Genomic DNA, 83,160 nt, shown 5'->3' with positions numbered 1-83,160 from the left:
GTGTGGATATTACTCCGGGCAGTTCTGGTACGCCACCGACGCTGGCAACGGGAACGGCGGAGTCCGCCTGCACACCCGGTTCAAGGGGGATAACAGCTGTCTCGATACCTATAACGGCGGGACCTATGACAATGAGGTCCATTTCGTGGACTGCGGGAACTACAGCGGCCAGCTCTGGCACTTCGCGTCCGTAAACGGTCACGTAACCCTGTGGAATGAATTCCGCGGTAACGGCATGTGCCTCGATATCGTCAACGGTGGCGACCGCAACGACCGGGTTCACTTGGCTGCCTGTGGCAACTACACGGGACAGATCCTGCATGCCTGGTAAGGGCGAAAGATAAAGAGACAAGAGATAAAGAGGAAGAGAAATAGGACGCCTGGATGGGGGCGAGGGGTGGCTGGGTTGCGAGCGAAGCAAGCTGCCCCAGCCACCGCACCGCTGGGAACAAGGATTTCTTAAGAGAGGCAATGGGCCACGTCGATAGCTTCGGTACGTCGAAACAAAGATCCGGGGTACCCGGGTTCGTACGGAGGTTGTCATGTGGAACGTTTCCGGCGGCGGACGTAAGGTCGCGGCGATTATCGGTGTGCCGGTGGCGGCCGTTGCGGTGGGGGCGGTCGCGATTGCGGTGGCGGCTCCCGCGCAGGCACAGGCCAATCATCCTGGCGCGTGCATTGTGGTGCAGAACCACACCGGGCGGACCACGACCGTCAGCATGAACTATCCGGCGGGCTACAACGGGGATTGGACGATCTACCCGAACGATCTGAGTCTGCTGCTCTACAACGGCGATCCGGTGAAGTCGCCGACGGGTGCGTTCAATATTCAGCGGGACTCGGACCTGCAGGCCGTGTGGAACTACGACCCGGGGCGTGCCCGCAACCGGGGTTGCAACGGCTCGTGGGTGGTCACCCTCAACTAGCGGCCGGCGCTGCGCATCAGGCCGTGGGCGTCGACCGAAGCGACCGGTTCGCCTGTGCGAGTGCAGATCTGGATTCGGGTGAACATCCGGCCGCTGCCCGCGAACGGGCTTTCGCAGCGCAGCAGCAGCCAGTCGTGGAGTGTGAACGGGCGGTGGAAGGTGATGGTCTGGGCGAGCATCGCCGACATTCCGCGGCCACCGCGCCGGTCGATCTCGCCCTGCGGATACGGGCGGGTGGCGACCGGGCCGAGGAATCCCTCACTGCCGTGGGCCAGCAGGGCGCGGGCGATGCCGGGGACGTCGGGTGCTTTGTCGCAGCGGATCCACACGTCGAGGGTCGGGGGTCCGGCGAGGTCGGGCGCGAGCGCGTCGGCACCGCCGAGAGTCGGCACCTCCCAGGGCAATAGCGCGCACGGCAGTTCCACGCACTCGTCCGGGCCCGGCACGCCGTCGAGCACCGTGCGGCCGTGATCGAGGAAATCGGGCTCGTCGATACTGAGCATCGCCAGGATCCGCGCGTGTTCGCGGCTCTCCTGCCGGAACGACACCTGCGCGGTCGCCAGTGCACGGCCCGACTGGACGAGCTCCACTTCCACATCGACCTCGCGCGCGGCGTCCCCACCACGCGGGAACACCCCGTGCAGCGACTGAACGGCCATGTGCGGCACCATCCGCTCGGCAGCGACCACCGCCTGGGCCAGGGTCTGGCTGCCGAGCGTGGTGGGCAGCGTCGAGGAGACATTGCGCGCCCGGAATCGCCCCGGAGCGGTCTCGGTCAACTCGAGCACGTCGAGCAGATCAGCCAGATCCACTTCCGGCCACAGATCGGTTCCACCAGCCATGGCGATATGCTCGCACACGGGGAGTTTCGGAAATCCGCAGGCGGCGTCGATCCCGGTGAGCGGTACAACCGGTCGCGAAAATGGCGGGTTTCAGGCACGATCGGCTATGACGAGCTGCCCGTCGACGCGGCTGGAGAGGCGCTTGCCCTCGATACCCTCCGCACGAGCGATCGACCCCAGATCACGGTCGCTGGCGACGGTGAAACCGTGCTCGGACAGCAGCGCGGCCATGGCCTCGGGCGTCCAGCTCGAGCGCTGCGGTTCGCGGGCCATGGGATTGGGGCGACCCGACAACGTCAGCAACAATTCCATGGCCTTGCGGCCGTACCGGTAGCGCCGGTCGGGTGTCGGGTAGGTGATGATCAGGCGGCTGCTCGCGGGGCTGCGTTTGGCCACTTCGGTGACGGTCTCGGCCACTTCGGCGGGCGTCAGGTAGGGGACGACGCCCTCCCAGATCCAGGTGGTGGGCCGGGTTTCGTCGTGGCCCGCGGCGATGAGGGCCGCGCCCAGGGAATCCTTGCCGAAATCGACCGGGACGAAGTGGATGTCGGCCAATGCCTTCCGCTCCCCCAGCCGCTCGCGCTTCTCGGCCTGCGATGCCGGGTGGTCGACCTCGAATACCGCGATCCCGGCCAGTTCCGGCATGCGCCAGGCGCGCGCGTCGAGGCCCGCGCCCAGAATCACCGGTTGCGGATCGGACCGCTCGCGTACCGCCGCATCGATGGCGACGGTACGGGTGGCCATCACTTCGGCTGCGGCGGACAGCAATTCGTATTCCATCCGCAGACCGAACGCCTTCGGCGGCCACCCGCCCGAACCCGGGCGACCGGCTCGCGTTCCGCCTCGGAAAGCAGTTCCACCGCAATCGGATCGGAAAATCGGCCGACCCCCGGTCGCCCGTCGGCCACGGCCCGGCCCTGACAGACCAGAACCGCGGTCCGGCTCGCTGCACGCTCGGTCACCGGACCATTGTCAACCACGGGCCGGGGATGATCGTTCCGATCATCGACCGGCGCAGGCTTTCCCGGGTCAGGGGTAGGCCCGAGCGGCGGTGACGACGACGGTGGTGTATCCGATTTCGAGGTTGCCGCCCATCGCGTCGATGGCCGCGCCGATGCCGTCCAGGACGGCCGCGAGGGTGTCCGGCGGGGCCTGGGTGAGCGCGCCGTGGGTGGGGATCTGGTCCAGCCATTCGTCGCGGGTGTAGGTGTGCCGCCAGTCGAATCGCCATTGTTCGGGTGTGGTGAAACCGCCGGCTTCCTGGATTCCTCCCCCTACCTTGTCGAATATCGTCTGGTAGATCTCGATCGCGGGGCGGTCGGCGACCAATGAGACCGGCGAATCCGGCATGAACTTCCGATACACCGCGGCGAACGCGGCGCTGGCCTCGGGCGGCATGTCGGGCACATGCCAGAACAGTGCCAGCCGCCCCTCGGGCCGGAGCACGCGCGCAGCCTGGGCCGGGCCCGCGACGGGATCGACCCAGTGCCAGGCGGTTCCGGAGATCACGCCATCGAAGCTGCGCCCGGCCGGATCCCACTGCTCGAACATGCCGATCTCGACCTCGATTCCGGTCGCCCGCGCGAAATCGGCCATGCGCGCATCGGGTTCCACGCCGAGCACCGTGCACCCGGCGTCACGGAACCGCCGGGCCTCGATCCCGGTCCCGCAGCCGACATCGAGGAGGTTCCGGCCCGGGGTGGCGGCGAGCACGGCCTCGATCATGGCGGCGGGATAGGGCGGGCGGGTGCGGTCGTAGCGGGCCGCGTCGATGCCGAAGGATTCGGCCACCTCGCGGTGTCGATGTGGGCTCTGATCGGCGGGTTCGGACTCTCGGGAAGATAGAGTGACCATGCGCCCACTTTAAGTGGGCGTGTGCCCACTCTGCAACGGAATGGGCTCGGCGAGCAGAAGGAGAGCGGGTTGCCGACCGGGGTTGCGATCAGGGATGCGCGCGCGCAGTTGTTCGATGCCGCCGAGCGAATTCTACTGCGGGACGGGCCCAGTGCGCTGACCAGCCGGTCGGTCACCACCGAGGCGGGATGCGCGAAAGGTGTGCTGCACCGGCATTTCAGCGACTTCGACGGGTTTCTCGCCGAGCTGGTCGAGGATCGCATCGTGCGGGTCGAGCGGCTGGGGGCCGAGCTGCGCGACAAGGCCGGGGACGCCACGGTGCCCGACAACCTCACCGAGGCGCTGACCGGGGTGTTCGAAACGGTGGCGGTGGCCATCGTCAGCCTGGTCACCTACCGCGACGAACTCCGCGCCCGGCTGCGACAGCAGCGCCCGGTCGGCTTCCCGATACTGGGTGAGGCGACCACCCTGATCGCGGACTACCTCGCCGCGGAGGTCGAGATCGGGCGCGTGGTCACCACTTCCGACCCCGGCCTACTGGCCGCCACCCTGATCGGATCGGCGCACCTGCTGTTCGCCGACCGCACCGCGCCGCGCCCAGAGACCGCGGCCGTGCACACCATGGTGGCCACCGTGCTGGGCGGCACGCTGACATCCTGCAACACTGAGACACCACCGAACCGAAGTCTCACTGCGAGAACAGTCTTGACACCACCGCGGCCGCCGGGAAGTTTTTCCGACAGCTCAGGTCATCCGCAGGAAAGGTCTCCCACCGCAGTGAGCATCGACCACACCAACCTGTCCCCCGCCGCCGTCGTTACCGCCCTGTGCGCCGAATGGCGCAGCGGCACACCGGAATCCATCGCCGAGTTCTTCACCGACGACGCGGTCTACCACAACATCCCGATGGCGCCGTTCGTCGGCAAGGCCGCGATCCTGGAGTTCCTGCGCGGGTTCATCGGGGCCTTCGGCGGCATCGACTTCACCGTCCACCACCAGGCCGTCGCCGGCAATGTGGTGCTCAATGAGCGCACCGACCGATTCAGCCTGGGCGACAAGCACATCGAGCTACCGGTGACCGGGGTGTTCGAAGTCCGCGACGGGCGCATCGCGGCCTGGCGCGACTACTTCGACATGGCCCCGTTCACCGCCATGCAGCAGAATGCGTGAGGCTCAGAAGCTCTGCCAGGAGGGCTTGTTCGCCACCGCGAACCGGTAGTAGTCCACCGCCTTCAGGTTCGCCGCCGCCTCCGGATCGACGATGACCGTGACGTGCGGGTGCATCTGCAGGATGGACGCCGGGCAGAACGCGGAGACCGGGCCCTCCACGGCGGCGGCGACCGCCTCGGCCTTGCCCGCGCCGGTGGCGACCATGAGCAGATGGTCGGCGTCGCTGATGGTTCCGAGGCCCTGGGTCAGCACGTGCGTCGGGACCTGGGCCAGGTCGTCTTCGAAGAAGCGGGCATTGTCCTCGCGGGTCTTCGGGGTCAGCGTCTTGACGCGGGTCCGCGAGCGCAGCGACGAGCCGGGCTCGTTGAAACCGATGTGCCCGTTGGCCCCGATGCCCAGGATCTGCACCGACACCGGCCCGTTCGCCGCGATCTCGCGCTCGTATTCGGCCGCGGCGGCCGGAATGTCGGCGGCATTGCCGTCGGGGCTGTGCACGTCGGAATCCTTGAAATCCACATGCGAGGTGAACTCGTCACGGATGAACTGCCGGTAGGACTGCGGATGCCCCGGCGGCAGCCCGATGTACTCGTCGAGCAGAAACGCCTGCACGCCCGCGAAACTCAGTCCCTCGCCCCGGTGCTGGCGGATGAGTTCCCGATACGCCCCCAGTGGCGAGGACCCCGTGGCCAGCCCGATGGCGCGGGCACCGCGGCGCACATGGTCGGCCATGATGCGGCCCGCCAGCACACCGGCCTCGGCCGCGTTGTCGGTGATCACGAGTTCCATTGGGATCCATCCTTGTAGACGTCGACGGGAATCAGGCAGCGATCGGTGACCAGGACATCGGCGCGCATCCCCGTATGCAACGCGCCGATCTCGTCGGCCATGCCCAGCAGGCGGGCCGGGGTCGCGCACGCGGCCGTGGCGGCCGCGGTCAGGTCCACGCCCGCGTCGAAGACGGTGCGGCGCAGCACCTGTGTGGCGGTGGCGGTGCCGCCCGCGATGGGGCCCTCGCCGTGCGGGTCGTAGATGCGCGAAACGCCGTCGCGGACCACGACATCGAGGCTGCCGAGCTGATAGCGGCCGTCGGGCTGGCCGGCGGCGGCCATGGCGTCGGTGATCAGCGCCAGGTTGTCGGGGCCGATGGTGTCGAAGACCATGCGGACGGTGCCGTCGGCCAGGTGCACGCCGTCGGCGATGACCTCGGCCACCACGTCGCCGCGGCCGGCGGCGGCCATGGCGGCGGTGAGGAAGTTGGCGTCGCGGTGGGCCAGTTCGGGCATGGCGTTGAACAGGTGGGTGATCGAGACCCGCCAGCCGCGGCGCATGGCGTGCACGGACCGGTCGTAGTCGGCGACGGTGTGTCCCAGGGAGAGAATCACATTCGCGTCGGCGAGCACGTCGGCGAGGGCATCGAAATTGGCGGTTTCCGGGGCGACGGTCACCGACACGATGCGGCCGCCCGCGTAGTCGATGAGCCGCTCCAGCAGGGCCGGGTCGCCGGGCAGGATGCGCTCGGGGTCGTGGGCGCCGCGCCGGTGCTCGCTGATGAACGGGCCCTCGAGGTGGATGCCCGCCAGCAGGCCGTCGTCGATGGCCTTGCCGAGTACGTCGATGCGGTCGCGCAATTCGGCCTCGGTGGCCGAGACCAGCGAGGCGATCAGGGTGGTGGTGCCGTGCGCGCGATGGAAATTCGCCGCGATCCCCACCCCCTCGGGATCGGTTTCGGGGAAGCCGTACCCACCGCCACCGTGGCAGTGCACGTCGATGAGCCCGGGCAGGATGATCGGCGGACGACCACTGAGCTCGGGCAGGTCACCGCCGAATCCGGTTGCCGGGCCGACGTAGTCGAGCCGCGGTCCGTCGAACGACACCACCCCGTCGGCGAGTTCGCCCGCCTCGGTGAGAGTGACGACCCGGCCGCGCAGGGTGGTCCTCACTTATCTCGCCCCAATGCCCGACGTGCGGCGGCCAGGGCGTCCTCGGCGGTGTGGGCCGCGAGCACCGCGGCAGCGGCGGCCCGGCATTGCTCCAGGGTCACCTCGGCCAGCTGCGCCCGGACCCCGGCGATGGAGCGGGGCGCCATGGACAGTGTCTCCACTCCGAGACCCACCAGCACACAGGCGAATTCGGGGTTGGACGCGGACTCGCCGCAGACCCCCACCTTGACACCGTGCTTGCCCGCCCCCGACACCACCATGCCGATGGCCATCGCGAGCGCGGGCTGCCACGGATTGTGCAGCGCCGCCAGCGATGACGACATGCGGTCCGCGCCGAACAGGTACTGCGACAGATCGTTGGTGCCGATGGAGAAGAAGCCCACCTCCGCGCCCAGCTGCTCGGAACGCAGTGCGGCGGCGGGGATTTCGATCATGACGCCGCGCGTCTCGATCCCGGCCTCGGCGGCGCGGGTCGCGAAGTAGTTGGCCTCCTCGACGGTGGCGACCATCGGGGCCATGACCTTGACCGGTGTCCCGGTCTCCTTGGCCGCGGCCTCGATCGCCGTGAGCTGGTCGAGCAGCGCCCCCTCGTCGACGCTGCTCAACCGCAGGCCGCGCACTCCCAGCGCCGGATTCTCCTCCGTCGGCAGGTTCAGGAACGGCAGCGGCTTGTCCGATCCGGCGTCCAGGGTGCGCACCGTCACGGGACGGTCGCCCATGGCGCGGAAGATCTCGGCGTACTGGGCCGTCTGCTCGGCGACGGCGGGGGCCGAAGCGCGGTCCAGGAACAGGAATTCGGTACGGAACAGGCCGACACCCTCGGCCCCGAGTTCGACCGCGAGGCGCGCATCCGCGACCGAGCCGACATTCGCCAGCAGTGGCACGGCGTGACCGTCGGAGGTGCGGCCCGGACCGGTCGGCGCGTCCGCCTGGCGTGCACGCTGAGCGAGCACTTCCTCGCGACGCGCCGCGGTCGGTTCGATCTCCACGACACCGGACGTGCCGTCGAGCACCACCTCGGTGCCCTCGGCGATCCGCACCGCCTCGGGTGCGGCCACCACGGCCGGAATGCCCAGTGCCTTGGCCAGAATCGCGGTGTGCGAGGTGGGCCCACCCGCCACGGTCAGCAGGCCGACCACCTTCGCCGGATCCAACGTGGCCGTATCGGCCGGTGCCAGATCGTGCGCGGCGAGCACGAAAGGCGTTGCGCTGTCCGGGATTCCGGGCGGATCGACGCCGAGCAGCTCGGCCACCACGCGCTGGCCCACGTCCTTCAGGTCCGAGGCGCGCTCGGCCATCATGCCGCCCAGGGCGGCCAGCTGCGCACCGAAGTGCGCGACCGCCTCGGTGACCGCGTGCGCGGTCGGGGTCCCGTCCCGGATCTCGGTGCGCACCTGATCCAGCAGCGCCGGATCCGCGGCCAGCGCCGAGGTCATGAACAGGATGTCGGCGGCCGGGCCGGCGGCGTCGAGCGCCTGGGCCGAATACCGCGCGGCGACCGTCTCGAAAGCGGCCTCCGCGCGGGCGATCTCGGCTTCGACGTCACTCCCGGGCGCATCGGAGCGGCTGGTGACCGGCGCGGGCGCCAGCCACTTCACCGCCGCGACGGCGATCCCGGGAGCGGCGGCGACACCGCGCACCTCACGCGTCAAGATCGGTCTCCAGCATCCCGACCAGCTTGTCCAGGGCCGCCTCGGACCCGTCCTCGGCGTGCAGGGTGACCGTGTCACCCTGCTTGGCGCCCAGGGTCATCACCTGCAGCAGGCTGTTGGCGGCCACGGGATCCTTGCCGTCCACCGAGATCCGCACGGGGACACCGGCTTCCCCGGCGGCCTTGGCGAACAGGGCGGCGGGACGGGCGTGCAGCCCGGTCTTGGACGCGACGACGGCGGTGCGAGTGATCATGCTGCGATGTTCTCCTTTTCGGTTTCCGCCTCATCGTCTTCACGGCCGGGGGTCTTCAGGTTCCAGCGCTTGATGATGAAGCTGAAGGTGAAGTAGTACAGGGCGGCATAGCCGAGGCCCACCGGGATGAGCAGCAGCGGATATGTCGCCTTGCCGAAGTTGAGCAGATAGTCGATGGCGCCCGCGGAGAAGGTGAACCCGTCGTGGATGCCGAGCGCATTGGTCAGGGCCAGCGAGGAGCCGGTGAAGATCGCGTGGATCAGCAGCAGCGGCCAGGCCACGAAGATGAACGAGAACTCCAGCGGTTCGGTGATTCCGGTGAAGAAGGCGGTCAGACCGGTGGACAGCATGATGCCGCCGATCATCTTCTTGTTCTCCGGCTTGGCATGCCGCCAGATGGCCAGCGCGGCCGCGGGCAGACCGAACATCATGATCGGGAAGAAGCCGGTCATGAAGGTGCCGGCCTGCGGATCGCCGTGCAGGAACATGGCGATATCGCCGTGGTAGGTCTGACCGCCGGTGCTGTAGTCGCCGACGATGAACCAAACCACCGAGTTGATGATGTGATGCAGTCCCAATGGCAAAAGCATACGGTTGGCAAACCCGAAGATGCCGCCGCCCACAACCGAATTATCGGCGACGGTGTTACCGAGCCAGGTCAGCCCCGAGTTGAAGGCCGGGTAGATGAACGACATGACCACACCGATGACCACGGCCGCGCAGGCGGTCAGGATCGGCACCAGGCGCCGCCCCGAGAAGAACCCGAGGTAGTCGGGCAGCTGGGTGCGATGGAAGCGCTGCCACAGCCAGGCGGCGGTCAGGCCGATCACGATGCCGCCGAGGACACCGAAATTCACCAGTGCCTGAGCGCCTTTCGTGTCGACCTTGCCCGAGAGCACGACCGGCGACATGGCCTTGAGCACGCCGTTGAAGGAGAGGTAGCCGACGACCGCGGCCAGCGCGGTGGAGCCGTCGGCCTTCTTGGCCCAGCCGATGGCGATACCGACGGCGAACAGCAGGGGCAGGTTGTCGATGAGTGCGCCGCCCGCGCCCGCGAGGACGTCGGCCACGGTCTTCATGGCCGACCAGCGGCCGAGCATGTCGTCCTGTCCTAGTCGCAGCAACAGTCCAGCAGCGGGTAGCGTGGCGATCGGCAGCATAAGGCTGCGGCCGAGCTTCTGCAGTCCGGATAAATCGAGCTTCTTACGGGAGCTCTCGACGGCATCGGCCATGGGTGGTCCTCAGTCTGTGATTGGAGTCACGCGTACTGTTCAACGCCAGTTACCGTGACTGGTTATAACCAGACATATACTGGTTATAACCAGTTTTGTCTACTCGACACGCTCGGAGGAAATCATGTCGAAAGCGAATCAAATCGTCGCCGGCCTGGGTGGCCTGGACAACATCATCGAGGTGGAGGGCTGCATCACCCGCCTGCGCTGCGAGATCAAGGATGCCAGCAAGGTCGACGAGAAGGCACTGAAGGCCGCGGGCGCGCACGGGGTCGTCAAGGCCGGTGCCGCGGTGCAGGTCGTGGTCGGCCCGACGGCCGACGCCCTGGCCGAAGACATCAACGACATGCTCTGAGCGCCATGAGCACCGAGATTCTCGCGCCGCTGGACGGCGTCGCCATGCCCATGTCCGAGGTCCCCGACCCGGTCTTCTCCGCGGAGATGGTGGGCGCGGGCGTGGCCATCGAACCCCTCGACACCGATGCCGCCACCACGGTGGTCGCCCCGGTCGCCGGATCCATCGTCAAGCTGCACCCGCACGCCGCGGTCATCGTCACCGACGAGGGCACCGGGGTGCTGCTGCACGTCGGCATCGACACCGTCGGCAAGGCGGACCTGTTCGAGGTCAAGGCGGCCGAGGGCGACCGGGTCGCCGCCGGTGATCCCCTGATCACCTTCTCCCCCAATGCCGTTCGCCGGCTCGGCCTGAGCGCCGCGGTGCCGGTCGTGGTCATGGACAGCGCCCCGGGCTCGGCACAGAACACCGTCACCGGCCCGGTCACCACCGGCTCGGTCCTGTTCTCCATGTGAGCCGCGGGTAGAGACGAATCGAGCCGCCGCCCCGAATCGGGCGGCGGCTCAATCGTTTCCGGGGCTTGGGCTAGCTGTCCTCGGCGGAGACGGTCATGTAGACCTGGTAGCGGTCGGCCCGGTACCAGGACTGCGCGTGCTCGACCGCGCGGTCGCGCGAATAGGAGATGCGGTCGAAAGCCAGTAGCGGAGAACCGGGTTCGGTGCCCAGCCAGCCCGCGTGGCGCTCGTCGGCGGCCACCGCGCGCACGCTCTGCTCGGCGCGGTCGATGGGGCAGCCGTACTCGCGCGAGAACAGCGCGTAGAGCGACTGGGTGAGTTCCTGATCGAGCAGCTCGGGCAGCAGATCGGCGCGGTACCAGCCGTCGTCGATGGACATCGGCAGCCCGTCGGCCAGCCGCAGCCGAACCAGGTGGAACGCCTTCACATTCGCGGCCAGCCCCAGCGCGGTCATCGAGGACGGCGGCGGCACCGCGTAATCGGTGTGCAGCACCACCGTGCTCGGGGTGCGACCCAGCCGGCGCATGTCATCGGAGAACGAGGCCATGTGCAGGCGCGAGCGCGCCACCCGCTCGGCCACGAAGGTGCCCTTGCCGGGGATGCGGGTGATGACGCCTTCGGATTCGAGCTGGCCCAGCACCTCGCGCACGGTCATGCGGCTGACGCGGTAGTCGTCGCACAACTGGCGTTCGCTGGGCAGCATCTCGCCGGGACGCAGATTCGCGCACAGGGTGGTCAGCGCCGAACGGAGTTGCGCTTGCTTGGTCACACGCCCTGACACGTCGATCCGGTCCTTTCCGCCCCCGCCGGCTGCGGGCGCGGTCACTTCTCGTTGCGCGCCTTGGGGAATCGCTTCTGCTTGGCCACCCAGCCTGCCATCCTGGCCCAGTGGCCCTTCGCGGGGGTGACCTTCGAGATGAGCTCGCGGTCCCATTCCTCGGTCTCGGACAGGCCGTCCACGGTCTCGACGAGGGACTTGGCGGCCGCGAGGGAGCCCACGACGCGGTCGCCGAGGACGCCGTCGGCGCCGACCAGGGTCACCCGGACGCCGATGCGGCCGATGGGCTGCGGCACCGCGGTGGCGGATCCGCCGTGCTCGGCCACGAACCCCTTCACGGAATCCACGACGGACGGCGAGATCTTCTCGGATGCCGGGGCGGCAGTAGCGCTCATGGGCCGCAGTTTACCCACGGGTAATCGGGCGTCCATGACGCGCCGCGCATCTCACAGTCGCCGAGCCGCCGCGGCGGGCCGGATGGGGCGGCTGCCGGGCCGGGTGTAGAACTGGAATCATGCGCGCCATCCAGGTTTCCGAGCACGGCGGTCCCGATGTCCTGCTGCCGGTGGAGGTGGCAGACCCCCAGGCCGGGCCCGGACAGCTGCTGGTGCGGACGCAGGCCGTCGGAATCAACTTCATCGACACCTATATTCGGACCGGGCGCTACCCGACGCCGGTACCCTACATCCCGGGGGCCGAGGGCAGCGGCGTGGTGACCGCGGTCGGGCCCGACGTCACCGAGTTCCGGGTCGGGGATCGGGTGGCGTGGGCGGCGGCGCCGGGCAGTTACGCCGAACTGGTGGTCGTGCCTGCGGCCGTGGCGATTCCGGTGCCCGACGGGGTCGACGCGGCGGTGGCGGCGTCGGCGCTGCTGCAGGGGATGACCGCGCACTACCTCACCGAATCCATCTACAAGCCCGAGCCGGGTGAGTCGGTGCTGGTGCACGCGGGCGCGGGCGGGGTCGGGCTGATCCTTACCCAGCTGCTCTCGGCGCGCGGGGTGCACGTGATCACCACGGTGTCCACCGACGACAAGGAGAAGCTCTCCCGCGACGCCGGGGCCGCCGAGGTGCTGCGCTACGACGACGAGATCGCCACGCGGGTAAGGGAACTCACCGACGGCGTCGGGGTGGCCGCCGCTTACGACGGGGTCGGGGCATCCACCTTCGAGGCCAGTCTGGCCGCCACCCGGGTTCGCGGGATGGTGGCGCTGTTCGGCGCGGCCAGCGGGCCGGTGCCGCCGTTCGATCTGCAGCGGCTCAATCCGCTGGGCTCGCTGTTCGTGACACGGCCGACGCTGGTGCACTACACCCGCGATCGGGCCGAATTGCTGTGGCGCGCAGGCGATATCATGAACGCCATCGCCGACGGCACGCTGCGCATCCGGATCGGCGGCAGCTACCCTCTGGCCGAGGCCGAGCGCGCGCACCGGGATCTGGAGGGCCGCAAGACCACCGGCTCGATCGTGCTGGTGCCCTGAGTTCCGAGCACGCGCAGTCATCGAGGCGAACGCGCGAACGCCGAAGCCACGCAGGACCCCGCCGCCGCGCGGGACCTTCAGCAGCCCGGGACCTTCAGCAGCCCGGGACCTTCAGCAGCCCGGGACCTTCAGCCGCGCGGGGCATTCAGCAGCCCGGGGTGTTCCGCAGCGCGGGCTCGAACGGCCTCGCGCCCCGGGGTTTTCGGCTATTCGATGTCGCGACCGGTGAGGCCGCGATAGGCGAAGGCCGTCAGGGCGTTCACAGCCTGCTCGTCGGTGAGCGTCAGGCCGCCCTCCTCGACCGCCTGCAACAGTCCCTGCACCATCAGGAACACCATCGCCAGACTCGCGTCCGCACCGGCGGGCAGCCGCAGTCCCGCGGCGGCGAAGCCGTCGAGGTGATCGGCGACCGCTTCGCGCTGCTCGGTCGCGAAACGCGCTGAGATGCGGGCGAACTCGTCATTGACCAGAGCCGCCTGCTGTACCGCGCGCAGCACCGGCCAGTTCTTGCGGGCGAAGTCCCAGTAGCTGGCGACGTGGAAGCGCACCGAGGCGGGGTCGGTGAAATCGGCGCTGTGCGCCGGATCCTCGGTGGCGATATCGCTTTCCTCGGCAAGGTCTTTCAGCAGCGCCTGGAGCAGCTCTTCCTTGCTCGCGAAGTGGTTGTAGAACGAGCCCGCGGCCCGGCCGGCGGCCGCGGTGATGTCGGTGATCTTGGTGTTCAGGTAGCCGCGTTCGGCGAACAGCCGCCGGGCGGCGTGCTTGAGCGCCTGCTCGGTCTCGGCCGATTTCTCGCTGCGGCGGGCTGCCATGATCCACCTCCTTGACAGCGGAACGTACCACCCTCAATACTGAATCCACATTCAGTGAATCACAATTCAGTTTTAGGAGTCGCCATGAATCCGCAGGTCCTCATTGCCGGAGCCGGGCCGACGGGCCTCACCCTCACCATCGAACTGGCCCGCCGCGGCATCGCGATCCGCGTTGTCGACAAGGCCGAGGAGTTCTTCGCCGGCTCGCGCGGGGACGGCATCCAGCCGCGCACCCTCGAGGTCTTCGAGGATCTGGGCGTGCTCGACGCCGTACTGACTCAGGGCGCGCCGCAGGCGCCGCTGCTGGTGCACCTGGACGGGCAGTTCGTGACCGAGCGGCGGATGAGCGCCTGGCGGGAGCCGAGTCCCGAGGTGCCGCACCCGAATCCGTGGGTGCTGGCCCAGGCCGACACCGAGGCGGTGCTGCGAGACCGGCTGGCCGAATTCGGGGTGCGGGTCGAATCGGGCACGGCGCTGGCGGAATTCGAGGCCGACGCCGACGGGGTGAGCGCGACGCTCGAGCACGCGGGTGCGACCGAGACCGTGCGGGTGGCGTATCTGGTCGGCGCGGACGGCGGGCGCTCCACGGTGCGCAAGGCGCTCGGCATCGCGTTCGAGGGCAGCACCGACGAGTCGATCCGCATGCTGCTGGGCGACGTCCGCGCCGATGCGCTCGATCATTCGGTGGGCTACTGGTTCGCCGATTCGGCCGCGCCGATGGACGGGATCGCGTTGATGCCCTTGCCCGGCGGGCGCAAATTCCAGTTCGCGACCGGGCTGGCCGCGGACTCCGACACCAGCCTGGAGGTGTTGCAGGATTACGTCACCCGGCGGTCCGGACGCACCGACATCGTGCTCAGCGACCTCACCTGGTCGACGGTGTGGCGGCCGAATGTCCGTTTGGCGCAGCACTGTCGGGCGGGGCGGGCGTTCCTGTCCGGTGACGCCGCGCATGTGCATCCCCCGACCGGCGGGCAGGGCCTCAATACCGGGGTGCAGGACGCCCACAACCTGGGCTGGAAACTCGCCACCGCGCTGCGCGAGCCCGGGCCCGCCAGCGAGGCGCTGCTGGACACCTACGAGACCGAACGGCGCAGTGTCGCCGCGCGGATCCTGGGCTTGAGCAGTGCGCTGCTCGACAAGACCCTCAATGGCGACCCGGACGCCATGGACCGGGAGGGCACCCACCAGCTCGATCTCAGCTACCGCGATCCGGCCGATACGGCCGAGGCACTGCGGACCGGCGATCGCGCGCCCGATGCGCCGCTCACCGACGCGAACGGCAAGTCCGTGCGCCTGTTCGAGCTGTTCGCCGGACCGCACGCGACATTGCTGCTGTTCGGACCCGGAACCGAACCCACCGGTCCGATCCCGGTCGATACCAGGATCGTTCGCCTCGTCGCGGCGGAATTCGCGTCCGGCGACGGTGAACTCGCCGATTCCGGCGGCCATGCACGGCGTGCGTACGGCGCGTCCGACGGCACCCGCATACTCGTCCGTCCTGACGGGTATGTCGGATCCATCGGAAGCTGACCGCCGGGTAGGGCTCCCCCTGCGCGACGGCACCGCGAAGGATGCAGAATGATCTTGCTGCCGCGCAAGACGATTCGCCCCGACCGAACATTTTCGGCCGCGCGAGAACGCCGCGACCCCGTAAGGTGGTCGCGGCGACGGGTTCGGGCGGCCGGCAGGTAGAGGCATCGGTCAGAGGTGGTCTGGGATGTTGGTGAAGGTCCGTAACGACGACCCGTCGCGGCTGTCGAGCACCGAGCGCACCGTCGTGAACTGGCTCAAATCCTGGAGCGGGCCGCACGCCGTGCCCGGCATCGCGGTCGTGCAGTGCCAGGACGCCGACGTGGTGGTGTGGACGCCGCAGACCTGTGTCGTGGTCGGCGTGCACGGGTTCACCGAGCGGGTGGCGGGCACGCTGTCGTGCGCGCAGGACCAGCCGTGGACGGTCGACGGCAAACCCGCGCCCTTGGAAGGGGACGCCGATCCGCTGGAACGCGTGCGCCGCCAGACCGTCGATCTGGCCGGGCAGTTGCGGGCCGCGCCGGGGCGCGAGCACGTGCCGGTGAGCGGGCTGGTGCTGCTGGTGCCGCAACTGGGCAGCCGGGTCAAGCTCGAGAAGGGGGCGCTGCCCGCCGGTATCGACGTCCTGATCGGCGACGGGCCGTCCTCGCTGCGCGCGTATTTCACCACACTGGCCGAGGGCGCCCCGGCGTCCTGGGATGCCGCGCAGGTCGGGCAGGCGCTCGGGGCGCTCGGGTTCGCCGCCGCCGCAAGCTTTTCCGATCTGGTGACCGAGGGGTTCCCGGTGCCGGACACCGCGCGGGACGCGCCGCTGCCGTTCGCGAGCCGGGCCACCGAGGTGATCGTGCCCTCGGTGCCGACGACGTATCCGACCGAGCCCCTGGGCAGTCCGGGCGGTGCCCCGGATCGGCCGGAGAGCGGCGGCCCGGCCGGGCGGCGTCCGGCCGAGGCGGAGGACCAGGGCCGTCCCGTGGTCGTGCCGCAGGGTCCTGCGGTTCCCTCCAGGGGTGCGGGCGCGTCCGCGAAGTCGGCGATCCCGGCTGCGACCTCGGCGGCCGCGGCCGCCGCCGCGTACTCGGCGGTCACGGGGATGCCGCCGTCGGGTCCGACCCGGCAGGGTCCGACCCAGCAGGGTCCGGGCCGGGGCGGGCCGCCCCCACCGACGCCGATTCCGGGGAATCGGCCGCCGCAGCCCGGTGGCCCGCCCGGTGGGCAACCGCCGCGCCCGCCCTCGCCGGGGTTCGCGCCCGGACCGCAACCCGGGCCGCAGCCCGCGGCTGTCGCACCGCCGCAACAGCCCGGCGCCGGATTCCCGTTGTGGGCCGCCCGGCAGTCGGCACGCGGGACCGGCCCCCGGCGTCGCCGCAAGGATCTGCCGATCATCGGCGGACTCGTGCTGGCGGTGATCATCCTGATCATCGCGATCGCCTGCACGGGCCGCAGCACACCGACCGAGGACAAACAGCAGCCGAATCGACCGGCGGTGGTCGATACGACCTCGACCACCCACTCCACCGATCCGACGCTGCCGCACACCACGATTCCGCCCGCCTGCTTCCCGCTGCAGCCGTGCGGGTGACTAGGGCAGCCGGAAACGCTCGAGGCCGGACATGGTGCCCACCACGAGGTCGCCACCGTTGAGCGCGGGCGTGGCGAAATGCGGGAGCGGGCCGGTCGCGTACCGGGCGAGGATGTTTCCGGTCGCCGGATCGAGGGCATACAGGGTGCCGCCGCGGCGCCAATCGGTGGCCCAGACCCGACCGGCCGCCACCACCGGCGGGCCGTCGGCCGGTGCGGTCGTGCGCCAGAGCACGGTGACGGCCCCGGTGGCGGTGCCCCGGATCGCGGTGATGCTCTCGGCGCAGGGGAGATAGGCGATATCGCCGTCGACCGCGGCCGCACCGAAGCCGCGGCAATCGGTGAAAACCGGTGTGGTGGAGGAGATTCCGCCCAGATGCGCCGGGTCCAGGACGTAGCCGTCGCCGGATTTCCCGGCGATGACGAGATGCCCGCCGACCAGCGCCGGGTTCATGGTGCCCAGATCGCGGTCGGCCGCATTGTCCTGCGCCCAGCCGGTGGGCGCGAAGAAGTCGGCGCGGCGCAGGTCGGGGGTGAGGGCGATGACGGAATCGGTGTCGTCGTAGGGGGATCCGGGTTCGGCGTCACCGTTGCCGACCGAATAGAACAGCACGCCCTCGGTTTCCGCCGCGGCACCGGGAGCCCAGATACCGCCCCGCCCGCTCGTCGAGGCGCGGTACCAGGTGGTGGCGGTCGAGGAAACATCCACGGCGGCAACCGCTCCGGTGTAGTTGCCGCAGTCGCCGTAGTTGCCGCCGAACGCGGCAACACGCGCCCCTCACGCACGGTGAGCGCGGGGCGTTGCAGGTACGCGGGTGCGTCGCCGAAGGGCGGATCGACGGGCACCCGCAGGGTCACCGCGCCCGAGTCGGCGTCGAGGCCGTACAGGGTCTTGTGCGCGCCGGCGGATTCCGCGACAACGTAGACGCGGTGGGCGGCCGGGTCGTAGGCGGGAGCGCCGGTGACGCCGACGGGATCGATGTTCCCGCACGGGAGCTGCGCTCGCGGCATCGGTTCGGCCAAGTGGGTGCGCCAGCGCACGGTGTCGCCCGCGACGGCGTAGACCGAGTCGTTCTCGGTGGCGGCGATCACGGTGTCGCCCACCACGATCGGCCGCCCGTAGACGGCTCCGCCCCAGGGCGAGGACCGCGCCCTGGGGCGGAGCCACGGTGATCGTCCGGCTGTCACACCCGCTCACCGCGACGAGCACGACGCAGGCACCGGCCAGCGCCGCGAGCCTGCCACCGATCCCGTATGCCACCGTCTCACCTGCCGGTTCGAACGTTTCCGACATGGTGTCACAAATGCACCGATGATTTCGGCGACGCCGTAGCGTCTACCTGATCATGACCGAACACCTCTTCGAGACCCCCGAAGCCGATCTCGCCTACGACCTGCTCGGCGCCGCGCCGTCCGACAGCGCGCAGCGCCCGCTGTTCATGATCGGCCAGCCCATGACCGCGGCCGGATTCGCCACGCTGGCTTCCTATTTCCCGGACCGCACGGTCATCACCTACGACCCGCGCGGGCTGGGCCGCAGCGTCCGCAAGGACGGCCGCACCGACAATTCGCCGACGGTCCAGGCCGAGGACGTGCACGCCCTGCTCACCGCGCTGGGTCTGGGCCCGGTCGACATGTTCGCCAGCAGCGGCGGCGCGGTCACCGCGCTCGCCCTGGTCACCGCCCATCCGGGCGATGTGGCCACGCTCGTCGCCCACGAACCACCCATGAACCCGGTGCTGCCCGACGCGGCGGCCGCCGACCGCGCCCGCGCCGAGGTCCGCGACGCCTATCAGACCAAGGGCTCGTTCGCGGGCATGGCCGCCTTCATCGCCATGACCTCCTGGCAGGGCGAATACACCGACGCCTACTTCGCCCAGCCGCCCGCCGACCCGGCCCTGTTCGGCATGCCCACCGAGGACGACGGCACCCGCGACGACCCGCTGCTGTCGGAGCGCTCCTGGGCCATCACCGACTACTCCCCCGACATCGATGGGCTGCGCAACGCCGCCACCCGTATCGTCATCGCCGTCGGCGAGGAATCCGAGGGCGTCTACACCGGTCGCACCTCGATCGCGACCGCCGCCCTCCTGGGCACCTCCCCCGTCGTGTTCCCCAGCCACCACGGCGGTTTCACCGGCCCCGACTCCGGCTACCCCGGCAAACCCGAACAATTCGCCACCAAACTCCGCGAGGTCCTCGACCAGCCGTAATCCGCGACCCAGCCACCACAGCCGCGCGGCCCGGCACCACAGCCGCGCGGCCCGGCGCGCGAGTCCGCCCTTCCCTCGGCCGTTTTCGCCGATAGCGGCGGCACGATCGACCGACGGCCCAAGTGCTGCGGGATATCTCGACATCGTCCGGCTGCTGGCCCTGGCGGCGGTGAGCGAAGCGATCCGATCGGTGGCTCACTGACCGGTGGCTACTGCTTGATGAGCCACACGTGGGTGACCGACCGCGTGCCGATCATGTCCGCGACCTGGTAGCCGGGCAGCGTGCCGAGGTTTTCGAGCAACCGCTCGCCCGCTCCAAGCAGGATCGGCACGATCGCCACGTGCAGTTCGTCGACCAGCCCGGCCGCCAGGAATTGCCGGATCGTTCCCGCGCCCCCGCCGAGACGCACGTCCTGTCCCTGCGCGGCCTCGACGGCTCGCTTCAATACCGCTTCCGGGCTGTCGGTGACGAAGTGAAATGTGGTGCCGCCCTGCATGGTCACCGAGCGCCGAGGGCGGTGGGTCATCACGAACGTGTCGTGGTGATAGGGCGGGTTCTCACCCCACCAGCCGGTCCACGAGTGGTCGGGCCATTCCCCGCGCACCGGGCCGAACATGTTGCGGCCCATGATGGTCGCGCCGATCTCCCGGTCCCCCGCCGCGAGCAGATCGTTGTCCGCCCCGACTTCATCGCCGCCCGCGTACCGGGTCCGGAAGACCCACTCGTGCAGGCGTTCTCCACCGACCCCCAGCGGCGCATCGGCCCCCTGATCGAGCCCGGCCCCGAACCCGTCCAGCGAGACACAGAAGTTGTGGACACGAAGTTTCGGCATGGCGCATTCCTCCCGACCGAGCGGGCGGCCTGTCCGCCCTACCCTGTCATCGAACGGCGCGGCACCGGATCGACACCCGGGTCAGGACCAGCCGAAGAGGGTGTGGCCGAGGGTGTGCCAGCCCAGGACCGAGTCGATGGCCAGGCCGCAGAAGACCGCGGCGAGGTAGTTGTTGGACTGGAGGAACAGTCGCAGGGGCTTGACGGATTCGCCCTTGCGGACGCCGGAGTAGAGCTGGTGGGCCATGAGCAGGAACCAGGCGCCGGCGACCAGGACTACGGCGGCGTAGATGACGCCGGCGGCGGGGACCAGGGCGAAGGTGGCCAGGACGGTGGCCCAGGTGTAGAGGACGATCTGTTTGGTGACGACCTGTTCGGTGGCCACGACCGGGAGCATGGGGACGCCCGCGGCCTTGTAGTCCTCCTTGTAGCGCATGGCCAGCGCCCAGGTGTGCGGGGGCGTCCAGAAGAAGATGACCAGGAACAGCACGATCGAGGGCCAGCCGATGGTGCCGGTGACCGCGGACCAGCCGACCAGTACCGGCATGCATCCGGCCGCGCCGCCCCACACCACGTTCTGTGAGGTGCGGCGCTTGAGGCCGAGGGTGTAGACGAAGACGTAGAACAGGATGGTCGCCACCACCAGAGCGCCCGAGAGCAGGTTGGCCTGCCACCACAGCCACGCGAACGACGCCAGGCCCAGGCTGACACCGAAGACGAAGGCGTTGCGGGTGGGCACGGCCTCGCGGGCCAGCGGACGCTTGGAGGTCCGCTTCATCACCTTGTCGATATCGGCGTCGGCTACACAGTTCAACGTGTTCGCACTCGCCGCGCCCATCCAGCCGCCGAACAGCGTAGCCAGGATGAGGCGGATGTCGACGTGGCCGCGGTCGGCCAGCAGCATGGTGGGAATCGTTGCGACGAGCAGCAACTCGATGACGCGGGGCTTGGTGAGCGCGATGTAGGCGAGCACCCACCTGGTCACCGCCGACAGCGGGCCACTACCCGTGACACGGTCGGCGAGCACCGCCCCGGAGGAGCCGTGAGCGCCACCCGGCTGTTGCCCAATCCGCACTGTTTCTCCTCGCACGCCGTGCATTCTGATCCGGTCGGTAACGAGCAGCGCGCTAGCCATTCCCCAGAACACAGCCCAGTGCGGCGCGGCCACTACTACAGAGCATGGTAGACCTACGCCGACCATGCTCCCGACCAGGACCACCCGTGACGCGCGGTGAGACCGGTTCGCCACACGTACACCGGCTCGTCACGAACCGGTCCGCGCGCGGCCTCTATCGGGCGACACATCCGCCGGTGAATCCGGGTTCCCGTCTATCCACGAAACGCCGCCCTTTAGGGTGGACGTAGATCGGTGTGCCGCGTGCCCCTCAATCCGGCCCGGCGCACCACGGATCAACCGCAGCGAATCATCCCGCCGCCCACAACCGCATCGTTGACGAGAAGGTCAGGAGAACCTCGGTCGTGTCAGTCACAGACGACATCCGCGCGCTCACTCAGCCGAACCACCCCACCGACTGGACCGATCTGGACACCAGAGCCGTCGACACGGCCCGGATCCTCGCCGCCGATGCGGTGCAGAAGGTCGGCAACGGCCACCCGGGCACCGCGATGAGCCTGGCGCCGTTGGCGTACACGCTGTTTCAGCGGGTCATGCGCCACGACCCGACCGATCCGGAGTGGGTGGGCCGCGACCGTTTCGTGCTGTCCTGCGGTCACTCGAGCCTGACGCTGTACGTGCAGCTGTACCTGGCGGGCATGGGTCTCGAGCTGGCCGATCTGGAGGCGCTGCGCACCTGGGGCGCGCTGACCCCGGGCCACCCCGAGTACCGCCACACCGATCACGTCGAGATCACCACCGGCCCGCTGGGCCAGGGCCTGGCCTCCGCGGTCGGCATGTCGATGGCGGCGCGGCGCGAGCGCGGCCTGTTCGATCCCGAAGCGGCGCAGGGCGAGTCCGCGTTCGACCACTTCATCTACGTCATCGCCTCCGACGGTGACATGGAGGAGGGCGTCACCTCCGAGGCGTCCTCGCTGGCGGGCACCCAGCAGCTGGGCAACCTGATCGTCTTCTACGACGACAACAAGATCTCCATCGAGGACGACACCCGCATCGCCTTCACCGAGGACACCGCCGCGCGCTACCGCGCCTACGGCTGGCACGTGCAGACCGTCGAGGGCGGCGAGAACGTGACCGCCATCGAGGCCGCCGTCGCCGCCGCGCAGGCCGTGACCGACAAGCCGTCGATCATCCTGCTGCGCACCATCATCGGCTACCCGGCCCCCACCAAGATGAACACCGGCGCCTCGCACGGCGCCGCGCTGGGCGTGGACGAGGTCGCGGCCACCAAGAAGATCCTGGGCTTCGACCCGGAGAAGTCCTTCGACGTGGACGCTTCGGTGATCGCGCACTCGCGCGGCAATGCCGCCGACCGCGCCAAGGCCGCCCGGGCCGCCTGGCAGGAGCAGTTCGACGCGTGGGCCACGGCCAACCCGGAGAACAAGGCGCTGTTCGACCGCCTGCAGACCCGCGCCCTGCCGCAGGGCTGGACCGATACCCTGCCGGTCCACGAGACCGGTAAGGCGATGGCCACCCGCAAGGCGTCCGGTCAGGTCCTCGCGGCGCTGGCCCCGGTGCTGCCGGAGCTGTGGGGCGGTTCGGCCGACCTCGCCGAGTCCAACAACACCACCATGCCGGGCGCGCCGTCCTTCGGCCCGGAGTCCATCTCCACCGGCGCCTGGAAGGCCAACCCGTACGGCCGGACCCTGCACTTCGGTGTGCGCGAGCACGCCATGGGCGCGATCCTCAACGGCATCGCGCTGCACGGACCGACCCGTCCCTACGGTGGCACGTTCCTGGTGTTCTCCGACTACATGCGCCCGGCCGTGCGCCTGGCCGCGCTCATGCGCACCCCGGTCACCTACGTGTGGACCCACGACTCCATCGGCCTGGGCGAGGACGGCCCGACCCACCAGCCGATCGAGCACCTGGCCGCGCTGCGCGCCATCCCGGGCCTGAACGTGGTCCGCCCCGGCGACGCCAACGAGACCACCCACGCCTGGCGCACGATCCTGGAACGCGATAGCGCCGAACGGCATTCGCACTTCCTGGTCTCCGACGCGCCCCATCAGGACGGCCCGTCGGCGCTGGCGCTGACCCGCCAGGATCTGCCGATCGTCGAGGGCACCAGCTACGAGGGCGTCCGCAAGGGCGGCTACATCCTGGCCGAATCCTCCACCGGCACACCGCAGGTAATCCTGATCGCCACCGGTTCGGAACTGCAGCTCGCCGTCGAGGCCCGCGCTACCCTCGAGGCACAGGGCGTCGGCACCCGCGTGGTGTCCATGCCGTGTGTGGAGTGGTTCGACGCGCAGGAGCAGTCCTACCGCGACGAGGTGCTGCCGCCGTCGGTGCGGGCCCGCGTCACGGTCGAGGCCGGGATCGCGATGCCGTGGCACCGGTTCACCGGTGACGCCGGTGAGAACGTCTCGATCGAGCACTTCGGTGCCTCGGCCGATTTCAAGACCCTGTTCCGCGAATTCGGTATCACCGCCGATGCCGTCGTCGCCGCTGCCACCCGCTCGCTTGCCAAGGTGAAGGGATAAGTTTCATGACCCAGAACTCGAACACCGCGGCCCTGTCGGCCGCCGGGGTTTCGGTGTGGCTGGACGATCTGTCGCGTGATCGCATCAAGTCCGGAAATCTGAAGGGCCTGATCGATTCCCGCAATGTCGTCGGCGTCACCACCAACCCGACCATCTTCCAGGGCGCGCTGTCCAAGGGCCACGCCTACGACGAGCAGGTCGGCGAGCTCGCCGCGCGCGGCGCGGACGTCGACTCGGCCATCCGCACCATCACCACCGATGACGTGCGCGCGGCCTGCGACGTGTTCGCCGATGTCTTCGCAGCCACCCACGGCGTCGACGGGCGGGTGTCCATCGAGGTGGATCCGCGCCTGGCCTTCGACACCGACGGCACGGTGGCCCAGGCCATCGAGCTGTGGAAGATCGTGGACCGGCCCAACCTGCTGATCAAGATCCCGGCCACCGAGGCGGGCCTGCCCGCCATCAACCGGGTGATCTCCGAGGGCATCAGCGTGAACGTGACGCTGATCTTCTCGGTGCAGCGCTACGTCGCGGTGATGGGCGCCTACCTCGACGGGCTGCGCAACGCCCACACCGCCGGGCACGACATCGCCAAGATCCATTCCGTGGCTTCGTTCTTCGTCTCCCGCGTGGACACCGAGATCGACAAGCGCCTCGAGGCCATCGGCACCCCCGATGCCCTCGCGCTGCGCGGCAAGGCCGGAATCGCCAACGCGCGCTTGGCCTACGCGGCCTACCGCGACGTGTTCGACGGCGGCAAGCACACCGACAGCTTCGCCAAGCTGTCCTCGGTGGGCGGCGCGAACAAGCAGCGTGCGCTGTGGGCGTCGACCGGTGTGAAGAACCCGGACTACCCCGACACCATGTACATCACCGAGCTGGTGGGCCCGAACACGGTCAACACGCTGCCGGAGAAGACCCTCGAGGCCTTCGCCGATCACGGTGTGCTGGAAGGCAACCGCCTGGACGGGCTGGCCGCCGACGCGCAGCAGGTGTTCGACGACCTCGCCGCGGTGGGCATCGACCTGACCGACGTGTTCGGGGTCCTCGAGACCGAGGGCGTGGACAAGTTCGTCGCCTCCTGGGACGAACTGCTGGTGGCCACCACCGAAAAGCTGCAGGTGGCGGGAGGCAACTGACGGTGGCAGGCGCGGCGACAACGGTCGCGACGCCGAACCCGCTGCGCGATTCACGCGACAGCCGGGTTCCGCGCATCGCTGGACCGAGCAGTGTGGTGATATTCGGCGTGACCGGTGACCTGTCGCGGCGCAAAGTGCTGCCGGCCATCTACGACCTGGCGAACCGGGGGCTGCTGCCCCCGGGCTTCTCGCTGGTCGGCTTCGCGCGCCGGGACTGGACCGACGAGGACTTCGCGAACCTGGTTCACGAGTCGGTGTCGGCGTCCTCGCGCACTCCCTTCCGGGAGGAGGTGTGGCAGCAGCTCAAGGAGGGCCTGCGTTTCGTCCGCGGCACGTTCGAGGACGACGCGGCCTTCCACAAGCTGGCCACCACCTTGAAGGATCTGGATCGGGATCGCGGGACCGGCGGCAATACCGGCTTCTACCTGTCGATTCCGCCCAGCGACTTCCCGATCGTGCTCGAGCAGCTGTCCAAGAACGGTCTGGCGCAACCCGTGGATTCCCCTGCGGGCCAACCCAAGCCGTGGCGGCGGGTGGTGATCGAGAAGCCCTTCGGGCACGACCTGAAGAGCGCCCAGGAACTGAACGCGTTGGTGAACACCGTGTTCCCGGAGCGTTCGGTGTTCCGCATCGACCACTACCTGGGCAAGGAGACGGTGCAGAACATTCTGGCGCTGCGCTTCGCCAACCAGCTGTGGGATCCGATCTGGAACGCCAACTATGTCGACCATGTGCAGATCACCATGGCCGAGGACATCGGATTGGGCGGGCGCGCAGGCTATTACGACGGCATCGGCGCGGCGCGCGACGTCATCCAGAACCACCTGCTGCAATTGCTGGCGTTGACCGCCATGGAAGAGCCGGTGAGCTTCCAGCCCAAGCAGCTCCAGATCGAGAAGATCAAGGTGCTCTCCGCGACCAAACTCGTTGCGCCCCTGGACGAGACGACCGCCCGCGGCCAGTACACCGCGGGCTGGCAGGGCAGCGAGCCGGTGGTGGGGCTGTTGCAGGAGGATGGTTTCGACCCGAATTCCCGCACCGAGACCTACGCGGCCATCACCCTGGCCGTGGCGACGCGGCGCTGGGCGGGCGTGCCGTTCTATCTGCGCACCGGAAAACGATTGGGCCGCCGCGTCACCGAGATCGCGGTGGTGTTCAAGCGCGCCCCGCACCTGCCCTTCGATCAGACCATGACCGAGGAGCTCGGCCAGAACGCGCTGGTCATCCGGGTGCAGCCGGACGAGGGCATCACCATGCGATTCGGGTCCAAGGTGCCCGGGTCCTCGATGGAGGTGCGCGATGTGAACATGGACTTCAGCTACGGCGAGGCGTTCACCGAGGACTCCCCCGAGGCGTACGAGCGGCTCATTCTGGATGTGCTGCTGGGGGTGCCGTCGCTGTTCCCGGTCAACGAGGAGGTCGAATTGTCCTGGCGCATCCTCGATCCCGCGCTCGAGCACTGGGCCGCGACCGGCAAGCCCGACCCGTACGAGGCGGGCGGCTGGGGCCCGGACTCCGCCGACGAGATGCTCGCGCGCAGCGGGCGGGAATGGCGGCGACCGTGATCATCGACATGCCCGACACCGACACCCGCGAGGTGTCCAAACGTCTGGTGCAGCTGCGCGAATCCAACGGCGTGGTCACCATGGGGCGGGTGCTGACCCTGGTGGTGTGCACCCTGGACAGCTCCGAGGCCGAGGACGCCATCGACGCCGCCAACGACGCCAGCCGCGAACACCCCTGCCGGGTGATAGTGCTGGCGCGCGGGGACCGCATGGCGCAGACGCGCCTCGACGCGCAGATCCGCGTCGGCGGGGACGCCGGGGCGGCCGAGGTGATCGTGCTTCGGCTGCAAGGGGATCTGGTGCCCCACGAGTCCAGCGTCGTCATCCCGTTCCTGCTGCCCGACACCCCCGTGGTGGCGTGGTGGCCGCGGGGCGCGCCGGAGTTCCCGTCCAAGGATTCGGTCGGGCGGCTGGCGACCCGCCGCATCACCGACGCCACCTTCGCGGCGGATCCGCAGTCCACCATCAAGGGCCGTCGCGGGTCGTATGCGCCCGGCGACACCGATCTGGCATGGAGCCGGGTCACCTACTGGCGGGCCCTGCTGGCCGCGGCGCTGGACGAGGCCCCGTTCGAACCCGTTGAGTCGGTGACGATTTCGGGCCTGAAGGAAGAGCCCGCGCTGGACATGCTGGCGGGCTGGCTGGCCGCGCGGCTGGACTGCCCGGTGGTGCGGCGCACCGGCGAGCTGAAGGTGGAGATGCACCGGCCCTCGGTGTCGATCTCGATCGCGCGCCCGCAGCACGGGCGCACCGCCACCCTCACCCGCACCGGCGCACCCGATCAGCGCTTCGCGCTGGCGCGGCGCGAGACCAAGGACTGCCTGGCCGAGGAGCTGCGCCACCTCGACGCGGACGACATCTACGCCGAGGCCCTCACCGGAATCGAAAGGGTCACCTATGAGTAAGCCCTCCGTCGAGACCTACTCCGGCACAGACGAACTCGTGGCCGCCGCGGCCGCCCGCTTCGTCACCGAGGTGGTGGAGGCGCAGCGGCTGCGCGGGTCGGCGTCGGTGGTGCTCACCGGCGGCGGCACCGGCATCGCCCTGCTGGAACTGGTGCGCCAGGCCCCCGGCGACATCGACTGGGCCAACCTCGACGTGTTCTGGGGCGACGAGCGTTTCGTGCCCACCGGCGATGCGGACCGCAACGAACTCCAGGCCCGCCAGGCCCTGCTCGACCACCTCCCACTCGACCCGGCCCGCGTGCACCCCACCGAATCCTCCAGCGGCGACTACCCGGACCCGTTGGAGGCAGCGGGCGAGTACGCGGCCACCGTGCACGCCTACCTGGCCGAGCACGGCGCATTCGACCTGCACCTGCTCGGCATGGGCGGTGAGGGCCACATCAATTCGCTGTTCCCGCACACCGACGCCACCCGCGAGGAACACGACCTCGTGGTCGCCGAAACCCACTCCCCCAAACCCCCGGCGGTCCGGATCACCCTAACCCTGCCCGCCATCCGCAAGTCCCGCCACGTGGTGCTCATCGTCTCCGGCGAGGCCAAGGCCGCCGCCGTGGCCGCCGCCCTCAATGGTGCGTCGCCCCTCGACATTCCGGCCGCGGGCGCGATCGGCAGCGAGTCCACCACCTGGCTGCTCGACGAGGCCGCAGCCACCGATCTGCCGCACTGAGAACCGTCGCCGACCGGGCGGGCAGCATCGTGAAAGCGATTGCGGCCCGCCCGGTTTCGTCGTTTCGAACCGTTTCGTCGTCCCAGGCGGTTGCGTCGTACCGGGCCGTGTTCGTCGGTCAGGTCCGTGCGTGGCGGGGCAGGCGCGGGGTCCAGAGGCCCGGGCGACCACCGGTCAGGGGGTAGCAGGCGAAGCCGATCAAGAGCGCGGTGAGGTGGCCGATGTCGGTGAAGTTCGGGTTGATGAGGACCGGGACGATGAAGAAGACTGTCGTCGCCAGCGCGTACCAGTACCGCCAGGGGCGCGTGAGGTGGTACGCGAGGATGCCGACCACTCCGGCCAGTGCGTAGCTGACGCCGACATCCAGACTGAACACCGCGTCGGCGGGGGCGTGGCCGCGGTGGATGGCCCAATACAGCACGCCCTCACTGATATAGGTTGCCCCGACGTGGGCGATGACAAGGCAGACCAGCCAGCGGCGGGTGCCGAGCCAGCGTTCGGCCGGGGCGTGGAAGACGCTGTAGAGGACCAGGTAGACCGGCCAGCCGCCGCCGGGCAGCCAGAAGGCGCTGCTCACCAGCACGCGAATCGGATCCTCGCGCAGGTGATGCAGGTTGGTGGAGCGGTTGCCCAGCAGCACCCGCGCCTCGTCGGGCGGCAGGGAGCGCATCACGATGGTGGTGACCAGCAGCAGCGCCAGCCAGATGTAGGTGCCGGGCGCGCTGCGGACGAACCGCCACACCGCCTGCGCCCGTCCGCCGATCCCCGCCATGCCACCCCTTCGCCTCGAAACGGCCACACTCCGGACCAACCCTGCCCGCTTGAAGCATGGTCGCACCTCACCCGGTCGGGATGATCCGACCGACACACCGATTCACCGCGGCCCGTGCATTCGAAACGGGTAGTCGCCTACTCGCGAATACCTTGCAAGACGCTTCTAGCGTCGGGGGCAGGCGTCGAATGGATCGGCGCGCGGAGGGGAAAAGACAATGATCGACATCATCACCTTGCGGGGAACCGGTGAACAGCGCAATGCCGACGGCACCCCGGCCGGCATGCTGCACGACGTCACCAAACTCCTGGACACCGACAGGTTCAGCTGCTTCGAAGCGGATTGGCCCGCCGCCATCGGCCCGGACCCGAACATGTGGGGCCCCTCGCTGGACACCTCGGTGCGATTGGGAGTCGCCGCCGGAGTCAAAGCCCTGCAGGATTCACCGAATGTGTGTGGGCTGCTGAGCTATTCGCTCGGCGGAATCGTGGCGAGCACCATTCTCGAGGGCGTGCGGGCGGGGGTATACACCAATACCGACGACTCCCCCCTCGAAATCGCGTTCGTGGTCAACATCGCCAATCCCATGCGCCGAGCAGGCCAATCGGTCGGCAACCTCTGTCCCGACACCACCTACGGCCTGCACCGCCGCCGCGGAAAATGGCCCTGGGGCATCGACGTCCGCGAATACGCCAACCCCGACGACATCATCACCTCCTCCCCCGAGGATTCCCCCCTCCGCGCCATCGACACCGCAATCTCCCCGTTCTCCCTGGTAGAAGGCGCCCGAATCGGCAACCTCACCCCGGTGATCTTCCACGAACTCCTGAACTTCCTGCTCCTGGACCCGGTCACCAACCTCAACCGCTACACCGCCGCCGTCCGCGGCCTCCTCGGCTACCTGACCCCCTGGCCCGACGGCCAACACGTCCACTACTCCGGCCACAACATGCCCGGCACGGACGTCCTGTGGACCACCCACGCCGCCGACTACCTGAACGCCACCTACTGACCTGCGCGCACCCGCCATCCTGCCGCCCGGCGAGACCGTATGTGTACTCGGCGGTGACGTCTGCTGGCAGGATGGCAGGGCGCCTCGGGTAGGTGCGCGAACAAGGAGGTTGCGCGTGGCATTCGGTGATTTTCAGAATGAGATCTACTTCAACGGGTTGCGGGGGGTGGTGCCGCAGTATCCGGTGAGTTTCGCGGAGTTGGCCGAGCGGGCGCGGGCGGCGCTGGCGCCGTCGGTGTGGTCGTATGTGGCCGGGGGTGCGGGGGACGAGCGGACCCAGGATGCGAATGTGGCCGCGTTCGATCGGTGGGGGGTGATTCCGCGCATGTTCGTGGGGGCCAAGCAGCGGGATCTGTCGGTGGAGCTGTTCGGGATGAGCTGGCCCGCACCGGTTTTCATGGCCCCGGTCGGGGTGATCGGGTTGTGCGCGCAGGACGGGCACGGGGATCTGGCCACCGCGCAGGCGGCGGCTCGGACCGGGGTGCCGATGGTGGCGTCCACGCTGACCGTGGATCCACTCGAGCAGGTGGCGGCCGAATTCGGCGATACGCCGGGGTTTTTCCAGCTCTACACCCCCACCGACCGGGACCTGGCCGCGAGCCTGGTGGAGCGGGCGGAGAAGGCGGGGTTCAAGGGCATCGTGGTCACCCTCGACACCTGGGTCACCGGTTGGCGGCCGCGGGATCTGTCGACCGGGAACTTCCCGCAGTTGCGCGGGCACTGCCTGGCCAACTACTTCAGCGACCCGGTGTTCCGGGCGAGCCTGGCGCAGTCGCCGGAACAGGATCCGCAGTCGGCGATCCTGAAGTGGATCCAGGTCTTCGGCAATCCGCTGACCTGGGAGGATCTGCCGTGGCTGCGGTCGCTGACGAGCCTGCCGCTGATCGTGAAGGGCATCTGCCATCCCGAGGACGCGCGCCGAGCCAAAGATCTGGGCGTGGACGGGATCTACTGCTCCAATCACGGTGGCCGCCAGGCCAATGGCGGGCTCCCGGCCCTGGACATGCTGCCCGAGGTGGTCGCGGCCGCCGACGGGCTGCCGGTGCTGTTCGACTCGGGCGTGCGCTCGGGCGCGGACATCATCAAGGCCCTGGCCCTGGGCGCGAGCGCGGTCGGCATCGGCCGCCCCTACGCCTACGGGCTGGCCCTGGGCGGCGTCGACGGCATCGTGCACGTGCTGCGCACCCTGCTCGCCGAGGCCGATCTGATCATGGCCGTGGACGGGTACCCGACCCTGAAAGACCTCTCCCCCGAAGCGCTTCGCCCGGTATCGGTCTAATTCGCCAAATAGGAGAACTCCGGGCAGAACGCACCGATCGACGCGCCGATAATGAGGCCGCTCTGGTCGATGGTGAATTCCGTGCCCTTGGTGATCCGATCCGAAATGTGCCCGGGCCCGTCAGGATCGGATCACGCGCGGATCATCCCTCTGGTCGGGTCGGGTGCCGCGCCGGTTTCGGCACTGTGCACGAACCGATTCGCCCCGGTTCCGACAATCGGCCGAATTACGTTGAAGGCCGGTACTTCCCGTAACACGGTGTCCTAGAGTCCGTGGCCACCACCGTTCGGTGGTGTCACCCCGACCCAGGAATACCTATGCAAGCACGCAGTTTCCGCCGTCTTTTCGTCTCCGCCGCGTTGGCTTCCGCGGCCGCGCTCACCGTGCCCAGCGCGGCGTGGGCGGCCGGGGCCATCAGTTTCGCACCGGCGGTCAATTCGCCCTCGGGGGGCTCGTTCCCGTCCTGGGGTCCCGGGCCCGCGCCCATCGGCATGGTCGCCGCGGATTTCGACGGCGACGGCAATCCGGATATCGTGGCCGCCGATTTCCAGGGCAGCGGCCCGATTCTCATGAAGGGCAAGGGCGACGGCACGTTCGCCCCGGGCACCCGGGTCGGTTCGGTCGGCAACGGTTTCGGCGCGATCGCGGTCGGCGACCTCAACGGGGACGGCAAACCCGACGTGGTCGCCCAGGCGTGGACGCAGATCGCGGTGTTCCTCAACAAGGGCGACGGCACCTTCAAGCCGGCCACCACCTCCCTCACCCTCGAGGGCGCGCAGCAGGAGGTGCTGGTCGCCGATGTGAACGGCGACGGCAAGGCCGATGTGCTGAGCCTGCTGCCGACCGGCGTGCAGACCTGGCTGGGCCATGGCGACGGCACCTTGAAGGCGGGCCCGGTGACCACCTTCGGCGGCACGCCCGGCACCTTCACCCTCGGCAAGTTCCACACCGGCGCCAAGGTCGACATGGCCATCAACAACGATGTGTCCCAGCAGGTCGAGGGGTTCTTCGGCAACGGCGACGGCAGCTTCACCCACAAGGGCGCCTCCACCAGCGGCCTGATCACCGAGGACATCCGGGCCGCCGATTTCGACGGGGACGGCATCGACGACATCGTGACCGCGGACTCGTTCTCCTTCAGCACCACCGTGCTGGTCTCGGACGGGCAGGGCGGTTTCAAGAAGACCAACCGCGTCAATCTCTCGGGCCTGGGCCCCACCAGCATCGCGGTCGGCGACTTCGACCACGACGGCAGGATGGATGCGGCCATGTCCGCGGTCCTGAACTCGAAGATGGTCCTGTTCACCGGCAATGGCGACGGAACCCTCACCAAGACCGGCGAATACGACGTCACCGCCCAGCCCCAGACCCCCGCCCTGGCCGACTACAACAAGGACGGCAAGCTCGACATCGCGGTGGCGGGCTCCGCGAACGAGGTGTCGTTCCTGAAGAACATCTCCTGAGTCGATGAGAATGCACTGGCGTACCGGGCTTCTCGACGTTCGCGTACGCCGGTGCATGCTCACCTGCTAGGCGTCCTGGATGCGGCGGAAGGGGCGGGCCGCTTCCAGGGTGTAGGCCAGTTCCAGGAGGGTGCGTTCGTCGCCGTGGGCGGCGGAGAAGAGCATGCCGACGGGCAGGCCTTCGGGGGAAGCGCCCAGGGGAAGCGAAAGGGCCGGGGCGCCGGTCACATTCGCCAAGGGGGTGTAGGTGACGTAGGACAGCAGGCGGTCGAAGACCTCGCCGAAGGGCTGATCGGGGCTGAGATAGCCCAGGCGCGGGGTCACCGAGGCCAGCACCGGGGACACGACCAGTTCGACGTCGCGGAAGGATTCGGCATAGGCGCGGCGGATGCGCCAGAGGCGATACAGGACCGCCGGGGCGCGCAGGGGCGCACCGCGGAAGCGGGCGGCCAGGCCGCGGGTGAACGGATCCAGTTGGGAGGCATCGAAAGCCGGGTCCAGGGTGAGTTTGCCGGTCAGGCCGAGCAGGAACGCCAGCATCGCCCAGTAGGTCGCGAAATCCTCCGCGAAACCGGGGGCGACCGGGTAGGCGATCGGCCGCACCTCGTGGCCGAGGCTCTCCAGCAGTTTCACGGTGTCGTCGAGGACGGCGCGGACGTGAGGATCCAGGGGCGCGCCGGTGATCGGTTCGGCCAGTACGCCGATGCGCAACTTCCGCTGCGCGGGGCCCTCCACGAGTCCGACCGGCGGGAGCGCCGGATTGCGCCAGAAACGTTCGGCCGCGGCGAAATAGGTGGCGGTATCGCGCACCGAGCGGGTCAGCACGCCCTCCGAGACCAGGTTGATGGGCATCGAGCGGGCCTGCGGGCCGTCGATGTGGCGGCCCCGGGTCGGCTTCAGGCCGACCAGGCCGCAGCAGGCGGCGGGGATGCGGATCGAGCCGCCGCCGTCGTTGCCGTGCGCGATCGGGACCACGCCCGCGGCCACCAGCGCGGCCGAGCCGCCCGAGGAAGCGCCCGAGGAGAATCCGGTGTCCCACGGGTTGCGGGTGGGTTCGGCACCGGCGAATTCGGTGGTCGCGTTCAACCCGAATTCGGGCAGGGTGGTCTTGCCGAGCACGGTCATGCCGCTGGCACGGAACTGTTTCGTGTACGGCCCGTCGGCCTTGGCGGGCCGGGCCCGCCAGGCGGCGCTGCCGTGCTGGGTGGGCACCCCGGACAGGTCGGTGTTGTCCTTGACGTAGGTGGGCACCCCGAACAGCAGCGCGTCGCGGTCCGCCGACACCTGCGGGGTATCCGGTTGCGCCACAATCGCGTTCAGTTCCGGATTCACCTTCGCCGCGCGTTGGCGGGCCGCCTCGGCGACCTCGGCGGCGCTGAGCTCGCCGCGGCGGATCAACTCGGCGATCGCCACCCCGTCGTGGTCACCGAGCGCGTCCTCGGTGAAGGCGTGTACTCGCACGGTCATGAACCGGGCCTCCTCATCGAAACTCGTGCACCCGACTTCGCCCGACCCTACACAAACTGGACGAACGAACAGAATGGTTCCCGGGTCAGGATCCGGACTCGATGTGGCAGCGCCGATATCGGCCCGGGTCGAACGGGAAACCCTGCGCTACCGCCGCGACGGGTGAAAACTGTGGCCATGGTGCTGGCGCCGGGAACGGTCTTCGCCGGGTTCACGATCGAAGCCCTGCTGGGCCGCGGCGGCATGGGCGAGGTGTACCGCGCCCGCCATCCGCGGCTACCGCGTCGGGTGGCGGTCAAGGTGCTCACCGACGACGCCGCGCGCGATCAGGAATTCCGGGCCCGGTTCGAGCGCGAGGCCGATCTCGCCGCGCGCACCAACCACCGCAATATCGTGACCGTCTTCGACCGCGGGGTCGAGGCGGGGCGGCCGTGGATCTGCATGGAGTTCGTCGACGGCACCGACGTCGCGGTCCTGTTGCGCCGCAACCCTTCCGGGTTGCCGGCCCCCCAGGCCCTGCACATCCTCACCCAGGCCGCGGCCGGTATCGACCACGCCCACCGCCTGGGCCTGCTGCACCGCGACATCAAACCCGCCAATATCCTGCTCGCCCCGGGCGATCCCGGCGAGGGTGAGCGAGTCCTGGTCTCGGACTTCGGCATTGCCCGCAGTCTCGACGAAACCCAGGGACTGACCGGCACCGGCTCGTTCGTGGCCACCATCGCCTACGCCGCCCCCGAGACCTTCACCGACGCCCCGGTCGGCCCGCGCGCGGACCTCTACGCCCTGGGCGCAACGCTTTTCGAGATGCTCACCGGCGCGGTGCCTTTCGCCCGCGCGACCCCGGCCGCGGTCATGCACGCCCACCTCTACGACCCGCCGCCCGCACCGCCCGATCTGCGTCCCGGCCTGCCGGACGCCTTCGACACCGTCATCGCCCGTGCGCTGGCGAAGGATCCGGACCGCCGCTTCGGCACCGCGCGGGAACTTGCCGCCGCCGCGACCGCCGCCCTGCAAACGGTCCCTCCCCGGCGGGGGTCGATGACATCGACCCCCGCCGCGGGCGCATCGCCGCCGCCCGCCGGGCCGACCCACCGCCCCGGCGCACGACGCCGTACCGCCCACGCCGGATCTCGTTCGGACACAGCGTCACCCACGCCGCCCCGCGCGGGACGTCCCAGCGGGACCACGCCACCGCGCGCGGGCCGCCCGACCGACTCCACACCACCCCGCGCAGACCACCACGCCGGCACCACGCCGCCCCGCGCAAAGCACCCCAGCGGCGCGACGCCCGGATCGATCGCGCGCCCGCCGCAACCGGATCCGGGGCGGGCGCGGCGGTGGGTGATCGGGGTGCTGGCCGCGGCGGGGGTGGTCACCGTGCTGGTGCTCGGTTCGCACGGGCTGCGTGCGAACCGAGACGAGCTGCCGCCGTGTCCGAGCAGTGAGGCGCAGTCCGCGCCGAGCGCCGATCAGGGGGTTCCGACGGCTCCGCCGCTGGGTGTTCCGGCCGCGACGACGGTGGCGGTGCCGGGCCAGAATTGCCGGGTCGTCAATTGAATTCGGTCAGCTGTTCAGGTCCAGGCTCTTCAGACTCGCGAGCAGGAAGGCGTTGACGGCTTCGGTCTGCTCGAGCTGGACCAGGTGGCCCGCGCCCGGGACCTCCACGACCTCGCGCAGGTCGGACACGTTGGCGCGCAGCGTGGCCAGGGGGTCGCGGCCGCTGAAACCTTCCATGTCGGGGTCGTTTTCGCCGTAGAGGAAGTAGGTGGGGACTTCGATCTCGGCATCGGCGTAGGCGGCGGTCAGGTCCCAGTTGCGGTCGAGGTTGCGGTACCAGTTGAGGCCGCCGGTGAAGCCGGTGCGCTCGAAATCGGCTACCAGGGTGTCGAATTCGGATTGGGAGAGCCAGGGCCACGGGAGGGCGGGAGCCTGCGGGAGGACGTCGAGGTAGCCCAGGCCGGGCGGGTTCTTCCAGGTGTCGAGGTAGTGGTAGTCGGCGGAGAGGGAGTAGTAGATCCGCGCCAGGAAGGAGCGGGGGTCGGCGGCGAGTTCGGCATCGGCGACGCCGGGGGTCTGGAAGTAGGACAGGTGCAGGAAGTGGCGTTCGGCGGCCTTGGTCCAGTAGGCCGAGGGGGCGCGCGGTGGGCGCGGGGCGAACGGGTTGTTCAGGACCATGGCCGCGGCCACCCGGGCGGGCTCGCGCAGGCTCAGTTCCCAGACCAGTTGCGCGCCGAAATCCAGGCCGACGAAGACGGCCTTCTCCGCGCCGATGTCGTCGAGCAGGGCCAGCAGGTCGCCGATGACGGCCTCGTTGGTGTAGGCCGCGGGATCCTCGGGGGCGTCGGTGCGGCCGTATCCGCGCAGGTCGGGGGCCAGGGCGCGGTAGCCCGCGGCGGCCAGGGCGTCGAGCTGGCGATGCCACATGAACCAGGTGTGCGGGAACCCGTGACAGAACACCACCGGGAAGCCCTCGCCTTGGTCCGCGACATGCATGCGGACCTCCCCGGTGTCGATCGTCCGATGCGTCAGTTCCACTCCGCCTCCAATTTCTAGAACACGTTCCTATTTCAAGGTAATGTCCTGAGGTCGTGAGCGAAATACCCAAGATTCTGGCCGGGAAGGTCGCGGTGGTGACCGGGGCCAGCCGGGGCATCGGCAAGGGCATCGCCCTGGAGCTGGGCGCGGCCGGGGCGACCGTGTACGTCACCGGGCGCACCGTCACGGCCGGGCACCTGCCGGGCACCGTGGCCGCCACCGCCGCCGAGATCACCGAACTCGGCGGGACCGGGGTGGCGGTGGTGTGCGATCACCGCGACGACGCCGCCGTGGAGAAGCTGTTCGCGCAGGTGCGCGCGGAGCAGGGCCGCCTGGACGTCCTGGTCAACAATGTCTACGACGCGCCGGGCTCGGCGCGCTGGATCGGGCGCAAGTTCTGGGAGGTGCCACCCAAGGCATGGGACGCGGGCTTCGATATCGGCGTCCGATCCCATTACGTGGCAAGCGTTTTCGCAGCTGCGCTGATCATCGAGTCGCAGGGGCTGATCGTGAGCGTGTCCTCGCCGGGCGCGGTCCGCCAGATGCACAATGCGGTCTACGGCGTCGGCAAGGCCGCCGTGGACCGGCTCACCGCCGATCTGGCCCACGATCTCGAGGGTACCGGCGCGACGGCGGTATCGATCTGGCCGGGCATCGTCAATACCGAACTGCTGCAAATGGTTCCGCCCGACGCGCAGGGCCGCCGCCTGGTCACCCTGCCCGGCGAGGGCACCTACGACCTGGATCAGGCCGAGACACCGCGCTTCCCGGGCCGCGCCGTGGTGGCGCTGGCCGCAGATCCGGATCGCCTGGCGCGCACCGGAAAAGCCTGGAAGGTCGCCGATCTGGCGCAGGCGTACGGCTTCACCGACCTCGACGGCCGCATCCCGCGCGCCGATTAGACAACACGAATTACGTTCCCTAAGAACAGGAGTGGACAACCCTATGCGACGCGTTTTCGTCGTCGGCGTGAACATGACGCCGTTCGTCAAGATCGGTTCCCGCGAGTGGACCTACCCGCAGATGGTCGCCGAGGCCGTGAACGGCGCACTCGAGGACGCGGGCGTCACCTACGACCAGGTGCAGCGCGCCGCGGTCGGCTACGTCTTCCAGCCCTCGGCCGCCGGGCAGCGCGCCCTCTACGACATCGGCCTGACCGGCATCCCGATCGTGAACGTGAACAACAACTGCGCCACCGGCTCCACCGCGCTCATGTTCGCCCGCGAGTGGGTGGCCGCCGGGATCACCGATGTGGCACTGGCGGTCGGGTTCGAGCAGATGACCAAGGAGGCCATGGCCGGTCCGGCCACCAAGCCCAAGGTCACCACCGTCGACGCGCACCTCGAGGTCAACCGCGAGCACTTCGAGTTCTCGGCCGCGCCGATCACCACCCAGTTCTTCGGCAATGCCGCCATCGAGCACATGAAGCGCTACGGCACCACCCCCGAGCAGCTGGCGGCGGTCGCGGTCAAGAACCACGAGCACTCGACCCGGAATCCCCTCGCACAGTTCCAGGATGCCTACACCCTCGAGCAGGTGCTGGGCGACAAGCCGGTGCACGGGCCGCTGACCCGCTCGCAGTGCTCGCCCATGTCCGACGGCGCGGCCGCGGCGGTCGTGGTGCGCGAGGAGTTCGTCAGGGCCAACGGCCTGGAAGGCCAGGCCATCGAGATCCTGGCCCAGGAGCTGGCCACCGATGACGGCAACTCCTTCTCCACCGGTTCCATGATCGACGTGGTGGGTGCGCCCAGGACCCGGGCCGCGGCCTCGAAGGTGTTCGCGCGCGCGGGCATCGGGGTCGCCGATGTCGATGTGATCGAGCTGCGCGACTGCTTCACCATCAACGAGCTCATCACCTACGAGGCGCTGGGCCTGTGCGGCGAGGGCGAGTCCGGGGCGCTGGTCGAGTCGGGCGCGACCACCTACGGCGGCACCTGGGTGGTCAACCCGTCGGGCGGGCTCATCTCCAAGGGTCACCCGCTCGGCGCGACCGGTCTGGCGCAGTGCACCGAATTGAGCTGGCAGCTGCGCGGATTGGCGGGCGAACGTCAGGTGGCGGGCGCGCGCACGGCGCTGGCGCACAATCTGGGCCTGGGTGGCGCGGTGGTCGTCACCCTGTACGCGGCCCACACGGCGTGAGAATCGGACGGAGTTGAGAATCCCATGACCACACTCGATCCCGACACTCTGCTGCGGCTGCCCGTGCACAACGGCCACGCCCTGGTGGCCGGGCTCAAACGGCACCGCAACCGGCCGGTGCTGACGCTGGGCGACCACATCCTCACCGGCGGTGAGGTATTGGACGGCATGAGCCGCTACATCGACGCCTTCGCCGAGCACGGCGTCACCACCGGCACCCCGGTCGGGGTGCTGGCGCTGAACCGGCCCGAGGTGCTGTTCACCATCGGCGCGGGCCAGATCGTGGGTTCGCGGCGCACCGCCCTGCACCCCATCGGCGGTCTGGACGATCACGCGTATGTGCTTGCCGACGCGGGCATCTCGACACTCATCCTGGATCCGGTGCCCGCGTTCGTGGCGCGCGCCCGCGAGCTGGTCGACATGGTGCCGACGCTGACCAAGATCCTGGTGCTGGGCCCGGTGCCCGAGGCGCTGGCCGACGTCGGGGCGGATCTGCTCGCGGCCGCCGACAAGTACGCGCCACACGACGTGCAGGCCGTCGAGCTGCTGCCCACCGATGTCATCTCGATCAGCTACACCGGCGGCACCACCGGCAAGCCCAAGGGCGTGGTCGGCACGGCGGCGACCATGAACACCATGACCCAGATCCAGCTCTCGGAATGGGAATGGCCCAAGCGCCCGAAATTCCTGATCTGCACGCCGCTTTCGCATGCGGGCGCGGCGTTCTTCCTGCCGGTCGTACTGCTGGGCGGGCAATGCGTGGTGCTGCCGCGCTTCGACGCGGGCGAGGTGCTGCGCGCAATCGAGGAGCACAAGATCTCGGCGACCATGCTGGTGCCCTCGATGCTGTACGCGCTGCTGGACCACCCCGATTCGCACACCCGCGACCTGTCCTCGCTCGAGACCGTCTACTACGGGGCGGCCGCGATCGACCCGAATCGGTTGCAGGAGGCCATCGATCGGTTCGGGCCGATCTTCGCCCAGTACTTCGGGCAGTCCGAGGCGCCGATGGCGATCAGCTATCTGGGCAAGGACGAGCACGACAAGGACCGGCTGACCTCGTGCGGGCGGCCCTCGGTGGCGGTGCGGGTGGCGCTGCTCGACCCCGACGACCGGCAGGTCGCCCAGGGCGAGGTCGGCGAGATCTGTGTGTCGGGGCCGCTGCTGGCCGCGGGGTACCTGAATCTGCCCGAGGTCACCGCCGACACCTTCAAGAACGGGTGGCTGCGCACCGGTGACCTGGCCCGGCAGGACGAGGACGGGTTCCTGTTCATCGTCGGGCGGTCCAAGGACATGGTGGTCACCGGCGGGTTCAACGTGTTCCCGCGCGAGGTGGAAGACGTTGTCTCCGAACACCCGAAGGTGCTCACCGTCGCGGTCGTCGGGGTGCCGGACGCGCATTGGGGTGAGGCGGTGACCGCGGTGCTGGTCCTCGACGCCGACACCGCCGCCGATCCGGCCGCCGTGGCGACGGTCACCGCCGAGATCCAGGCGGCGGTCAAGCAGCGCAAGGGTTCGGTGCAGGTGCCCAAGCATGTCGTGGTGATCGAGGAGTTGCCGCTGACCGGCCTCGGCAAGCCGGACAAGAAGGCCATCCGCGTGCTCGCCGCGGAACGGCTGGGCCTGGCCTGATCGACCGGGGGCGCTCGGCTAGGCGAACTTCCGGGTTCGGAGCAGCCGGGCGGCCCTGTGCAGGCTCACCATCCCCGTCTCGACGACCGCGCGGGTCACGAAGTGCCCCAGCCCGGTTGCCACGAACACCGCCGCGATCAAGACCGGCGCCCAGTTCCAGCTCAGCGCCAGCAGCATCCGGTCGAGGGTGCCGCGCGGTTGCACCACCGGCTCCCAGCTGTTCAACCGCACCCAGCGGCCCAGGAAAACCCCTACCGCACACAGCAGGTGGACGGTGAGGGTGACCGGGGTGCGCCACGCGCCCAGCCCGCGCCCCTCCAGGAAGCGTCCCAGCTCGGCCAGCACCAGGTAGTAGGCGACGAATCCCGAGGCGATGAACACCGCGTACACCGGCAGGATCGTCGTGACCACCGGCCCGTTGCCGGCCGCGCGGATATCGTCGCGCAGATGCACCAGGTCGGTCACCACGTACGGCGCGTTGGGCAGGAACAACACCAGCAGCGCGACCCCGCCCCACCACACCGGCGAAATCGGTAGTCGCCGTTCGTCCTCGCGCCCACCCCGGAACGCCAGCAGCGCCAAAGCGACCGGGATCCAAGCCAATACGGTGTTCCACACCATCCAGAACAGATTCCGGTCCAGCACCCCAGCAAGGCTCGGCGCGACCGTCTTCACCGGGTCCATTCGTTCATGATGCAGACCGTTTGCCGGACACGCACGCCGGTCCCGCGGACCTTCATCGAATCCACACATTTCGCCGACTTGGCCGCCGGTCCCGGACAAGCCTGGTCGACAGGTGGCGACCAGCTGTTTTACGATCGTATTATGCGGCCGTGGGATATGAGATTCCCGAGTGGGCCCTGGACGTCGCGGCACGGCTCGGCATCGCGCCCGAGGACATCATGCGAGTCCTGACCGGTCCCGGCCGACGCTGGCCGCGACCGGTGCGCGGAACGGGCGGACTGCCCGTCCTGATGGTCATCGGCCGCTCCGGCGCCGGGCAGCCGCTGGCGGTGGTGGTTCGGCCACTGTCGCAGTGGGATCAGCAGGTCGTCGGTGTCACACCGGTGACCGGCCGGCTCCTCGCCCAGTTCGAACAATGGGAGGCGGACCATGAGTGACTACCCCGACCGGGGCTACCCCCACACGGCCGAGGAGGCCCGCGACTTCCTCGCCGATCTGACCTTCGACGAGGACACCCCCGAACCCGAACTGCCCGGCCCCGACACCCCGGTCACGGTGCTGCGCACGGTGCGCCTCCCCTACGCCATGGACCAGCGCATCCGCGCCGAGGCCGACCATCGCGGGGTGTCCATGTCAGATCTGATCCGCGACTTCCTCACCATCGAGCTGGCCGCCCTCGACGACGACACCCCCATCAGCCGCGCCGACGCCCGCCGCGCGCTGACCGCCGCCCTGGCCAATCTCTCACCCCTGCACCGCAACCCGGCCTGACCACGACGAATCGCCCGGGCACCTGTACCGGTACCCGGGCGATTTCAGGAACTGTGGGACGTTTAAGCGAACTTGATCTCGAGGCCGATCCCGAGAATCGAGATCAACCAGATCAAGCCGAGGAAGATGGTGATCCGGTCGAGGTTCTTCTCCACCACCGTCGAACCCGACAGGCTCGACTGCACGCCACCACCGAAGAGGCTGGACAGACCTCCGCCCTTGGCGCGGTGCAGCAGCACCAGCAGCACCAGCAGCACGCTGGTGATAACGAGGAGGATATCCAGGAACATCCGCATAGCGTGCAGTGTATGCGGTGACCAGCGCCCACAGCGAATCAGCCCTGGTGGCGCAGGGCAGATTCGCCGACAGCCGAACTCGGCGGTGACCGGGCGCCTCGGCTAGTGGACGGTGGCGACGACCGCGACGACCGCCGCGATCAGGAATGTCAGCCATAGGTATCCGAGTACCAGGCCGGTCAGCGCGAGACCGTCGCCTTGCTCGCCGGTGGCGCGGATCTGGGCTCGCGCGATGTGGCCGATCGGGATGGCGGCGAAGGGGAAGACGAAGCCGAGCACGAGCGCGACGATCGACAGCGAGCTCGTCTGTGGGTTGTAGGGGCCGACGAAGGCGACCGGCGCCTTCACCACGGCCCGGGCTCCGATGGCGCCGATCACGCCGATGAGGATCAGCGACAGACCGATCAGGAAGTGCCAGGCACCGAGGCGATACATGAATACGAAGTTGCCCGCGTAGAAGTAGTAGGCGATCAACCATGCGAAGCCGAGCAGCAGCGGGATCAGGAAGATCATCCGAACCGGGCTGGGACGTCGACGAACGGATGGGACGGGCGGGGCAGGGAATTGGGGATAGGGCATCGACATCCGGGGGTCCTTCGATCGACCGTGGTACGCCGTGTATACGCCGACTCGACTGTGTGGAAATCGATTTCGGGCCAGGACAACGCTGGGACACTCACGTCGCCTCGATGCCGAGGCGGGATCGAATGGCACGCGGGCGGCGAATCAGTCTGGAGCGCTGTGACCGATCGTGCCAACTGTTCGCTCGGACGGGTGCCGACCCGCCTATCGGGTGCAGGGTATCGAGCGTGCGGGCACGTCGATGCGAACTCGGCGGCCGCACGCACCATCCGATTCTCCTGGGGGAATGCTCAATTGCGCACCGTTGCACACAATTCGCACGCACTGGGGCGGGGCCTGTTCGTTGCTGTCGCCTGTACGTTGCTGACCTCGGCCTGCGGTTCGAGCGGCAGCGGCGGTCCTGCGCCGACATCGGCGACAAGCGTCGCGGTGTCGTCGAGTAAAGCGCCGGCTTCGAGCACCGCGGCCTCGTCCGCTACGCAGTCGACGCCGCCGGAGACTCCGGCCCCGACGACCGCCGAGCTCCCCACGACGATCGCTCCCCCGACGATTCCGTCGCCCGCCCTGCAGCCACCGCCTTCGGTACAGCCGGCCGCGCCCGAGCCGCAGGCGGCTCCCACGACCACCAAGGCACCGTCGGTGTACTACGGCAGTTGCGCGGAGGCCAAACGGGCGGGGTTCGCGCCGTTGCACCGCGGCGACCCGGGTTACCGGCCGGGGCTGGATCGTAACGGTGACGGGATCGCCTGCGAGAAGTAGTGTTTCGGGCCCGGCCGATCCGCGAAGCACGCGGTGGTCGGCGGCGGGAGCGAGTCAGTGCCGGTGGCGGTCGAGACGCACCGTCGGCGCCTCGCTCTCGATCCGGCGCGGGCGGACTCGCAGGGCAGACCGTGGGCCGGTGGCCGGGGTGCCGTCGGGTAGGAGCGCGATCTGCTCGGTGACGGGGTCGGTGATCGGGGTGGTTTCGACCAGGTCCACCAGCTCGCCACCACCGGGCAGTTCGTCGTCGAGGACCGGTTCGCCGAGCACGATGCGCTGTTGGATCCGTTTCATCCAGACCGGCGCCCACCAGCAGTCGTCGCCGAGCATTTTCATGGTGGCCGGCACCAGCAGCATGCGCAGCACCGTGGCGTCGATGAACAGTGCCGAGACCATGCCGAAGGCGATGTACTGCATCATCACCAGGTCGGAGAAGGCGAAAGCGCCGGTCACGACGAGCAGTATGAGCGCGGCGGCGGTGATGATGCGGCCGGTCTGGGCGGTGCCGATGCGGACCGCTTCGGTGGTGCTCGCGCCGCGGGTGCGGGCTTCGACCATGCGTGAGAGCAGGAAGACCTCGTAGTCGATGGACAGGCCGTAGATGATCGCGATGATCAGCACGAGCACCGGTGAGGTGATCGGCTGCGGGGTGAAACCGAGCAGCGAGGCGCCGTGTCCGTCGATGAAGATCCAGGTCAGGATGCCCAGGGTGGAGCCGAGTCCCAGGGCGCTCATGAGCGCGGCCTTGATCGGCAGCACCACCGAACCGAAGGTGAGGAACATCAGCACCATCGTCACGAACAGGACGGCCAGGATCATCAGCGGCATGCGGTCCAGCAGTGAGGCGATGCTGTCGTACTGGATGGCGGGTTGACCGCCGACCAGAACGGTGGCGTCGCTCGGTATCCGCATCGCGCGCCGGTAGTCGATCGTGGGTCCGGCGTTGTCGCCGTCGGCGAGTGCCGCGGTGCTGGCCCAGACGTCGGACCCGTTCGGTGGTGTGCGCTCGATCTTGAATGCGGCGCGCGCGGCGAGCCCGGGAGCGTTGTTGGCCTGGTTGATGATCGGGCCGACGGTGCGCGGATTGTCGGTGACGATCACCAGTTGGATCGGGTCGGCCTTGCGCAGGGGGAACAGCCGGTCGAAGTCGGCTTGCGCCATCCGGGTCGCGTCGGTCGGCGGCAGGTAGGTCTCGTTGAGCCCGCCGAAGGCCAGGTTCCGGACCGGGATGATCAGCAGCAACAGCACGATGGTCAGCGGCACCAGGGCTTTGATCGGATGCCTCATCACCCGTGCGGTGAGCCGGCCCCAGAAGCCGTCCTCGGCCGCGGTCTTGTTCCCGCGCAGCCGCTTCCACCCGAATTTGTCCACTCGCGGGCCCAGTACCGCCAGCATGGCCGGCAGCAGGGTGACCGCGGTGGCGGCCGCGAGCAGCACCGCCGCCATGGTGCCGTAGGCCACGGACTCGAGGAACCCCTGCGGGAACAGGAGCATGCCCGAACTGGCCGCGATGATCATGGTGGCCGACGAAGTCACCGTGCGCCCGGCCGTCGTCACCGTGCGACGCACCGCCGCACGGGTGTCGTAACCCGCGGCGAGTTCCTCCCGGAAACGGCTGACGATGAACAGCCCGTAATCGATCGCCAACCCGAAACCGATCATCGAAACGACCGCGCTGACGAAGGAGTTCACCTCGGTGAACCTGGTGATCACCATGACGATCCCGGTGGCTCCGACAATGGTGAGCCCACCGACGATCAAGAGCAGCGCGGCCGCGACAAGGCCCCCGAAGATGAGGAACAGCAGCACCGCGACCACGGGCAGGGCCACCACCTCCATCCGGCGCTGGTCCTGGGCCATGGTGTCGAACAGGGCGCCCGCGACCGGTTGCAGGCCCGCGACCTGCACCTCGACGCCGGGAATGTAGAAGGCCTGCTTCACTTCCCGGAAATGCTGCATGGTCACGGTGTCGTCCTCGCCCCGGATGGCGACCGAAGCGACCGCGTGCCGCTTGTCGGCGGTGCCCGCGAGTTTGGGCGTGTACTCACCGGTTTCGGTCTTCCAGTAGGCGCCGTTGATCTTGCTGATCTGGTCTGGATGATCCCTCGGCAGGCTGTCGAGGTTCGCGACGATCTTGCGGCCGAAGGCCGGATCGTCGATGCTGCCCCCTTCAGGCGCGGTATAGAGCACCACCACATCGGCGATATGGTCACGCCCGTAGGTCGCGTCCACCAGCCGCGCGGCCCGCGCCGATTCCGAGGACGGATCATCCAATCCACCTGAGCTGAGCTCTTTCTCGAGCCCGAGCCCGTAGCCGCCGAGCGCGAGCAGCGCACCCGCGACGACCGCGATGACGGCGAATCGGAATCGATGGACGACATCGCCCAACCTGCTGAACAGCACCTGGCTCCCCTCCAAGTCCGAGATGACCTGTCGCGCAATCCGGCAATCCCGCAGGAGGCACACCGCGCGGTCCCCGACGCTACGGACAACACCGGCCCGAAGGCACCACCCCCACGCCCGAACCGACCATTCCTGTCCAGTCCATTACCGCCCTCACACCGATCCCACAGAATCCGCCTCGAATTACGGCGCTGATTCGTGCCACTCGGCGTGACGGGATGCGCGCCAGGGTGGTCAGGGATGGTGGTTGCCCCGGGTGGGGCCGACGGCGATGAGGTGCATGGTGCGGCCTTCGCCGAGGGTGAATTCTTCGACGCGTTCCTCGGCGCGGCGGTCCAGGGCGGTGAGGCGGACCTGGTGTTGGTGCATGTGCTCTTCCCAGGAGCGGACCACGAAGGCTTCGATGTAGCGGTCCTCGTGGCCGACGTCGCGGAACAGGCGCCATTCCATCGCGCCGGTGCGCTGGCGGGAGCGGCCGACGCGGGCCATGGCGTCGATGAATTCGTCGGCGTTCTCGGGTGGGACGCGGTAGGTGCTCAGGACCATGACCGGGCCGTCGGCGGGGGCGGGTTCGAAGACCAGGGACGGTTCGGGCCAGTGCGCGGACGGGGTGGTGTCGACCGAGGCGACGCGCACCGGCCACCACAGGGTGCTCAGTGCGCACGCGGCGAGCAGGGCGGCGGCGAGCAGCAGGGTCTGCTCGGTGCCGACGGCTGCGGCGATCAGGCCCCACACCAGCGAGCCGACGGCCTGGCCGCCCATGAAGACCAGCTGGTAGACCGACAGGCCGCGGGCGCGGACCCAGCCGGGCAGCAGCAGTTGCATGGTCGAGTTCATGGTCGACATGGCGCTCATCCAGCCGACGCCGCCGATCACCAGGAGCAGCAGCATCGGCGCCAGGTCGGTGAGCACCGCCGCGCCCAGGGTGGCCACGCCGAAGGCCAGCGCCGAGACCGCCAGCAGCCGGGTGGGTTGCAGCCAGCGGCGCAGGCGCGCCACCTGGGTCGCGCCCAGGACCGCGCCGATACCCAACGCGCCCAGCAGTATTCCGTAGCCGGAGGACGAAAGACCCAGGCGCGCATGGGCGACCACGGCCAGCAGCGCCCACAGCGCGCTGCCGGGTGCGACGAACCAGCAGGCAGCGCAACAGGACTCGGCGCACCGAGGGCGCGGCGTGGATGAAACGCACTCCGGCTTGCAGGGCGGCGATGGGGCGTTCGGTGGGCAGGTCGCGGTCGTCCTCGGGTCGCCGCCAGCGGATCAGCACGACCAGAATGCCCGCGAAGGAGACGGCGTTGAGCGCGAACACCACACTCGGCCCGGTCGCGGCCACCAGCGCGCCCGCCAGGGCCGGTCCGACCGCGCGCCCGATGTTCATGCCCATGCTGCTCAAGGCGGCCGCCGCCGGAATCTGGTTGCGCGGCACCAGATCCGGTTGAACGGCCTGCCAGGCCGGTCCGGTCAGCGCCTGCCCGCAGCCGAGCAGGAACAGCACCAGCAACAGCACGACCGGCGTGGTGTGCCCGGTCGCGGTGAGCACGGCCAGCACACCCGCGAGGATCGCCATGGCGGTCTGCGCCCCGATGAGCAGCCGACGGCGGTCGACCAGATCGGCCAGCACACCCGAGGGGATCGACAGCAGCATCACCGGCAGCGTGGTCGCGGTCTGCACCAGCGACACCAGCGTCGCCGCATTGGGCTGCTCGACCAGAATCCACTGCGCACCCACGGTCTGCATCCAGGTGCCCAGGTTCGACACCAGTTGCGCGATCCACAGCGCCCGGAACACCGTGTTCGCCAGCGGCGCCCACGGCGACACCACCGCGGGCGCGGGACTTTCGGAGTGAACACGCGTCACGAAAGACAGCTTATTCACAGCAACCGAGAATCCGGTCGATCGGTCCGTGACCTGCGCACAAGCATCCTCGCCGCTCCTGGGCGCGCATCGGCGGCATCCGCCCGGACCGTGCCCCTGGGAGGTGAGACCGGCGAATCCCGGTGGCGCCGTTCGGTGCACCTCGGCGTCGGACGGTACCGCCGAGATCGGTTGGCATCGGCCAACTCCGATGTCACCGGCGAGAGTGCCCGGCTGCCTGTGCGTTCGGCGAACGCACGTGACGCCGAATCGCCCCGAGCAGCCATCGGATCGGGACGGCCGTCGCGGGCCGTAGGTGTCAGCCGGTGATCTGTTCGGCTGCACGCACTCCGGAGGTGTAGGCGCCGTGGACGGTGCCGAAGGATTGACGGCTGGTGGCCTCACCGGCGAAGTGCACGCGCCCATCGATGCCGGCGGCGAGGTGGTCGCGCATGTCGGGGGTGGAGCCGAGTTTGTTGAAGGAGTAGGAGCCCAGCGCGTACGGGTCGGCGGCCCAGCGGGTGAGCTGGTAGTCGATCGGGGCGGGGATGGCGGGTCCGTAGATGGTGCGCAGGGTCGTCATGGCCGCGGCGACGAGGTCGGTGTCGGACAAGGTTTCGCCGGCGGCGCCGAAGTCGGCGGCATTGAATCCGAGCAGGATCGGCTGACCGGCGGCGCGGGAGTAGTTGATCCATTGCCCCCACTGCCCGGCGGCGTTCACGCCGGGGACGTAGGTGAGCCAGTCGGTGTCGGGCCAGAACTTCGCGGGGAACCGCAGGAAGCACTTGTCGAGCACGCCCATACCGAGTTTCGAGATCGCCGTGGCCTTCTCGGTGGGCAGGCCGGGGACGAATTCGATTGCGCCGCTGCCCAGGACGCCCAGCGGAACGGTGACCACGACGTGATCGGCGTCCAGGCCGCCGCCGCGGGTGGACACCCTGACCGCGCGCTCGCTCCAGTCGATGCGCTCGACGACCTGCCCGGTGCTCACGGTCAGCCCCTTGGCGAGGTAGTCGGTGATCGCGCCGTAGCCGGCGGGGAAGAGCACGTCCTGGCCCTTGATCTTGGCGTCGTCGTCGAAGTACAAGCCCGACAGGTTCTCGGCGCTGCCGGAGTACTCGTGTTCGTAGTCGTTGAGCACCGAGGCCACCAGCGCTTTGTCCTCGGCGGCGAGGGCGGGCCAGTTCACGGCGCGTTCGGCGACCGCGCGCAGCGAAGCGTCCGCCGCGTCGTCCGCATCGTCTGCTGCGTCCTGGAAGGTGGTGAGGGCTTCGGCGATGGTGGTGCGCCAGTGTTCGAGGCGGTCGGCGGTGGCTTCGTCGATGCGGTGACCGTCGGTGCCGTAGTCGGTGCCGTCGGCGTAGCTGGTCGCCGCCGTGCGCGCTCCGGCCTTGCGGGCCAGATCGATGATCGGATTGCCGTCCACGCCGTGGATCCAGGAAGCCCCCAGATCGACCGGGGCATCGGGCCAGTGGTCGCTGGTCCGGATCCGGCCGCCGATCCGGTCGCGCGCCTCGAGCACGACGACGTCGTGACCGCGGTCGGCCAGGGTGCGCGCCGCGGCCAGCCCGGCGATCCCGGCGCCGACCACGATCACCTTGCGCGGTCGGTCCGCGGGCGTGTTGTCGTCGCACGCCGCGGCCACCGCGAGTGTCAGCGCGGACAGTCCGGTCGTCCGCAGAAACCGGCGACGGTGCATCACCATGGCCACCCGATCCTTACTCTCGCGGGCTGCCCGACGGCCGGGCACCCGGAGACCTCGTAAAATGAAGAGCTGATACACCGAAGAATACTTTGAGACAACGATGTGTCAAAAGAGACGATGGAGTTGGGCTGGAATGAGAACCGACGCAGTGGAGGTCCTGGATACCGCGATCCCGGTCCTGGCCAAGGATCGAGGGGCGTCGATGCAGGTTATCGCCCGTCGCGCGGGCATCAGCCGGGCCACGCTGACGCGCCTGTTCCCGACCCGGCAGGTTCTCGTCCAGGCCATGGCCGCCAAGATCCTCGACGACTGCGACCGCGCCCTGACCCCCGCCGAAACCGGCCCGGAATTCAGCCCCACCCTGCTGGCCGGACTGCTGGAGCAGTACGTGCCCTTCGCGCAGCTGTGGACTCTGGTCTACGTCGAACCCGATGTCCTGGGCGCCCCCGAAGCCAGCGAGCAAGCCGAGAAGATCTTCACCCGTACCGTCGCGATCATGGCCGCCGGGCAGGCCGCCGGCGTGCTCCGCGCGGACATGCCCCCCACCTGGCTGGCCTCGACATTCTGCGGGCTGGCCGAAACCGCCTGGGAATTGACCGTCGAAGGCCACATGGGCACCCGCCAGGCCCCCGGCTTCCTCACCGAAATCCTGCACCACGGCCTCACCGCCACGCCCTGAGCGACCGCGTGAAGCGTCGGTCGCACCCGCCCGCCGGCGGATGCCGAACCGGGCCGAAGGTCAGCTCTCGGGTGCCGCGGACGCGGAGCGGGCGGAGTAGACGGCCAGCATGTCCTCCACCAGGCGCAGCACCGAGTCGTCCAGATCCGGCCGCTTGTAGACTCCGCGCACCACAGCCTCACCCGAGAACACGTGCAGCAGCATGAAGAACAGCGGTTCGCGGACCCCGGCGGGGAATTCGGCGAACAGTTCGGTGCGTTCGAGGGTGGCCGCGATCTGGCTGTAGTAGTTCTCGGCGATGGGCGCGATGCGTTCGCGTAGCTCGGTGTCCGAGCGGGCGGCCAGGTAGATCTCGCGCAGCGCGTGGGTGAGGTTGGACTGCTGGGCCATGCGCAGGAACCGCAGCGCGACGTCGAGCGGGTTGTCCTGCGCGCCAAGGTGTTCCATGGTGACCGTATAGCCGACGAGCTGGCGGGCGAACACCTCCTCGGCGGTGCGCACGATGAGATCGAGGCGAGTGTCGAACTGGCGGAACATGGCTCCGGCCGAGAGTCCGGCGCGCCCGCAGATCTCCTGCACGGTGGTCCGCTGGTAGCCGACCTCCCCGATGGCGTCGATGGTGGCGTCGACCAGCTTGGCCACGGTGGCTGCCCGGCGCTCCTGCTGAGTGCGCCGCGGGCGGGAAACTTCGCTCACGAGCGACCATCCTGCCTGCTACCGGGCTCACAGCAAACATCCGGCCCGACGTGACCGTTGACACATTCCCGGTGCGCCCCATATTGCCTGGGCCAGTTACTTAGGAATCAACCGCTCTCTATATTTCGGGGCGGGGCACTCGGCCGCCGCAGCTGCCCGGAGGAGTTCGATATGACAGCGGGGAACAGGACGATCGCCCAGGTGTGCGCGGCGGTAGCGGCGGGATTGACCGTGGCGGTCTGCCCGGCGGTGACCGGGACCGGCGCGGCCGACCCGGTGCCGGTGCAACCGGCACTGCCCTTCCCGACACCGCCTGCACCGCCGTATCTGGATCCCGGCTTCTACCAACCCGATCCCGCCCGCGTGGCCGCGGCGCAGCCCGGGGAGATTCTGGCGGCCCGGCAGGTGAATCTGGCCAATGTGTGGCTACTGCCGTTGAACGCCACCGCGTGGCAGCTGTCCTACCGCAGCACCGATACCCGCGACGACCCGATCGCGGCGGTGGCCACGGTGGTGGTGCCGCATCGGGCCGCGCGCAGCGGGCAGCGCGGGCTGGTCTCGTTCCAGATGGCCGAGGATTCGCTCTCGATCAACTGCGCGCCCTCCTACGCCTTGCAGATGGGTTCGCCGCCCAATCCGCTCAATCCGGTGATGGAGGCCGAATTCGTCGAGGTGCAGGCCATGTTGCAACTCGGGCACGCGGTGGTGATCCCCGATCACGAGGGCCCGAACGCGGCGTATGCGGTCGGGCCGCTGGGCGCGCGCATCACCCTCGACGGGATTCGGGCCGCGGAGGGCTTCGTACCGGCGGGGTTGCCCGGCACCGAGGCCCGGGTGGCGATGTGGGGCTATTCCGGCGGCGCGATCCCCACCGCGCACGCCGCCGAACTAGCGCCCGCCTACGCGCCGGAGCTGAATCTGGTCGGGTCGGCTACCGGCGGGCTGATGGCCGATATTCGCACCGCCATCGACTACAACAACGGCACCTCGACCTTCGGCGGCGCGGTGCTGGGCGGGCTGTTCGGGGTGGCGCGCGAGTATCCGCAGTTGAACCGATTCCTCGACGAGCACATGAACCCGCTGGGCAAGGCGGTCCGGCTGGTGCACGAGAACCAGTGCGTGGCTTTGCAGTTCGCGGCGTTCCCGTTCGCGAACATCAAGGGGATGTTCGACTATCCCGGCGATCCGATGCTGGCCCCGGAGCTGCAGCCGGTGCTCGACGAGCTCAGCCTCGGCCACCGCGGCACCCCGCCCACGCCGCTCTACCTCTACGAGGGCACCTTCGACGAGGTGATGCCGCTCAACGCGGTGAACAACACCTACGACATCTACTGCCGCGATCCCGGCGCCCGCGTGCAGTACACCCGGGATCTGTTCAGCGAGCACGGCATCGCGGCGGTCTCCAATACCGCGAGCGCGGCCATGTGGCTCGACGACCGCCTCAACGGGGTGCCCGCGCCCGTCGGCTGCCACAACCGCGACGTGTATTCCGGGCTGCTCGATCCCGGCGCGATCGCCACCTTCGTCGACGTGATCGGCCAGACCCTCGCGTCGGCACTCGGGATGCCGGTGTGACGCCCGTACGATCGGCTACATGTCAGCAAATCGTGTGTGGGTGCTGCTCGCCCTGACCGCCGTGGCCGCCGCCGGATGCTCCTCGAGCGGCGGCGTCGGCGACACCCCGCCCGCCTCGCCGATGGGCCGCTCGTTCGTCTCCACCGCGGTGTCGGGCACCCCGATCCCCGGCGGCGGCCCGCTCACCCTGCACTTCGCCGACGGCCGGGTCTCCGCCACCGCCGGCTGCAATACCGCCACCGGACCCGTTGACCTGCAAGGCAATACGCTGCACGTGGGCAAGAGGGCAACCACCCTGATGGGCTGCCCCGGCGATCTGGCGGGCGCCGACGGCTGGCAGGACGGCCTGCTGCGCTCCCAGCCCACCTGGACCCTGGTCGGCGATACCCTCACTCTCGAGGGCAACGGCTCCACGGTGACCCTGCTCGACCGCAAGGCCGCCAACCCCGACAAGCCCCTCACCGGCACCACCTGGATCGTCACCGCCCTGCTGCGCCCCGAGGCCGAGGTCCGCTCCGCCACCCTCGACGAGGTCCGCCCGACCCTCACCATCACCCCCGACGGCAAGGTCTCCGGCACCGCCGGCTGCAACACCGTCACCGGCACCGCCGCCATCGACGCCGACACCATCACCTTCACCCTCGCCACCACCCGCAAGATGTGCGAACCCCAGGTCATGGAGCTCGAAACCCAAGTCCTCCAGGCCCTCGACGGAAAAACCACCGCCACCATCGACTCCGACCAACTCACCCTCCGCAACTCCACCAACAACACCGGCCTCAAACTCCGCGCCCAGTAACCCCCGAGATCGCCGAGCGGCAAGCGCTGGAGGGGAATTGTCCGAAAACGCCTCCAGGACTTGCCACTCGGTGAAAGAGGTCTTCCTTGTGAGTGCGGGAGCGCTGGTGTCGGCCGCCGGGATCGAAAAACGTTGTCGCCGGGGTGTGGTGGCGGGCTAGCGTTTCGGCCCATGGACGAGAGATATCTGAACGTGGTGGACGTGGAGGCCACCTGCTGGGAGGGGCCGAATCCGCCGGGGCAGCCCAACGAGATCATCGAGATCGGGCTGTGTGTGCTCGATGTGCGCACGCGGGAGCGGGTGGAGAAGCACTCCATACTGGTGCGGCCCGAGCATTCGGTGGTCAGCGAGTTCTGCACGAGCCTCACGACGCTGACGCCGGAGCAGGTGGCGGGCGGGACCGGTTTCGCGGCGGCGTGTGCGTTGCTGCGCAGCGAGTTTCGGGCCGATTCGCGGCCGTGGGCCAGCTGGGGGGATTACGACCGCAAGCAGTTCCTGGCGCAGTGCGAGGGAACGGGGGTGCGGTATCCGTTCGGGTCGCGGCACACCAACGCGAAGCTGGCGTTCTCCACCGCGCGAGAGACCAAGCGCCGCTACGGGATGGCGGGGGCGTTGCGACTGGCCGGTCTGCCGCTCGAGGGCACCCATCACCGCGGCGGGGACGACGCCTGGAACATTGCCGCCCTCATTGCCGACATGCTGGAGACGGATCACTGGCCGAGCTGATCGGTGGTGGTCCGGTCGGACTGGCCGAGAGATCGGAAGTTGCCGCGCCAAGCGTCGTTTCAGATCTACGCTGAGCGCGACATATGGGACATATGGGAGGGCGTCATCAACGATCGGGAAGCTGATCTGGATCAGTGGTTTCGCACGGAAGTGGCCGCGACGACGCCGGGGACCCCTCGCCCACCGCAGGACACCATCGACGCCGCCGGGGCGCTGACCGGACAGCGATGCCTGGAGCTGTTCGAGGCGCAGGTGGCGTCGCGGCAACTGGATCTGGCCGCACGACGGCTGACCCGGGAAGGCCACGGCTACTACCGCATCGGATCCTCGGGACACGAGAGCAATGTGGCGGTGGCGGCCGCGCTGCAGGTGACCGACCCGGCGCTGCTGCACTATCGATCGGGCGCGTTCTTCGTGCACCGGGCCCGGCAGGTGCCCGGACTCGACCCCATCCGCGATGTCATGCTGGGCGTCGCCGCCGCGGCCGCCGATCCGATTTCCGGTGGGCGGCACAAGGTATTCGGCAGCAAACCCGCCCACATCATCCCGCAGACCTCCACCATCGCCTCGCACCTGCCGCGCGCGGTCGGGCTGGCCTTCGCCATCGAACGCGCCGCGCACCTGCGGCTGCGCTGCGACTGGCCCGCGGACTCGGTGGTGGTGTGCAGCTTCGGCGACGCCTCGGCCAATCACTCGACCGCCACCGGGGCGATCAATACCGCGATCCACACCGCCCACCAGAACGTGCCGGTACCGATCCTGTTCGTGTGCGAGGACAACGGCCTGGGCATCAGCGTGCCCACCCCGCGCACCTGGATCGAACAGGCCTACGGCGCGCGGCCGGGCCTGGCCTGGTTCGACGCCGACGGCGCGGATCTGCCCGCGGCGCTGGCGGCGGCGACCGCGGCCGCCGAATACGTACGCGCCCACCGCAAACCCGCGTTCCTGCGGCTGCGCACCGTGCGACTGCTGGGCCACGCCGGATCCGATGTGGAATCGGCCTACCGCCGCCCCGGCGAGATCGCCGCGGACCTGCGCCACGATCCGGTCACCGCCACCGCCCGGCTGCTCATCGCCACCGGCGTGGCCTCCCCCGCCGAGATCACCGGACGCTACGACGAGATCGCCGCGCAGGTCGCCGCGGCCGCCGAAAATGCCTGGAGCGCACCGAAACTGACCTCCGCCGCCGCGGTGATGGCATCGCTGGCGCCCGCCCGGCCGACCGTCGTGCGCACCGATGCGCTGCGCGCGGTCCCCAATACCCTGCGCACGGGGACGGAGGCCGCGCGTAGCGGTACAGACACGGCGCGCAGCGGTACCGACACCGCGCGCAGCGGCACGGACACGTCGCGCAGTGGCACGGACAGCCTGCGGAGCGGTCCGGACACCACGGTCAGCGGCGCGGACGCCCTGCGCACCGGCACGGACACAGTGCGAAGCGGTGCGGACACCGCGCGCGGCAACGCCGAGACCGAGCCGAACGGCGCGGTCGCCGCCAAGCCCGCCGCCGATACCGCTGCCGGGCAGTCGAATTCGGGCCAGGGCGAGGCGCCCGCCGCGTCGGGCGAGCCGCTCACCCTGGCTCAGGCCGTGAATCGGACCTTGGCCCAGTTGCTCACCCGCGATCGCGACATTCTGGTCTTCGGCGAGGATGTGGGCCGCAAGGGCGGCGTCTACGGCGTCACCAAGGGATTGCAGCAGAGCTTCGGTGTGCGAAGGGTTTTCGACACCCTGCTCGACGAGCAGAGCGTGCTCGGCACCGCGCTCGGGGCGGCGCTGGCGGGGTTCGTCCCGATTCCGGAGATCCAATACCTGGCCTACGCGCACAATGCCGAGGATCAGCTGCGCGGGGAGGCGGCGACGCTGTCGTTCTTCTCCGGAGGCCGCTACCGCAATCCGGTGGTGGTGCGGATCGCGGGCCTGGCCTATCAGAAGGGCTTCGGCGGGCACTTCCACAACGACAATTCCCTTGCCGCGCTGCGGGATATCCCCGGCCTGGTGATCGCCACCCCCGCGCGCGCCGACGACGCGGCCGCCATGCTGCGCACCTGTGTGTCGGCCGCGCGGGTGGACGGGCGGGTGTGCGTGTTCGTGGAGCCGATCGCGCTGTATCACACCCGCGACCTGTACCGCGCCGGCGACGGCGCCTGGCTGGCTCCGATTTCCGGTGTGCGCCATGCCGATATCGGCCGCGCCCGGGTGCACGGCACCGGCGCGCATCTGACCATCGTCAGCTTTGCCAACGGCGTCCCCATGAGCCTGCGGGTGGCCCGGCGGCTGGCCGCGGACGGCATCCACGCGCGGGTGCTGGATCTGCGCTGGCTGTCCCCGCTGCCGACCGAGGATCTGCTCGACCACGCCCGCGCCACCGGACGGGTGCTAATCGCGGACGAAACCCGCCGCAGCGGCGGCATTTCCGAGGCCGTGTGCACCGCCCTGATCGACGCCGGATTCGACGGCCGCCTGGCCCGGGTCACCAGTGCCGACAGTTTCGTGCCGCTGGGTCCCGCGGCGTCGACGGTGCTGCTGGACGAGGCGGCGATCGAGTCCGCCGCCCGCGCACTGCTGGCCGCGCCCGCGGTCCGGTGACCGCGGGTAGGGCCCGGCCTGCTCGCGGAAGCACCGGGCCCCACCCGCCGTCGACGCCGGTCCGGTCGGCGTCCCGGTGCCGTCGAGCGAACGACACCCGGCTTATCTAGGTATCAACTACGTAGTTACGTAGATACCGGAGATTCGCCGCCGACCACAAGTACGCGCGGCGGATTCACACCTTTTTCACATCCGGACCGGGCGGCCGCGACGCACGGCCGTGGCGGCCGCCACACCACTTCGGGAGTAAGTCTGCCCTCAGTTTTCCCCTCTACACTCGAGGGTCAGTCCAAGGGAGGATCCGAATGCGAGCAGCCCGATCGCGGGTGTGGCCATGAGCGTCGCCGTCTGCCTGATGCTCTACGGCTTCGCGGTCGCCGTCCTCGCACCGCGGCTGCTTCGCAGGCTCAGCGTCGAAGGGACCGCGCCGCGCATGGCCGTGGCCGCCTGGCTCGCCGCCATGGCCTCCACCGTGCTCGCCTGGACGATCACCCTGACGATCGTCATCATCGACCTTGTCACCCACCGGATCTCGCTGTTCCCGGTCCGCTTCATGGACAGCTGCCTACTGCACCTGCACGACGCCGCCGTCGGCCACTACGGCGGCCCGCTCCAGATCGGACTGCTGGCGCTGTCGGGATTCGCCACCGTCGCAGCCGTTCTCGTCGCCTTCCGCCTCGGCGCCACCCTGCTGCGCCTGCGCCGCCACACCCTCGAGCACGCCCGCATGGCCCGCCTGGCCGGCCGCCACCATCCCGACCTCGACGCCGTCGTCCTCGAGGTCGATCAACCGGCCGCGTATTGCGTTGCGGGCAAACCCCATACGATCGTCGTCAGCCGCGGTGTCCTCACCGTGCTCGAGGACGACCACCTCGGCGCGGTCCTGTCCCACGAGCGCGCACACCTCGAGGGCCGCCACCACCTGCTGCTCACCCTCACCCGCGGCCTGGCGACCGCGCTGCCGCGCGCCGATCTGTTCACCGTCGGCGCCTCCGAGGTGGCCCGGCTGCTCGAGATGCTCGCCGACGACGCCGCCGCGCGCATCCACGGCCGCGCCACCGTCCTGCAGGCCCTGCTCACCCTCTCCGAACTGCCGAGCCCGCCCGCGACCGCCGAGGCCGCACTGCTCCCCCGAATGCGCCGGTTGTCCGAGCCCGCCGCCCCACCGCGCCTGCACACCCGCGTGGCCGCCACCGCGGCGGCGCTCACCGCCGTGGCGATTCCGGTGGCCGCCATCGTCGCGACGATCATCGGCATCGAGGTCTGCGCGACCTAGCCGAGCGGCCCGCCACGACGGCGAGCGGGTTCAGCGAGGGCTAGCGAAGTTTGGAGCGCGCGAGTTTGCGCAGGGCCGCGCGCAGTCCCTCGGATTCCTCGGCGCTCATCTGCTCCACGAAATGGGCCAGCACCAACTCCGAACGGCCGCCGCTGCCGAGTGCCTCCCGCATCAGCCGGGCGCCGTACTCCTCACGACTGAGCGTTGGCCAGTAGCGGTAGGCCTTGCCCACCCGCTCGCGTTCCAGCCAGCCCTTGCGGTGCAGGTTGTCCATGGTCGACATCACCGTGGTGTACGCGATATCGCGCTCCCCGGCCAATTCATCGAACAACTCTCGGACCGTCGTCTTCTCGGAACGATCCCAGATGCGTTCGATCACGACCGCTTCCAGATCTCCGAAACCTCGCGCACTCGCCACTGACGCCTCCTCACCTCACGGCTCAGCACTTACCGCGCCGGGCGCCGGGACGCGCCCGTACATACGTTCTACGTACGTAGACAGTATTATCCTGCACCCCGGAGACAATCGGCGCAAGCCGACCGAATCACCCACTCCGATGCGTATTTTCCACGCCCGACCCGCGACTACTCCGCGATCCGATGCCCCGCGTCGCGCAGTACGGCCGACGCCTCCTCCAACCGGTGCGCCGGAACCAGCACCAGATCCGCGTGATAGGTCGACGCGACGAACACCGGGATGGCCGACTCTGCCAGCGGGCCGATCAACGCCGCCAAGGTGCCCGGCGTATCCAGACCACCCGCGTCGACACCGTAGAAGCCCTGCCAGATCTCCCCTTCGGCCCAGGCCGGCGCTTCTCGAATCACGGTGAGCCCCTCCGGGGCACGCACCAGGGCGATCCACTCGTCGTCCTCGGGGAAGGTCGAATTCGGCAGATGGTCGAGTGCGAAGTGCGACGGGACGATCCGCAGGCGTTGCGAGGCGGTCATGGCGACATCGTAGGCGGCACGGGCGACACCTCGATGATCCATGTTCAGATTGCAATATCTACAGACTAAGATAGCTGACGACGCTACCTCGGCCTGCTCCCCCGACCGGCTCAGCGCGCGAGTCCCGTGCGGTGCGCATACGCGATGGCCTGGCCCCGGTCGCGCACGCCGAGCTTGGCGAACAGCGAATTGATGTGCGTCTTCACCGTGCTGACCCCGATGAACAGCTCCCCCGCGATCTCGGAGTTGTTGCGCCCCTGAGCCATCAGCCGCAGCACGTCGCGCTCGCGATCGGTGAGGTCGACCGGCGGTTCGGGCGGGACGTCCAGCGGCATCCGGTGCGGCGCGAGCGGATTCGAGATCAGCGTCTCGAGCTGCCCGTCGCGGCCCCCGACACGCACATCGGCCCGGATGTTCCCAGCGCCAGCAGCAGCCCGAACCACAGCGGCTCGCTCAGCAGGCCGAGGGCGACGAAAATGGTGACCAGCGTGGTGATTCCGGACCCCACCGACTGAGCCACGGTCAGCCCGCCGCCGATGGCCATGCCGGTGTGCCACTCGACGACGCTGGGAGGTGGGGCGCCGGGTCAGTCGGTCCAGATGGGGTGGCGCTTCTCCAGGAAGGCGGCCATTCCCTCACGGGCGCCGGGCAATTGGGAGGCGGCGGCCATGACTTCGCGGGCGAGGGTGTACGCGTCGGCCTCCGGGCGGTCGAGTTGGGCGTAGAGGGTGCGCTTGCCGAGGGCCTTGCTGGCGCGGCTGCCGCGGGTGGCGCGGGCGAGGAGGTCCGCGACGGCGGTGTCGAGATCGGCATCGGGGACGGCGTAGTTGATCAAGCCCCAGTCGACCGCGGTGCGGGCGTCGACGACATCGCCGGTGAGTGCCAGTTCCATCAGGCGCTTTCGGCCGATCGACCTCGCGACCGGGACGGCCGGGGTGTGGCAGAACCAGCCGCCCTTGCCGCCGGGCAGGGCGAAGCCCGCGGATTCGGCGGCGATCGCCAGGTCGCAGGAGGCGACCAGTTGGCAGCCCGCGGCGGTGGCCAGGCCGTGCACCCGCGCGATCACCACCTGCGGGACCGACTCCAGGGTGGTCATCACCTGCTGGCACAGGGTGAGCAGGTCGCGCACGCCGAGCAGGTCGCGGGCGGCCACGTCGGCGAAATCGTGGCCCGCGCTGAAAACCGGTCCGGCGGCGGCCAGCACGATGCCGGTGGCGTCGGTGTCGCCGGCGGCGCGGAAGGCGGCCAGCAGTTCGGTGAGGTGGTCGGCGGACAGGGCATTGCGGCGATCGGGGCGGTTCATGGTGACGGTGATGGTGTCGCCGTCGCGTTTGACGAGCAGGTGCCGGTACTCCGCGGTCATGGGACCACGGTAATCCTCACACCGGTGATGGCGTCGGAGGATTCAATCGCAACCAGTGGCCGGTCGAGGGAATCCCGTTGGTGTCCACCACGACCACGAGATACCAGCCCGGTGGGGCGAGCGCGGGGCTCGAAGGCGTGGAGACGGTGAGCGTGCCGGGCGCGGTCGCGGTGATCGGCAGGTCGATCAGGCGCTGGGTGTTGTCGCGGGAATGGGTGCAGGAGGTGGGGTGCATCAGGCTCGCCTCGCGCACGGCGGCAGTGGTGGTCAGGGTACGTGATGCGCCGTATTCGACGGCATCCGTGGATATCTCGAACTCAGGTCGCGAGCCTTTGAAAAGGTATGGCGGCCAGAATATTTCGATGCGCAGTTTCTCGGTCTTGCGCTGCGGGTTCGACCCGGCGGTGATCACCTTGCCGTCCTGGGCCACCAGGGCCACCGAGTGGTACAGGCGGGCCACGCGTTGCGGCGCGGTGGGCGACCAGGTTCCGGCGGCGGGTCGTAGAGCTCGGCGTTGGGTGGTGCCATGTCGGCCATTTCCTCCATGGCCGAGCCGCCAGTGGCCAGCACGGTGCGGTCGGGCAGGATCACCGCGCACACGTGCATGCGGGCGTAGGCCAGGGGCGGTCCGGCCCGGTAGGCGGGTGCGGCGGCGGTGCGATCGACGATGCGGGTGTCGGCCGAGGCGGCGCCGGGACCGTGCGGGTCGACCCGGCCGCCGCCCATGATCATGACCTGCTGGGCCTGCGCGGGCGGCAGCAGCACACTCGTGGATTGATTGCGCGATTCCGGGTCGTAGAGTCCGGGCACCTCGGTAACCGTGCCGGTGGCGGTGTCCCAGATCGAGGGGCGCATGCCGTTGTCGGTGCCGTACTGGCCACCGGTGTAGAAGACCCGACCGTCGGCCAGCAGCACCAGGTGCGCCTACATCGGAATCGGCCCGGGCACCGGCAGATTCGACCAGGACATGGTCGCCGGGTCGAAGATCTCCGGGGTCTCGGACAGGAAGCCTTCCTCACCGAGACCGGAAACAGCGAGCACCGCACCGTTTTTCAGCGCAGTCAGCGTCGGATACCAACGGCCGTAGGACATATCGGGCTGGGCGGTCCAGGTCAGCGTCCGGGGATCGAACAGCAGGGCGTCGCGCAGGCCGTAGAACGGGTCGTACTGTCTGGTGCCACCCACCGCCAGCAGGCGGCCGTCGGGCAGGAACGCCTGTCCGGTGCAGAACAGGTCGATGGGTGTCACGGGCGCGGCCAGCCCCGGGTTCGGGTAGTGCCAGACGCGGGTGCGGAAGTCGTGGGCGTTCAACCGATCCGGGTCGTTGCCGGATCCGGCGAAGAACAGCACATCGCCGGTGTACAGCAGGGCGGCGTGCACCGGATTGATCTCGGTGCCGAAATCCAGTACGCGCCAAGTGCCTTCGGTGGCGGCGGTGTCGAGATCGGTGTCGAGGTCGAGCGTGCGCAGGTATCCGGCACTACCGTCACGCGGGTGGTCGATGGTGCACACCGCGAGCCGGGGCAGGCCACCGGTGCCGGGCAGCGAAGCTATTGCCGCGCCTTCGTTTTCCTGAAATCCCCAGCCGGGCACCTGTGACCATCGACTCCACCCGTCCACACAGTGACCGCTGCCGTCGAGCCCCCAGCCGATGGTGTACAGCCCGGCGTTCCCGTTCTGCGGATGATCGACCGCGAACACGATCAGCTCCGGCCGTCCGTCCCCGTCCAGGTCGGCGACGGTCATGCCCGCGCCTTGGTTCTCCCAGCCCCACCGGTCGGGCACTTCCAGCCAGGGTCCCCACTGCCCGACCGTCCCGTCGGCGGCCAGGCCGTGGCCGACCCGGTAGTTGCCGGTGTTCTGGCCGGGCGGGTTGTCAACGATCAGGATTACCGCGTCGAGGGTGCCGTCGCCGCCGAGATCCGCGATCGCCAGGCCGCAGTCCTGATTGTCGGCCGAGAACCAATCCGGGATGGGAACGAATTGTCCTGCCACATTCGCCATCATGATCGCCCGCGCGGATTCCGGCATTGAATATCCAGATTGTCCGGGTTACTGAAAACGCTCCCGGTGCACCGTCTCAGCCATTACCCTCCGAAACGCTCTCATTTCACACACTGAGGAAGCGCTATGAAGAAGACAATCTGGGCCAATGGCCTCGCCGTGACCGCGGCCGCCCTGCTGGCGAGCACCGGTACCGCGAACGCCGCCCTCCCGACCTCCATGGGCAGCGACTCCACCTTCAAGGTCGGCGTCGACATCCAGCCCGGCGTCTACAAGACCACCACCGCCCTCGGCGTGTGCGCCTGGGCGCGGCTGTCGGCCACCACCCCCGGCGCCAATGCCACCATCGAGGCCGGCGGCGCGATCAACGGCACCGTCACCGTCGAGATCAAGCCCACCGACGTCGCCTTCTTCACCAGCGGCTGCGGCACCTGGACGCTGCAGACCACCACCACGACCTCCGGCTCCTCGGGCCTGGGCAGCGGCAGCTCGCTGCTCAACGCGGGCAGCAGCATGCTTTCGGGCGGATCCAGCACGACGGCCAAGTAGTCCCGAGCCGCTGAGCCGTCTACCCGGAGTGGGCGGGTTCATCGACACCGGGCGGGCCGGGCATCACGGTGCCCGGCCCTCGCGGTGAAAGATCAGCAGTCGCAGCAGGATTCCTCGCAGCAGCAACAGCTCTCCTCACAGCAGCAACAACCCTCGCCGCAGCAGACACAGCCCTGGCAACACGGCAGGCAGCAACCGCTGCGGCGGCGCGCAGGCCCGTAGTAGCCCGGCCCCGGGCCGTAGCCCGGCGGCGGACCGTATCCGGGCGGCGGCGGTCCCCACGGGTCGGGGCCGCGCCGACGCCAGCGGCTCGTGGGCGCGATGAGCGCACCGTGCGTGGCGCACGCGGGGCCGTGACCGCCGAAGGTGCGGGTCACCGAGCGGCCCAGCTCATGTTCGAGCAGCTTGTGAATCAGCCGTCCATCGGTGAATTCCACATCGGCCATGGCCAATTCGATACCCAGTAGCGCATCGCCGGACAGCCGGTGCGCCTCGGCCACATCGGTTCCCGTAGCCACCAAGGGATTCCGCTTCCCGTGCGCCAGATCCTGCTCGAGATCCTCCACCGCGTCCACGAGATGGGCTATGCGGCCGAACAATCGGCCAACCTCGGCCAGCGGCGCCTGATTGCCGGGCCGCCAGCCAGCACGGCGGTGTGGCCGAACGCCGTCGCGGTCTCGGTGGGCTCGGTGACCTCCAGCAGTGGGGTGCCGATCACCGCCGCGGCCTCGACCTCCCCCTGGCGGTCCACCGCCGTGACCAGCACACCGGTATCGAAACCCAGTCCCGCGCCGGTGGATTCGCCCTGCCGGGCCCAGCGCCGGGCGATCCGGCGGGCGGCGGGACGGAATCCGGCGGCACCCGCCACGCCGTCGTGATCGTCGGCGTGGTCGCGGACCTTGGCGGCGGCCAGCACCAGGGAGACGGTGGCGGCCAGCCGGACGCAGTCGCCGGTGGCGACATCGGCCCGCTTCATGCCGCGCAGCGGGCAGGGCCCGGCGGCTCGGCGCGTGGGCGACACGGTCGACTGCGCCTCCACCAGGGCCGAAATGATCAGCCCGTCGTAATTGGTTGCCAAGCGGGCGCTCTGACCGTGATCGTCACGCAGCGCGAGACACAGCCCGCACAGTTGCGCCAGCCAAGCCCGCCCGAGTTCCTCGCCCAGCCGATGACGGCAGGGCCGGATGATGCCGAACACACCATCGACGGTAACCCCTGCTCCGCGATTCGTCGCCCGATTCGAGATCAGCCACGAATGGAGGGTGTAGATAGAAAGTCACTGGGCGGCAAGGCCTGCCAATCCCTCCGCCAACCGAACCGACAGCCGAACCGAGCGGTCGACCGCCCATGCCGGGCTCCGCCCGCCGCCACGGACCTCCCCCATTCCGTCGAGTGGCAATCCCTGGAGGGGATTTGACCGAATCGGCCTCCAGGGACTGCCACTGGGCGCTATTGGGCGGCGTGGCGGGCGGAGAGGTAGGCGAAGACCAGGGCGGGGCCGATGGTCGCGCCGGGGCCGGCGTAGGTGTGGCCCATGACGGGGGCGCTGGCGTTTCCGGCGGCGTACAGGCCGTCGATGGGGGTGCCGTCCTCGCGGAGGACGCGGCCGTGCACGTCGGTGACCAAGCCGCCCTTGGTGCCCAGGTCGCCGGGGACCAGTTTCGCTGCGTAGAACGGGCCGGATTCCAGCGCGCCGAGGTTCGGGTTCGGGTGGTTGCGGGGGTCGCCGTAGTAGTTGTCGTAGGCGCTGTTGCCGCGGCCGAAGTCGGGATCCGCACCGGCGGCGGCGAATTCATTGAAGCGGGATACCGTCGCTTCGAATTTCTCGACCGGGAGGCCGAGTTTCTCGGCGAGTTCGGGGAGGGAGTCGGCTCGGGTCAGCGCGCCGGACTTGAACCAGCGGCCGGGCAGGGGCTGACGGGGTGGGACGCCCGCGAACTGGTAGCGGTTGCGGTAGCGCTGGTCGAAAATCAGCCAGGCGGGCAGGTTTTCGCCGGGGCCCTCGCCCTGGCCGTTGACGCCGCCGTACATGCGGTGGACGGCCTCGACGTAGGGCAGGCACTCGTTCATGAAGCGTTCGCCGCGGGCGTTGACGACGACGCTGCCGGGCAGGTTGCGTTCGGCCAGGCAGAACCAGGCTTCGCGCGGGAGCGGGATGGATGGCCCCCACCAGGCGTCGTCCATGAATTCGACCGCGCCGCCGACGGCTTGGCCCGCGCGGATGCCGTCACCGGTATTGGCCTTCGCGCCGACGCTCCAGTCGGTGCCGATGGGCTGGCGCTGGAACTGCTTGCGCATCACCTCGTTGTGCTCGAAGCCGCCCGCCGCGACGACCACCCCGCGCCGGGCGGTGAGCACCTGCTCGCGGCCGTCACGCAGCACCACCGCGCCGGTGACCCGGCCGTCCTCGGTGCACAGCTCCACCAGCGGAGTGTCCAGCCACAGCGGCACATTCGCCGAGATCAGGCCCGCGCGCAGCATGGCGCTGAGGGCTTGCCCCCGGGCGAGCACCCGGCGGCGCAGCACCGTGGCCACGAGCCACCGGCCCGCGATTCCGATGGCGGTGAGCGGGCTGCGTGGATTGCGCAGGCCCAGGTGCAGCCGGCGGAATTCGGCCTGGGTCACCACGACGTTCCGCGGCGCCTTCGCGTAATCCGGTTCCAGCGTGTCCAGTTCGGCACCGAGGCCCGTGGCGTCGTAGGGCACCGGCTCCACCGACCGTCCGTGCGCGCGGCCACCGGGCGCTTCCGGGTAGTAGTCGGAATAGCCTGGCACCCAGCGCATTCGAAGCGGCGAATGCCCGGCCAGGAAATCGAAGGCCTCCGGACCACGGTCGAGGAAGGTATCGATCCGCTCCGGCGAGACGCCCGCCCCGACGATGTCCTTCAGATAGGTCCGGGCCGCCTCGAGCTCATCGGCGGGGGCTTCCCGGCGCAGTACCGCGTTGCCCGGGATCCACACGCCGCCACCGGATCGCGCCGTGGACCCGCCCCAGTGGCGCGCCTTCTCGACGATGACGGCCGACAGCCCGTGCCGCGCGGCCGTGAGCGCCGCGGCCATGCCCGCCGCCCCCGACCCCACCACGATCAGATCGAATGTCCCGGCAGTTTCCTTGTCGTCCAACATGTTTCCTCAATCATCGCGTTCTGTTGTATCGCTCACCGTGCGCCCCAACGGCTTTCAGACGTCGCGCCGCCAGCGTTCGCCGACCACGGCGTCGAGGGCGCCCACCACGCACACCGCCAGCGACATCTCCGGATGCTCCGAACTCCGAAGCCATTGCAGGTAACCGAATTCCGCCGCCGCGAGCATGAGATGTACCAGCAACCCCGCAGTGCTGTCCTCCCGGTGATCGCGCCCCATCCGCACCCCGACCAGCTCCACCAGCCGCGTCCGATGTTCGGGCGTGATCAACGCCACCCGCTCCAGCAGATGCGGAGCCGTCGCGAACGCCGCCCGCCACTGCTCCAGCTCCACCGCCGCCAGCGCCGTCGACCGCGCCAGAATCGCCCCCGCGAGCGCCACGTCCGGGGCCTCCCCCGCGTCCCGCTCCTCGAGCAGCGCCACGATCCCGGCCCCGCCTTCGCGGACCGGATCCAGCAGCAGATCCTCCTTGCTGCGCACATGCCGGAAATACGTACTCGCCGACACCCCCGCCGCGGCGGCGATCTCCTCGGTCGTCACCTCCGCGAATCCCTTGGCCGCGAACAGTTCATAGGCCGCCCGCTGGATCTCGTCCCGAACCTGCCGACGTTGCCGCTCCCGCAATGACATTCGAACTCCTTCACTCATTGCAAATATCTGCCGACATGAGAGTTACTGTCAATAAGCGATAAGCTGTCAACTGGCCTCGATCGGCCGCGCAACGTCTCAGCACTCCCCATCAGAGGAATCGTCAGAACCGCGGCACGGCGAGGAGGTCCGACTTGGTCACGATCATCGGCGGCGGCGTCGCCGGATCAGCACTGGCGGGTGCGCTGGCACGACACGGAACACCGGTGACCCTGTACGAACGGCAGCCGAAACCCCAGGGCGGCGGCGCTTTCCTGTTCATCGACGGCCGCGGCCACCGCGCCCTCACCGCCCTGGGCGTCGACGAATCCGCCCTGCGCGCCGCGTCCTATCCCCTCACCGGCGGGCTCGAATACACCGACAGCGCGGGCCACCATGGCGCAACCCCTGGCCAAGGGCACCGATTCTGGCTGCGCCGCAACCTCATGGCGATCCTCACCGATTTCGTCACCGCGACCCGCGCCGAAACCCGATTCGCCACCGCGGTCACCGACCTCACCGCGATTCACGACGACCTGATCATCGCCGCCGACGGTGTCGACTCGACCGTCCGCGCCCACCTCGAACCCGACCGCACCCCGCAATACGCGGGCGACGTCGTGCTCTACGGCATGACCACCGAACCCCTCACCCTGCCGACCACCCCGGCCACCCTGCACTTCTTCGCCGAACTATCGTCCACCGGAAACCTTTCCAGCACCCTCGGCCACATCTGGCGCCCGGGCGACCCGGCAGCGCTTTGGTTCCTCCGACTCCCCCGACCCCCGCTCCCGGGCAGCGACGACCTCAGCCTGCGACCGGTCGGCGAGTGGGCAGACCGGATCCGCACCGCCACTCCGAACAATCGCGCCCTCATCGACCGCTTCCTCGCCACCACCGAGTCCGTCCATGTCAGCAACGCCCGCAATGTCCCCCTCGACACCGCCGCACCCCCGACCGATTCAACCCTGCTCATCGGCGATGCCGACCACGCCATCACCCCGGCCGCGGGTATCGGAGCCCGAGACGCCCTCGAAGACGCGCAAGCCGTCTACCGCGCCCTCGTCTCGGGCACGTCCCCGGCCCTCGCCATGGCCGCCCGCCGCCGCACCATCCTCGCCGAACGCGAAACCGCCACCCGCGCAAGACAAGCCGTCCAGCGTGGCCCGCACCCTCACTCCACCGAATAGGGGCCTTCCTCACTGTCGGCGCACGCCGCCGCCCGATCGATCTCGATATCGATCACGGCTTCCGCGACTTCGTCGCCCGGCTCGCGAACCGGTGCGTAGTCGGCGAGCAGGTGACGGCGCGCCAGCTGCGACACCACAGCCGACGCGGACACGCCGTTCAACTCGGCAGCCGCGATGATCAGGTGCGCGACTACCGGATCCACGGTCAACGTTATGTGCACGGGAGCGGTTTGCGATGCCATGGTGTCATGGTGCACTCCCCGAGCACAGATGCCGCGGGAGTTGTCAGGATCGGCGCAGGGCCAGGACCGGGATGGTGCGGATGCCGGCGGTCTTCTCGGCGTAGCCCGCGAAGCCCGGGTAGCGGGTGGCCTGGATGTCGTAGATGCGGTCGCGGTCGGGGCCGGTGACCTCGGCGATGGTGACGGGGTAGGTTTCGGTGCCGACCTCGACGTCGGTCCGGCCCGCCTCGGTGAGGTTGTAGTACCAGGCGGGGTTGTTGGGCGCGCCTGCGGCGGAGGCGAAGATGTATACCAGCTTCGGGTCCTGCTCGTCGGGCTGGTACATCAGGGGAGTCACGCCTTCACGGCCGGTTTTGCGGCCGCGGTGGTGGACCAGAATCATGGGGGCGCCCTCGAAGGGGCCGCCGACCCGGCCCTCGTTGGCGCGGAACTCGTTGATGATTTGGGTGTTCCAGTCGTCGCTCATGATCGACATTCTGCCGAAAAGGGCCGGGCATCTCATGGATGCCCGGCCCTTTCTGCAACGGAAAACCGCTACGGCAGCGGTCCGCCCGCGGCGATGGCCGAGAGGGTGGCGAATTCGTCGCCCTTGAGCGACGCGCCGCCGACCAGGGCGCCGTCGATGTCGGTCTGGCCGACCAGCTCGCCGACGTTCTTGGCGTTGACCGAGCCGCCGTAGAGGACGCGGACACCCGCGGCCACTTCGGGATTGGCCAGCTCGGCGAGTTCCTTGCGGATCGCGCCGCAGACTTCCTGCGCGTCGGCGGGGGTGGCGACCTTGCCGGTGCCGATGGCCCAGACCGGCTCGTAGGCGATGACGACCTTGGAGATCTCCTCGGCGGTCAGGCCCTTGAGCGAGCCGCGCAGCTGCTCGAGGTTGTACTCGACGTGGGTCTTGGTCTCGCGCACGCCCAGGCCCTCACCGATGCAGACGATCGGGGTGATGCCGTACTTGCGCGCCTGCTTGGTCTTGGCCAGCACCGTGGCGTCGTCCTCGTTGTGGTACTGCCGCCGCTCGGAGTGGCCGACCACGGCGAACGAGCAGCCCAGCTTCGCGAGCATGGAACCGCTGATCTCGCCGGTGTAGGCGCCCTCGTCGTGGGTGGACACGTCCTGGGCACCGTAGGTGATCAGCAGGCGGTCGCCCTCGACCAGCGTCTGCACGCTGCGCAGATCCACGAACGGCGGGATCACCGTGACGTCGACCTTGTCGAAGTACTTCTCCGGCAACGCGAATGCGATCTTCTGCACCAGGGCGATGGCCTCGAGGTGATTGAGGTTCATCTTCCAGTTGCCGGCGATCAAAGGCTTACGTGCCATGGTTCAGTCCTCCAGAACCGAAAGGCCGGGCAGTTCCTTGCCCTCCAGGTATTCCAGCGACGCGCCGCCACCGGTGGAGATGTGCGAGAAACCGTCGTCGGGCAGGCCCAGGGTGCGCACGGCCGCGGCCGAGTCACCGCCGCCGACCACCGTGAACGCGCCCTTGGAGGTGGCGACCGCGATGGCCTCGGCGACACCGCGGGTGCCGGCCGCGAACTTCTCGAACTCGAACACGCCCATGGGGCCGTTCCAGAACACGGTCTTGGCCTCGGTCAGCAGCGCGCCGAAACGGGCGGCCGAGTCGGGACCGATGTCCAGACCCATCCAGCCGTCGGGAATCTCGTTGGCCGCCACCGTCTTCGACTCCGCGTCGGCGGCGAACTTGTCCGCGACCACGATGTCCACCGGCAGGTGGATGACGTCGGCGTACTTGTCGAGCAGCCCCTTGCAGGTCTCGATCATCTCTTCCTGCAGCAGCGAGGTGCCCACCGAAAGGCCCTGTGCCGCAAGGAAGGTGAAGCACATGCCGCCGCCGATGACGAGGGTGTCGACCTTGGGCGCGAGCGCCTCGATGACCGCCAGCTTGTCGGAGACCTTCGAGCCGCCGAGCACGACCGCGTACGGCCGCTCCGGGTTCTCGGTGAGCTTCTTCAGCACCTCGGTCTCGGCGTCGACCAGGTTGCCCGCGTAGTGCGGCAGCAGCTTGGCCACGTCGTAGACCGACGCCTGCTTGCGGTGCACCACGCCGAAACCGTCGGACACGAAAGCACCGTCGTCGCCGACGAGTTCGACCAGGGCCTTGGCCAGCTTGGTCCGCTCGGCGTCGTCCTTGCTGGTCTCGCGCGCGTCGAAACGCGCGTTCTCCAGCAGCATCACGTCGCCGTCGGTGAGGCCCTCCGAGCGCGAGAGCGCGTCGTAGCCCACCACGTCACCGGCCAGCTGGACATTGCGGCCAAGCTCTTCGGCCAGCCGCGCGGCGACCGGAGCGAGGGAGAACTTCGGATCCGGCTCACCCTTGGGGCGGCCCAGATGCGCGGTCACGACGACCTTGGCACCGGCCTCGGCCAGCGCCTTGATGGTCGGCGCGGACGCGATGATGCGGCCCGGGTCGGTGATGACGCCGTTGTCGAGGGGAACGTTCAGGTCGGAGCGCACCAGCACGCCCCGACCCTCGACACCCTCGTTCAGCAGATCCTGGAGTGTCTTGATCGCCATCGGTCTTACAGCGACTTGCCGACGAGGCCGATGAGGTCGGCGAGACGGTTGGAGTAGCCCCACTCGTTGTCGTACCACGAGGCGACCTTGACCTGGTTGTCGATGACCTGGGTCAGCGGCGCGTCGTAGATGGAGGAATGCGGGTCGGTCACGATGTCGGAGGAGACGATCGGGTCGACATTGTACTTCAGGATGCCCTTCATCGGGCCCTCGGCGGCGGCCTTCATGGCGGCGTTGACCTCGTCGACGGTGGCGGCCTTGCGCAGGTCCACGGTCAGGTCGGTGAGCGAACCGGTCGGGACCGGCACGCGCAGCGCGTAACCGTTGAGCTTGCCGAGCAGCTCGGGCAGCACCAGGCCGATGGCCTTGGCGGCACCGGTGCCGGTGGGCACGATGTTCAGCGCGGCGGCGCGGGCGCGACGCAGATCCTTGTGCGGGGCGTCCTGCAGGTTCTGGTCCTGGGTGTAGGCGTGGACCGTGGTCATCAGGCCGCGCTCGATGCCGAAGGAGTCGTTGAGCACCTTGGCGATCGGGCCCAGGCAGTTGGTGGTGCACGAGGCGTTCGAGATGATGTTCTGCGAGCCGTCGTACTTGTCGTCGTTGACGCCCATCACGATGGTGATGTCCTCATCGGTGGCGGGCGCGGAGATGATGACCTTCTTGGCGCCGGCGGCCAGGTGGCCCTTGGCCTTGGCGGCGCTGGTGAAGATGCCGGTGGACTCGACGACCACGTCGACACCCAGGTCGCCCCACGGCAGGGCGGCGGGGCCTTCCTTGATCTCCAGCGCGCGGATCCGCTGATCGCCGACCACGATGTAGTCGCCGTCGAGGGAAACGTCCTGCGGCAGACGGCCGAGGATGGAGTCGTACTTCAGCAGGGTGGCGAGGGTCTTGTTGTCGGTCAGGTCGTTGACCGCCACGATCTCGATATCGGTGGTGCCGAGGGCCTTCTGCGCCTCGACGGCGCGGAAGAAGTTGCGCCCGATGCGGCCGAAGCCGTTGATCCCTACCCGGACAGTCACGTTTTCGCTCCTCAGCTTTGCGGATCGTTTCCGTTGCGGTGTTAACCCTAGACCTGTAACGGATACATCACGGACACACCCCCGCCACGGTGAACTACCGAACGTTCACTTTGGTCACAGACGTTCGGAAGCGCCGCAACCGCAAGGGTTGCGACGCTTCCGGACGGTATTACCCGGCAATCACACAGCAGCGTGGGTGATTCATGCCTCTTCGAGCAGCTCTGCGGTGACCGCGCTTTCGGTGTCGGGCACCCCGAGTTCCTTGGCGCGCCGGTCCGCCATCGACAGCAGCCGCCGAATCCGGCCCGCCACAGCGTCTTTCGTCATCGGCGGATCGGCGAGCTGGCCCAGCTCCTCGAGGGACGCCTGGCGGTGCAGCACGCGCAGCTTGCCCGCGGCGGCCAAGTGGTCTGGCACATCGTCGGACAGTATTTCCAGCGCGCGCTCCACACGGGCCGCCGCGGCCACGGCCGCGCGGGCCGAGCGACGCAGGTTGGCGTCATCGAAGTTGGCCAGCCGGTTGGCGGTCGCCCGGACCTCGCGGCGCATGCGCCACTCCTCCCAGGTGAGCCGGGTGTCCTGCGCACCCATGCGGGTGAGCAGGGCGCCGATGGCCTCACCGTCGCGCACCACCACGCGATCGGTGCCGCGCACCTCGCGCGCCTTGGCCGAGATGCCCATCCGCCGGGCCGCGCCGACCAGCGCCAGCGCCGCCTCCGGCCCCGGGCAGCTCACCTCCAGGGCCGAGGATCGACCGGGTTCGGTGAGCGAGCCGTGCGCGAGAAACGCTCCGCGCCAAGCCGCTTCGGCATCGCCGATGCTGCCGCCCACCACCTGGGCGGGCAGGCCGCGCACCGGGCGGCCGCGCACATCGAGCAAACCGGTCTGGCGCGCCAGCGCCTCGCCCTCCTTGGAAACCCGCACTACATACCGGGAGGTTTTCCGGAGCCCGCCCGCGCCGAGGACATGCACGTCCGAGCCGTAGCCGTACAGCTCGAAGATCTCCCGGCGCAGCCGGCGCGCGATGGAACCCATGTCCACCTCGGCCTCGACGATCACTCGACCGCCGACGATGTGCAATCCACCGGCGAACCGCAGTAGCGCGGACAGTTCGGCCTCGCGCGAACTCACCTGTGATACAGAGAGTCGGCTCAGCTCGTCCTTCACTTCCGCTGTCATCGCCACGAGACGCGCTCCTTTCCACCCAACCCGGACCGCACACGTTGGCCCATATGCCGTCCTTCGACTCGAAGCCCTGCCAATTCCGGCCGAGGTTGCCGGATCACCTGATCCAGTGCGGCGGCAAGCTTTCCGGGGTGGTGCCGGTCCGTCCCCGCCTCGGCGACATCAGCGAAGGTTACTCGTGCACGCAGCTGTTCGGCAGCTCTTGCCAGATGTTCGCGTTCCCTACCCTCGGGTACGGAACCCGAGTCGACCAAAACATGGTCGACTGTGAAATCCGGTGCGTGCTGGGACAATACATGCAGGTGCCGTTCCGCGCTGAATCCGGCCGTTTCGCCCGGTTCGGCAGCGAGGTTGAGCACCAGCACTTTCCGCGCCCGGGTATGCAGCAGCGCTTCGTGCAATTCGGGCACCAGCACGTGCGGGATGACGCTGGTGAACCAGCTCCCGGGGCCCAGCACCACCACGTCGGCGTGCTCGATGGCCGAGGTCGCCTCGGGGCAGGCGGGCGGATCCGAGGGGATCAGCCGCACCCGGCGCACCTTTCCCGGCGTGGTCGCCACCGCCACCTGACCGCGGATGCAGCGGCTCACGCGCGGATCGCCTTCCAGCCCAGAGACATCCGCCTCGATGGTCAGCGCGATGGGCGACATGGGTAGCACCCGGCCGGTGATGCGCAGGATCTTCCCGGCCTCGTCGAGGGCGGCGACCGGGTCGCCGAGCTCCTCGGTGAGGCCGGCCAGGATCAGGTTGCCGACCGAGTGCCCGGCCAGCGCGCCGGTGCCGCCGAAGCGGTGTTGCAAGGTTCGCGCCCAGATGCCGTCGGTCTCTTCGGCCAAGGCCGCCAAGGCCATTCGAAGATCACCCGGGGGCAGCATACCGAGCTCGGAACGCAGCCGTCCCGAGGAGCCGCCGTCGTCGGCGACCGTGACCACCGCGGTGATCTTGCGGGTGAGCCGCCGGATGGCGGTCAGGGTCGAATACAGCCCGTGCCCGCCGCCGAGGGCAACGATGGCCGGATTCGCGGTCCGGCCGGAATTCGTCTCGCTCATTCCCGCCCCAGATCCCGATGAACAACGCGCACCACGTCGCCGGACTCGCTGTCCGAGCCCAGGGCGTCGCCCAGTGCCTCCGCTACGGCCACACTGCGGTGCTTGCCGCCGGTGCAGCCCACTGCCACGGTCATGTATCGCTTCCCCTCTTGGCGGTAACCCTCGGTCGTCAGGTCGACGAGATGCCGCGCGGTGCCCAGATAGTCCTGGGCGCCCGGGCGCGACAACACATACTCGCTGACCGGGGCATCCTGTCCGGTCCTTTCGCGGAGTTCCGGAATCCAGTGCGGATTCGGCAGGAATCGCAAGTCGAACACCATATCGGCATCGAGCGGGACCCCGTATTTGAAACCGAACGATTGAACGGTCCGCTGCAACACGGTGGCGGTGTCACCGCCGTAGACCTCCTCGAGCTTGCGGTGCAGCTGGTGGATCGATAGTTCGGTGGTGTCGATCACCACGTCGGCGGCCGTTTTCACCGGGTCCAGGCGCTGCCGCTCGGCGGCGATGCCGGCGGTCAGGGTGCCGTCGGCGGACTCGCTCTGCAGCGGGTGGCGCCGGCGGGCGAATCCGAAGCGGCGGATCAGCACGTCGTCGGAGGCCTCCAGGAACAGGATGCGGGTGCGCACACCCGCGGCCCGCAGCTGTTCGCCGACCGCGGCGAGATTGCCGGTGAAGAAACGGTTGCGCACGTCCATGACGAGCGCCAGTTTGCGGATGGGCGGTTCGGCGCCGCCGCCGAGTTCGACCATGCGCCCGATCAATTCGGGCGGGAGGTTGTCGGCCACGTAGTAGCCGAGGTCCTCGAGCACCTTGGCGGCGGTCCCGCGACCGGCACCGGACAGACCGGTCACGATCACGACCTCGACCGGCGCGGAATCGGATTGGGACCGACCGCGGCGGGCGGGCGGCTGGGAATCAGCTGTTTCGGTTTTCCTGCTGTTTTCGGCCGTATCGGTACTGGCTTCGACGCGCGTCATGTCCTACCGGTTCGTGTCTGGAGTTCCCTCGATCATCCTGCACCGATGGCCTGAAACGCGGCAGGCACACGACGGGAGCGCAACCTAGCTGTGATTTCTGCTCCCGACCTGCACACGCGGCGTGTCGCAAATTTCCCGATCGGCGTGTCGCACTCTACCCGGTGCGTCCGGCTCCGACGCGCCACGGCACGCGGTAGACCGCGCCACTCCGGAATGCCACCCGCTAATCGGGCCATCCGACCGGGCGGTCCGGCCTCACTGCGCCTGGAGCGCGGCCAGCACCGCCTTGGCGGTCGCGACCCCGATGCCCGGGACCTCGGTGATCTGCTCCACCGTGGCCTGCTTGAGCTTGGCCACCGACCCGAAGTGCTGCACCAGCGCGGTCTTGCGCGCCGCGCCCAGACCGGGCACCGAGTCCAGCACCGAGGCCGTCATCCGGCGCGAGCGCTTGGACCGGTGGAAGGTGATGGCGAACCGGTGCGCCTCGTCACGCACGCGCTGCAACAGATATAGAGCCTCGCTGGTGCGCGGCATGATGACCGGGTCGGACTCGTTCGGGACCCAGACCTCTTCCAGGCGCTTGGCCAGGCCGATGACCGCGACATCGGTGATGCCCAGCTCGTCGAGCACCTCGGCCGCGGCATTGACCTGCGGCTGGCCACCGTCGACCACGTAGAGGTTGGGCGGATACGAGAAGCGCCGCGGCTTGCCGGTCTTCGGATCGATGCCCGGAGGCAGATCGGATTCGGTTGCGTCCGAATCCGATTCGAGCTCCGCGGCCTCGGCGGCGTCGAGATCCCGGCGCAGCTTGCCGAAGCGGCGCCGCGTCACCTCGGCGATGGAGCCGACATCGTCGGAGCGGCCGTCGCCGGCGGCCTCCTTGATCGAGTAGTGCCGGTATTCGGACTTGCGGGCCAGGCCGTCCTCGAAGACGACCAGCGAGGCCACCACGTCGGTGCCCTGTACATGTGAGATGTCCACACATTCGATCCGCAGCGGAGCGCTGTCCAGATCCAGGGCATCCTGCAATTCCTGCAGGGCGGCCGAGCGCGCGGTCAGGTCACCGGCCCGCTTGAGCTTGTGCTGGGCCAGGGCCTCCTGGGCATTGCGCTGCACGGTCTCGGCGAGGGCCTTCTTGTCGCCGCGCTGCGGCACCCGCAACCCGACCGCCGACCCGCGCAAACCGGACAGCCAATTCTGCACCTGCTCATGGTCATTCGGCAGAGCCGGGACCAGCACCTCGCGCGGGACCACCGCGCCGGGCTGCTCGTCACCGCTCTGCTCGGCGACCGCGGTCTGCTCGCCGTAGAACTGGGTGAGGAACTGCTCGGCCAATACGGGCAGCTCCCCGCCGGATTCCACCCCGTCGATGGCATCACCGGACTTGTCGACCACCCAGCCGCGCTGGCCGCGCACCCGCCCGTCGCGCACGTGGAAGATCTGCACCGCGACCTCGAGCTCGTCGACGGCGAAGTCGATGACATCGGCGTCGGTGCCGGTGCCCAGCACCACGGCCTGCTTCTCCAGGGCGCGCTTGAGCGCCTGCACGTCGTCGCGCAGCCGGGCGGCCAGTTCGAAGTCGAGTTCGTCGGCGGCCTCGTGCATGCGGCGTTCGAGCTGCTTGACCAGGCGGTCGGTCTTACCGGAGAGGAAGTCGCAGAAGTCGTCCACGATCTGCCGGTGCTCGGCCGCGCTGACCCGGCCGATGCAGGGCGCGGAGCACTTGTCGATGTAGCCCAGCAGGCAGGGTCGCCCGATCTGGCTGTGCCGCTTGAAGACTCCCGCCGAACAGGTGCGCACCGGGAAGACGCGCAGCAGCAGATCCAGGGTCTCGCGAATGGCCCAGGCGTGGGCGTAGGGGCCGAAGTAGCGCACGCCCTTCTTGCGCGCGCCCCGGTAGACGAACACGCGCGGGTATTCCTCGTTGAGGCTGACCGCCAGCACCGGGTACGACTTGTCGTCGCGGTAGCGGACATTGAAGCGCGGATCGAATTCCTTGATCCAGTTGTATTCCAGTTGCAGCGCTTCCACCTCGGTGGACACCACGGTCCACTCGACGCCCGCCGCCGTGGTGACCATCTGCCGGGTGCGCGGGTGCAGCCCGGCCACGTCCGCGAAGTACGAGTTCAACCGCTGCCGCAGGCTTTTCGCCTTGCCGACATAGATGACCTGCCCGAACTTGTCCCGGAACTTGTAGACGCCGGGTTCGACGGGAATGGTGCCCGGGGCGGGCCGGTAGGTCGCGGGATCTGCCACGCGTCCAGGTTAGTCATGCCCGCCGACACGCCCGCCGCGCCACTCACCGACCCGCATTCGCGACCATCCGCGCCTCTCAGAAGACAGCCATCCGGGGCGGTCGCGGCTCCGAAGTATCGGCAAGATCAGTTCAGAAAGGGGAACGCCATGACCGGTCTGCGTATGCGCCGCCGCTCACTCGCCATCGCCGGGGCCGTGTGCCTGGCCGCCGCCGCCCTGGTGGCCGTCTCGGTGCCCGCGTCCGCCGAATCCGATACGGGGGCACTGTTCGTGTCCGGCCTCCGGCTCTACCCGGCCGTGCCGAGCTGCGTTGGGGCGGTACTGAATTCACCGCGGAACGAGCTGATGGCCTGATCCGGAACCGGTCCGGAACGGCAGTCCGCGCGATCTTGCATCCCACGCAATCCCGCACGGAATGAAGCCGCGGTGTCCTCGCGCGTCCCGGGCGACGCGCCACGCCGGGGCATCGATCTCCGCGAGTTTCGGCTGTCCGGCGACTCTCGCGGTCAGTATGGGACGAACTGTTTTCGTTTGATCTGTCCGTATACGAGGGAGCTTGTTTCGATGACGAACCATCACGATCTCCACCCGCGCCGCCGGTCGCTCGCGATCGGCTCCGCACTCGGTATCGGCGCGGCGGGCCTGATCTCGCTGTCGGCGGCCCCCGCCGCCCACGCCGACCAGGCCTGCCGCATCGACCGGACGCTCGACACCGCCACCTTCACCTGTCCGGCCGACACCTGGTACGCCGCCGTGGTGGAGTGCCTGGGCACCCGCCAGGTCGGCAGCGGCTTCCAGTCCCCCACCTACATCGTGGGCGACTCGCCGCGGCCGTTGATCCCCATGACCATCGAGTGCAAGGGCGAGGGCAAGAACGGCATCGTCCTCAACGCCTGGACCGACGGGCCGTTCTGACCCCGTACCGGCGCACCTCTGGACTCAGGCGATCTCGCGCCGCAATGCCGGTGCGAGATCGCCCTTTTCACCGACCTCCACGGTGTCGAGTTCGAGCCAGTCGGCCATCTCCCGCAGCGCCGCGGCCAACGCACCCGCCACCCGCGCGTGATCACGGCCCGGCTCGGCGAACGCGCCCGGCACCAGCAGCCGCCCGGTGGACCGCTCGGCCCGCAGGTCCACCCGCGCCACCAGTTGCCCGTCGAGCAGGAACGGAAAGACGTAATACCCGTGCACGCGTTTGTGTTCGGGCGTGTAGATCTCGATGCGGTAGTGGAAATCGAAGAGCCGCTCGGTGCGCTCGCGGAAGAAGATGAGCGGGCCGAACGGGCACAGCAGGGCCGCACCCGACACCCGGCGTGGCGTACGCGCGTCCACGTGCAGATAGGCGGGCTTGTCCCAACCCTCGACTCGAACCTGCTCCAGCTCTCCCGCCGCGACGAGATCCGCGATCGCCGGCTCGGTCTGGTGGCGTTTGATCCGGTAGTAGTCGCGTAGATCGGTTTCCGTGGCGATGCCGTGTGCGGCGGCCGCACGGCGGACCAGCTCCCGGATCGCCTCGGACTCGGTCGGCTCGTGGGCCAGGACGGAAGCCGGGATGACATTGCCGGTGAGGTCGTAATAGCGCTGGAAGCCAACGCGTTTGGGCACCGTCAGCTCGCCCGCGGAGAACAGCGCCTCGCACACGATCTTGGTGTCGCTGTGGTTCCAGCCCCAATGCTCCTTGGCCCGTGGCCGATCGAGCTCCAGGTGCCGTTCGATCTCGCCCGCGGTGCTCGGCCCGAACTCCTTGACCACGCCGAGCACGTCCTCGGCCAGCATCGGATTGCGTTCGAAGACCTCACGAAAGCCTCTCCAGCGCCCGAGCCGGTAGTCGACCATCCGCCACCGCATGAGCGACCAATCCTCGACCGGGATCAGCGCGGCCTCGTGCGCCCAGTACTCGATCAGTCGACGTGGACGCCGAGCCGTGTGCTCCCACGCGGCCTCGTCCAAGAGCGTCCGGTCATAGGCTCCGATCCGGCTGAACACCGGCGCGTAGTGCGCCCGCACCACGGCCGACACCGAATCCAGTTGCAGCAGACGCGTACTGTCGAGCGCCTTCAGCATCGTGCGCCGGGTCGGCGTTCCGCCGGGCCGGGCGGCGGCGAATCCCTGGGCCGCGAGGGTGGTGCGGCGCGCCGCCGCGAGTGTCATCGATCCGGGCATGGAAGTCGGCACACTCGAACCATGCCATGTCCCACCGACAACCTTGCTCGATACATCGCTGTATCGAGCGCCTGTACAGCCGCGACCACGTTCGATACATTTGTGTATCGAACTTCTACCGCAAGGAAATGGGCATGATCGAGAACCCGGATGTCATCGTCGTCGGCGCCGGTCTGGCCGGTCTCGTCGCCACCCACGAGCTGGTCAAGGCCGGTCGCCGCGTGCTCGTACTGGACCAGGAGAACCGCGCCAATCTCGGTGGCCAGGCGTTCTGGTCGCTGGGCGGGCTGTTCTTCGTCGACAGTCCCGAACAGCGGCGGCTCGGGGTCAAGGACAGTGTCGAGCTGGCCATGCAGGACTGGTTCGGGTCGGCCGGATTCGACCGTGAGGACGAGGACCACTGGGCGCGCCAATGGGCGCGCGCCTACGTGGAATTCGCGGCCACCGAGAAGCGGCAGTACCTCTACGATCTCGGGCTGCGGGTGACCCCGGTGGTCGGCTGGGCCGAGCGCGGCGGGGTGACCGCCGACGGGCACGGCAATTCGGTGCCACGCTTCCACCTCACCTGGGGCACCGGGCCGGAGGTGGTGCGGGTGTTCCTGGAACCCGTGCTGGCGGCCGAGAAGCGCGGGCAGGTCGGCTTCGCCTTCCGTCATCGCGTGGACGAGCTCGTCGTCGAGGACGACGCGGTGACCGGGGTGCGCGGCAGCGTGCTGGAGCCCTCGACCACCGAGCGCGGCATCGCATCGTCACGGAATATCGAGGGCGAGTTCGAACTTCGCGCCAAGGCGGTGATCGTGTCCTCCGGCGGCATCGGCCACAATCACGACCTCATCCGCCGCAACTGGCCCACCGATCGGCTGGGCCCGTGCCCCGAGCACCTGATCTCCGGGGTGCCCGCGCACGTGGACGGGCGCATGCTGGGCATCACCGAGGCCGCGGGCGGGCGCATCGTGAACCGGGATCGCATGTGGCACTACACCGAGGGCATCCACAACTGGGATCCGATCTGGCCCGATCACGCCATCCGCATCATTCCCGGCCCGTCCTCGCTGTGGTTCGACGCCAATGGAAAGCGCATGCCCGCACCGGCTTTCCCGGGTTTCGACACCAACGCCACGATGAAGCGGATCCTCTCGACCGGCTACGACTACTCGTGGTTCATTCTCGACCAGACCATCATCGAGAAGGAGTTCGCACTCTCGGGTTCGGAGCAGAATCCCGATATCACCGGCAAGGACCTGAAACTCGCACTCAAGAGCCGGGTGGCCAAGGGCGCGCCGGGGCCGGTCGAGGCGTTCAAACAGCACGGCGTGGACTTCGTGGTCGCCGACGATCTGGCCGAGCTGATCGCGGGCATGAACAAGATCTCGCGCGGCCCGCACCTCGATCTCGCCGATATCGAGCGGCAGATCGTGGCCCGCGACCGGGACGTGGTGAACAAGTTCAGCAAGGACGCCCAGCTGATGGCGATCAACAATGCCCGCCGCTTCCTGGGCGACAAGGTCCGGGTGGCGAGCCCGCACCGGATCCTGGATCCCGCGCACGGCCCGCTGATCGGGGTGCGCCTGAACATCCTCACCCGAAAGACCCTGGGCGGCTTGCAGACCAACCTCGACTCCCAGGTCATGCGCCCCGACGGCACCCCGTTCCCGGGCCTGTACGCCGCGGGCGAGGTGGCCGGCTTCGGCGGCGGCGGCGTGCACGGCTACAACGCCCTGGAAGGGACCTTCCTGGGCGGCTGCATCTTCTCCGGCCGCAATGCCGGTCGCGCCCTGGGGCGCAGCCTGAGGTGACGCGCTGACGGGAAACCGGTTGCCGCCCACCATCCTCATGGTGGGCGGCACGGTTTTCTCAGTCGATCGCGAACCAGCGGTAGCAGTCACGGCGCAGCAGCAGCGCCAGCACGACGCCCGAGACCATCACGCCGACCAGCACGGTGAACGGCCCTACGCCCGAGGGCATTTCGGCCGAGACGAGGGTGAACACACCCAGGAACACCTGCAGGCTGATCAAGCCCAGCGCGGCCACCCAGATCCAGCGCGAGCGCAGCCCGAACAGCAGCGCGACTCCGCCGGTCACCCAGGCGGCGAAGAAGTGGCCCACGCTGCCGAGCACGCACGTCACACCGCCGGCGATCGACAGCAGACCGTGCAGCATCGCCAATCCCATGGCGCCCAGTGCGGCGAATTGCGTTTCCCGGACCTTGGCGGGCACCTCGATTTCGGAACCATTACGGCGAAGTTCCCGTACCCCCTCGCGCACGCGCTCGAAAAACGTGGCTGGAACACCGTTTTCCGCGGCTATCGGTGTCATATCCACCTCGTCGGCAAGAGCCGATTGCGAACTCACAGCACTCCTCATCGAGTAACCCCTGGTCGCGCGCCCCCTGCGAACGCGCTGACCCAGACGCTAACCAAACGGTCGGATTCCGGACAATCTTATTCGGCAAGTTATGACCATGGCCACAGCCGATAGTTGCCAACCCGTGAAAGTGATCTCGAACACATAACGGCCGCACGCGATTTCACGTGCGGCCGCTGAAAAGCCCAGGCATGGAGTTGAAAAGCCCAGGTCCGGAGACGGTTTCCCAGTGTACCCCCGGAAGCCGGAAACTACTTGTCGTCCATGGGGATCGGCGGGATCACCGGGAATTCGCCGGTGTAGCCCTCGCGCATCTTGGCGATGGCCAGCACCCGCGGGCTGGCGAACTTCCAGCCGACGGCCAGGGCGGGCACGATGATCACCAGGCTGGCCACCGTCCACGTACCGACCGGACGGTCGAATGCCATGAGGACCAGCACCAGCGCGAGGAAGGCCAGGGTGGCGTACCCGGTGTAGGGCGCACCGACCATCCGGAACGCCGGGCGCTCGGCCCGCCCCTGCCGCCACCAGTGGTACAGCTTCAGCTGGCACAGCACGATGGTCGCCCAGGACGCCAGAATGCCCAGCGAGGCCACGTTCAGCACGATTTCGAAAGCCTTGGACGGCACCACGTAATTGAGCCAGATACCGAACAGCGCGATCACGCTGGTGAGCAGAATGCCACCGTAGGGCACACCGGCTTTCGACATGCGCGAGGTGAATTTCGGCGCGCTGCCGTTCATCGACATCGACCGCAGAATACGGCCGGTCGAATAGAGTCCAGCATTCAGGCTCGACAGCGCCGCGGTGAGCACCACGAAGTTCATGGTCGAGCCCATGTGCGCGACACCGAGTTTGGCGAAGAAGGTGACGAACGGGCTTTCCCCGGCCCGGTATTCGGTGTAGGGCAGCAGCAGCGCCAGCAGAATCACCGAGCCGCAGTAGAACACCGCGATACGCATGATCACCGAATTGATGGCGCGCGGCATGATCGCGGCCGGATTCTCGGTCTCGCCCGCGGCGATGCCGACCATTTCCACGGCGGCATAGGCGAACACCACGCCGGAGGTGACGGTGACCAGCGGCAGCACGCCGGTCGGGAACCAGCCGCCCGCGTCGGAGACCATCCGCAGGCCGGTGCTCGCGCCGCCGACCTCGAAGCGCCCGGCCAGGAAGACGGTGCCGACCACCAGGAAGGTGAGCAGGGCGACCACCTTGATCATGGCGGCCCAGAATTCCATCTCGCCGAACCATTTCACCGAGGCGAGGTTGATGCCGAGCACAATGACCAGCGCGCCCAGCGCCAGAATCCATTGCGCGACCGGCTGGAACGGGCCCCAGTAGTGCAGATAGGTGGCGACCGCGGTGGTGTCGACGATGCCGGTCATGGACCAGTTCAGGAAGTACATCCACCCGGCCACGAATGCGGCCTTCTCACCGAAGAATTCGCGCGCATAGGAGACGAACGAGCCCGAAGAGGGCCGGTGCAGTACCAATTCACCCAGCGCGCGCAGGATGAAGAAGACGAAGATGCCACAGACCAGATACACCAGGAAGAGCGACGGTCCGGCATTGTGCAGCCGGCCTCCCGCTCCCAGGAACAGGCCGGTGCCGATGGCACCGCCGATGGCGATCATCTGCAACTGCCGAGGTTTGAGCGCTTTGTGATAGCCGCTGTCCTCGGCATTGAGGCTGGTGGCAGTAGTCCGGATCTCGGTCATTCGCCGGGTTAACCCTCCGCAATCGTGAAGTGAGGCAGCCTGAGGGTACCTTGTGATTTGCTGAGAGCTGAATCGGCGCTCCGGCCCGGTGAAGTTTCGGCGAATTCGGCCGGTCAATCGACCAATTGGCGTGAATTATAGGCGATAGCCGTGAAACCGCTGAGAATCCATAGGTGACCTGCGATGACGGCCGATTCGGACATGCCGCCCATTCGGCCCGTCAAAGCCCTGCCCGGGCGGCGGCGCGGCGCTAGTGTCC

General features: G+C 69.0%; 83 protein-coding genes and 2 pseudogenes. 36 read left to right on the top strand and 49 right to left on the bottom strand.

Going from position 1 to position 83,160, the window contains the following annotated elements:
• Positions 1-331 (top strand): RICIN domain-containing protein (locus tag NS2_RS09195; protein WP_033091788.1); only part of this gene is annotated, 331 nt, incomplete at its 5' end.
• 211 nt (positions 332-542) lie between these two features.
• Positions 543-926, top strand: a complete 384-nt coding sequence (locus NS2_RS09190; RefSeq protein ID WP_033091787.1) for a hypothetical protein — start codon at positions 543-545, stop codon at positions 924-926.
• Here the strand turns inward: NS2_RS09190 and NS2_RS09185 are convergent.
• The 3 genes from NS2_RS09185 to NS2_RS09175 all read right to left on the bottom strand — a co-directional run bounded on the left by NS2_RS09185 (position 923) and on the right by NS2_RS09175 (position 3,622).
• The gene (locus NS2_RS09185; protein ID WP_063864952.1) at positions 923-1,768 is read right to left on the bottom strand and encodes an acyl-CoA thioesterase; all 846 of its coding nucleotides are present in this window, start codon (positions 1,766-1,768) and stop codon (positions 923-925) included. The two genes, NS2_RS09190 and NS2_RS09185, sit on opposite strands and share 4 nt — an antisense overlap.
• A 90-nt stretch (positions 1,769-1,858) precedes the next feature.
• Positions 1,859-2,548, bottom strand: coding sequence for a class I SAM-dependent methyltransferase (locus NS2_RS09180; RefSeq protein WP_200885911.1), 690 nt, complete (start codon positions 2,546-2,548; stop codon positions 1,859-1,861).
• Positions 2,549-2,797: 249 nt separating this feature from the next.
• Positions 2,798-3,622 carry a methyltransferase domain-containing protein gene (locus NS2_RS09175; RefSeq protein ID WP_033086881.1) on the bottom strand — a complete coding sequence of 275 codons (825 nt, stop codon included), beginning with the start codon at positions 3,620-3,622 and terminating at the stop codon, positions 2,798-2,800.
• Positions 3,623-3,643: 21 nt separating this feature from the next.
• On the opposite strand from NS2_RS09175, the pseudogene NS2_RS37290 reads away from it, so the two are divergent.
• Positions 3,644-3,856, top strand: a pseudogene (locus tag NS2_RS37290) (TetR family transcriptional regulator); the annotation flags it as partial.
• Between the two features lie 564 nt (positions 3,857-4,420).
• The gene (locus NS2_RS36725; protein WP_071344826.1) at positions 4,421-4,792 is read left to right on the top strand and encodes a limonene-1,2-epoxide hydrolase family protein; all 372 of its coding nucleotides are present in this window, start codon (positions 4,421-4,423) and stop codon (positions 4,790-4,792) included.
• 3 nt (positions 4,793-4,795) lie between these two features.
• On the opposite strand, the gene nagB is transcribed toward NS2_RS36725, so the two are convergent.
• The 5 genes from nagB to NS2_RS09145 are packed head-to-tail and all read right to left on the bottom strand — an operon-like array spanning position 4,796 to position 9,869.
• Complete coding sequence (gene nagB / locus NS2_RS09165) at positions 4,796-5,578, bottom strand: glucosamine-6-phosphate deaminase (protein ID WP_033086880.1); 783 nt, start codon at positions 5,576-5,578, stop codon at positions 4,796-4,798.
• Positions 5,566-6,732: an N-acetylglucosamine-6-phosphate deacetylase gene (locus NS2_RS09160; protein WP_033086879.1), complete on the bottom strand. Its 1,167-nt coding sequence runs from the start codon at positions 6,730-6,732 to the stop codon at positions 5,566-5,568. Before NS2_RS09160 ends, nagB begins: the two co-directional genes overlap by 13 nt.
• Positions 6,729-8,384, bottom strand: a complete 1,656-nt coding sequence (ptsP, locus tag NS2_RS09155; RefSeq protein WP_155239474.1) for a phosphoenolpyruvate--protein phosphotransferase — start codon at positions 8,382-8,384, stop codon at positions 6,729-6,731. Before ptsP ends, NS2_RS09160 begins: the two co-directional genes overlap by 4 nt.
• Entirely contained in the window at positions 8,374-8,637 is a 264-nt protein-coding gene (locus tag NS2_RS09150) for an HPr family phosphocarrier protein (RefSeq protein WP_033086878.1), read from the bottom strand. The genes ptsP and NS2_RS09150 overlap by 11 nt, the downstream gene beginning before the upstream one ends.
• Positions 8,634-9,869, bottom strand: a complete 1,236-nt coding sequence (locus NS2_RS09145; RefSeq protein WP_033086877.1) for a PTS transporter subunit EIIC — start codon at positions 9,867-9,869, stop codon at positions 8,634-8,636. The genes NS2_RS09150 and NS2_RS09145 overlap by 4 nt, the downstream gene beginning before the upstream one ends.
• Positions 9,870-9,993: 124 nt before the next feature.
• On the opposite strand from NS2_RS09145, the gene NS2_RS09140 reads away from it, so the two are divergent.
• The gene (locus NS2_RS09140; RefSeq protein ID WP_155239473.1) at positions 9,994-10,224 is read left to right on the top strand and encodes a PTS sugar transporter subunit IIB; all 231 of its coding nucleotides are present in this window, start codon (positions 9,994-9,996) and stop codon (positions 10,222-10,224) included.
• 5 nt (positions 10,225-10,229) lie between these two features.
• Entirely contained in the window at positions 10,230-10,679 is a 450-nt protein-coding gene (locus tag NS2_RS09135; protein ID WP_033086875.1) for a PTS sugar transporter subunit IIA, read from the top strand.
• A gap of 70 nt (positions 10,680-10,749) precedes the next feature.
• Here the strand turns inward: NS2_RS09135 and NS2_RS09130 are convergent, their stop codons facing one another.
• Positions 10,750-11,460, bottom strand: coding sequence for a GntR family transcriptional regulator (locus NS2_RS09130; RefSeq protein ID WP_052086200.1), 711 nt, complete (start codon positions 11,458-11,460; stop codon positions 10,750-10,752).
• 41 nt (positions 11,461-11,501) lie between these two features.
• Entirely contained in the window at positions 11,502-11,852 is a 351-nt protein-coding gene (locus NS2_RS09125; protein ID WP_033086874.1) for a hypothetical protein, read from the bottom strand.
• A gap of 119 nt (positions 11,853-11,971) precedes the next feature.
• Between NS2_RS09125 and NS2_RS09120 the strand changes: the two genes are divergently transcribed.
• Positions 11,972-12,937: a quinone oxidoreductase family protein gene (locus tag NS2_RS09120; RefSeq protein ID WP_033086873.1), complete on the top strand. Its 966-nt coding sequence runs from the start codon at positions 11,972-11,974 to the stop codon at positions 12,935-12,937.
• Between the two features lie 206 nt (positions 12,938-13,143).
• Here the strand turns inward: NS2_RS09120 and NS2_RS09115 are convergent, their stop codons facing one another.
• On the bottom strand, positions 13,144-13,749 hold the full coding sequence (locus tag NS2_RS09115) for a TetR/AcrR family transcriptional regulator (protein WP_033086872.1): 606 nt from the start codon (positions 13,747-13,749) through the stop codon (positions 13,144-13,146).
• Between the two features lie 84 nt (positions 13,750-13,833).
• On the opposite strand from NS2_RS09115, the gene NS2_RS09110 reads away from it, so the two are divergent.
• Positions 13,834-15,282, top strand: coding sequence for an FAD-dependent monooxygenase (locus NS2_RS09110; RefSeq protein ID WP_147207128.1), 1,449 nt, complete (start codon positions 13,834-13,836; stop codon positions 15,280-15,282).
• A 187-nt stretch (positions 15,283-15,469) separates the two neighbouring features.
• The gene (locus NS2_RS09105; RefSeq protein ID WP_033086870.1) at positions 15,470-16,861 is read left to right on the top strand and encodes a hypothetical protein; all 1,392 of its coding nucleotides are present in this window, start codon (positions 15,470-15,472) and stop codon (positions 16,859-16,861) included.
• Here NS2_RS09105 and NS2_RS09100 read toward each other — a convergent pair whose 3' ends face one another.
• Positions 16,862-17,569: a PQQ-binding-like beta-propeller repeat protein gene (locus NS2_RS09100; RefSeq protein ID WP_033086869.1), complete on the bottom strand. Its 708-nt coding sequence runs from the start codon at positions 17,567-17,569 to the stop codon at positions 16,862-16,864.
• Positions 17,570-18,206: 637 nt separating this feature from the next.
• Between NS2_RS09100 and NS2_RS09095 the strand changes: the two genes are divergently transcribed.
• A complete protein-coding gene (locus tag NS2_RS09095) occupies positions 18,207-19,073 on the top strand; it encodes an alpha/beta fold hydrolase (protein ID WP_033086868.1) in 867 nt (288 codons plus the stop codon).
• 209 nt (positions 19,074-19,282) lie between these two features.
• Here NS2_RS09095 and NS2_RS09090 read toward each other — a convergent pair whose 3' ends face one another.
• Both NS2_RS09090 and NS2_RS09085 read right to left on the bottom strand, forming a co-directional pair.
• Complete coding sequence (locus tag NS2_RS09090) at positions 19,283-19,906, bottom strand: dihydrofolate reductase family protein (protein WP_033086867.1); 624 nt, start codon at positions 19,904-19,906, stop codon at positions 19,283-19,285.
• Positions 19,907-19,987: 81 nt separating this feature from the next.
• Positions 19,988-20,980 (bottom strand): heme o synthase, encoded by a 993-nt coding sequence (locus NS2_RS09085; RefSeq protein ID WP_036545645.1) that lies wholly within the window; start codon positions 20,978-20,980, stop codon positions 19,988-19,990.
• 404 nt (positions 20,981-21,384) lie between these two features.
• Between NS2_RS09085 and tkt the strand changes: the two genes are divergently transcribed.
• From tkt to pgl, 5 genes are read left to right on the top strand one after another with little or no spacing between them, the layout of a single operon-like run.
• The gene (gene tkt, locus NS2_RS09080) at positions 21,385-23,526 is read left to right on the top strand and encodes a transketolase (RefSeq protein ID WP_033086865.1); all 2,142 of its coding nucleotides are present in this window, start codon (positions 21,385-21,387) and stop codon (positions 23,524-23,526) included.
• Between the two features lie 5 nt (positions 23,527-23,531).
• Entirely contained in the window at positions 23,532-24,665 is a 1,134-nt protein-coding gene (gene tal / locus NS2_RS09075) for a transaldolase (protein ID WP_033086864.1), read from the top strand.
• A gap of 2 nt (positions 24,666-24,667) precedes the next feature.
• Positions 24,668-26,230 carry a glucose-6-phosphate dehydrogenase gene (zwf, locus tag NS2_RS09070; RefSeq protein ID WP_033086863.1) on the top strand — a complete coding sequence of 521 codons (1,563 nt, stop codon included), beginning with the start codon at positions 24,668-24,670 and terminating at the stop codon, positions 26,228-26,230.
• The gene (opcA, locus tag NS2_RS09065) at positions 26,227-27,135 is read left to right on the top strand and encodes a glucose-6-phosphate dehydrogenase assembly protein OpcA (protein WP_186817586.1); all 909 of its coding nucleotides are present in this window, start codon (positions 26,227-26,229) and stop codon (positions 27,133-27,135) included. Before zwf ends, opcA begins: the two co-directional genes overlap by 4 nt.
• Complete coding sequence (gene pgl, locus NS2_RS09060) at positions 27,128-27,862, top strand: 6-phosphogluconolactonase (RefSeq protein WP_033086861.1); 735 nt, start codon at positions 27,128-27,130, stop codon at positions 27,860-27,862. Before opcA ends, pgl begins: the two co-directional genes overlap by 8 nt.
• A gap of 118 nt (positions 27,863-27,980) precedes the next feature.
• Here the strand turns inward: pgl and NS2_RS09055 are convergent, their stop codons facing one another.
• Entirely contained in the window at positions 27,981-28,634 is a 654-nt protein-coding gene (locus NS2_RS09055) for a rhomboid-like protein (protein WP_096490520.1), read from the bottom strand.
• Positions 28,635-28,851: 217 nt separating this feature from the next.
• Here NS2_RS09055 and NS2_RS09050 point away from each other — a divergent pair, with 217 nt between their 5' ends.
• From NS2_RS09050 to NS2_RS09040, 3 genes are all read left to right on the top strand, one after another.
• On the top strand, positions 28,852-29,646 hold the full coding sequence (locus NS2_RS09050; protein WP_033086860.1) for a hypothetical protein: 795 nt from the start codon (positions 28,852-28,854) through the stop codon (positions 29,644-29,646).
• A 115-nt stretch (positions 29,647-29,761) separates the two neighbouring features.
• On the top strand, positions 29,762-30,925 hold the full coding sequence (locus NS2_RS09045) for a lactate 2-monooxygenase (RefSeq protein ID WP_033086859.1): 1,164 nt from the start codon (positions 29,762-29,764) through the stop codon (positions 30,923-30,925).
• A 317-nt stretch (positions 30,926-31,242) separates the two neighbouring features.
• The gene (locus NS2_RS09040) at positions 31,243-32,388 is read left to right on the top strand and encodes an FG-GAP repeat domain-containing protein (RefSeq protein ID WP_071344081.1); all 1,146 of its coding nucleotides are present in this window, start codon (positions 31,243-31,245) and stop codon (positions 32,386-32,388) included.
• Between the two features lie 66 nt (positions 32,389-32,454).
• On the opposite strand, the gene NS2_RS09035 is transcribed toward NS2_RS09040, so the two are convergent.
• Positions 32,455-33,855 (bottom strand): amidase, encoded by a 1,401-nt coding sequence (locus NS2_RS09035; RefSeq protein WP_033086857.1) that lies wholly within the window; start codon positions 33,853-33,855, stop codon positions 32,455-32,457.
• 177 nt (positions 33,856-34,032) lie between these two features.
• Here NS2_RS09035 and NS2_RS37285 point away from each other — a divergent pair, with 177 nt between their 5' ends.
• Positions 34,033-35,415 carry a serine/threonine-protein kinase gene (locus NS2_RS37285; protein WP_096490835.1) on the top strand — a complete coding sequence of 461 codons (1,383 nt, stop codon included), beginning with the start codon at positions 34,033-34,035 and terminating at the stop codon, positions 35,413-35,415.
• 6 nt (positions 35,416-35,421) lie between these two features.
• Here NS2_RS37285 and NS2_RS09025 read toward each other — a convergent pair whose 3' ends face one another.
• Complete coding sequence (locus NS2_RS09025; protein ID WP_045436886.1) at positions 35,422-36,351, bottom strand: alpha/beta fold hydrolase; 930 nt, start codon at positions 36,349-36,351, stop codon at positions 35,422-35,424.
• 95 nt (positions 36,352-36,446) lie between these two features.
• Here NS2_RS09025 and NS2_RS09020 point away from each other — a divergent pair, with 95 nt between their 5' ends.
• From NS2_RS09020 to fadD8, 3 genes are read left to right on the top strand one after another with little or no spacing between them, the layout of a single operon-like run.
• Positions 36,447-37,295 (top strand): SDR family NAD(P)-dependent oxidoreductase, encoded by an 849-nt coding sequence (locus tag NS2_RS09020; protein ID WP_033086855.1) that lies wholly within the window; start codon positions 36,447-36,449, stop codon positions 37,293-37,295.
• A gap of 43 nt (positions 37,296-37,338) precedes the next feature.
• A complete protein-coding gene (locus tag NS2_RS09015; protein WP_147207126.1) occupies positions 37,339-38,532 on the top strand; it encodes a thiolase C-terminal domain-containing protein in 1,194 nt (397 codons plus the stop codon).
• 24 nt (positions 38,533-38,556) lie between these two features.
• Complete coding sequence (gene fadD8 / locus NS2_RS09010; RefSeq protein WP_033086853.1) at positions 38,557-40,164, top strand: fatty-acid--CoA ligase FadD8; 1,608 nt, start codon at positions 38,557-38,559, stop codon at positions 40,162-40,164.
• A gap of 18 nt (positions 40,165-40,182) precedes the next feature.
• Here fadD8 and NS2_RS09005 read toward each other — a convergent pair whose 3' ends face one another.
• Entirely contained in the window at positions 40,183-40,848 is a 666-nt protein-coding gene (locus NS2_RS09005) for a DUF1361 domain-containing protein (protein ID WP_045436872.1), read from the bottom strand.
• Between the two features lie 149 nt (positions 40,849-40,997).
• On the opposite strand from NS2_RS09005, the gene NS2_RS09000 reads away from it, so the two are divergent.
• Positions 40,998-41,285 carry a hypothetical protein gene (locus tag NS2_RS09000; protein ID WP_033086852.1) on the top strand — a complete coding sequence of 96 codons (288 nt, stop codon included), beginning with the start codon at positions 40,998-41,000 and terminating at the stop codon, positions 41,283-41,285.
• Positions 41,278-41,619 carry a hypothetical protein gene (locus NS2_RS08995; RefSeq protein WP_045436869.1) on the top strand — a complete coding sequence of 114 codons (342 nt, stop codon included), beginning with the start codon at positions 41,278-41,280 and terminating at the stop codon, positions 41,617-41,619. The genes NS2_RS09000 and NS2_RS08995 overlap by 8 nt, the downstream gene beginning before the upstream one ends.
• A gap of 62 nt (positions 41,620-41,681) precedes the next feature.
• On the opposite strand, the gene secG is transcribed toward NS2_RS08995, so the two are convergent.
• The 3 genes from secG to NS2_RS37280 all read right to left on the bottom strand — a co-directional run bounded on the left by secG (position 41,682) and on the right by NS2_RS37280 (position 43,123).
• Positions 41,682-41,915: a preprotein translocase subunit SecG gene (gene secG, locus NS2_RS08990; protein WP_033086851.1), complete on the bottom strand. Its 234-nt coding sequence runs from the start codon at positions 41,913-41,915 to the stop codon at positions 41,682-41,684.
• A 102-nt stretch (positions 41,916-42,017) separates the two neighbouring features.
• On the bottom strand, positions 42,018-42,494 hold the full coding sequence (locus NS2_RS08985) for a cell division protein CrgA (protein ID WP_228102936.1): 477 nt from the start codon (positions 42,492-42,494) through the stop codon (positions 42,018-42,020).
• Positions 42,495-42,787: 293 nt separating this feature from the next.
• Positions 42,788-43,123 (bottom strand): hypothetical protein, encoded by a 336-nt coding sequence (locus NS2_RS37280; RefSeq protein ID WP_228102827.1) that lies wholly within the window; start codon positions 43,121-43,123, stop codon positions 42,788-42,790.
• A 13-nt stretch (positions 43,124-43,136) separates the two neighbouring features.
• Between NS2_RS37280 and NS2_RS37275 the strand changes: the two genes are divergently transcribed.
• Positions 43,137-43,256 carry an excalibur calcium-binding domain-containing protein gene (locus NS2_RS37275; RefSeq protein ID WP_228102828.1) on the top strand — a complete coding sequence of 40 codons (120 nt, stop codon included), beginning with the start codon at positions 43,137-43,139 and terminating at the stop codon, positions 43,254-43,256.
• A gap of 54 nt (positions 43,257-43,310) precedes the next feature.
• On the opposite strand, the gene NS2_RS08975 is transcribed toward NS2_RS37275, so the two are convergent.
• The 3 genes and pseudogenes from NS2_RS08975 to NS2_RS08965 form a co-directional block, all read right to left on the bottom strand.
• The gene (locus NS2_RS08975; RefSeq protein ID WP_063864950.1) at positions 43,311-45,659 is read right to left on the bottom strand and encodes an MMPL family transporter; all 2,349 of its coding nucleotides are present in this window, start codon (positions 45,657-45,659) and stop codon (positions 43,311-43,313) included.
• A 234-nt stretch (positions 45,660-45,893) separates the two neighbouring features.
• Positions 45,894-47,481 (bottom strand): annotated as a pseudogene (locus NS2_RS08970) (MFS transporter).
• A 352-nt stretch (positions 47,482-47,833) separates the two neighbouring features.
• Positions 47,834-49,219 carry a flavin monoamine oxidase family protein gene (locus NS2_RS08965; protein WP_197707919.1) on the bottom strand — a complete coding sequence of 462 codons (1,386 nt, stop codon included), beginning with the start codon at positions 49,217-49,219 and terminating at the stop codon, positions 47,834-47,836.
• 133 nt (positions 49,220-49,352) lie between these two features.
• On the opposite strand from NS2_RS08965, the gene NS2_RS08960 reads away from it, so the two are divergent.
• Positions 49,353-49,898, top strand: a complete 546-nt coding sequence (locus NS2_RS08960) for a TetR/AcrR family transcriptional regulator (protein WP_158544022.1) — start codon at positions 49,353-49,355, stop codon at positions 49,896-49,898.
• Positions 49,899-49,958: 60 nt separating this feature from the next.
• On the opposite strand, the gene NS2_RS08955 is transcribed toward NS2_RS08960, so the two are convergent.
• Positions 49,959-50,594, bottom strand: coding sequence for a TetR/AcrR family transcriptional regulator (locus NS2_RS08955; protein ID WP_033086850.1), 636 nt, complete (start codon positions 50,592-50,594; stop codon positions 49,959-49,961).
• Positions 50,595-50,765: 171 nt separating this feature from the next.
• Here NS2_RS08955 and NS2_RS08950 point away from each other — a divergent pair, with 171 nt between their 5' ends.
• From NS2_RS08950 to NS2_RS08930, 5 genes are all read left to right on the top strand, one after another.
• Complete coding sequence (locus tag NS2_RS08950; RefSeq protein WP_081985768.1) at positions 50,766-52,169, top strand: lipase family protein; 1,404 nt, start codon at positions 50,766-50,768, stop codon at positions 52,167-52,169.
• Between the two features lie 19 nt (positions 52,170-52,188).
• Complete coding sequence (locus NS2_RS08945; protein ID WP_033086849.1) at positions 52,189-52,968, top strand: META domain-containing protein; 780 nt, start codon at positions 52,189-52,191, stop codon at positions 52,966-52,968.
• Between the two features lie 171 nt (positions 52,969-53,139).
• Entirely contained in the window at positions 53,140-53,694 is a 555-nt protein-coding gene (locus NS2_RS08940) for a 3'-5' exonuclease (protein ID WP_033086848.1), read from the top strand.
• 150 nt (positions 53,695-53,844) lie between these two features.
• Positions 53,845-56,283, top strand: a complete 2,439-nt coding sequence (locus NS2_RS08935; RefSeq protein ID WP_081985767.1) for a thiamine pyrophosphate-dependent enzyme — start codon at positions 53,845-53,847, stop codon at positions 56,281-56,283.
• Between the two features lie 334 nt (positions 56,284-56,617).
• Entirely contained in the window at positions 56,618-57,559 is a 942-nt protein-coding gene (locus NS2_RS08930; protein ID WP_033086847.1) for a M56 family metallopeptidase, read from the top strand.
• A 40-nt stretch (positions 57,560-57,599) separates the two neighbouring features.
• Here the strand turns inward: NS2_RS08930 and NS2_RS08925 are convergent, their stop codons facing one another.
• The 8 genes from NS2_RS08925 to NS2_RS37260 all read right to left on the bottom strand — a co-directional run bounded on the left by NS2_RS08925 (position 57,600) and on the right by NS2_RS37260 (position 61,865).
• Positions 57,600-57,977, bottom strand: a complete 378-nt coding sequence (locus tag NS2_RS08925) for a BlaI/MecI/CopY family transcriptional regulator (RefSeq protein ID WP_033086846.1) — start codon at positions 57,975-57,977, stop codon at positions 57,600-57,602.
• Positions 57,978-58,144: 167 nt separating this feature from the next.
• Positions 58,145-58,549 (bottom strand): ACT domain-containing protein, encoded by a 405-nt coding sequence (locus tag NS2_RS08920; RefSeq protein ID WP_230464373.1) that lies wholly within the window; start codon positions 58,547-58,549, stop codon positions 58,145-58,147.
• Between the two features lie 68 nt (positions 58,550-58,617).
• The gene (locus tag NS2_RS08915) at positions 58,618-58,908 is read right to left on the bottom strand and encodes a response regulator transcription factor (RefSeq protein ID WP_052086193.1); all 291 of its coding nucleotides are present in this window, start codon (positions 58,906-58,908) and stop codon (positions 58,618-58,620) included.
• Positions 58,869-59,051 (bottom strand): hypothetical protein, encoded by a 183-nt coding sequence (locus NS2_RS08910; protein WP_052086192.1) that lies wholly within the window; start codon positions 59,049-59,051, stop codon positions 58,869-58,871. Before NS2_RS08910 ends, NS2_RS08915 begins: the two co-directional genes overlap by 40 nt.
• A 42-nt stretch (positions 59,052-59,093) precedes the next feature.
• A complete protein-coding gene (locus tag NS2_RS08905) occupies positions 59,094-59,870 on the bottom strand; it encodes an enoyl-CoA hydratase-related protein (RefSeq protein WP_036551967.1) in 777 nt (258 codons plus the stop codon).
• 16 nt (positions 59,871-59,886) lie between these two features.
• Positions 59,887-60,300 carry a galactose oxidase early set domain-containing protein gene (locus NS2_RS37270; protein ID WP_228102829.1) on the bottom strand — a complete coding sequence of 138 codons (414 nt, stop codon included), beginning with the start codon at positions 60,298-60,300 and terminating at the stop codon, positions 59,887-59,889.
• Positions 60,279-60,785 carry a Kelch repeat-containing protein gene (locus NS2_RS37265; RefSeq protein ID WP_052086190.1) on the bottom strand — a complete coding sequence of 169 codons (507 nt, stop codon included), beginning with the start codon at positions 60,783-60,785 and terminating at the stop codon, positions 60,279-60,281. The genes NS2_RS37270 and NS2_RS37265 overlap by 22 nt, the downstream gene beginning before the upstream one ends.
• Positions 60,786-60,794: 9 nt before the next feature.
• Positions 60,795-61,865, bottom strand: coding sequence for a Kelch repeat-containing protein (locus tag NS2_RS37260; protein ID WP_228102830.1), 1,071 nt, complete (start codon positions 61,863-61,865; stop codon positions 60,795-60,797).
• A gap of 135 nt (positions 61,866-62,000) precedes the next feature.
• Here NS2_RS37260 and NS2_RS08895 point away from each other — a divergent pair, with 135 nt between their 5' ends.
• Complete coding sequence (locus NS2_RS08895; protein WP_052086188.1) at positions 62,001-62,423, top strand: Rv1352/Rv1906c domain-containing protein; 423 nt, start codon at positions 62,001-62,003, stop codon at positions 62,421-62,423.
• Between the two features lie 92 nt (positions 62,424-62,515).
• Here NS2_RS08895 and NS2_RS37255 read toward each other — a convergent pair whose 3' ends face one another.
• The 4 genes from NS2_RS37255 to NS2_RS08880 form a co-directional block, all read right to left on the bottom strand.
• Positions 62,516-63,022, bottom strand: a complete 507-nt coding sequence (locus NS2_RS37255) for a hypothetical protein (protein ID WP_228102831.1) — start codon at positions 63,020-63,022, stop codon at positions 62,516-62,518.
• Positions 63,007-63,621, bottom strand: a complete 615-nt coding sequence (locus tag NS2_RS37250; protein ID WP_228102832.1) for a DUF5685 family protein — start codon at positions 63,619-63,621, stop codon at positions 63,007-63,009. Before NS2_RS37250 ends, NS2_RS37255 begins: the two co-directional genes overlap by 16 nt.
• Before the next feature lie 251 nt (positions 63,622-63,872).
• The gene (kstD, locus tag NS2_RS08885) at positions 63,873-65,549 is read right to left on the bottom strand and encodes a 3-oxosteroid 1-dehydrogenase (RefSeq protein ID WP_036551969.1); all 1,677 of its coding nucleotides are present in this window, start codon (positions 65,547-65,549) and stop codon (positions 63,873-63,875) included.
• 54 nt (positions 65,550-65,603) lie between these two features.
• The gene (locus NS2_RS08880) at positions 65,604-66,197 is read right to left on the bottom strand and encodes a TetR/AcrR family transcriptional regulator (protein WP_052086187.1); all 594 of its coding nucleotides are present in this window, start codon (positions 66,195-66,197) and stop codon (positions 65,604-65,606) included.
• Between the two features lie 152 nt (positions 66,198-66,349).
• Between NS2_RS08880 and NS2_RS08875 the strand changes: the two genes are divergently transcribed.
• Positions 66,350-67,384, top strand: a complete 1,035-nt coding sequence (locus NS2_RS08875; RefSeq protein ID WP_036550073.1) for an FAD-dependent monooxygenase — start codon at positions 66,350-66,352, stop codon at positions 67,382-67,384.
• Here the strand turns inward: NS2_RS08875 and NS2_RS08870 are convergent.
• The 9 genes from NS2_RS08870 to uvrC all read right to left on the bottom strand — a co-directional run bounded on the left by NS2_RS08870 (position 67,369) and on the right by uvrC (position 76,653).
• Positions 67,369-67,626: a hypothetical protein gene (locus tag NS2_RS08870; RefSeq protein ID WP_143161301.1), complete on the bottom strand. Its 258-nt coding sequence runs from the start codon at positions 67,624-67,626 to the stop codon at positions 67,369-67,371. The two genes, NS2_RS08875 and NS2_RS08870, sit on opposite strands and share 16 nt — an antisense overlap.
• A gap of 43 nt (positions 67,627-67,669) precedes the next feature.
• Positions 67,670-68,101 (bottom strand): nitroreductase/quinone reductase family protein, encoded by a 432-nt coding sequence (locus NS2_RS08865; protein ID WP_370737286.1) that lies wholly within the window; start codon positions 68,099-68,101, stop codon positions 67,670-67,672.
• Positions 68,102-68,160: 59 nt separating this feature from the next.
• Complete coding sequence (gene tpiA, locus NS2_RS08860) at positions 68,161-68,946, bottom strand: triose-phosphate isomerase (protein ID WP_033086839.1); 786 nt, start codon at positions 68,944-68,946, stop codon at positions 68,161-68,163.
• 3 nt (positions 68,947-68,949) lie between these two features.
• Positions 68,950-70,161, bottom strand: a complete 1,212-nt coding sequence (locus NS2_RS08855) for a phosphoglycerate kinase (RefSeq protein WP_033086838.1) — start codon at positions 70,159-70,161, stop codon at positions 68,950-68,952.
• 5 nt (positions 70,162-70,166) lie between these two features.
• The gene (gene gap, locus NS2_RS08850; RefSeq protein ID WP_033086837.1) at positions 70,167-71,183 is read right to left on the bottom strand and encodes a type I glyceraldehyde-3-phosphate dehydrogenase; all 1,017 of its coding nucleotides are present in this window, start codon (positions 71,181-71,183) and stop codon (positions 70,167-70,169) included.
• Between the two features lie 201 nt (positions 71,184-71,384).
• The gene (gene whiA, locus NS2_RS08845) at positions 71,385-72,368 is read right to left on the bottom strand and encodes a DNA-binding protein WhiA (RefSeq protein ID WP_033086836.1); all 984 of its coding nucleotides are present in this window, start codon (positions 72,366-72,368) and stop codon (positions 71,385-71,387) included.
• A complete protein-coding gene (locus NS2_RS08840) occupies positions 72,359-73,417 on the bottom strand; it encodes a gluconeogenesis factor YvcK family protein (RefSeq protein ID WP_033086835.1) in 1,059 nt (352 codons plus the stop codon). The genes whiA and NS2_RS08840 overlap by 10 nt, the downstream gene beginning before the upstream one ends.
• A complete protein-coding gene (gene rapZ / locus NS2_RS08835; RefSeq protein ID WP_033086834.1) occupies positions 73,414-74,397 on the bottom strand; it encodes an RNase adapter RapZ in 984 nt (327 codons plus the stop codon). Before rapZ ends, NS2_RS08840 begins: the two co-directional genes overlap by 4 nt.
• A 255-nt stretch (positions 74,398-74,652) precedes the next feature.
• Positions 74,653-76,653, bottom strand: coding sequence for an excinuclease ABC subunit UvrC (uvrC, locus tag NS2_RS08830; RefSeq protein ID WP_033086833.1), 2,001 nt, complete (start codon positions 76,651-76,653; stop codon positions 74,653-74,655).
• Between the two features lie 147 nt (positions 76,654-76,800).
• On the opposite strand from uvrC, the gene NS2_RS08825 reads away from it, so the two are divergent.
• Together NS2_RS08825 and NS2_RS08820 are read left to right on the top strand one after the other, a co-directional pair.
• Entirely contained in the window at positions 76,801-77,007 is a 207-nt protein-coding gene (locus tag NS2_RS08825; RefSeq protein ID WP_033086832.1) for a hypothetical protein, read from the top strand.
• A gap of 210 nt (positions 77,008-77,217) precedes the next feature.
• Complete coding sequence (locus NS2_RS08820) at positions 77,218-77,568, top strand: hypothetical protein (protein WP_033086831.1); 351 nt, start codon at positions 77,218-77,220, stop codon at positions 77,566-77,568.
• Between the two features lie 24 nt (positions 77,569-77,592).
• On the opposite strand, the gene NS2_RS08815 is transcribed toward NS2_RS08820, so the two are convergent.
• Positions 77,593-78,804 carry a winged helix-turn-helix domain-containing protein gene (locus NS2_RS08815; protein ID WP_033086830.1) on the bottom strand — a complete coding sequence of 404 codons (1,212 nt, stop codon included), beginning with the start codon at positions 78,802-78,804 and terminating at the stop codon, positions 77,593-77,595.
• A gap of 146 nt (positions 78,805-78,950) precedes the next feature.
• On the opposite strand from NS2_RS08815, the gene NS2_RS08810 reads away from it, so the two are divergent.
• A complete protein-coding gene (locus NS2_RS08810) occupies positions 78,951-80,612 on the top strand; it encodes an FAD-binding dehydrogenase (RefSeq protein WP_033086882.1) in 1,662 nt (553 codons plus the stop codon).
• A 58-nt stretch (positions 80,613-80,670) separates the two neighbouring features.
• Here the strand turns inward: NS2_RS08810 and NS2_RS08805 are convergent, their stop codons facing one another.
• Both NS2_RS08805 and NS2_RS08800 read right to left on the bottom strand, forming a co-directional pair.
• Positions 80,671-81,168: a COX15/CtaA family protein gene (locus NS2_RS08805; protein ID WP_143837411.1), complete on the bottom strand. Its 498-nt coding sequence runs from the start codon at positions 81,166-81,168 to the stop codon at positions 80,671-80,673.
• Positions 81,169-81,431: 263 nt separating this feature from the next.
• Entirely contained in the window at positions 81,432-82,901 is a 1,470-nt protein-coding gene (locus NS2_RS08800) for an amino acid permease (protein ID WP_033086828.1), read from the bottom strand.
• Positions 82,902-83,160: the final 259 nt, after the last annotated feature.

This window comes from Nocardia seriolae NBRC 15557 (assembly GCF_007990715.1).
GTDB lineage: Bacteria > Actinomycetota > Actinomycetes > Mycobacteriales > Mycobacteriaceae > Nocardia > Nocardia seriolae.
This window is presented reverse-complemented; position numbering and strand designations above follow the sequence as displayed.

What these genes read in the sequence shown, in the direction of transcription:
- NS2_RS09190 (WP_033091787.1), top strand. Translation starts at nt 543, where the DNA reads ATGTGGAACGTTTCCGGCGGCGGACGTAAGGTCGCGGCGATTATCGGT.
- NS2_RS09185 (WP_063864952.1), bottom strand. Translation starts at nt 1,768, where the DNA reads ATGGCTGGTGGAACCGATCTGTGGCCGGAAGTGGATCTGGCTGATCTG.
- NS2_RS09180 (WP_200885911.1), bottom strand. Translation starts at nt 2,548, where the DNA reads ATGGAATACGAATTGCTGTCCGCCGCAGCCGAAGTGATGGCCACCCGT.
- NS2_RS09175 (WP_033086881.1), bottom strand. Translation starts at nt 3,622, where the DNA reads ATGGTCACTCTATCTTCCCGAGAGTCCGAACCCGCCGATCAGAGCCCA.
- nagB (WP_033086880.1), bottom strand. Translation starts at nt 5,578, where the DNA reads ATGGAACTCGTGATCACCGACAACGCGGCCGAGGCCGGTGTGCTGGCG.
- NS2_RS09150 (WP_033086878.1), bottom strand. Translation starts at nt 8,637, where the DNA reads ATGATCACTCGCACCGCCGTCGTCGCGTCCAAGACCGGGCTGCACGCC.
- NS2_RS09145 (WP_033086877.1), bottom strand. Translation starts at nt 9,869, where the DNA reads ATGGCCGATGCCGTCGAGAGCTCCCGTAAGAAGCTCGATTTATCCGGA.
- NS2_RS09140 (WP_155239473.1), top strand. Translation starts at nt 9,994, where the DNA reads ATGTCGAAAGCGAATCAAATCGTCGCCGGCCTGGGTGGCCTGGACAAC.
- NS2_RS09135 (WP_033086875.1), top strand. Translation starts at nt 10,230, where the DNA reads ATGAGCACCGAGATTCTCGCGCCGCTGGACGGCGTCGCCATGCCCATG.
- NS2_RS09125 (WP_033086874.1), bottom strand. Translation starts at nt 11,852, where the DNA reads ATGAGCGCTACTGCCGCCCCGGCATCCGAGAAGATCTCGCCGTCCGTC.
- NS2_RS09120 (WP_033086873.1), top strand. Translation starts at nt 11,972, where the DNA reads ATGCGCGCCATCCAGGTTTCCGAGCACGGCGGTCCCGATGTCCTGCTG.
- NS2_RS09115 (WP_033086872.1), bottom strand. Translation starts at nt 13,749, where the DNA reads ATGGCAGCCCGCCGCAGCGAGAAATCGGCCGAGACCGAGCAGGCGCTC.
- NS2_RS09110 (WP_147207128.1), top strand. Translation starts at nt 13,834, where the DNA reads ATGAATCCGCAGGTCCTCATTGCCGGAGCCGGGCCGACGGGCCTCACC.
- NS2_RS09105 (WP_033086870.1), top strand. Translation starts at nt 15,470, where the DNA reads ATGTTGGTGAAGGTCCGTAACGACGACCCGTCGCGGCTGTCGAGCACC.
- NS2_RS09095 (WP_033086868.1), top strand. Translation starts at nt 18,207, where the DNA reads ATGACCGAACACCTCTTCGAGACCCCCGAAGCCGATCTCGCCTACGAC.
- NS2_RS09090 (WP_033086867.1), bottom strand. Translation starts at nt 19,906, where the DNA reads ATGCCGAAACTTCGTGTCCACAACTTCTGTGTCTCGCTGGACGGGTTC.
- tal (WP_033086864.1), top strand. Translation starts at nt 23,532, where the DNA reads ATGACCCAGAACTCGAACACCGCGGCCCTGTCGGCCGCCGGGGTTTCG.
- pgl (WP_033086861.1), top strand. Translation starts at nt 27,128, where the DNA reads ATGAGTAAGCCCTCCGTCGAGACCTACTCCGGCACAGACGAACTCGTG.
- NS2_RS09055 (WP_096490520.1), bottom strand. Translation starts at nt 28,634, where the DNA reads ATGGCGGGGATCGGCGGACGGGCGCAGGCGGTGTGGCGGTTCGTCCGC.
- NS2_RS09050 (WP_033086860.1), top strand. Translation starts at nt 28,852, where the DNA reads ATGATCGACATCATCACCTTGCGGGGAACCGGTGAACAGCGCAATGCC.
- NS2_RS09040 (WP_071344081.1), top strand. Translation starts at nt 31,243, where the DNA reads ATGCAAGCACGCAGTTTCCGCCGTCTTTTCGTCTCCGCCGCGTTGGCT.
- NS2_RS09035 (WP_033086857.1), bottom strand. Translation starts at nt 33,855, where the DNA reads ATGACCGTGCGAGTACACGCCTTCACCGAGGACGCGCTCGGTGACCAC.
- NS2_RS37285 (WP_096490835.1), top strand. Translation starts at nt 34,033, where the DNA reads ATGGTGCTGGCGCCGGGAACGGTCTTCGCCGGGTTCACGATCGAAGCC.
- NS2_RS09025 (WP_045436886.1), bottom strand. Translation starts at nt 36,351, where the DNA reads ATGCATGTCGCGGACCAAGGCGAGGGCTTCCCGGTGGTGTTCTGTCAC.
- NS2_RS09015 (WP_147207126.1), top strand. Translation starts at nt 37,339, where the DNA reads ATGCGACGCGTTTTCGTCGTCGGCGTGAACATGACGCCGTTCGTCAAG.
- fadD8 (WP_033086853.1), top strand. Translation starts at nt 38,557, where the DNA reads ATGACCACACTCGATCCCGACACTCTGCTGCGGCTGCCCGTGCACAAC.
- NS2_RS09005 (WP_045436872.1), bottom strand. Translation starts at nt 40,848, where the DNA reads ATGGACCCGGTGAAGACGGTCGCGCCGAGCCTTGCTGGGGTGCTGGAC.
- NS2_RS08995 (WP_045436869.1), top strand. Translation starts at nt 41,278, where the DNA reads ATGAGTGACTACCCCGACCGGGGCTACCCCCACACGGCCGAGGAGGCC.
- secG (WP_033086851.1), bottom strand. Translation starts at nt 41,915, where the DNA reads ATGCGGATGTTCCTGGATATCCTCCTCGTTATCACCAGCGTGCTGCTG.
- NS2_RS08985 (WP_228102936.1), bottom strand. Translation starts at nt 42,494, where the DNA reads ATGCCCTATCCCCAATTCCCTGCCCCGCCCGTCCCATCCGTTCGTCGA.
- NS2_RS08965 (WP_197707919.1), bottom strand. Translation starts at nt 49,219, where the DNA reads ATGGTGATGCACCGTCGCCGGTTTCTGCGGACGACCGGACTGTCCGCG.
- NS2_RS08960 (WP_158544022.1), top strand. Translation starts at nt 49,353, where the DNA reads ATGAGAACCGACGCAGTGGAGGTCCTGGATACCGCGATCCCGGTCCTG.
- NS2_RS08950 (WP_081985768.1), top strand. Translation starts at nt 50,766, where the DNA reads ATGACAGCGGGGAACAGGACGATCGCCCAGGTGTGCGCGGCGGTAGCG.
- NS2_RS08945 (WP_033086849.1), top strand. Translation starts at nt 52,189, where the DNA reads ATGTCAGCAAATCGTGTGTGGGTGCTGCTCGCCCTGACCGCCGTGGCC.
- NS2_RS08940 (WP_033086848.1), top strand. Translation starts at nt 53,140, where the DNA reads ATGGACGAGAGATATCTGAACGTGGTGGACGTGGAGGCCACCTGCTGG.
- NS2_RS08930 (WP_033086847.1), top strand. Translation starts at nt 56,618, where the DNA reads ATGAGCGTCGCCGTCTGCCTGATGCTCTACGGCTTCGCGGTCGCCGTC.
- NS2_RS08920 (WP_230464373.1), bottom strand. Translation starts at nt 58,549, where the DNA reads ATGGATCATCGAGGTGTCGCCCGTGCCGCCTACGATGTCGCCATGACC.
- NS2_RS08910 (WP_052086192.1), bottom strand. Translation starts at nt 59,051, where the DNA reads ATGGCCATCGGCGGCGGGCTGACCGTGGCTCAGTCGGTGGGGTCCGGA.
- NS2_RS08905 (WP_036551967.1), bottom strand. Translation starts at nt 59,870, where the DNA reads ATGACCGCGGAGTACCGGCACCTGCTCGTCAAACGCGACGGCGACACC.
- NS2_RS08895 (WP_052086188.1), top strand. Translation starts at nt 62,001, where the DNA reads ATGAAGAAGACAATCTGGGCCAATGGCCTCGCCGTGACCGCGGCCGCC.
- kstD (WP_036551969.1), bottom strand. Translation starts at nt 65,549, where the DNA reads ATGTTGGACGACAAGGAAACTGCCGGGACATTCGATCTGATCGTGGTG.
- NS2_RS08880 (WP_052086187.1), bottom strand. Translation starts at nt 66,197, where the DNA reads ATGTCATTGCGGGAGCGGCAACGTCGGCAGGTTCGGGACGAGATCCAG.
- NS2_RS08870 (WP_143161301.1), bottom strand. Translation starts at nt 67,626, where the DNA reads ATGGCATCGCAAACCGCTCCCGTGCACATAACGTTGACCGTGGATCCG.
- NS2_RS08865 (WP_370737286.1), bottom strand. Translation starts at nt 68,101, where the DNA reads ATGTCGATCATGAGCGACGACTGGAACACCCAAATCATCAACGAGTTC.
- tpiA (WP_033086839.1), bottom strand. Translation starts at nt 68,946, where the DNA reads ATGGCACGTAAGCCTTTGATCGCCGGCAACTGGAAGATGAACCTCAAT.
- NS2_RS08855 (WP_033086838.1), bottom strand. Translation starts at nt 70,161, where the DNA reads ATGGCGATCAAGACACTCCAGGATCTGCTGAACGAGGGTGTCGAGGGT.
- NS2_RS08840 (WP_033086835.1), bottom strand. Translation starts at nt 73,417, where the DNA reads ATGAGCGAGACGAATTCCGGCCGGACCGCGAATCCGGCCATCGTTGCC.
- rapZ (WP_033086834.1), bottom strand. Translation starts at nt 74,397, where the DNA reads ATGACGCGCGTCGAAGCCAGTACCGATACGGCCGAAAACAGCAGGAAA.
- NS2_RS08825 (WP_033086832.1), top strand. Translation starts at nt 76,801, where the DNA reads ATGACCGGTCTGCGTATGCGCCGCCGCTCACTCGCCATCGCCGGGGCC.
- NS2_RS08820 (WP_033086831.1), top strand. Translation starts at nt 77,218, where the DNA reads ATGACGAACCATCACGATCTCCACCCGCGCCGCCGGTCGCTCGCGATC.
- NS2_RS08815 (WP_033086830.1), bottom strand. Translation starts at nt 78,804, where the DNA reads ATGACACTCGCGGCGGCGCGCCGCACCACCCTCGCGGCCCAGGGATTC.
- NS2_RS08810 (WP_033086882.1), top strand. Translation starts at nt 78,951, where the DNA reads ATGATCGAGAACCCGGATGTCATCGTCGTCGGCGCCGGTCTGGCCGGT.
- NS2_RS08800 (WP_033086828.1), bottom strand. Translation starts at nt 82,901, where the DNA reads ATGACCGAGATCCGGACTACTGCCACCAGCCTCAATGCCGAGGACAGC.